Origin of the sequence: Qipengyuania sp., from assembly GCF_965277845.1 — a bacterium.
Taxonomy (GTDB): domain Bacteria; phylum Pseudomonadota; class Alphaproteobacteria; order Sphingomonadales; family Sphingomonadaceae; genus Qipengyuania.
In genome coordinates this window covers 110,415-225,757 of record NZ_OZ255844.1, presented here as the reverse complement: position 1 = coordinate 225,757, position 115,343 = coordinate 110,415, and the positions used below count along the sequence as shown (strand labels likewise).

Here is a 115,343-nt window from a genome sequence, read left to right as displayed (position 1 = left end):
ATTGGCCTCCAGAAAAAGTGGCCCTTCTGCCGAGATAGCCACGTCCCAACCAATCATTACGTGGTCGGCAAAGTGGTTGGCGTGGGTGGTGAGGGCTAGCTCTTTGAGCTTCGCCCAGTGAGGAACCAATCGGCCCTCGATCTGTGCACCACTTTCAGGATGGCGCTCATATTCGCCAGGTTCCATTCCTGCACAACAGCGGCCCAATCTGCCAGTTTCCAGCTCCACAGGAGCGTTAAGTCCGCCTTTGCCAATATTATCGATGACCATCTCTGCGGTCTTGGGAAAGCGCAGAACGGTCGTTACGATTTCTGGTTCGCCGGACTCGTTAAGGATCGTTGTAACTCGGACGCTGGGAAGCGCATTGATTGCCAAATCACTGAGGTCGGGATGCGCAACCAAATGGCGCTGTGCGATCCATTGGCCCGAACGGATCGTATTGAGCTGTCCGAGCCAGTCCACAAAAGAGTTAGATGACGCGAAATCGGGCGACTTCCGCGCTGGAATCTGAACCCCACGACCGCCGCTACCGCAGGCTGGCTTGATCAACACGGCATCACCGGAATTGGGTAGTGAAATGACGTCGATTTCCCCATCGTCTATCGTAGCAAAGACAGCAGGATGCGGGATCTGTCGCTCGGCGCAATGGTCGTAGAACGCACGCTTGTCGGTGGTAAAAATTGAATGATCGGTCGACTGGTTTGCGATCGCGCGACCTATGCCAATATGCTCAAATCGCCGGATATAATGGTCCAGCTCGCTAGCCTCCTCAATGCGAAACATTGCGATATCGTTGGGATCGACAAATCGCTCGCGGCAGATGGCAAGCGTTCGGCGTCGCCAGCAATCACCCTTGCTCCACCTTTTGGCAACTTCGAGAGTGCGCCAAGGCAGCCAAAGTTGAAAACCTATGAAAACGATAAGGTTGCGGAGACAGATCAGCCAATTCTGACGTGCACGGATGGCCTCATAGTACGGCCCGATAAAGCCTGCGGCACGATAGTGCGCAACGCCCGGGAAGAGAGCGAAATTGAGCCTGAGTAGATCATACGCGCGTTTGCGCCACGGGGTCTCCATATAAATGAGACGGACTCGCCGCGGAAAACCCGCAGTGGAAATGAACTTCGCAGGTTATGGGTTGTTATTAGGCTCGCAGCCGAATGTCAGCTTCGGCGTCGATTGGAACTGCGAGTGGACTGTCAGCTATCGGCCCCTCTTCGGACGGCAAGATTGATAATGCGATCTATGTGAAGTTCTGGCGATCGTCCTCAAACGAACCACGCGCTCAATGGCTGACAGATCCGACCTGAATTCTTCCGTTCAGAGATAGAGCCGCGACAAGGCGTGCTTGACAAGGAGAGCGCAATCCGTCAGAGATACCGACCGATTCGCGCAGGCTTCTTATGATGTCGAGTTCTTCGCGAGCGAACAGCATGGTTTATAGCTCTATTTGGGGACTGTCAGGTTAACGGACGCCGGTCGAGTTGATCTGCGCTACACAAATTTCCTCCGTTTCAAGCGGACACAGCTTGCCACTCGGCAAAAGCGCGGTCTCGGTAGGTTCGCATTATCTTTCGTGAGACGAGGTGACGCTCGGTATTGAAGATATTGTAGATCGCTGAGTGGGTGGAAACAAATCGCTGAGCTTGTCCCTGCGACTTGAATAGCTGCATTTTTCGCTCCCGTCTTCGGACAGGCAAATGTGAATTTTCGGCACGATTGTTGTCGCGCAGTCTTCCAGGCTGATGTCGCTTCAAGGCGACGAGATCGCGGAGGGCGGCCTTATAGGAAGCCAAGCCATCCGTCACGATGGCTTCAGGGACGAAGCCCTGCTGCTTCAATAGTTTCCTAGGTAATTTCATAGCTGCCGCCTTATTGCGCCGCTTCTGAACCAGAACATCCAGCACTTCGCCTTCCTTGTCTACGGCCCGCCACATAAACATCCGCCTGCCTCCGATCCGGACAATCATCTCATCCAGATGCCAGACGCAATCAGCGCGATGGCGTCTCTTCCTGATGGTGGCAGCAATCGCTTGGCCGAACTTGTCGGACCAACATCGAATGGTCTCATAAGTGACATCGACACCGCGCTACGCCAGCAAATCTTCGACGTCTCGTAGGCTTAGAGTGAAGCGAAAATAGAGCCACACTGCGTGACGGATCATGTCTGGGTGAAAGCGATGACGCTTGAACGAAAGGGGCTGCATCTCCCTCTGTTTAGCAACGAAATTCTCCGTGGGGGAGACGAGTTAGCGTTAGACTGACAGCACCGCCACCTATCCGGACAACTTGTCTCTCAATTTAGGCGCACCGCTCAAGCCCGCGGAACCGGCGGCTTTGCGTGGCTGAAGCCGTAACAGGCGCATCGTCTCTTCAGCGCTTTGTGGTGCCGATTTCACGCCCCGTCTCTTGGGGCATGCAGATCGGTTCGGTTTGCGCGTTTTGACCATTAACAGGGAAAAATGATGCATTTCCGGCCAAAAACAGGGCTTCCATACTGATGAAAGCCATCGATGTTCGCGGCGTCTATGTCGGCTCCGTGGCCGATCTCAGGTCCGCGATCGGTTCAGGCGTTCGGCCGATCATCGACGAGGTGTTTCCCTTCGATCGCGCCGACGCGGCGTTCGAGCGCCTCCAAAGTGGAGCGCACCATGGAAAGGTCATCATCGAGATCGACCAGTAGTTGAGAAAAGGCTAGGCGACGTGTGCGGGTCGCCTAGCCTGTCGAATTGAAGAAGTTTGAGCTCAAAAAGTCATCGTTGGTTGTCGGCACGTTCCAAACCTCAGCTTTCGCACCAGGAGAGCCGAAAAGCTGACCGACCGCTTCTGGTCCCCCGAACGAACAAGTCAAAGAGAGAGAGAGAGAGAGAGAGAGAGAGAGAGAGAGAGAGAGAGAGAGAGAGAGAGAGAGAGAGAGAGAGAGAGAGAGAGAGAGAGAGAGAGAGAGAGAGAGAGAGAGAGAGAGAGAGAGACGCTTTTTTCTTTTTTGCTCCCGCGAAAGCCATGCTCAATTCAAGTTCTCGGTAGCCCGCGCCTTATCGGCCTTTTTCAATTTCGAGCAGCCTTACCGCCATCCGCTCTGCGATTTTCGGGTATGTGGCTATCACATTCTCAAGCTGTCCGGGATCGGCGACGAGATCATAGAGGGCGTCGCTTGACGCTCCATCAACACGCACCCCGCGAGCGATGCGAACCCAATCGGGTTCGGCCCAGAGCGGCAAGGGACTGCGGCCAAATCCACCGTCGCGCAGGAGCACCCACCGGCCAGACCGCAGACCTAGGTTGCCCCGCGATCCGTGATAGACGAGCTCCGTTCGTCCGTCCGGGTCATCTCCTGCAATCGCTCTGAAGACGTTGACGCTGTCCGGCGCGACGCCAGCTTGCAGAGGATGTTGCAGCACCGCTGCCAGACTTGCGAACAGATCGATCTGTGCAACCAGCGCATCGTTCGGTCTTCCACTCGAGATTCCGCCGGCCGGCCATGACAGCACGAAAGGAACACGGTGGCCTCCCTCCCAGGTGTCGGATTTGATCCCGCGCAGCCCAGCAACGGAATCGTGACCGTATCGCCGCCACTGCCGGTAGGCCGGAAATTCCGGCCCATTGTCGCTGGTAACGACGACGATAGTATTCTCGCGAAGGCCGGCGCTCTCGAGCGCAGTCATGATCGAACCGACTGCATCATCGGTCTGGACGACGAAATCACCGTATGTGCCCGCGTCGCTCTTCCCGTCATATTCGGATAGAGGCACTACGGGCGTATGCGGGGCGGTAAGGGACACCATCAGAAAAAAGGGTCGCTCGCTCTGCGCACGATTCCGGATGTATTTGTCCGACCGATCTACCAGCTTGGGCATTACCTGATCGAGTTGCCAGCCTGCCTCTCCCGGCCCACTGCCATGGATTCCGCCTTCGAAACCAATACTGATCAATGACGATCGCGGAACGTCGACCAAATCCTCGGCCACGATCCGATCATTCTCTATCCACGCATAGGGCGGCATATTGGGGATATCATCGCCGAAGTAATACCCGAAGCCATGATCGGTCGGGCCACCGCGCAGGGGCCGGCTCCAGTCGAATTGATCGTTTCGCGCGGTGCTGATCCAACCCTGCTGGAGGATGTCGCTCTCCGGCGGTCGGCGTCCGTCCTTCCACGGCCAGTCGAAGCCCAGATGCCATTTCCCGATCAAGGCCGTTTCGTATCCCATATCCTGGAGAAACTCAGGCAGGGTGGTGAGGTCGGTGTCGATTACGGGTCTCCCCCACGGCATCAAGACGCCGGAGCGCAGCTCGGTGCGCCAGGCATATTGCCCCGTCAGCAGAGCATAGCGCGAAGGCGTGCATACAGTGCTCGTCGAATGTCCATCGCGAAGCCACGTCCCCTCACGCGCCAGGGCATCGATATGTGGCGTCGGGATGCGCGATTGCGGGTTGTAGATCGACACATCGCCATAGCCGAGATCATCTGCATAGATCAGTACGATGTTGGGTCGCGCATTCGCATGATCCGTAGGAAGCGCGACAAGCGAAGCCAGCAGCATCGCGAACGCGACGCAAACCCTGACAAAGGTTCCCTCCAATCGCATTTGGCCAATCTCCCTCGCTAGGCTGCCGCAGCGCGACTTGCACAGGCTGCCGCTTCGTTATACGTCTGGACAATTAATGAATGGGTGGTGGAGAAATCGCAAGTGAAGATTAACCAGCTCGTGTTTGCGATCGCTGCCATTCTGGGATTGCAAGGCTGCACGTCGCGGGGGCTGGATACACCTGATCTTTCCGCCGCGCTGGAACATCCCAACATCGTCCTGATCGTGTTCGAGGATATGAGCCCCCGGATCGGCGCCTTTGGAGACGATGTCGCAAGCACGCCCTATCTCGATGCACTGGCCGAACAATCGGTTCGCTATCCCAATACTTTCACGACGGCGGGCGTTTGCGCGCCAAGCCGCTCGTCGCTGATTACGGGCGTGCACCAGCAAAGGCTGGGGACTCACCAAATGCGAACGAATTCGCCCGTTCCGGGCATGAGCGGCGGCGGTCCGATCGAATACGAGGCGGTGCCGCCAGCGGAAGTGAAGGCCTTTCCCGAGCTGCTGCGCCGCGCGGGATACTACACGACCAACAATGGCAAGACCGATTACCAGTTCGGCGAGCCGTTCACGATCTGGGATGCGAACGGGCCGGACGCGGACTGGCGCGGGCGAGCGGATGGCCAGCCTTTCTTCGCGATGTTCAACATCCTCGAAACGCATGAAAGCTATATCTGGCCGGAGGATCGCGAGAGCGTAAATCCGCTCGTCGAAATCGTTACGCAGCGCAACCGGCGCGACCTTGCCGGGAAGGAAAGGCTGACCGATCCTGCCGATGTCGAAGTGCCGCCCTATCTGCCCGACACGCCCCTCGTGCGTCGCGACATTGCCACGCATTACGACAATATCGCCTTCGCCGAAAAACGCGTGGCGGATATCATCGCCAGGCTCGACGCCGATGGCCTGCTCGACAACACGATCGTAATCGTGACGAGCGACCATGGCGACGGTCTGCCGCGAATGAAGCGCACAGTCTACGATGCCGGGATCAAAGTGCCCTTGATGGTCCGCTATCCCGATGGTCGCCGCGCTGGCGAAGTCGATACGCGTCTCGTCAGCTTTGTCGATCTCGCGCCGACGATAATCGCGTGGGCGGGTGTCGAGGTGCCCCGCTTCGTCCAGGGGCGGAACTTCGTGACCGGCGAACAACGGGGATACATTTTTGCCGCCGCCGACAGGCACGATTCCGCGCCGGGCAGGACCAAGGCGGCGCGTGATGCTCGATTCAAATATATCCGCAGTTATCAGCCGGACCTTGCGGTATTGAGGCCGCTCGCCTTCCGCGACGCATTGCCGACGATGCAGGAAGTCTGGCGATTGGCCGAGGAGAAGGCGTTGCGGCCCCCTGCGCTGCGGCTGGTATCCTCCCCGCGCGGTGCGGAGGAACTCTACGACACCGAGGCCGACCCGCATGAGATCGCAAACCTTGTTGGCGACCCAGCCCATCGCGCAACCCTTGTTCGCCTGCGCGCAGCAATGGATGGCTGGATTGCGCGCACGGGAGACCTGAGCGCCATCCCTGAAGCAGACATGATCGAGGCAATGTGGCCTGGTATGGTCCAGCCCGTGACTGCCGCTCCCGTGATCGCTTTGGAGAGCGGGCGAGTGCGCCTGTCGAGCGACACACCAGGCGCAAGCATCACATTCACGCTGGACGGGGGCGATCCGGCTAGCGGAAACTTGTATGTCGGGCCATTCATGGTCGATCCGGGCACGCAGGTAAGCGCGAAGGCCATCCGCTATGGCTATGCCCCGAGCGAGACCGCAGTTGCATCGGTCCCATGAAGTCCGGCACGCCGCAGGCCGCATTCCTCGCCATCGCCGCGGCCGGTGCCATAGTGACCGGCGCGTGTAGCGATAGCGCGCCGCAACCATCGGCAGAGCGAATGGCGCGGAGCTGCGCACCTGTGTCGTCCACCCCGGTGCGGCTGGAAGGCGGCACTTTCGTCATGGGGTCGCTGCTTGTCTATCCCGAAGAAGGGCCGGAACGCGAAACAACGGTGGACGGGTTTTGGATCGATCCGCACGAGATAACGAACGCGCAGTTCGAGCGCTTCGTCGAGGCGACCGGCTATGTCACGACCGCTGAAAAGCCGGTCAACCCCGCCCAATTCGGTGTGCCGCGCGAGGCCATCCCTGCCGAGTTGCTGGCACCGGGTTCGGCGGTGTTTGTGGCTCCAGACCGCCCGTCCAATCGCTACCAGGACTGGTGGCGCTATGTCCCCGGAGCGAACTGGCGTTATCCGGAGGGTTCGGACGGTCTGCCCTCCGAGCCGAACCTTCCCGTGGTTCATCTTTCCTATGCCGACATGCTCGCCTATGCCGAATGGCGCGGCGGCAGGCTGCCTACCGAAGCCGAATGGGAATACGCGGCCAGCGCTGGTGAGGCGGCGACCAAGGTGCAGCCCGGACCGGAAGAGGCAAATAGCTGGCAAGGCGTGTTCCCCGTAGCCGACGAAGAGAAAGACGGCTTTTCCGGCGCGGCTCCCGTCGGATGTTTCGCACCCAATGCCAATGGCCTTTACGATATGGTCGGCAATGTCTGGGAAGTGACCGCCGATCATTACCGTCCCGGCCATGATCCCGAAGATCGACACAAACTATCAGGTCCCAGCGAAACAGATGCCTACGATCCGCTAAACCCCGGTCTCGTCACTCGGGTCATGAAGGGTGGGTCATACCTGTGCGCGCCGAATTACTGCCAGCGCTATCGGCCGCAGGCCCGGCAGGGACGGGATCCCGGGCTCGGTGCCAGCAATGTCGGTTTTCGGCTGGTCTACGACATCCCGCCCTCAGAGCTCGACTGAGGCGCTGCGGTCCCCCACGCTGAAGGTGTACTGACCCTTGGGCATATACCATTCGCGCCTCTTCGCATCGTAACGACGTAGCGTATCCTTGGCGATTGGGATGGTGACCGGGCGAGCTTGTCCGGGCTCGATCGCAACGCGAGTGAAGCCCTTGAGCAGACGCAGAGGCGTGTCCTCCTTCGGTCCGGGAAGGTGCGCGAAGGCGAGCACGACCTCCTCGCTCGCCCGGTCGCCCGTGTTTGCCACGCTTACCTCGATCTCTATTGTGTCATTCACCTCACGTGCGCGTAAGGCCCGATAGGCGAAGGAGGTGTAGCTCAGCCCGTGGCCAAACGCATAACGAGGCTGGATCTCTTCATGCTCGAACTTGGTGTAGCCATGCCATCGATCATAGGTGATCGCGGTCGCGGTGCGGTCGAAAAAGGGATAGTCCTCGGCGTTTCTGGCCACGGTAAAGGGGAGTTTCGCAGAAGGGCTGACCTCGCCAAATAGCAGGCGGGCAAGCGCCGTCCCGCCTTCCATTCCGGAATAGAATGTCTGCAGGATCGCATTCGTGCCATCCCGCCATTCCTCCACCATAACCGCCGAACCTGCCACGACCACCACGATCACCGGCTTGCCGCTCTCTTTGGCTGCCTCGATGAGTTCGACCTGATCTTGAGGCAGGACGAGGGATGAGCGGTCGCCGCCGCGAGGGTCGCGCTCGCCATTCTCTTGCGGAATCGCCTCTTTGACGGTTTCGGGCATCTGCGGCACGAGGTCGCCCGGGATGTATTCGCCCTCGTCATCGGCGGTGTATCCAACAACGGCAACGATGGTGTCGGCAGCTTCGACAGCGTCGGCCAAGTGGCTCTGAGACGAGCCATCGGCATGAACGATCCTGTCTTCACCGAGCAATCGCATAAGTCCTTCGAGCGGCGTGACGACATAGGGAGCATTCACCCGACTCGACCCGAAATCGCCGGTGTTCTCCTTGTCGGCCAGTGCGCCGATCACGGCGAGCTTGCCGATATCAATCGAGAGAGGAAGCACGCCGTCATTTTCGAGCAGCACCGCGCCCTTTTCCGCAGCTTCCAGCGCCAGGGCACGATGGTTCTCGCACGCGACCAGTTCTATCGTATATTCCGCCAGCGGATCTTCGGCGGCGGCGAAACGGTACAACGTCCTCAGTATACGGCGACACGCGGTGTCGATAACATACGGCTCGATCAAGCCGCCCTCGACCGCCTTCACCAGGTTCTCGCCATAAACAAGCGGTTCGGGGTTTTCGATATCGAGGCCCGCGCTGGCGCCATAGGGTTTGTAGACACCTAGCAACCAGTCCGAATGGACGAAACCGTCGAAGGACCAATCGTGCCTGAGAATATTGGTGAGGAGCTTGCGGTTCTGACCGCAATATTCGCCATTTATCTTGTTATACGCGCTCATCACGCTGGCGCAGCCTTCGTCGAGGACACGCCTGAAGTGCGGCAGGTAAACCTCGTGAAGCACGGCATCGTCGATCGCGACGTCGATGGTGAACCGGGTGTTCTCGACGGAATTCAGAGCGAAATGTTTCACCGTCGCGATGACATTGTGGGTCTGGATTCCGCCCGCAAGCGCCGCGCCCATTTCGCCGAGGTGATGCGGGTCTTCGCCGTATGTCTCCTGCGCGCGCCCCCAAGCGGGGTGACGCAACAGGTTGATGCAGACGGCTCCTGACAGGTTGCAATCCTGGGCGCGCGCCTCGATCCCCATCACTTCTCCGATACGCCGCTCGAGATCGATATCGAAGCTCGCGCCGCGGCTCATAGAGCAGGGGAAACAGGTTGACTGTCCGCGAGCAACCCCGCGCGGTCCGTCGGTAAACCAGAGATAGGGAACGTTCAGCCGGTCGAGGCCCGCGCCGGCGCGATAGGGGCGCTTGCCCCACTGGCCGTCATCCTCCCGTATCTGCGCAAGGAAGCCCTTGCCGCTCATCATCGCTACTTTTTCGGTGAGCGTTGCTTGCTCGATGATGCGATCGACCACATCATCAATCTCGGCGGCGCTCATCCCGCTGCGAGGCGATAGATCCGACATATTCTTCCTCCGCAAGTCCCGCGCGGCGAGGCGCAGGAGCAGCCTCCAAGCGAGATCGTTCACTATACGCACGGATAGCTAAAGGATGGCCCCATTGTGTCAAGCGGAATGGCGATACAAGTGGATAATCACTTGACGGCCCGATTTTTCGGTTCAATAACCACATGGATAACGAAAAGAGATGAGGGAGAGACGAGATGATGCGGGGAATCCTGCTTACTGGCACGTGTCTTGCTGCCGTCGGGCTGTCGGCACCCGCAATGGCACAGGATACTGACGACGATGTCGGAACGCAGACATCGGCTGATCAGGAAAACGTAATCATCGTGACCGCGACACGGCGCGAGGAAAGCCTGCAGGAGGTTCCGATCGCGGTGACGGCTGTCACGGGCGAGGTCCTGGATAATGCCGGTATCGGGTCGGTGGAGGCTCTGACCGCAATTGCGCCCAGCGTCACCTTCACCCAATCCTCGAACGACCAGAACAATTCGGTGAACATTCGCGGGGTCGGGACTTCGGTATTCTCCCAAGGGGTGGAATCGAGCGTCTCGGTCGTGGTCGACGACGTCGTTATGGCGCGCCAGGCGATGGGTTTCCAGGACTTGGCCGATGTCCAGCGCGTGGAGGTCCTTCGCGGCCCGCAATCGACGCTCTTTGGCAAGAATGCATCGGCGGGGGTCATCTCCGTTACGACGCAGGCTCCGACCGACTATTTCTCGGGCATGGTAGATGCGCAGATCGCCGAAGATGGCGAATATGCTTTGCGCGCTTCGCTATCCGGTCCACTCGGAGGCGGCTTCAGCGGGAGGTTGACCGGATACTACAAGGAGTTCGACGGTCATATCGACAATTTGTCCGATGGCCGTGATCTCAACGGCTATGAGAATTGGGGCCTGCGCGGCAAGATACTGTTCCAACCCGAGGGGAGCGATTCCAGCTTCACCTTGATAGGCGATTATCGCAAGTCGGATCAGGACTGTTGCATCTATGTGGCGCGCGACACCAGCAATGCGGCGGGCGCCATTGGCGGCGGGCGGATCGACGATCTGCTGGCGCCGGTGGTAGCGGGTCCGGAGAATGCCGACAGCAACGTCAATGCGCCGGTGTTCAACAATTCGGAGCAGTGGGGAGTCTCCGGCAAGGCTGAACTCGACATGGGAGGCGGCTACACGCTGACTTCGATCTCGGCCTATCGTTGGTACGATTTCGTGAACAATCTCGATGTCGATCTGCTCGATCTCGAAGATCCCCAACTGGGTGTCATCACGTTCGATCTCAACAGCGGCACGACCAAGATTACGCAGTTCAGCCAGGAAGTCCGGCTAGCTTCGCCGCAGGGCCCGCCATTCGATTTCGTTTTGGGCGGTTACGCTTTCCTGCTCGATATCGATCGCACCTTTCAGCGTCGTTTCGAGATACTGTTGCCGCTGTTCGGTGGCTTCCAGATCAACCAGAGTGGCCGCTTCGATGCGACAGTCAACACGACCAACCTTGCTCTTTTCGGCAGCGCAAATGTCTACCTGACCGACAAGACTGTGCTCTTCGGCGGCGCCCGCTTGATCGACGAGACGCTCGAGTACCGGGTCGATCGCGATCCGGCGGATGTGCTCGTTCCGGGCGATCGCCCATTCGGTGGAAATCCCGGCACGTTTCTCGCACTCAGCGATCAAACCGATGATACCGCCATTACTGGCGAGATCGGCCTGCGTCACGCATTCACGCCGGAAATCAATGCCTACGGTCGGTATGCCCGTGGTTATAAGGGCCGTGGTATCGATTCCGGGTTTGGCGCACCGCAAGGCGTCGAGCCTATCGACGCCGAGACCTCGGACGCGTTCGAACTTGGGATCAAGTCGAACCTTCTGAATGGAGACCTCATCCTCAATCTTGCGCTGTTCCATACCGATTTCGAGAATTTTCAGGAACAGGCTGCGGTGCTCGTTACCGATCCCAACAATCTGCTGTCGGCCGAAACCCGTCTGACGAATGTCGGGTCGGTCCGCACGAGGGGCATTGAACTCGACGCGGTTTTCACGCCGACAGACAGCACCTTCGTGCAGGCCGGCATCGCTTATACCGATGCGACAATTACCGAATTCGACAACGCCGAATGCTTCTTCCAGCAGACGGAAGCTCAAGGATGCGTCCCGGTGACGCTGGATGACAATGGCACGCCGGGCGACCCTTCCGACGATATCGTCCAGAACCTTCAGGATCTCTCGGGATCCGCCCTGCCCAACGCTCCCGAATGGCGTCTGACCGGCCTGGTCAGGCAAGAATTCCCGATTGCAGCGGCGTTCGATCCTTTCGTCCAAGTCTCGGGGCGCTGGCAGAGCGAGGTGAACTACGCACTCAACGGAGATCCTCGCGCGACCCAAGGTGCCTATGCCATCGTCAATCTCGCCGTTGGCATCGAGGCAGATGACGGTTCCTACTCAGCCGCCCTCTTCGTCAACAATGTTTTTGACCAATTCTACGCGACCAACATTTTCGGCGATCCACTGTTCGGCAATTCGGGGGTAGTGAGCCATTATGTCCCGCGCGACTTCGCACGCTATTTTGGAGCGCGCGCCAGGTTCGAATTTTGATTGGACAGTCCTCTTCTGAGCGCCGCAGACCCTCCGGAGCAGTCTGCGGCGCTTTTTTCGGCAGCCGATACCAAGGTGGTCCGATATGAGGCGGATCGGCATCCTCGGCGCCCTTTTCTGTGCTGCTGCTCTGGGTGGATGCGCTGCGACGGGGCGAAACGATGCACCAGAGGCGCCGCAGGTGACTGCTCCGACGGTGTCGCAAGAGGCGCTCGACACCTATATCGAGCTTCGCCAAAAGCGCATCGCCGATATCTGGCGCGCGTTCGCACCACCGAAAGGCGCGGTGGTTTTCGCCGGGTCAAGCATCGTCGAAGAGGGACCCTTCAACGAGATGTTCCCCGATTATACCGTCATCAATCGCGGCATCGGGGCGGACACGACAACCGGCCTGCTGAATAGGCTTGACGAGATTATCGCGCTGAAACCTGCGAAGCTTTTTGTCTACATCGGCGGCAATGATCGCAGCCGATTGAACGACAACCCCGAGGCGGCGATCGGGCGGCTTTCGACGATTGTCGACCGGCTGCGTACCGAGACCCCGGAAACCGAGGTCTACGTCCACACACTGTTTCCACGGGAGGTCGAACACGCGGCCTGGATCGAGGAGTTCAATCGCAGTTTGCGTTGGCTGGGCCGACAAGGCTCGATTTCCGTGATCGATACCCACCCGCTCGTGCTCGGCGAGAACGGTGCGATCGATCCTGCGCTGACCAATGACGGTATCCATCTGCTGTCGGAGGGCTACCGTCGCTGGCAGACCTTGCTGCAGCAGGGCCGGCTGCCGCCTGTTGGCGAGCGCGACGCTGAAGCGACAAAACAATGACTGGCCTGGAACGCGGGAGTATCGAAATGCTGCGTGAGAAAGTGGAAAGAATGAGGGTGATTTTCGCGGCCTTGCTATTCGCGCTGTGCAGCCCGCTCCAGGCGGAAACGCCCGATCGCAAGCCCAACATCGTGGTCGTGCTCGTCGACGATCTGCGCTTTGACGAACTGGGTTTCATGGGTGCGGACGTGCCGACACCCGCCATGGATAGGCTCGCTGCGGAAGGCGTCATCATGCGCAATGCCTTCGTCACAACATCCTTGTGCTCCCCCAGCCGCGCCTCTCTTCTGACAGGTCTCTCGATGCGTAATCATGGCGTGGTCGACAACAATGTCCCGCTTTCCGATGCGCTGACGATCTTTCCCGAGAAGCTGCAGCACGCCGGATACCGGACCGCGCTAATCGGCAAATGGCACATGGGCAGCGGGGCCGATCCGCGGCGGGGCTTCGATCACTGGGTGAGCTTTCCCGGGCAGGGCAGCTACAATCCGCGCGATCTGCTTGGACTCCCCTCGGTGCTCAATGTGAATGGCGAGGAAGTCCGGCAGGAGGGCTACATCAGCGATGAACTGACTCGATATGCCTCGGACTGGCTGCGCCAACTCGATAGCAAGCGACCCTTCCTACTCTACATCGCGCATAAGGGCGTGCACGCACCCTTCACCCCGGCCGCCCGGCATCGCGGGACACTTGAGGCAGGCGCGCCGGACCTGTCTCAATCACGCAAAGGCGACGAGAACGGCACACCGATGTGGGTCACCAATCAGCGCAACAGTTGGCACGGCGTCGAATTCGCCTATCACGACGTTCTGGCGATGGGCGAGTTCCGGCGCGATTATCGCGAGACCCTGCGCAGCGTGGATGACAGCATAGCGCGGCTTCGGGAGGTTCTGGCGGAGCTGGGGCGGCTCGAAAACACCATCGTCTTCGTGACCAGCGATAACGGATTTCTGCTGGGTGAGCATGGGCTCATCGACAAACGCAACGCCTACGAGGCCTCGATGCGCGTGCCGATGATTGCTTGGGGGCCGCAATTTTTTGGAACGCGCCGAGACAGCGCCTCTCTGATCGCAAATATTGATCTGGCACCCACAATCCTCGAACTCGCCGGTGCCGAGCCGCTTGCCAATATCGACGGTATAAGCTTTGCACCGATACTGCTTGGCCGAGAAGGCGATGCTCGCGAGGAACTGGTCTACGAATATTACTGGGAGTTCAACTATCCGCAGACGCCGACGACGTTTGCCCTGCGCGATCACCGTTTCAAATACATCCAGTATCACGGTGTCTGGGATACCGAGGAGCTGTTCGACCTCGCAGCCGATCCGTTCGAAACCAACAATCTGGTGGCCGACCCCGACTACACTGACACGCTTATTCAGATGCGCTTGCGGCTTTTCGCCGGGCTGGCATCCAGAGACGGCTCGCATCAAATCGCCTTCAGCCGCAAGTTCAATCAGGGTGCTGTCTTCCGGCTGCAGCAAGGCAGCCGGGCCGCCGAGTTCCCCGAAAGGTGGTTGCGCGAACCCGGCGCATTCGACCGGCTGGAACATGTCCTTCCCGACGGTCCTCAAAAGGAAGCACTGATCCAGCAGTTGAACGCGGCGCTTGGCAGCGATGACTGAGAGCGCACTGCCACGCTGGCGCCGAGCCGCTTACGGATTCGGTGATTTTGGGTTCAATCTCTACTGGTCCACCGCCAGCATGTTCCTTTTGTATTACTACACGGACGTGCTCGCCCTGCCGGCGACGACCGCCGGCCTCATTTTCCTGGTGGCGATGGTTTGGGACGGGATCAGCGATCCGATTATGGGCTATCTGGCGGAACGGACCCGCACGCGCTGGGGCAGCTATCGCCCCTACCTTCTGTTCGGTGGCCCAGTCCTGGCGGTCTCGCTGGTGCTCATGTTCTTCCGGCCTACTGCTGAGGGCACGGCGCTCGTCGTCTATGCCGCGGCGACGCATGTCCTATTCCGCACGGTCTATACCGTGATGTCGATCCCCTATTCCTCGCTATCGGCGCGGATCACGCGCAGTTCGGCGGTCCGCAATGAGCTGTCTGCATGGCGCATGATATCGGCCACAACGGGAGGCTTCCTGGTCGCGTTCTCTACCCTGCGGCTGGTCCAATATTTCGGTCAGGGCGACCTCGCGACGGGCTTCTTCTGGACGGCCGTCTGCTTTGCCGCGTTGTCGATCCCCGTGTTCCTGATCCTGTTCGCGACTACGAGGGAACCGACGTTGGCGCACAAGGATACCACTGCAGAGCCGCAGGCAAACCTCAAGGACGCGCTGGCGCTCCTCCTTGGGAACCGAGCATTTCTCCTTGTCTTCCTTGCCACTGCCTTCCTCTTCATGGGCGGTGTCCTCAGCAGCAAGACGCTGATCTATTATTACAAATACACTCTCGGTAACGAGGCCGCCTCGGGCGATGCGCTCGCGTTGATGACGGGAGGCGCAGCCCTTCTCATCCCTCTATGGGCATGGCTTGCAACCCGGATCGAGAAACGCAGTGTTTGGCTTTCGGGACTGACGATTTCGTTGCTCGTAAATCTTGCGATCTATCTCAATCCGCTCGAGACCGTTCCTGTGGTCACTGCGCTTTTCGCTGTGGGCGCAGTTGGCACGGCTGCGAGCTATCTCTCTTTCTGGTCCATGCTGCCCGACACAGTCGAATACGGCGAATATACCAGCGGACGCCGGGTGGAATCACTCGCCTTCGGCCTAATGTCCTTCGTACAGAAATGCAGTTTCGGGATCGCTGCGGCGTTACTTGGCTTCATGCTCGATCTGATTGGTTATGTTCCTAACGTCGAACAAAGCCCGGATACCCTATCGGCGATCAAGGCGATCATGGCGTTGATGCCGGTCGGCTTCCTTGGCATCGCGATCGGGCTCTTGTGGTTCTATCCGATCACACGGGCAACGCACCAATGGATGGTGGCCGAGATCGCCGCCCGGAAGGCGGTCGCCTAGTTGCCTCGCCATCAGCCCGCAGCTACCTTTCGCCGATGAATGCCGAGCAGCCATTGAACCAGCGCGAAAAGCAGCGCCTGAAGACCCGTGGCCAGATCCTCGAGGCGGCGCTTCAGATATTCGCGGAGAAGGGCTTCGACGCTACCAGTGTGCGCGAAATCTCAGGCAGCGTAGGCGTCAATCACGGGCTTATCCGGCACCACTTCAAGAACAAGGAAGAGCTCTGGAAAGAGGCGGTGCGGTTCTTGTTCGAACGAATGGAGGCTGAGCTCGCTATCGAACCTGGTAGCGAAGATCATCTGACGGAATTCGAGAGGCTGCAGAACACGATCCGCCGCTACGTCCGCTATTGCGCGCGGCACCCCGAACATGCGCGCATCATGGTCCAGCAGTCGATCCACGGCACCGATCGCTTCAAGTGGATGGTCCGAAAGTTTATTGCACCGCAGCACCGCAGCTTCCGACCTTCGCGCGGCAAGCATATCGCCGAAGGCCTGTGGCCGCAGATCGACGAAGTCTCACTTGCCTATATCTTCGTGGCCGTCGCGCAGATGCCCTTCGTCCTGTCGAATGAAATCGACGAGATTTACGGCATCGACCCTACCGGACCCGACTGGGTCGAGCAGCATGCCGACGCGATCATAGAACTGTTTTTCCGACACCGCGTCGACGAGGCGGATCAGCCAGAGCGGGGGAGAGAATAGATCCAAGGTGGCCGGAGCGACAAGCCACGGGTGGCGTTCTTCCTTCAGACAGGACGCCCTGACTTGCGGTGGCGCGAACGGTGTCTGAAATCCTATTCTCCGCTTGTCCACTCATCTAAGCCAAAATCGGACCGACCGCTGTCGGCCCCATAAGGGCCGATCGATGTGACGATGCCGGCCTCGGTGGAGCCATAGGCTTCGTAATAGATGCCCTCACCGAACATCGCGATCAGCGCCTCTTTGAGCCATTGCGGCATGCCCGCGGCGTTGGAGATAAGGCCCTCCAGCCAATGGACAGTGACGGCCTCCCGGGCCTGGTCGCCAAGCGCTTCGAACCGCCTTGTATGGGTCGGCGCTATGAATAGCCCCATAATGTCGCCCTGACCCACCCGACCAAGGATTTCTAGTGCTCGCAGGTGGTCGCCTAGGCTCACGGTTCCCCCGATATCGCTCTCGGCGTCGTCGCTTCGGATCAGCGGATCGCTCGAACAACATCCTGATCATACGATATCAGTTCGAATTTTAAACCAGCGGGTTTTCGCCGCTCATATAGACATAGACTTCCTGGAACTTTGCGCCGTCCGGACCCGGGCGCACGCGCCAGAAATTGGTGTTGAACAGCCGGGTGACCGAGCCATCCTCGGCGGTCAGCACGGCTTCGAAGCTGGCGGCGATGCGGCCGTTCTTCTCGTCCACCGTGCAGGTGAAATCCTTGTGTACGATGGTTTCGTAAGCGGCGAAGAAATCCTCGAACATGCGGCGGATTTCGGCCTTGCCCGAATGACGGGTCCAAGCCGTCTGAACGCAGAACAATGCTTCGTCGTGGAAGCAGTCGAGTGTCGCCGCCATGTTCTTGGCATCGACATTGCCGAAATAGGTCTTCGTTGCCAGTTCGATCAGTTCGGTGCGCGAGAGGACGGGTTCGTACTGCATCAGGCGTCCCCTTCCTTGAGCAGGTTGTCGCCGCTCATATAGACATAGACGCGGTGGAACCTGTCGCCCTTGAGGTAGAAGCGGTTGCAGTTCTCGTAGCGCAGTTCCTCGCCGCCTTCCGGCGTGATCAGGACGGTGAATTGCGAGCAGATCGTGTTGGTCGCGGGATCCGCCGTGTGGACGAAATTGCCGTGCCAGATCGAGGAGAAGTCGGCGAACAGCTTCTCGAACATCGCGCGGATTGCGCCGATCCCGTCATGCACCGTGTTCGAGGTCGCCTCGGTCAGCACCGCATCCTCGGTGAAGCAGTCGAGCACCTTGTCGAGCTGCTTGTTGTCGACCCCGTCGAAATAGCGCTTGGTGACGATATCGACGTAATAGGGATAGGGCAGCGCCTGCTGCCCTTCTGCGCCCTCGCTCCAGCTCATTCCCATCCTCTCCTAATATCTGCGTCTTTCCCGACTTCTGGCGCGGGAAACGCCTGTTTTGAATGCGTGAGGCCGAGCCCGATCAGCATTTCCAGATGCTTGTAGGCGACCTGACCCGGGTTCAGCACCGGGATCGGCAGCTCGCTCGCCAGGAAGGCGGCAGACTGGTGCATGGTGGTGGAGCCGAGCACGATCACGTCGGCCCCGTCTTCCTCGATCGCTTGTGTCGCCTCGCGCTTCAGCTTGTCGAAGATCACCTCTTCCTTGCCCGCGAGCAGCTCGGTGACGTCGGGCCGGGTGTCGATCGACCGCAGCGAAGCGACCCGGTCCCACAAGCCGTATTCGGTCAGCGTCTTCTCGTAAAGCGGGAACCATTCGGGCCACATGGTGAGCACGGTGAATTTCTTGCCCAGCATCATCGCGGTGCAGAAGCTCGCTTCGCCCGGGCCGACCACGGGGATCGACAGCCGCGAACGAAGCGCGCGCAGCCCGCTGTCGGACACGGTATCGATCAGCACGCCGGCATAGCCATCGTCCTCGGCATCGATTCCGGCCTGGAACACGGTCCAATCCATCAGCAGCATGTCGTGATAGCTGTCGCCGAGCGCCGCGCCCCACGGCACGGCAGCGAATTCAGGCGCAAAACCCGGCGCCACGAAAGCCTCGGGCAATTGCTCGGCGCGCGCGGCGACGCCCGCTGCGTCCATCGGGATCGGTACGATCACCTTGATGCGCTTGGTCTCAGCCACGCCGCACTCTCCTCACGCGATGGTATCGGTCAGAACTTGACGCCGGCTTCGACCCCGAAGCGCCGCAGTGCGCCGGGCGAGATGAACGATCCGCCGAACTCGATCGCGGGGATCACCTCGTTGAGATACTTCTCGTTGGTGAGGTTGTCGGCGAACACCGTTAGCGACCAGCGCTCGGTCTCGACCCCGACGCGCACATCGAGCACTTCGAAGGTGTCGCGCTGGGTGATCGAATAGTCGGCGTCGCCAACGACGCCGGGCAGCACCAGCTTGTTCGGCGATGTGACCGGATCGGCAGGCAATGGCAGCAACCCGCTGAACAAGGTTGGCGACATGTCGTCCTGCACCGTGTGGAACCAGGTCGGCCCGGTGATCCGGTAATCGGCGCGCGCGACGAAATCGAGCGTGTCGGTCAGCGGAAGGTCGAGTTGGGTCCCGAGATTGATCGTGTAATCGGCGGTATAGGGCGATTCATTGCCGACGGTGATCGGGCGCGAGGCGTTGGCCTTGATTTCGCTCTCGGTCAGGTTGACCGAGCCGAACACGTCCCAGCCGGGCAGCAGCTCGGCATTTAGATTGAACTCTGCCCCGTAGACTTCGACCTCGTCGATGTTCGAGACTACGCGCAGTAGCCCGAACGCCCCGACGAAGAATTCGAAGAACTGCATGTCGTCGATTTCGGTGTAGTAGCCGGCGAGATCGAAGTTCACCCTTCCGTCGAGCAGCGTGCCCTTGACGCCGGCTTCGAACGCGCTCGACTTCTCCTTGCGGAAGACATCCTCGATCAGGATGTTGGTGCCGATGAACTGGTTGAACGCCTGGTCGACGATCGCCGCCGACCCCTGATTGTTGAAGCCGCCCGATTTGAAGCCGATGCCCCAATTGGCGTAGAAATTGATGTCGTCGGTAATCGCATAGCGCAGCGAGATCTTGGGCTGAAGCTGCTTGAAGGTTTGCGACTGGTCGGGGATCGGGCCGAACGCCTGTCCCGGATTGATCGGCCCGCCGGTGAAGGGATCGGTCGCGACCGGCACCAGGTTGGTGACCGAACGGTCCTCGATATCGTAACGCAGCGCGAGGCCGATATCGAGCCGGTCGGTGGCCTCGAAATCGGCCGAACCGAATACCGCGTAGACGTTGGTCGAGAAATCGTCGTGATAGAGCTGCGTGGTCGGATTGGCCGATCCAGCCGGGTTGAACAGCTGGCGCGTAATACCGTTGCCGAGATCGGCGCCGAGGCTGACCCCGACCTGCCGGTCGATATGGAGGTAATAGGCGCCGACCTGCCAGTCGACCGGCCCGCCATTGTTCGACGCCAGCCGGATTTCGGCGCTGAAATCGCTCTGGTCGCGGATCTGGTATTGCGTCCCGTCGCAGCTCGTCGGGCTGTAGGGCCCGAAGGTCGAGCCGCCGATCGGATCGAAGATGAACGGCACCGGGTTATTGCCGATGAAGCCCGGCTGGTTGACTGGAAAACCCGTCAGGCCGGCAGTGGTCGAAAAGCACAGATTGGAGGCAGCGACCGAATCCTGCGTCGCCCCGGGGAAGGTGAAGCGCGCGAAGTCCGCCGACGTCCCGTCCGCGCCGAGTTCCTGCTCGACATCGCTGTAGAGCAGCCAGGCGGTCAGCGTGACGGCGTCGAATTCGTGCTCGACCTTGGCCGAGACCTCGAAGGTCTGCTGCTCGTTGAAGGGCCGGATATTGGAATAGAAATTGAACGGGTGCTCGTTCACATCCTCGAAGAAAGCCGGGTTGACACCGGCGAAATTGGGCAGGTGGAAGGCCGCGTTGAAGTTGATCGAAGCCCCTGACAGGTCGGCATAGCGGGCCTTGATGTCGAGCTCGGTCGCGTCGCTCAGCTGCGCGACGAAGCGCCCATCGATCGACCAGATTTCCTGGTCGTCGACCGTGTTCGAGCCGAGGAAGTCATTGCGGTAGAAGCCGTCGGTGGTGAAATAGTTACCCGACAGCACGATGCCGGCACCCTCGCCGACCGGAGTCGCGATATAGGCGCTGGCCGAATAGGTGTCGTCTTCCGCCGCGCTGACACGGACTCCCCCTTCGAGAAAATCGTCGGGCTTGAGCGTTTGGATCACGATCGCGCCCGCAGCCGCGTTGCGGCCGTAAAGCGCGCCCTGCGGACCTTTGAGGATCTCGATCTGGCGCAGCGTCCCCTGATTCTGGTTGAGCTGCGCGGTGTTGGTCTTGAGGATGCCGTCGACCACCAGCGCGACCGAGCTTTCGGCATCGCGCGCGCCGTTGATGCCGCGAATATTGATCTGCGTGTCGCCCGCCTCTGCGGTGCCGGTGACGATGGTGACGCCGGGGGTAAGCTGAACGAATTCGTCGGCGCGCTCGATTCCGGTTTTCTCGAGCGTCTCGGCGGAGAGGACCGTGACCGATGCGGGCACATCGATCAGCGCTTCGTCCTGACGCCGCGCGGTGACGATGATCGGGGGATTAGCCTGCGAAGTTTCCGCCGCGGCCTGGTCGTCGCCGTCCTGGGCATGGGCGATGCCCGTGAAGGCCGGTGCCGTCAGGGCGGAAGCAAGCAGGAGCCCTTTGAACGATCGCATAACCGAATTCTCCCCGTTATCGTCCACCAGCCCGCGCCGGCGGCAATTGAACCTTGCGACCTGCGCTTCTTATTGTATACAAAATTGCGCAGTCAAGGTCCGAGGAGAACAAATGTCGCGTGCGTCCGACAGAGCCTACAGCACGATTCGCGAGATGATCGTCTCGGGCGAGCTCGCGCCGGGCGATTCGCTGCGCGAGGAGGCGCTCGCGGAAATCTGCGACGTTTCGCGTACTCCCGTGCGCGAGGCGCTGCGGCGACTCGAAGCCGACATGCTGATCCACAAGACCGAATCGCAGCGCAGCTATGTCGCCGACTGGTCGCTCGACGATATCGGCGACGCATTCGAACTGCGCGCGATGCTCGAAGGGCACGCCGCCCGGCGCGCGGCCAAGCGAATCGACGACGCGACGCTGCAGGCGCTGCGCGAGTGCAATGCCCGCATTGGCAAGGCGGTGATCGCCTCGCCGCCCGATGTCGACGGTTTTCTCGAACTCAACCGCGAGTTTCATGCGCTGATTCTCGAAGCCGCCGAGTCGCGGCGCCTGACCGGCCTGCTGACCACGCTGATCGAGCAGCCGGTCGTGTGGCGCACCGCGCATCATTACGGGAAGGACGAATTGCGCCGTTCGCACCAGGAGCACGACGAGCTGCTGGCGGCTTTCGCGCGCGGCGACGGGGCGTGGGCCGAATCGATCATGGCGGGTCATATCCGGCGCGCCTTCCACGCCTATGCCGATGCCCATCGCGGCCTGACCGCGATCGACACGGCATCGGGGAAGAAGCAGGCATGAGCGCAAAAATGTATACAGATGCAGTGGAAATGGTCGAAGTCAGCCCGCGCGACGGCCTCCAGAACGAGCGCCGCGAAGTGTCGACCGAAGACAAGCTGGCGTTGATCGGGCGTGCGATCGCGGCCGGATCGCGGCGCATCGAAGTGACCAGCTTCGTGAACCCGCGCGCGGTCCCGCAGATGGCCGATGCCGAGGCGGTTTGCGACGGCCTGCCCGATCGTGAGGACGTAACCTATATCGGCCTCGTGATGAATATGCGCGGTGCGGAGCGAGCGATCGCCACGGGGCGGATCGACCAGCTGGGCGCTGTCGCGGTCAGCACCGACCAGTTCGCGATGGCGAACCAGGGCCAAACCAGCGACGGCTCCGTCGAAGCATGCCGCGAAATCATTGCCCGCGCCCGCGACGAGGGACTGACCGCACAGGCAACCATCGCGGCCAGCTTCGGCTGCCCGTTCGAGGGCGAGGTGGCCGAGGACCGCGTGCTCGCCATGGCCACCGCGATCGCCGAGGCCGGGCCGGTCGAAATCGCGCTCGCCGACACGATCGGGGTCGGCAATCCGGCGCATGTCGAGCGACTCGTTGCCCGCGTGCGCGCAGCAATCCATCCACTTCCGGTGCGGGTCCATTTTCATAACACGCGCGGCACGGGCCTGGCCAATGTCTGGGCCGCGATCGGGGCAGGGGCGCGCGTCGTCGACGCCTCGATCGGCGGTCTCGGGGGTTGCCCCTTTGCCCCCGGGGCCGCCGGCAATGTCGCGACAGAGGACGTCGCCTACATGCTCGAACGCGCCGGCATTGCGACCGGACTCGACCTCGACCAGCTGATCGACACCAATCGCTGGCTCGCCGGCGTGATGGGCAAGGACCTGCCCGCGATGGTTGGCAAGGCCGGCGGCTTTCCCAAGCCCGAAAACTCAACAACCGAAAGGACCGCTGCCTGATGCGCTATAGGCTGGGCGTCGATGTGGGGGGCACGTTCACCGACCTCCTGCTGTTCGACAACGAAACGGGCGAATTCTGGCGCGAGAAGACGCCGTCGACCCCCGCAGACAGCTCGGAAGGAATCCTCACCGGGGTTGCTTCGATCACACAGGAAGCGGGCGTGGATCCGGCCGAGATCGAGTTCTTCCTCCACGGAACGACGGTCGCGACCAATGCCGTGCTCGAAGGGAAGGGCGCGCGCGTGGGGCTGATCGTGACCGAGGGATATCGCGACATCATGCAGATCGCGCGCAGCTTCGTGCCCGGCGGTCTCGCCGCGTGGATCGTGTGGCCCAAGCCCGAGCCGCTCGCCGCGCTCGAGGACACGATAACCATTGCCGGCCGGATGGACGCCGACGGAAACGAGGTCCGTCCGCTGGACGAGGACCAGGTCCGCGCGCAGTTGCGGGCGCTGAAGGACGCCGGCGTCGAGGCGATCACCGTCAGCCTGATCAATTCCTACGTCAACGGCGCGCACGAGAAGCGCGTCGGTGCCATCGCGCACGAGACGATGCAGGACATCCCGGTCTCGCTCAGCCACGAAGTCCTGCCCGAAATGCAGGAATACGAGCGCTCGCTGTCGACCGTCGCCAACGCCTCGGTGCGGCCGGTGGTGGGCAAATATGTTTCCAATCTGCGCGACAAGCTGCATGCCTCGGGCGTGACCGGCAAGCTCTCGCTGCTGCGCTCCGACGGCGGGTTGATGAGTTCGCAGGCCGCCGAGGAGCATCCGGTCAATATCCTGATGTCGGGCCCGGCCGGCGGGGTCACCGGTGCGCTGTGGGTGGCGAAGAATGCCGGCTTCAAGAACATCCTCACGCTCGATGTCGGCGGAACCTCGACCGACGTCGCGCTGATCGAGAATCTCGAGCCGCGCCGCGTGCGCACCACCGAAGTCGGGCACCTGTCGGTGCGCGCCTCCTCGCTCGATGTGAAGACGGTCGGCGCGGGCGGGGGTTCGATCGCCTATGTGCCCGAGCTTACCGGGGCCCTTCGGGTCGGCCCGGAAAGCGCGGGCGCCGTTCCGGGACCGGTCGCGTATGGAAAGGGCGGCGAACAGCCCACCGTGACCGATGCCAATGTCGTGCTGGGCTATCTGCCGGAAGACCTCCTCGGCGGATCGTTCAAGCTCGACCGGGACGGCGCCCGTAGAGCGGTGCAGACGATCGCCGATGCGCTCGATATCGGGCTGATGGACGCGGCACGCGGCATCATCGACATCGTCAACGAGAACATGTTCGGCGCGCTGCGCATGATCAGCGTGCAGCAGGGCTACGACCCGCGCCATTTCGCGCTGATGGGCTTTGGCGGAGCGGGGCCGCTGCACGTCAATGCGGTCGCCAAGCTGATGGGCAGCTGGCCGGCGATTTCGCCGGTCTCGCCCGGCGTGCTGTGCGCTCTCGGCGATGCGACGACGCGGATGCGGACCGAAACCGCGCGCAGCTTCAGCCGGCTGGCGACCGAAACGCGGGTCGAGGAACTGGTCGCGGTGCTCGACGAGATGGCCGCGCAAACCCATGCCGAACTGACCGAGGACGGTATCCCCGAAAGCCACATCACCAGCGCGTTCGAAGTCGATGTCCGCTATGCCGGCCAGGCCTTCGAAGTGCCGCTGACGATCGATCCTGAAACGCTCCGCTCGGAGGGTATCGACGGCATCCTTGCGCGTTTCGACGCCGAGCATCGCCGGCTGTTCACTTTCAACATGGATACCCCGCACGAGATCGTGAACCTGCGCGCGGTCGCGCTCGGCGAGGCACCGCAACTGCCCGCCGCCGAGCTCGCCAGGGGCGACGGCAATGCGGACGCCGCCAGGATCGGCGATCACACAGTGTGGATGGACGGCAAGCAACAGGACGCCGGCATCTACCACCGCGCCGAACTGAAGCAGGGCGACACCATCCCCGGCCCCGCCATCATAACCGAGATGGACTCCACCACGCTCATCGAAACCGGCTGCGTCGCGACGATCGACGCGGTCGGCAACATCCTGATCACCCCTGCCTGAGGTCACCCGCCATGCCTGCCGAGATCATCCAGGAAAACACCGCCGCTTTCGACCAAGTGGCAATCGACCCGGTCACGCTCGACATCATCGAGAACGCGCTTAGGAACGCCCGCATCGAGATGGATGCGACGCTGGTGCGCACCGCGATGAGTCCCGGTATTCGCGAGCAGGGCGATGCTTTCCCACTGATCGCCGATCCCGCCGGCAAGATGATCGTCGGCCAGTTCGGCAGCTTCATCGACGGCTTCCTCCGCCAGTTCGACGGGACGATCGAAGATGGCGACATGATCTTCCTGTCCGATCCCTATTCCTGCGAGGGCGCGATCAGCCATTCGAACGACTGGCTGGTGCTGCTGCCGGTCTACAAGGACGGGCGCCTGCTCGCCTGGACCGCGATGTTCGGCCACCAGTCGGATATCGGCGGCAAGGTGGTCGGCTCGATGCCGATCGACGCCAAGTCGATCTTCGAAGAGGGCGTGCGCATTCCGCCGGTCAAGATCTGGAAGAAGGGCGAGTACAACGAAGACCTGATGAAACTCGTCATGCACCAGACGCGCAAGCCCGACTGGTGCCAGGCGGACCTCAACGCGCTGATCGCCTCATGCCGGGTTGCCGCGCGCCGGGTGATCGAAATGGCCGAGCGCTTCGGCGATGACGTCTACATCTCCGCAACGCAGGAACTGCTCGCGCGCAACCACCGCGCGATGAAGGCGCTGATCGCGCAGGCGGTGGCGGAGGAACCTGTCAGCTTCGAGGACTATGTCTGCGACGACGGGCTCGGCTACGGCCCCTACAAGATCAAGTGCACCATGTGGCGCGAGGGCGACAAGGTGATCCTCGATTTCGACGGCACCGATCCGCAATCCGCCGCCTCGATCAATTTCTATCTCAACGAGAACATGTTCAAGATGTTCTTTGGCATCTACATGATCATGGTCTTCGATCCGCAGATCTTGTTCAACGACGGGTTCTACGACTTGATCGACGTGCGGATTCCGGAAGGCTCGCTGCTCAAGCCGCAATTCCCCGCCGCATTGTCGGGCCGCACCCACGCGTTGGGGCGGATTTTCGACATCCTCGGCGGGCTGCTCGGCCAGAAGACGCCCGAATTCCTCAACGCGGCCGGTTTCAGCTCCTCGCCGCACCTGTTCTATTCGGGCTGGGATAGCCGCCAGAGCCGCGAAGGCGAGTGGTTCCAGCTGTTCCAGATCGGCTTCGGCGGGATACCCGGCCGCCCGCTCGGCGACGGGCCCGACGGGCACTCGCTGTGGCCGGGCTTCACCAACGTCCCCAACGAATTCCTCGAACGCTACTTTCCCTTGCGGATCGAGCGCTACGAGACCGAGCCCGACAGCGGCGGCGCGGGGCTGCATCGCGGCGGCAACGGCATCCATATGACCTATCGCTTCCTTGCCGACGGGCAGATCGCGATCCACGACGACCGCTGGTTCGTGCCGCCGTGGGGCGTCAATGGCGGCCAGCCGGGCAAGCGCGCGCGCAAGCTGATCGAGCGCGCCGACGGCACGACCGAGATCGTCGGCAACAAGGTCGACGACGTCGAAGTGCGCGCGGGCGACCAGCTCCACTTCATCACCTGGGGCGGGGGCGGCTGGGGCGACCCGCTCGAACGCGATCCGCAAGCGGTGGCGCGCGAAATCCGCGAGGGGCTGGTGACAGCCGAAGGCGCGCGCGATTACGGCGTCGTCGCCGATGACGATGGCGCGGTCGACGAGACGGCGACCGAGAGCTTGCGCGCGGACATGCGCAGGAGCCGCAAGGCGGGCGAGGTGTTCAATTTCGGCCCCGGCATCGACGAATTGCGCGCCTCGTGCGAGGACGAAACCGGGCTTGCCGCGCCGATCCAGCCCGAATGGCACGACCATCAGACCGCCGAGGCGGCGGAATGACCGAATCTCCCAATACCGGCGCCTTGCAAGGCCTGCGCGTGGTCGAAATGGGCCAGCTGCTCGCCGGCCCGTTCTGCGGCCAGCTGCTGGGCGATATGGGGGCCGAGATCATCAAGCTCGAACCGCCCGGGCGCGGCGACCCGATGCGCGACTGGGGGCTGGGCGAGGAAAAGGTCCAGTGGGAAGTGATCGCGCGCAACAAGAAATCGGCCACCTGCAATCTCCGCGTGCCCGAGGGACAGGAGCTCGCGCGCCGGCTGATCGCGACCGCCGATATCGTGATCGAGAACTTCAAGCCCGGCACGCTCGAACGCTGGGGGCTGGCGCCCGAAGAGCTGCTGAAAGCGCATCCGGGCCTGATTATCGCGCGCATGTCGGGCTACGGCCAGGACGGCCCCTATTCGGACCGCGCCGGTTTTGGCGGGATCGGCGAGGCGATGGGCGGCTGGCGCTATATTGTCGGCGAACCCGACCGGCCCCCGGCGCGGATGGGCATCTCGATCGGCGACACCTTGTGCGCGACCTATGGCTGCATGGGCGTGCTCGCCGCGCTCCATCACCGCGAGAAGACCGGCGAGGGGCAGGTGATCGACACCGCGCTCTACGAAGCGGTGCTGCAGGTGATGGAGGGGCTCGTTCCCGAATACGATTACGGCGGGGTGATCCGCGAACGCTCCGGCTCGATCCTGCCGGGAATCGCGCCCTCCAACGTCTACCAGTGCAAGGACGGCCCTTTCATGATCGGGGCCAACAACGATGCGATCTTCAAGCGGCTGACGCAGGCGATGGGCCGGCCCGATCTCGCCGAGGACCCGGATTATGCGACCCATGTCGGGCGCGGCAGGAAACAGGCCGAGCTCGATGAAATCATCAACGCATGGACCGCGCAGCATACGATCGACGAGGTCGATGCGCTGATGATCGAGCACTCGATCCCGGCGGGCCGGGTCTATACCGCCAAGGACATGCTGGCCGATCCGCATTTCCAGGCGCGCGAGGCGATCGTCGAGGTCGAGACCGAGGGGCGCGGCAAGCTCAAGATGCAGAACGCCTTCCCGCGCTTCTCCAAGACTCCGTCGGGCATCCGGCGGCCCGCCCCGGTCACGCCGGGCCAGCATAATGCAGAGATCTACGGCGCGCTGCTGGGGATTGGTGACGAGGAGCTGGAGCGGCTGGCGGCGCAGGACGTGATCTGATGTCCGCCTCCGACCTGACGGAGAACTACGCCAAGGCCTTTGCCGGCCATCTAGAGCCGGGGAACACGCCCGCGCTGCTGCTGGTCGATATGGTCGAAGCCTATCTGCGCGCGGATTCGCCGCTTTTTTGCGAAACCGCTGCCGCTGCGGTGGAGCACGCCGCCAGCCTGCTCGAAACTGCCCGCGCGGCCGGCCGGCAGGTCGTCTTTACCAATGTCGCCTATGAGCCGGGCGGGGCCGATGGCGGCCTGTTCTACCGGAAGACGCCGGTGCTGCGCGTGTTCGAGCGCGGATCGCCGCTCGGAGAATTCCCGGACGCCTTGCAGCCGCGCGACGGCGAATGGGTGGTGACCAAGCAATACCCCTCCGCCTTCTTCGCCACCGGCCTGGCCGACCGGCTCCGCGATGCCGGGGTCGATACGTTGGTCGTGGCCGGTTTTTCGACCTCGGGCTGCGTCCGCGCCTCGGCGCTCGACGCGCTGCAACACGGTTTCCCCCCCTTCGTCGTGCGCGACGCCTGCGCCGACCGCCACGAAGCGCCGCACGAGGCCAATCTGTTCGACCTGCAGGCAAAATATGCCGAAGTGGTGGGTGAAAGAGCCGCTGCCAAGATACTCACCCTGAGGCAACGCCACCTCTCACCATAATCAACTCTCGTTAATGTCATTCAAGCAAATTTGGCGCGGGCGATTTCCATTACGGCTCAAGCTTGGCCAACTCGTCGAGCACCAAGACCAGTCAGCGGGACTTGATCTGGATGGCCCAGATCAGCGCGATAGCCCGCTAGTAAAATGGAACGGGTCGACGCTTTAGAGCGTCTTATACTGCTCGCAAAGCCGACTTTCGACCTGAGAAAAGTTGCAGTTAGACTGACAGCACCGCGATCTATCTTGAGCACCGGTCTCTAGCTACAGGCGCTTCTGCGCAACCCCGCGTAACAGGCGGATTTCTTCACTCCAAGCCGTAACAGGCGCATCTAAACTCGCGTCTCTTTTGGCCGAAAGCGGTCTGGCTCTTGGGCTCGTCAACGCTAGACAGCAGACTTCCAGCTTGCCCCTGTTAAAGACATTTGCCTTTCCCAAAGGATGAAGCGTTGCTCTAGGCTGGTGGTGTTGCAAGGCGCGCTGCTAGAGCTGTCGCGATAAATGCGGATCGGATGGGTCGGCCATGGGCGAAGAAATTTCCAAGGACGAATTCGAAAACAAAGACTTCGACACCTTTCGAGAACATCTGGAGCGCGAGACGGCATTGCTTCGCCAGATCCAGACCGAGGGCGGGCTGTCCGATCAAGGTCCCTTCATCGGTCTCGAACTCGAAGCTTGGTTGATTGACCACAACTTCTTTCCCGCACCGCATAATCAGAGCTTTCTTGAGCGACTTGGCGGCGACACCGTCGTAGCTGAGCTGTCACGCTTCAATATCGAGATCAACACGCCTGTAGAAGAGATCGCGGGCGAGGGACTGGCCCGCATGCACGCGCACTTGAGCGATACACTGCGTCAATGTGCCGCCAACGCGAACGAGGATGTCGATACCGTCATCGCAATTGGTACTTTGCCTACATTGCGCGAAGAAGACCTTTCGATCGACATGATGACTCCGTCCAATCGCTATGTGGCATTGAATCGGGAGGCAATGCGTGCTCGTGGTGACGCGCCCATCTCATTCGACATCGACAGCTGTCGGGACGACTCGGGCTTTGCGGCGACATACGAAGACGTAATGGCTGAAGCCGCCACAACCTCGCTACAACTGCACCTCCAACTTGCCGATGAGAAGATGGTCGCTGCCTACAATGCGTCACTCATGCTAAGTGCACCGCTTGTCGCGATTTCAGCCAATGCGCCATTTTTGTTCGGCAGACCTTTGTGGCACGAGACGCGGATCCCGGTTTTCGAACAGGCGCTGGCGCAACCAACGAGTTTGCAGCGCGTCACGTTTGGCTCGGGTTACGTAAAGGATGACCTGGTCGAATTGTTCGAAGAGAACCTTTCGGAATACCCCCCGCTGCTCCCGGTGTATAATGAGAATAGATCCGATACCGACTTTGCCTGTTTGAAGCTGCACAATGGAACCTTGTGGCGCTGGGTACGACCGCTCGTCGGGCGTAGTAATGATGGAAAGCCGCATATTCGTATTGAGCAGCGTGTCATGTCCGCAGGCCCCAGCGTGCTAGACATGATGGCTAATGCCGCGCTCTATTTCGGCGCGGTCGAAGAGATCAGTATGTACATTGATGAGGCGACGTCAGAGCTGAGTTTCGAAAAGGCTCGGGCAAATCTCTATGCGGCGGCGCGTGATGGCCTTGGTGCCGAAATCGACTGGTTTGGCAACAAAGCCCGCCGACCGGTCGCAAGTGTAGTCGAAGATATGATCCCGCTCGCCGAGAGCGGCCTTCGCAAACTCGGCATGGCGGAACACTTGATCGACAAATATCTCACAACCGTGTCAATGCGCCTTGAAACTCGACAGAACGGTGCGAATTGGCAGCTTTCGCAATTCGACCGCCACGGTGATTTCCATCGCCTGACTGCAGACTATTTGGCCCACCAGAAATCCGGCCTGCCGGTTCATGAGTGGCCGAACTGACGGGCGCACAGGCGATGACCACTCTGACCGTTACCTCCTCGATCCCTGACGGGCTGCTCGATACCAGCGCACGCGAGCTTCACCATGTCCTGAATGGTCCGACGCTCATCGAGCTCGAAGGCGAGCGGGGCGCGCCACTGTTTGTCTCTGGCCTTATGCACGGCAATGAGGATTCCGGCCTCGTCGCGATCCAGAAAGTGTTGCGCAAGTTCGCATCGCGCGCTCTGCCGAGGCCGCTCATGATCCTGATCGGCAATGTCGCCGCGGCCCAACAAGGCATGCGACGCCTTGATGAGCAAGCCGATTTCAACCGCGTCTGGCCAGGATCGGTTGACCATCAACGCTCCGATGAGGCTCGCATCATGGCGCGCGTCCACCGACGTGTAATCGAGCGAGAAGCCTTCGCCGCCGTTGATATCCACAACAATTCTGGGCGCAATCCTCACTATGGCGTGATTTGCGTCGAGGATGAAGAGGTCATGATGCTCGCCTCGCTTTTCGCTCCGCGAGCTGTACTCTTTCGTGGGCTTCCCGGTACTCAAACGGCATCGTTCAGTGGACTTATTCCTGCGCTCACGATCGAATGCGGTCAGTCGGGCGAAGAGGCTAATGCTCAAGCTGCCGCGCGTTTGGTAGAGTCCGTCCTTTCCCTGCGGAGCCTGAAAGCACGCTCGGCTGGCGAAACCCTAACGCTCTTCCACACTCTAGCTCAGGTCAGAGTGCGCAGCGATGTGGCCTTGTGCCATGATTCCACACCGTCATGGTTGTCACTTGAAGACGATTTGGACCTACACAATTTCGAACGTCTGAAGAGTCGCTTCAGCTTCGGGGAAAGCAACCATCCCATGCCGTTTGAGGTAATCAATGAGTCGGGGCAGGACGTCGCCGACGAGTTCTTTGAGTTCGATGCAGGAAGCTTGAAACTCACCAGGCCAATCGTTCCGGCAATGTTGACGACGCAGGAGCGGATCATTCGCCAGGATTGCCTGTGCTACTTCATGGAAGAACTGCGTCCGGAGCCCACAGGACAAGAACCCAGAGACCGAGGCGCAGGTCAGGATTGAACCGCTTGTTGAGGTCCGCTCCCACCCAATCTCTGACAAACGGCCAGTCTGGGGGCCGTAAGCTGTCAGTCCACTAATGAGCGGACGCGCCGCGAAAGCCGACGTTCGGCCACCGCCCTTAGCTTCGGCCGGCTAGACCCGGTCACCCCCGTCTGCCGATGGGCGGATCGCGCCGACTACATTGGCGAGATTGATCGCCACATCGAGATGGCGTTTTCTGCCCAAGGGGCCAGCTTTCCAGGTTGGCTAAACTCGCTTTTAGTGGACTTACTGAAGCACGCAGACCGATTTCCAAGTGAATGATGTGACCTTCGCCAGTCGCTTTCGACTGCGGTTAGGGATACATCCGTAATCCGACTTGTTTTGGCATGAGTTGCGTGACTTCTTCAATCGGCATGGAAGGGATGATCATAGCCCCTGCGAACGATACCGAGAGCGACAAGAAGCTCGCGAAAAGCCTTAAGCTGTTCGACGTCTATGCCGTCGCAACCGGGGCCATGTTCTCGTCCGGCCTGTTTCTGTTGCCCGGTATCGCAGCGGCCCAGACCGGTAATTCCGTCTACCTCGCATATATGGTCGCCGGATTTCTGATCTTGCCGGCTATGGTCTGCATGGCAGAACTTTCGACCGCCATGCCCCGCTCGGGTGGAGCCTACTTTTTCCTCGATCGCAGCATGGGCCCGATGATGGGGATGATCGGCGGTGTGGGCTCCTGGATCGCAACCGTTTTCAAGAGTGCCTTCGCCCTTGTAGGTATGGGGGCCTATCTCGCACTCTACATTGATCTGCCGATCACGATCACCGCCGTGGTGCTGACGATTGCGTTCGGCGTGCTAAACGTTCTCGGCGCTAAGGAAACCACGCTCCTTCAGCGTATCCTCGTCGGGACGCTGGTAATCATCCTGACTGCTTTCATCGTCGTGGGACTGTCGCGCACGGGCGTTTCCGACGTTTTTTCGCCTGACCCCGCCTACGGGGCTTTCTTCCGGGAGGGGTTTGGTGGGTTCATCACCACGATCGGGCTTGTATTCGTGTCCTACGCTGGTCTTACCAAGGTCGCCAGCGTATCCGAGGAAATCGAGAACCCTGATCGGAACATACCGCTCGGAATGGTCCTGTCGCTGATTACGGCCACTTCGATCTATACGCTCGGCGCTCTACTGATCGTCACAGCTTTGCCTCCTGATGAGCTGTTCGACAGCCTGACACCAGTCGCGGATGCAGGCGAGGTGTTCCTCGGCTGGATACCCTACGATCTTGGGATTGCACTCCTCGTTGTTGCAGCGGTCGCTGCATTCGCTTCCACCGGCAATGCCGGCATCCTGTCCGCCTCACGCTATCCGTTCGCCATGGCTAAGGACAAACTGGTTCATGCCAAACTTGGAGAATTGGGGCGCGGCGGCACTCCCGTCATCGCAATCGGCGTGACAGTCCTTACCATGGTGCTGGTCTTGCTCGTGTTCGACGTGGAATCGGTTGCGAAGCTGGCCAGCGCGTTTCAATTGCTCTTGTTCGGCCTTCTCTGCCTTGCCGTCATCGTGATGCGGGAGAGTCAGATCGACAGTTACCGACCTGGATACAGGGTTCCGCTCTACCCGTGGACACCCATTGCGGGCTTTCTCCTTTCATTCTGGCTCATTCTGGAAATGGGCGCGGTGTCAATCCTGTTCACGGCTGCCCTCGCAATTGCCTGCGGGGTCTACTTCCAGGCCTATGCCTCGAAGCGGGTGAAACGCCGCGGGGCGATCTATCACATGCATCGCCACTTGGGGCATCACACCTATGAGGGCATAGAACACGAACTGACATCCATCGTGCACGAGAAAACGCAGCCCGAGAATCTCAGGTACGAAAGCCTCATAGGGCGCGCTGCATTCGTCGATTATGGCGAAGGTCGGTTCGACAGCGCGCGTCTGAGTAGAGAACTGTCAGAGATTGCACAGAACGAGTTCGGGCTGGATGAGAAGGTCGCGCAATCTATATTCGAAGGCGATCGGATGGACGTGCGTGCCATTCGCCCTAACATGTATCTGGCCTACAAGATCATCCCCGACATCGACGAATCCCAGCTCGCCATTTTCAGGTTTAGCGGGAGCGCTACAGTGGCCGTGACTGGGGCGCGCAAGGTCCACACACTGATGTACCTCCTATTGCCCGAAGAACCGGTCGGGCTCGATCTACGTATCGTAGGACACCTTGCGGAGGTGGCGCAAAGCGACAACTTCGAGGAACGCTGGCTGGCGGCCACCCAAAGGGAAGAAATCAATCGCATACTAGCGCGCGACGACCACGTCTTTCGAAGCGAGGTTTCAAGAATACCGGTTCTGGCTGCGCAGAAAGGGGCAAGGCTCGAAGAGATCAAGTGGCCAGGAACTTGCCTTATCATGACTGTCGAGAGGGATGGCGAACTGATAATCGCAAGGCCAGATCTGCAATTGCGGGAAACCGATATTGTTTCGGTTCTGGGCGAGCCTGAGGATCTTGGGCTGCTATTTGATGTAAGCTCAATCGAGTGACTTGCGGATGGCAGGCAAGAAGGGGAATGACATCTTTCTAAGGGTTTTCGCTAATCTTCAAATCAGAGAGTACTGGAATTTATAAAAGAAGGGGTAGGAGTTATGGAGCCGGGACTGCCGAAGAGGCGCAAACCCAGGAAGTTTTATTGGTTCCTGGGTGCAATTGTCGCTTTTTCGGCATTAGCCTTTTCTGGCTTAGGTTAACTCAACCGCATCGGGCTCACAAAGCCGGCGGCCCCGGGGGCCGGAAAGCGAAACGGCGGCTTCTAGGCTCGCACACAGCCTCGATAGATGACCTGAATGGGGGCGCAAAGCCGACTTTCGATCTGAGAGAAGTTGCAGTTAGACTGACAGCACCGCCACGGGCTTCACCGATAGGGATCAGATCGCCGTGAAGCGCCGCCAGTTGCCGCGGTCGAAGATCACTTCCTGCGCGCAATTGTGTCCCGGCGCACCGGTAACTCCGCCGCCGGGATGCGTACCCGCTCCGCACATGTAGAGCCCCTTTATAGGCCCGCGATAGCTCCCATGCCCGAGCACGGGCCGTGCGGACCACAGCTGGTCGAGGCTCATCTGACCGTGCATGATATCGCCGCCGACGAGACCAAACTTGCGGTAGAGGCCCTTGGGACTGAGTACCTGCCGCCCGAGGATCGATGCCCGAAAGCCGGGGGCATGCGCCTCGACCGTATCGATGATCGCGTCTGCGGCGGCATCCTCCTCCTCGTCCCAATCGCGATCGTCGGGAAGGGTTGGCGCGAATTGCTGGCAGAACAGGCTGGCGACATGCTGGCCCGGCGGAGCGAGGCTGTCGTCGACCGTGCTCGGGATCAGCATCTCGACGATCGGCTTCTTCGACCAGCCATGTGCCTTGGCGTCGAGGAAGGCCCGGTCCATGTAGCCGAGGGTGGGCGCTATGATGATACCCGATTGGTGGTGCTCGCCGGGTTCGGGAAGAGCGGTGAAACGCGGCAGCTCGGACAGCGCGACATTCATGCGGAAGGTACCGCCGCCCGCCTTGTAGCCGCGCATCCGCCGGCGGAAATCCTCGGGCTGGTACGCCGCGTCCAGCATCTTGCCGTAGAGCAGCATGGGACCGACGTTGGCGATCACGCGCTTGGCGGCAATTTCCTCGCCGCTTTCGAGCCTTACGCCGGCGACCGCATCGCCATCGACCAGCACTTGTGCGGCCGGCGCTTCGAGGCTGATCTCAACTCCGCTTTGGCGGCAGACATCGGCCATGATCTGCGTAATCGTGCCCATGCCACCAACGCAATGTCCCCAGGCGCCCTTCTTGCCGTCCACCTCGCCGAAAACGTGGTGAAGCAGGACATAGGCACTGCCCGGCGTGTCGGGCGATGCGTAATTGCCGACCACTGCGTCGAAACCGAAGGCGGCCTTGACCGCTTCGCTCTCGAACCACTGTCCGAGGAAGCTGGTCGCCGACTTGGTGAACAGGTCGAGAATGTCGCGCTTGGCTGCAAGATCGAGGCGGGAAATGCCCCAGCCCTGCGATGCTCCCGCGATCAGCGTGCGCAATCCCTCTCCGACATTGGGCGGCGATTTCAGCGCCAGGTCGCGCAGTACTTCGGCAACGCCTTCGAGCGCGTCGTAATAGGCGGGCAAAGCCCCGGCATCGGCCTGCGAGAAGCGGGCGAATTCGGCCTGTGTCCGCTCCAGCCCGCCGCCGAGCTTGAGGTATCCGCCATCTTCCTGCGGCAGGAAGTTCGAGATCGGCCGCTCGATCACGCGGTAGCCGTGCTCGACCAGCCGCATGTCGCGAATGATCTTGGGCTGGAGCAGGCTGACGGTGTAGCTCGCGACCGAATTGCGGAAACCCGGGTGGAATTCTTCGGTCACCGCCGCGCCACCGACGACATCGCGGCGCTCGACGATGCGGACCTTGAGGCCCGCTTGCGCAAGGTAGAAGGCGCAGACCAGCCCGTTGTGGCCGGCGCCGATTATGACGGCGTCGTAGTGCACGGTCATTCGAGCCGCCGCCCCGCTACGTCAGCCCCGACCGCGATAGGACGAAACGCCTTGGTCGGGCAGCCAAAGGTCGGCAGGCGGTGCACCGCTCTGCCAGAAGACGTCGATCGGTATCCCGCCGCGCGGGTACCAGTAACCGCCTATGCGCAGCCATTGCGGCTGCATTTCGTCGAACAGCCGCTGGCCGATGCCGACCGTCACATCCTCATGGAAGCCGTTGTGGTTGCGGAACGAGCCGAGGAACAGCTTGAGGCTCTTCGATTCGACGATCGTCTCGCCCGGCGCATAATCGATCACGAGATGCGCGAAATCGGGCTGGCCGGTGACCGGGCAGAGCGAGGTGAACTCGGGCGCAGCGAAGCGCACCATGTAGAGCTGGCCCTTGCGCGGATTGGGCACATAATCGAGCTCTGCCTCTTCGGGCGAAGCGGGTAGCGCTGTGTCGGCGCCGAGGAACTTGGGGGAAGGTGTGTCGCTCATGCCGCGCTCCTGCCGCGAAGCGCGGCTTCGCGCAAGCCGGGGCTTGGAAGCGAGCGCTTCAGAACCTATTCAGCGCGGCTCCGCACAGTGGCGGTTTTTGTTCCAACAGACCTGCAATGCTTCTTCGAATTAGCCTTTCCCTGATCGCGCTGTCGACTGTGTTCCCGGCCATGGCGCAGGCCCAGTCGGTCAATGACTTCACATTGCAGCCTGCGCCCACGCCGACGGCGACACCCCCTGCGCAAGGACCTGCCGACACCCGTAGTGGGGTCGAGATCAGGCCGCGGGCGGTCAACACGCCCGCCGCGACACCGGCTCCCGAGCCCACGCCTACGAACGCTCCGGTGGCTCAGCAGCCCGCGGTGCAACCGACCTCTTCCGCGCCCACGCCCCGGTCCACCCCGTTGCCGACTATTACGCCGCGGCCGGTAGAAACCAGCCCGGCCCGGACACAGGCACCAACGGCAGCAGCGGTGCGCGAATCTCCGGCTATCGAGACCGGCACTCCGGCCCCTGATCCTATTGCTTCGCCATCTCCCATTTCGCAACCGCAGGGCGATGCTTTCGAAGCTGACGCAGAGGGAGACGAATTGCCCTGGTTGCCGATCGGCGGGGCGCTGGCCTTGCTGGCGCTGCTCATCGCCGGATTGTTCGCCTGGAGGCGTCGCCGGGACGCCTATGTGCCCGAAATCGAGCGACCGGTGATAGTCCCTCCAACGCGTCCGGAGCCGGTTGCGCTTGCAGAGGCGCTGCAATTGCGCGTCGAACACGACAAGCTGATCCGAAGCGCCGCATTCGCAACGCTCAAGTATCGAATGACCCTGATCAACCGGACCGATACCGCTTTGAGCGATATTTCGGTCGGCCTCGACCTCGCTTCGGCGCATGCAGGTGCGCCGATGGAAGAGCAGATCGCGACCGATGCCGGTGCTTTGGAAAAACGGCATGCGATTGCCCGGATCGCTCCGCGTCAAAGCGTCACGCTCGAGGGGCAGGTCCAGCTACCCTTGGCGCAGGCGCACGTCATCCGGCAGGGGCGCTATCCCCTGCTGGTACCGCTGATGCGCGTGGGGATAGAGGGGCCGGCTGAAGGCGCGCTGCTCAAGACATTTGTGGTCGGGCAAGGGGCACCAGGTGGTGGTCGCGTCCAGCCTTTCCGCCTCGACGAAGGACCGCGCAGCTACGCGCCGATCGCGCAGCGCGAACTTGCCTAGCTCGACTTCGTTCGATCCGGCGTCTAACCGGATGGCGATGGAGAGTCTTGTTTCGACCCAGTGGCTTGCCGACGAGCTTGGTGCCGACGACCTGGTGGTGCTCGATGCGACCATGCATTTGCCCGACAGCCCGCGCAAGAGTTCGGCCGAGTTTGCCCAAGGTCACATCCCGGGTGCACGTTTCCTCGACCTCGTCAGCTTCGTGGATGCGAGTTCGGACGTGCCGAAGGCGGTGCCGAGCGCAGAGCAATTTGCCGACAGACTCGGCCAGCTCGGGATCGCCCCCGGCGACAGGGTCGTGTATTACGACGATAGCCAGATCAAGAGCGCCGCACGCGCCTGGTTCATTTTCAAGCTTTACGGTTTTGGCGAGGTAGCCATCCTGGATGGCGGGTTCGCCAAGTGGAAGCGGGAAGGGCATCCGCTGGAAACCGGCGCCTCTTCAGCCACACAGGTCGAATATCCCGTGCCCAAGCGGGCCGGAAGGCTGCGCAGCAAAGAAGAGATGCTCACCAACTGCAGCTCCTGTAGCGAACAGGTCGTGGATGCGCGCGATGCGGCGCGGTTTGCGGGCGAGGATGGCAATGGTTCGAAGGGACACCTTCCAGGTGCGGTCAACGTCCACTTCGCGAGGTTGTTTTCCGAAGACGGGACCTATCGCTCGCCCGGACAGATCGCGGCCATCTTTGCGGCTGCGGGCATTGAGCTGGACGGGCCGGTCGTCACTTCGTGCAACAGTGGAATGACGGCCTGCGTGCTTGCATTCGGCCTGCATATTGCGGGCAAGGAGGATGTAGCCGTGTATGACGGAAGCTGGCTCGAATGGGGTAGCGATCCGGATACGCCGAAGGAAAAAGGGGCGGCACGCTGACCATGGCAGGGGGAGACGACCATGAGCGGCGACCCGCCACCCGCCTTGTAACGAGCGGTCGTTCGGGCGGTTTTGCCGGAAAAGTCGTCAATCCGCCGGTGTGGCGCGCGAGCACGCATCTTTATGAGGATTGCGCGGACCTGAATGCGCGCAAGACGCGCAACGAGGATGGCACATTCTTCTACGGCCGCCGCGGCGCGCCCACGCAATGGGCGCTGTGCGAGGCGTTGACCGCGCTCGAACCGGGTGCGGCCGGTACGGTGCTTTACCCAAGCGGGCTGGCCGCGCTGGTCGCCGCGCTTCTGGCGGTACTGCGCAGTGGCGACGTGCTGCTGGTTGCGGACAATGCCTACGAGCCCACACGTAATGCAGCGATGGGACTGCTCAAGAAATTCGGCATCGAGCATCGCTTCTTCGATCCGCTCGATCACGAGGCCTACCAGGCCGCGTTTTGCGACCGGACCCGCGCGGTCATGTTGGAGGTGCCCGGGAGCTTGACGATGGAGGTCTGCGACATCCCCGCTCTCGCCCGGATCGCGCGCGACCAGGGGGCAGTCAGCCTGCTCGACAATACCTGGGCGACTTCGCTTGGCTTTCCGGCGCTCGAGCGCGGCTGCGATATTGCGATCACGGCGCTGACCAAACACGTCGGCGGGCATTCCGACGTCATGATGGGTTCCGCGAGCGCGGGCGAGCGCTGGTATCGGCGCCTGCGCCTTGGCGCGCAGCAACTGGGCCATGTCGTCTCGCCCGACGATGCTGCGCTGGTTCTGCGCGGATTGCGGACCATGGGCGTGCGGCTGAACCAACAAACCGATACCGCATTGGCCGTGGCCCAATGCCTCGATAGCCGGAGCGAGGTCGCGCATGTTCTCTCGCCTCTGCTTCCAGGCACGCCGGACCATGCACTGTGGCAGCGCGATTTCAACGGTGGCTGCGGATTGTTCAGCTTTGTCCTCAAGGGGGGCGACGATGCGGCTCGCTGCCGGCTGGTCGACGCGCTCGAGCTGTTCGGCATAGGCTATAGCTGGGGCGGGTTCGAAAGCCTTGTTCTGCCGTTCGACGTCGAGCCGGTGCGCAGTGCGATGCCCTGGCCGAAGGAAGGATGGGGGGTTGAGGACCGTTATGCCATCCGTCTATCGATCGGGCTCGAAGACAAGGACGATCTGATCGCCGACCTCGCCAACGGGTTTGCGGCACTAAACGAAGGATAAACGTGCAGGGCGAGACTCCACCAAGCAACGGCGACAGTTCCGAGGCCACGCCCGTCGAACAGGCCTGGAGCCTCGCCGAGCCTGCGCAGGAGGAAAGCGGCGTCGCCGCGGCCGAGGGAGCGAAGGAAGCGCTGAGTTCGCAAAGCGAGACCGTGGGCTCGGTCGTCGATACGCTCGATGCCGTCGCGTTGTCGTTCGGCGATTTCCGGATTTCCCTGTTCGATGTGCTGATCGTCAGCGCGGTCATTGCCGGGGTTCTCATCTTCGCCTGGTTCGCCAGCCGGATGAGCCGCCGCCTCGTCCGCCGCATGACGCGGCTCGACGATGCGCAGCAATTGCTGGTCGAAAAGATTGCGACGATAATCGTCTGGGCGACGGCATTCTTCGTCGGGATCGACCTGCTCGGGATCGACCTTACGGCGCTGGCGGTGTTTTCCGGCGCCTTCGGCCTCGCGATCGGTTTCGGGCTCCAGAAGACCTTCGGCAATCTGATCGCCGGAATAATCCTGTTGATGGACCGCTCGATCAAGCCTGGTGACGTGATTGCAGTGGCCGATACGGTGGGCAGGGAGAGCTTCGGCCAGATCCGCAAGATCGGCATCCGCGCGGTCTCGGTAACGACCAGGGATCAGCGAGAGTATCTGATTCCGAACGAGAACCTGATGATCAACCAGGTCGAGAACTGGTCCTATTCGTCCAAGAACGTGCGTATGCAGGTCGAGGTCGGCGTCAGCTACGATTCCGACATGAAGCTTGCAGAAGAGCTGATGCTTCGAGCCGCAAACGAATGCGGCCGCGTGCTGAGCGCGCCGCCACCGACGGCATGGATGAGCGAATATGGAGACAACTCTGTCAATTTCGTCATCCATTGCTGGATAAAGGATCCCGAGGATGGCGTCGGCAATGTACGCAGTGCCGTGCTGAAGAAGCTGTGGTGGCTATTCAAGGAGCATGGGATCGAAATTCCGTTCCCCCAGCGCGACCTGCATGTTCGCTCCAGCGACCAGCTCGACCGTCTGATCGAGCTCATGAGCCAGGGTCAGAGCGTCTCCAAGGGTGCAAAAGAATAGGTTGCCGCGCGGACAGCGCCGGTTTCAAATCTTGCCTTCCTTGCCGCACACGCATTCTGATTGGCGGATACGGGCCGCGTCCCGCATCTTGCGAGCATGGCAATTACCGGAACCATCTTTCTCGTCGGTGCGGGGCCGGGCGATCCCGACCTTCTGACCATCCGCGCTGCACGGCTGATCGAGCGCGCCCGCGTGATCGTCCATGACGGGCTCGTCGATCCCGCCATCCTTGCGATCGCGCGCGACGACGCCGAACTGGTCTCGGTCGCCAAGCGCCGATCGCACCACACGCTGCCCCAGGAAAAGATCAGCGAATTGCTGGTCCGTATCGCACGCTCGGGCGAAGACGTAGTCCGGCTGAAGGGCGGCGATCCGTTCATTTTCGGACGTGGCGGTGAGGAGGCGGAGGTTGCCCGCGCCGCCGGCGTCCCGGTCGAAATCGTCCCGGGTATCAGTGCTGCCAATGGTGCGGCCGCAGCGGCGCAGATCGCCCTGACCCATCGCGATGCTTCTAGCATCGTCAGCTTCGTTGCGGGCCAGTGCAAGGGTCTCAAGGACCAGGATTGGGCCGGCCTTGCGGGCAAGGGCCGTACGCTGGTGATCTATATGGGCGTTAAGACCGCACCTCAGATCGCCGAGAAGCTGATGGAAGACGGCCTTGCCCCTGAAATGCCGGTGGCCGTGATCGAGAACGGCACGCGCCCCGAGATGCGCGTGCTGCGTGGAATGCTCGCCGGCCTGCCCGATCTCGTCGAGCGGGAGGGCGTCGTCAGCCCTGCGCTGATCGTTATCGGCGAGGTTACCGCGCGCGACGCTGCAACCCTCGCCGCAGCCGCGCAGGAGGCCACACGATGAGGCTTTTGACAGGCAACGACCTCAAGTCCGGCGCGGTGACATGGTGGACCGGCAGCGACTGGTCGATCCATATCGAGGACGCGGTCGATGTGACAGGAAACGAGGACGAGATCGCCCGGCGCGAAGAAGCCGCCCGCCGGGTCAACGTGCCCTATGCCATCGACGCAGAACTCCACGAAGGCAGCCCCCGACCTTCGCACATCAAGGAGCGCGTGCGCGCGCTGGGCCCCACCGTTCGCCCCGACCTGACCCTCAAGCCTGCCGATCCCGAAATCGGTAATTGGGTGATCTGACATGTACGCTTACGACCAATACGACCAGGCGATGGTCGATGCCCGCGTGGAGGAATTCCGCGACCAGGCGCGCCGCCGCCTAGAAGGCAAGTTGACCGAGGATCAGTTCAAGCCGTTGCGGCTGATGAACGGTCTCTACCTGCAACTGCATGCCTACATGCTGCGCGTCGCCATTCCCTATGGCACTCTGAACAGCCTGCAGATGCGTGCGCTGGCCGATATCGCGGAGAAATACGATCGCGGATATGGCCATTTCACGACGCGTCAGAACATCCAGTACAATTGGATCAAGCTGGAGGATGCCGCCGATATTCTCGCCGATCTGGCCAAGGTCGAGATGCATGCGATCCAGACCAGCGGAAATTGCATCCGCAACATCAGCTCCGACCATTTCGCGGGCGCTACAGCGGACGAAGTCGTCGATCCGCGCCCCTATGCCGAGCTCTTGCGTCAGTGGTCCAGCTTCCATCCCGAATTCAGCTACCTGCCGCGCAAGTTCAAGATCGCGGTGATTGCCAGCGAGAAAGATCGGGCAGCCATGCGGTTGCACGATATCGGCATCAATATCCTGCAGAACGGTGCGGGCGAGCTGGGTGCGGCTTTCTATGTCGGTGGCGGGATGGGCCGTACGCCGATGATCGCGCCCTGCATCAATCCCTTCGTGCCGCTAGACCACTTCGTGACCTACGCCGAAGCGTGTTTGCGCGTCTACAACCGCTACGGCCGCCGCGACAACAAGTACAAGGCGCGGATCAAGATTCTGGTCCACGAACTCGGCGCCGAAGAATACACCCGTCAGGTCGAGGAGGAATTCGCGCAGTTGCTCGATCAGGGCATCGAACCACCGCTAGCCGAGCTCGAGCGGATCCGGACCTTTTTCGAAGATCCGCCATTCGATGGCGATGCCGATGCGGAAATCGATCGCAGCGATCCCGATTTCGCCGTGTGGGTCGATCGCAATACGGTTCCGCATAAAGAGCCGGGGTATGTATCGGCAGTGATCAGCCTGAAGCCTGTCGGCGGTATTCCCGGCGATGCGACTGCCGAGCAGATGCGGCTGATGGCCGATCTGGCGAAGGATTACAGCTTCGACGAATGCCGGGTGATGCACACGCAGAACATCGTCCTGCCGCATGTCAGGAAGGCCGATCTCCACGCGCTGTGGACCGCGCTCGAAGACGCCGGGCTGGGCAGTCCCAACCTCGACACGGTCGAAGATATCATCGCCTGTCCGGGGCTCGACTATTGCAGCCTCGCAAATGCGCGGTCGATCCCGGTCGCGCAGAAGATTTCGGAGCGCTTCGCGGCAAACGGCAAGACCGGTACGCTGGGCGAACTCAAGCTCAAGATTTCGGGCTGCATCAACGCCTGCGGGCATCACCACGCGGGCCACATCGGCATCCTCGGCGTCGACCGCAAGGGGGTCGAGAATTACCAGCTCCTGCTCGGCGGAAGCGAGGCCGAGGACGTGAGCCTCGCCAAGATCACGGGCCCCGGTTTCGACGAGAACGGCATCGTCGATGCGGTCGAGACCGTCACGAGCGTCTACGAGCGTGAACGCCAGGACGGCGAACGCTTCGTCGACACCTACCGCCGCATCGGCATGAACCCTTTTAAGGAGGCGCTCTATGGCTGATACGCTGCGCTATCGCGACGACGAACCGGTCGACCATCCGGCGGTTACCGTCGATGCCTTTCTCGACCAGTCCAACGCCTCGGCCGTGCGGATCGAACCGGGCGACGACGCGCGCGCACTCGTGCCGCATCTCGAGCGGCTTGCGCTGGTAGAAGTCAACTTTCCCGCATTCGGCGACGGGCGAGGGTACTCCTCGGCTCGGATATTGCGGGAGGCAGGCTTCGAGGGTGAATTGCGCGCGGTAGGCGATGTGCTGGTCGACCAGCTCGCCTATATGCGCCGCTGCGGTTTCGACGCCTTCGAGCCCGATGAGCAGTTCGACATGGACGATGTGAAGGCCGCCTTCGAGCGCTGGCCCGAGGTCTACCAGAGCGCGGCGGACAGCCGGACGCCGATCTGGACCAAGAGGCACGCGTGAACGAATTGCGCGCTATCGACCGGATCGACACGGGGCCCCGCTTCACCGAGCAGGACGCCATCCGTCTCAATCGCATGTTTCGCGGCACCGAGACCGAGGAATGGCTGCGCGCAGTGATCGAGGGCAGCCTGGCCGGCGATACCGCGGTAGTGTCCAGCTTCGGCGCCGAGAGCGCGGTGCTGCTGCATCTGATCGCACAGGTCGATCCGACCATCCCCGTGCTGTTCCTCGAAACCGGCAAGCACTTCCCCGAAACGCTCGCCTATCGCGATGAACTGACCGATCGCCTCGGCCTCAATCGCGTCGATCTCTATCCCGAAATCTCCGATCTCGAATCGCGCGACGAAAGCGGTCTCAGGTGGTCCTACGATCCCGACGGCTGCTGCGAACTGCGCAAGGTCAAGCCCCTGGCCAAGGCGTTGGACGCTTTCGATGCCAGCTTTACCGGTCGCAAGGCATTCCAGTCGTCAACGCGCGCCAATCTGCCGCGTTTCGAAGTGGACACGTCGGATGCTCAAGGCCGGCTCAAAATCAACCCGCTGATCGACTGGTCGCCGGACGATATTGCCGCCTATTTCGACAGGCACGATCTACCGCGTCATCCGCTGGTCGAGCGCGGGTTTCCCAGCATCGGTTGTTCGCCCTGCACTCGCCAGGTGGGCGAAGGCGAGGACGCACGCGCGGGTCGCTGGGCCGGCTGGGACAAGGTCGAATGCGGCATCCACAAGCCCGGCGAGGAACCGTTCCTCTAAGGCGCGATGCGGGAAAGGTGGTGCCGGCTAGAGGAGTCGAACCCCTGACCTGATGATTACAAATCAACTGCTCTACCAACTGAGCTAAGCCGGCGACCGGGAAGCAGCGCCTTTCGAGCAATCCGGCGCGATTGTCCAGCCCCTCAAAGCCATCCTTGTGCGCGATACCAATCGGCGGTCGTGCACAGACCTTCCTCGCCTGCGATGCGCGGCGACCAGACCGCTTCGGGCACTTTCTTGGAAGACCGCGCAACCCAGTTGGGATGGGTCATGTATCCCACCCGATCGGCTGTGAGCCGCGCCTTGTCGCCCCGCACCAGGCGGTCGAGCCTGGCGGCGCCTTCCAGCACCGATCGGGGCAGGTGCGGCGCGAAGACCGGGCGCCCCACCGCCCGGCCGATCGCCTTGGCCATGTCCTTGTGCGACCAGCCACCCTCGCGCCCGTCGTCGGGTTCGAACATGCGGCGGCGGACGAGGGCGGGCGAGGCATCGACGAGGTCGAGCAGCAGCCGGGCCAAGTCCTCTACATGGATCATCGAGCTGGCCCCGCCGGGGGGCAGGGGAACGAAACCGAATTTGGCGCTGCGGAACATCTCGAAATAGTCGACGTCGTGCGGGCCGTAGACGCCGGGCGGCCGCACGATTGTCCAGTCGAGCCCGCTCGCCTCGACCAGCTTCTCGGCCTTCGCCTTGGACGCGCCATAGGCCGACAGTTCCGGCTCGCGCGCGGAGAGCGAGGAGACGAAGATGAAGCGTTTGACCCTTTTCTCTTTCGCAGCGCCAATCAGACGTTCGGTCCCGCCGACATTGGCGTCCTCGAATGCGTCCGGGTCGGGGGTATTGGTAAGGCCGGCCACATGGATCACCGCATCCGCCTCGTGGCATAGCGTCGCAAGCGCTGCGGGGTTCGACAGGTCGCCCTCGATCCATTCGAGATGCTCGCGCGCGGCCTGCGTGCGGCGGGTGAGCGCACGCACCGGCTCCTCGCGCCGCACCGCCTCGTCCAGCACAGCCTTGCCCACGAAGCCGGTGGCCCCGGTCAGTGCGATGGTCATGCGTGCACCATATGGTCGCGGTGTATCACGGCGGCGCGCGGTGCGTAGCCGAGCTTTTCGGCCTGTTGTTCTTCGCGCAGGCCCAGGATCGCGCTGCATTCGGCCGAGGTGTATTCGACCAGCCCCTGCCCGAGCCGCTCGCCCTTGGGGCCGTGGATCGCGACGAGATCGCCGCGCGCGAATTCGCCTTCGACACCGGTAACGCCGGCTGCAAGAACGCTCGCGCCGTTCTCGAGCGCGGTCATGCACCCTTCGTCGACCGTCACGACGCCGGAAGGCGCAAGCCGACCGCCCAGCCAGGCCTTGCGCGCGCTCGCATTGGACTGCGGCACGAACAGCGTGCCGGTTTTGCTGTCGAACGCGCGGGAGATGGGCGAGGGATGTGTGCCGTTGACGATGACAAGCGCGATGCCCGCCCGCTCGGCAATGCGCGCGGCCTGCAACTTGGCGAGCATGCCGCCCGACCCGAGGCCGGAAGTGGATGCACTGGTTGCCATGGCGATTATCTCTGGCGTTACGCCCTCGACCCGCTCGACCAGCGTCGCACCGGACTCGCGTGGGTCGCGGTCGTAGAGTCCATCGACATCGGACAACAGCACCACCGCATCGGCGCCCGCCGCCTGCGCGACGCGCGCGGCAAGGCGGTCGTTGTCTCCGAAACGGATCTCTTCAGTCGCGACACTGTCATTCTCGTTGACCACCGGAACTGCGCCCGCGTCGAGCAACCGGGCCAGCGTAGCCGAGGCGTTGAGGTAGCGGCGGCGGTCTTCGAGATCGCCCAGCGTGACGAGCATTTGCGCTGCGGTGATGGCGTGTGTGCCGAGCGCGTCGGACCACAGGCGCGCGAGTTCGACCTGTCCGACAGAGGCGGCAGCCTGCGCATCGGCAAGGCTACCCCGGCCACCCTTGGAAAGGCCCAGTTTTGCAGCACCGAGCGCAATCGCGCCGGACGATACGACGATGACCTCGCTATTTCGGCGCAACTCGGCGATTTCGGCTGCGAGTGTCGCCAACCACTCTGCACGCGCGTTTCCCTGTTCCACGAGCAGCGCCGAGCCGACCTTGATCACAAGGCGACGCGCGCTGCGCAGGTCTGGGAGGTTATCGATCGCCATTTACTCTTTCGTCACCCCGGACTTGATCCGGGGTCCAGCTTCTTTTGCTAGGGCATCGAAAAGTAAAGCGGGACCCCCGCCTTCGCGGAGGTGACGAATTGTTGGGGAACGAAAAGATCAGATCGGCGACCATTCGGGCGTGTCGCCTTCGTCCTCGATCTCTTCGGCATGGGTCTCGGTCGCCGTGCGATCGGGCAGGTAGCCGAGCACGGCATCGAGCAGTCCGGGAATCCCTGCGCCGGTCGCCCCCGAGATCGTGAAGACCTTGTCCGCCCCCGCGGCGAGCAGTTCCTCTGCAAAGGCGTCGCCCAATTCCTCATCGGCGAGGTCGAGCTTGTTGAGCGCCACGACTTGCGGCTTGTCGGCGAGGCCACCGCCATAGGCCTCAAGCTCGGCATTGACGGTTTTGTAGGCTTCCGCCGGATCGTCGCCCGAAATGTCGATCAGGTGAATGAGCACGCGACACCGCTCGATATGGCCGAGAAACCGGTCGCCGATGCCGGCGCCCTCGGCGGCGCCTTCGATCAGGCCCGGAATGTCGGCGATTACGAATTCGCGGCCCTTGTGCGTCACCACGCCCAGCTTGGGGATCAACGTGGTAAAGGCGTAGTGTCCGACCTTGGCCTTGGCGTTCGAGACCTGGTTGATGAAGGTCGACTTGCCCGCATTGGGCAGGCCGAGCAGGCCCACGTCGGCAAGCAGCTTCAAGCGCAGCCAGACCCACATTTCCTCGCCCGGTTCGCCCGGCTGGTGCTGGCGCGGGGCGCGGTTGGTGCTGGACTTGTAGCTGGCGTTGCCGCGTCCGCCCATGCCGCCTTCGAGGAACACCACGCGCTGGCCGACCTCGGTGAAGTCGGCGAGAACCTCTTCCTTGTCTTCCGAAAGAACCTGCGTGCCCACCGGCACTTCGATCACGAGATCGGGCGCACCGGCGCCGGTCTGGTCCTTGCCCTGGCCGTGATTGCCGCGCTTTGCCTTGAAATGCTGCGCGTAACGGAAGTCGATCAGCGTGTTGAGACCCTGCACGGCTTCGAACACGATGTCGCCGCCCTTGCCGCCATTGCCGCCATCGGGGCCGCCGTATTCGATATACTTCTCGCGCCGGAAGCTGACGGCACCGGGGCCGCCCGCGCCGGATTTCAGGTAGATTTTTGCTTGATCGAGGAAATGCATGGCGCGCCCTCTAGCCGCTTTCGCACGGCGAGGCGAGGGCGCGCATGCTCAGGCGGTGTCAGTCGACGAAATCGGTCACGCGTTCGATGATGATCGCGGGGGCCATGCCGCCCGCTGCGCACATGGTCACAAGGCCGTAGCGCTTGTCCTGGCGTTCCAGCTCGTCGACCATCGTGCCGATCAGGATCGAGCCGGTGGCGCCGATCGGGTGGCCCAGCGCGATCGAGCCACCGTTCACATTGACCTTCTCCCAGTCGAGATCGAGATCGCGCACGAATTTGGCGGCGACGACCGCGAAGGCCTCGTTGATTTCGTAGAGATCGATGTCGTCCTTGGTCAGGCCCGCCTTTTCGAGGACCTTCTTTGCCGCCGGGACGGGCGCGTTGAGCATCAGCGTGGGGTCATCGCCCATGTTCGCGGTCGCGACAATGCGAGCGCGCGGTTTGAGACCGTGCTTTTGCGCATAATCCTTGCTGGCGACCAGCACGGCGGCTGCACCGTCGACCACGCCCGAACTGTTGCCCGCGTGGTGGAAATGCTTGATCTCGACGTCGGGATATTTGGCGTTGACGAGGCCGGCGAAGGTGGTGCCGTTCTTGTCGAGCGGTACATTGGCGATCTTGGCAAAGGCCGGTTCGAGCTGACCCAGCGTTTCCATCGTGGTGCCCGGGCGCGGATATTCTTCCTTGTCGAGCACGACGTTGCCGTCATCGTCCGTCACCGGGACAACCGACTTGTCGAAGCGGCCTTCCTCGATCGCCTGGGCGGCGCGCTGCTGGCTGCGGAAACCGACTTCGTCCAGCTCCTCGCGTGTGAAGCCCTCGATCGTCGCGATGGCATCGCCGCACACGCCCTGGTGGCTTTGCGGGTGGCTGCGCATAAGGCGCTCGTTGTAGCTACCCATCATCGGCGGCTTGAGGCCGGCGGCGATCTTGTCCTTCGACATCTGCGCGGTGAGGCTCATCATCTCGGTGCCGCCGGCGACGACGCAGTCTTCCATGCCGCTCATCACCTGCGCTGCGGCCAGCGCCACCGAGGTAATACCGCCGCCGCAGAAACGGTCGAGCGTCGTGCCCGACGAGGTAATGTCGTAGCCCGCGTCGAGCGCAGCCATCCGACCCAGGTCGCCCGCCTGCATGCCATCCTGCGTGCTGACCGACCAGATCACGTCGTCGACCGTCGCCGTATCGAGATCGTTGCGGTCCTTGATCGCCTTGAGGCAGGTCGCGGCCAGATGCTGCGGATGCATATGCGCAAGCGCGCCCTTGCCCTGCTTGCCGATCCCGCGCGGGGTGCGGACGGCATCGATGATATAGGCTTCGGCCATGGCGTGAACTCCTCTCGACTTGTCGTTTTGTGCGGCAAATGCCGGTTGACGTTTGCGTAAACGTCGAGCAGCAAGGGCGCAAGACAAGTTTCGAATTGAAATGGGAGAGAGCAGCTATGTCCGAGGAAGTCCTCACCAGCGAAGAGGATGGCATTCTCGTCGTCACAATCAACCGGCCCGAAGCCAAGAACGCGATGACCAAGGCCGCGGCCGAGGGGATCGCGGCGGCGATGGACCGGCTCGACAGCGACGACAGCCTGCGCGTCGGCATTCTGACGGGCGCGGGCGGCACCTTCTGCTCGGGCATGGACCTCAAGGGCTTCCTGCGCGGCGAATCGCCCAGCATAGAGGGCCGCGGCTTCGGCGGCGTGGTGCAGAAGCCGCCAGAGAAGCCGTTGATCGCAGCAGTCGAAGGCTATGCACTGGCCGGTGGTCTCGAACTGATGATCGCCTGCGATCTGGTGGTTGCCAATGCGGGCGCGAAATTCGGCATTCCGGAAGTTAAGCGCGGTCTCGTCGCAGCGGCGGGCGGTGTGATGATGCTGCCCGACCAGATCCCCGAGAGGATCGCGATGGAGCTGGCGCTAACCGGCGATTTCATCGACGCGCCGCGGGCCTATGAGCTCGGCCTCATCAATCGCGTGACCGACAGCGACGCGCTATCGGGTGCGAAAGAACTCGCGGCCAGCATCGTCGCCAACGGTCCGCTGGCGGTTCGCGTCTCGAAACAGGTCATCAAGCAATCGCGCGGATGGCCGATGGACGAACGCTATACTCGCCAGACCCAGCTGATCGCGCCGGTCTTCGTATCCGAAGACGCCCGCGAAGGCGCTGCTGCCTTCGCCGAGAAGCGCAAGCCGAATTGGAAGGGCAAGTAAGACCCTACGGCACGCAATAAAGATTTTCGAGAGGAACCCGAGACATGCCCGTAATCGACGTACCCCAGCCCGAGTTCATGGAAGACGAGGAAATTGCCATCTTCGCCGACGCCGTGGGCAAGTTCTACCAGCAACACGCGCCGGAAAAGCGGGTCGCAAAATGGCGCGAGGACGGCCAGGTAGAACGCGAATTCTGGAACGAAGCGGGTGCGGCAGGCCTGCTCGGCGTCTCGGTGCCCGAGGAATATGGCGGCCATGGCGGCGACTTCCGTCACGACATGGTGGTCATCGATCAGCAGGCGAAGCACGGTGTCGATGGATTCGCCGCCAGCCTGCACAATACGATCATCCTCCCGTATCTCGTGCGCCACGGTACCGAAGAGCAGAAGAAGAAGTACCTCCCCAAGCTCGTGACCGGTGAGCTGGTCAGCGCCATCGCTATGACCGAGCCGGGTGTGGGGTCCGACCTCCAGTCGATCACCACCACCGCACTCAAGGACGGCAATGGCTACCGGATCAACGGGGCCAAGACCTATATCTCCAATGGGCAGACCGCCGATTTCATCGTGGTCGTTGCCAAGACCGATCCGAACGAGCGCGCCAAGGGCATCTCGCTGATGCTGCTCGAGACCGAGGGCGCCGAAGGGTTCCAGCGCGGCAAGAAACTCGACAAGATCGGGCTCGATGCGGCGGACACGTCGGAGCTGTTCTTCGACAACGTCTTCGTACCGGCCGAGAACGTGCTCGGCGGCGTCGAAGGCAAGGGCTTCTATCAGCTGATGGGCGAGCTGGCGCAGGAACGCCTCGTCATCGCGATGGGCGCGGCGACGGGGATCGAGAAGGCGCTCGATGTCACGATCGAATACGTCAAGAGCCGCAAGGCCTTTGGCCAGACGATCTGGGATTTCCAGAACACCCAGTTCGTGCTCGCGGACCTCAAGGCTCGCGGCACGGCGGCGCGCGTCTTCGTCAACGATTGCATCGCCAAGCTGCTCAAGGGCGAACTCGATGTCGCGACGGCCGCGATGGCCAAATACTGGGTCACCGAGCTCCAGAGCGAGGTGGTCGACAAGTGCCTCCAGCTGCACGGCGGTGCGGGTTACATCAACGAGTATCCGATCGCCAAAATGTATCGCGATGCACGCATCACCCGCATCTTCGGCGGTTCGAACGAAGTCATGAAGATGCTCATCGCCCGCTCGATGTAGCCACAACTTCCGGCGGGGCGCGGGGAGGCGAGATCAGCCGATCCCGCCTCGCCGGAGCATTTCATCGATTGCGTCGACCTTCGCTTCGAAGCGCGGGTCGTCGGTCGCGCCATAGCGCGCGGCGAATTCCGCTTCGGTGAGCCCGTCGTCGAGGCCCAGCGCGGCCGCAGGCAGCAGATCGCCGTCCCGTGCGGAGAGCAGCTTCGCCCGCGTCGCGACCAGCTCGTCGGGATCGAGCAGGCTCCGGGCGGTCATCATGCCCGCTCGGTCGCTGGCGAGGTCAACGAAGGAGAAGCCACTCGGGTCGCCGGGGGCCAGCAGCGGGCTTCTCGCCAGCGTGTCGGCCAATTCCTTCCACTCGCCGATTGCAGCGCTGATCCGGCTGCCGGTCGTGGCTTCGAGCGCGGCGGATAGCGCCCAGTGCTTGGCCCAGTCTTCGCGCCCCTGCAGCGTCAGTTGCATCGGCGATGCCGTACAGGAACCGAGAGCTCCATTATTGCCGGCCAGCTCCTTCGCATCGGGACCCAGCGAGAATAGTGCCAGCGCGACCAGCGCTGCGCCGTGCCCCTCGGGCGTCGGCTCCGTCGCGGCGAGCGCGCGCCGCAGCTGATGCACCAGCATGGGAGCGCGGGTGCTGCTTTGCTGATTTGCCAGTCCGCAATAGATCGCGGCCACCGCACCCTCGTCGATTGCCGGCGTGCCGGTTGCCCGCGCATGGGCAAGCAGGCTGCCCTGCGGCACCAGAACCTTTGCGGTAAGAGTGTCGGACCCGATCCTCGTCGAGCGCAGGATGGTCTCGATCGCCGGCAGCGTCCCACCATTTGCCGCCATGCGCCGTTGTATGAGGCCGAGCCCCCATTGCGAGAGCCAGCGTGGCAGCGGGATGCTGCCGATGCTGACCGCAAAGTCCGGCACGCCTTCGCTGGAGCCGCTGGCCTGAGCGCGGATGTTGATCCAGCGGAACAGGAGGGGACGGCTGCCGGTGAGCGTCAAGACACCGTCCTGCAACTTTGCATCGAACCGATTGGGGGCAAAACCCTGCGTTACCATGGCGGAAATGGCCTCGAGCTCGGCATTGTCGAGCTCCAGTTCCACCGGTTTGCCGGTCTCGCGGCTCAGCCTGGCCTCATTGGCGAGTGCGCGCGCTGCGGTTACCTGCTCGGCCGTTGCATGGGCCTTTTCAGGCACCCATGGCTGCGCGCTCGTGGCAAGCAGGACCAACGCCAGAAGTCCGCCGAGGACAACGGCTATCGCTAAGCGCCAGCGGCTCTTCGGGGAAGGTGCATCGGGCACGGCGGGACTTGCGACGGAAACGGAGGCGTTAGGCCTTGACCACCTTCTGTTCGATCGCGCCGAAGACCGAATGCCCCTCGGCATCCTTCATCTCGACGCGCACCGTGTCGCCCGGCGCCATGAAGCGGGTCTTGGCTTCGCCGTCGGCAATGATCTCGATCATGCGGATTTCGGCGATGCAGCTGTAGCCGAGGCCGCCTTCGGCCACCGGCTTGCCCGGATCGCCCTCGGGACCCTGGTTGGAGACCGTGCCCGAGCCGATGATCGTGCCTGCGCCCAGATCGCGCGTCTTCGCCGCATGGGCGACGAGATCGGCGAGGCTGAAGGTCGCATCGACCCCGGCATTTGCGCGGCCGAAGGGCTCGCCATTGTAATCGACCATCAGCGGCAGGTGGATGACGCTGCCTTTCCACGCATCGCCCAGCTCGTCGGGCGTGACCGCGACGGGGCTGAAGGCGCTGGCCGGCTTCGACTGGAAGAAACCGAAGCCCTTGGCCAGCTCGTCCGGGATCAGACCGCGCAGGGACACGTCGTTGACCAGCATGATCAGCTTGATGTGGTCGGCGGCCTGTTCACTGGTGACGCCCATCGGCACATCGTCGGTGACGACCGCGATTTCGCCTTCCATGTCGCAGCCCCACTTGGTGTCCTTCAGCGGAATGTCGTCGCGTGGGGCGAGGAAGTTGTCGGAGCCGCCCTGATACATCAGCGGGTCGTGATAGAAGCTTTCGGGCACTTCGGCGCCGCGCGCTTTGCGCACCAGTTCGACGTGGTTGATGTAGGCCGATCCATCGGCCCACTGGTAGGCGCGCGGCAGCGGCGAATGCGCCTCGCGCTCATGGAAGCGCTCGGTGGGAACCGCCTGGTGTTCGACATCGGTATAGAGCGCCTCGAGCTTGGGCGCGGTCTCGTCCCAATTGTCGAGTGCGGCCTGCAGCGTCGGCGCGATGTTGTCGGCGGCGCAATAACGGGTGAGGTCCTTGGAGACGACGACGAGCTTGCCGTCGCGCGTGCCGTCTTTGAGTGTTGCGAGCTTCATGGGTGTCAGGTCCTCTCGGGATTGTCGGGTTGATTGTCCGGATGGGCGCGCTGGAACTCGGGCAATGCGAGGCAGGCGCTTTCGATCCGGGAGATGTGCGGTTTGTCGCCGAAGTCGAAACCGAACCGCCGCGCATTGTAGACCTGCGGCAGCAGGCAAACCTCGAAGAAGCCGGGCTTGGCGAACAGGAAGTCGCCCGTGCCGAGCTGCGCCAGCCGCGCTTCGAGCGGGTCGAGCGTGCGTGCGAGCCAGTGGCGATACCACACGCCGATTTCGTCCTGCGACTTGCCGTATTCGTTGGCCAGGTACTTGAGGACGGGCAGGTTCAAGGGCGCGTGCAGCTCGGTCGCGATGGCATAGGCCAGTTCGCGCGCGACGTAGCGATCCGATACGTCCTCAGGCAGCAGCGGCTTGTCGGGATAGGCTTCGTCTAGCCATTCGAGCTGGGCCATCGACTGGACGTAATCCTTGCCGTCGACCTCGAGCAGCGGAACCGAACCGAATGGATTGCGGCTGGTGAAGGCTGCGCCCTTCTGTTCGGACTTGAGCAGGTTCACCGGCACGTATTCGTAATCCAGCCCCTTCAACTCCAGCGCGATGCGCAGGCGATAGCTGGTCGAGCTGCGATAATAGCCGTGAAGGCGGATCATGCCGGTTCTCCGGTCCTGTTGGAATTGCCGAGGGGCAGTTCACGACATGGACCGCCTGTTACACCGTCCAATCGCAAAAAAGATCCCTGCCCCGCGCGGGGTGCGTTTCCGGCGACAAAATGCGCAAAAAGGGTGAAATCGAACGGCATGACACGGCTGTGGCATACGGCCGCCATGTAGGACAGTATCGGCGACGCGATCGCCATCAGAACGCGGCGATCCCGGTCACCGCGCGGCCGAGGATAAGCGCGTGGACGTCGTGCGTGCCCTCGTAGGTGTTGACCGTCTCGAGGTTCACCATGTGGCGGATCACCTGGTATTCTTCCGAGATCCCGTTGCCGCCGTGCATGTCGCGGGCCTTGCGCGCGATATCCAGCGCCTTGCCGACATTGTTGCGCTTGACGATCGAAATCATTTCGGGGGCAAACTTGCCTTCGTCCATCAGGCGGCCGACGCGCAGGCTCGATTGCAGGCCGAGCGCAATGTCGGTCATCATGTCGGCGAGTTTGAGCTGGTAGAGCTGCTTCGAGGCCAGCGGAACGCCGAACTGGTGCCGGTCGAGGCCGTATTGCCGCGCGGCGTGCATGCAGAATTCGGCCGCGCCCATCGCGCCCCAGCTGATGCCGTAACGCGCCCGGTTGAGACAGCCGAACGGACCCTTGAGGCCCTGCACATCCGGCAACAGCGCATCCTCGCCAAGCTCGACCTCGTCCATCACGATCATACCGGTGGTCGAGGCGCGCAGGCTCAGCTTGCCTTCGATCTTGGGGGCGGAAAGCCCCTTCATGCCCTTTTCGAGCACGAAACCGCGAATGCCGCCGCCATGCGCTTCGCTCTTGGCCCACACGACGAAGACGTCGGCGAAGGGTGAGTTCGAGATCCAGGTCTTCGAGCCTGAGATTACATATCCGCCATCGACCTTCTTCGCGACCGTCTTCATGCCCGCGGGATCGCTGCCGGCATCGGGTTCGGTCAGGCCGAAGCAGCCGATCAGCTGGCCGCTGGCAAGGCCGGGCAGGTACTTCTTGCGCTGCTCTTCGGATCCATAGGCATGGATCGGATACATCACGAGGCTCGACTGAACGCTGGCCATCGAGCGATAGCCTGAATCGACCCGCTCGATCTCGCGTGCGATCAGGCCATAGGCGACATAGCTTGCGCCTGCGCCGCCATATTCCTCAGGCACGGTCGCACCCAGCAGACCGGCTTCGCCCATCATGGGGAAGAGTTCGGGATCGTCGACTTCTTTCGAGAAGTTCTCGATCACGCGCGGCTGCAGCTCGCCTTGCGCAAAGGCATGCGCGGCGTCGCGGATCATCCGCTCGTCCTCGGTCAGCTGGTCGTCGAGGTTGAAGGGATCGTCCCAGGCGAACGGAACCATTCCGGCCATGTTGTCTCCTTTGTTACGATCCAGCCGATGGCAGGCTTGCGGGCGCGGGGCAAGGGGCTGGACGGCGCGCGGAGCTCACTTAACCAGCGGCAATGCCTTGCGGCAGTCTTCCGCGCATTCGCGGCACATTTTCGCGCAGAGCGTGCAATGCGGATCGTCGTGCTTCTCGCATTCAGCGGCACAGGTTTCGCAGGCGGTGATGCAGGTCTCGAGCTGCGCGCGCAGGACCTCGATATTCTGCGCGGTGCGGCGCGTCGCCAGACGTGCGGTGGCGGCGCAGACATCTGCGCAATCGAGGCAATTGCGGATGCACTGCGCCATATCCATGTCTTCGGCCACGCAGGCATCGGCGCAGCTCGTGCAGAACAGCGAACACAGCATGGCGTGCCTGGCGGCGAGCACCAACTCTTCGGTTTCGTTATCGACCTGCGGGTGTGCGGCGACCATTTTCTGAAGCGACATTGGCAATCCTTTCCTTGGTACTCGCCCAAGGAATGGATCGGAATGTGGCGATGTTCCGGATGCGCCCCGGGCTATGCGATCAAGCGTGCGCTGCGGCGCGCTGGATCGAGTCGATCACCGCTGCCGGGGGGCAGGGCTTGGACAGGGCCTGCGCCTGCGGGAAGCGTACGGCCACTTCCTCTGGAGTCAGCTGACCCGAATGGAAAATGACGGAGACGTTCTCTGCCATCATCTGCTCGGCGAGCGGGTAGACGATGCCGTCGCCCAGCTTGACGTCGAGAATGGCGATATCGGGCTTGGCTTTTTGATAGGCAAGCATGGCGGACGACAGATCGTCATAGGGCCCTTCGACCGTATAACCCGCTTCCGCGACCGTGTCGCAAAGATCGTATCCGATAATCATCTCATCTTCGGCGACGAGCACCCGCAATCGCTGACCCATGCAGCTTCTCCTCTCATGCCGACCCAAGTAGTTGAATACCGCATGAGGGGGATGGTTCCTGATTCTACGACAATTTGCCGTAGCGCTGAGCGAAACCGGCGTCCTCGCCCTGCGCCAGCAGCTTCGCCTGGCCGACCCAGTCGTCGCGCCGGATGCGGCCCTGGAAGCGACCGAGCCGAGCGTCGATCCGGTCGATCTCGGCATCGTCCCAGGCGGCGATCTGGGCGAAACCGGTCACGCCCATGTCGCGTAGTGTGGCGGCCAGCTTGGGGCCGAGGCCCTTGATCCGGGTGAGGTCGTCGCCAGTGGCATCGGGCGTCGCGGCCGCTCCGCCGGCGGGCTGCATCGGCGTGGCGGCGGGCGCGCTGTCGATCAGCGCCTTGTTGCGCTCGGCCGGGGCGGCGCCTTCGTCGAGCACGTCGCGGCTGGTGCCGGTCACGCGCGTCTTGCGCGAGGTGCTGAAGACGAACCATGCTACGGCCACGCCGAGCACCAGCGCCGCGACGATCATGGGCCAGTAGGTCTGGATCAATTCGCTCATCGATTATTCCTTGTGCTTGTCGTGACGGCCCCAAAGCGCCCAGCCGATGCCGATCCCCGCCCCATAGGCGACGATCATCAGCGCGGCGAGTTCGAACCACAGAGACATGTCAGCGCGCTCCCGGCGTATCGACGGGGGTGGGGCGGAGCGGTTCGGTGCGGATGACCGAGAATTCGATACGCCGGTTGGCGGGATCGGTCGGCGCGAGGCCTTCGACCGGCTGGCTCGAGCCGACTCCGCTGGCGCGCAGGCCGTCGCGCGGAATGCCGCGCCGGACCAGTGCCTCGCGCACCGCACGCGCGCGCTCCATGCTGAGCGCCAGATTGCCCGGCTCTGTGCCGGACTGGTCCGTGTGGCCGGTGATCGCGATGATCGAGCCGAGGCAGGGCCGCAGCGCATCCGCCACTTCGTCCAGCAATACGCGGCTGGCAGGCAGGATCGCACTGCTCGCTTCCTCGAAACGGATCGAGCGGGTGCGCAGCAGGCCCTCGACGTCTTCCTGGCAATGCAGCGGCTGGAAGGTCGGCTCGTCGCTTTCGGCGCGCACCGTTCCGTCGCTCCAAACCACGCCGCCGACGCCCGGAACGTTGTAGACCGCGCGGGCGACCTTGGCGCGCGTCGCCTCGTCGAGCCCCTCCCCGCCGCTCAACAGCGGATGACGCGAGGGTTTGCCGCTGGCGCTGGCGAATCGGGCCGTGACGCCGGTTCCGCCAGCCTCGGCAATCGCCTTGGCCGATTGTTCCTCCAGCCCGGCGATGAAGTCCGGTGCCATTGGCTCGGCCAACAAATAGGCGCTGGCACCGGTGACGAGGATGCCGGCGATTATGGCGAGGGAAGGGCGGATCGGCATGGCATGGCTCTTAGCCGCGTGCCGACCCGCCTGCCAAGCGGGCTATTCGAGGGTTTGCGCGGTCTTCACCAGCTGAAGGAATTCCTGCCGCCAGAAATCGCGCTGCGTACCCGCGAGAGCGGCGATTTGCGGATAGGAATAGTCCGATAGCATCGCATCGCCGCGCAGCTTTTGCCCGAAAGCGGCCACTGCACTGGCAAAGGCGAAATCGCCGCCGGGCGCGCGGGTCGTATTCAGCGCCCAAGTCGGCAGCGTGTAGGTCGTCAGCCGCGAGGTCTCGCCGTCGGGCAGCTTGTAGCGCAGCTTGACATAGGCTGCCTCGGCCGCCAGCTCGCGCGCCCGCGTGTCGGGCGTATCCTCATAGCGACGCGCCGGGATCCAGCCTCGCTCGCCGACCGGCACGACTTCATAGATCGCGGTTACCTGGTGGCCCGCGCCGATATCCCCGGCATCGATGGCGTCATTGTCGAAGTCTTCCTCGCGCAATATCCGGTTTTCGTACCCCACGAGGCGGTACTGGCTGATCACGGCGGGATTGAATTCGACCTGGATCTTCACATCCTTGGCGATGGTGAAGAGCGTCGCGCCCATTTCGTCGCCGAGGACCTTGCGCGCCTCCAGCGCGCTGTCGATGTAGGAATAATTGCCGTTCCCGTTATTGGCGACCTGTTCCATCATCGCATCGTTGAGATTGCCGCGCCCAAAGCCGAGCACCGACAGGGTGACGCCGGTCTCGCGCTTCTTTTCGATCAGCTCCACCAGCGACTCGCGGTCCGAGGTGCCGACGTTGAAATCGCCGTCGGTCGCCAGGATCACGCGGTTGACGCCGCCCTCGATCCGGCTCGCTTCGGCCACGCGATAGGCGAGCTCGATGCCCGCGCCGCCCGCGGTGGAACCACCCGCGTTCAGCTGGTCGAGCGAGTCCTTGATCTTGCGCTCGTCATTGGTCGGCTCGAGCACGAGACCCGCCGCACCGGCATAGACGACGATCGAGACGCGATCCCTTTCGGTCAGCTGACCGGCAAGCTGGCGCATTGCGGTTTTGACCAGCGGTAGCTTGTCGCGGCTTGCCATCGAGCCGGAAACGTCGAGCAGGAAGACAAGATTGGCCGGCGGGCGCTCCTGTTCGGGCATTTCATAGCCCGCAAGGCCGATGCGCACGAGCCGCGAATTGGCGTTCCACGGGGTAACCGCTACATCGGTGTTGACCGTGAAGGGCTGTGCCGGCGTATCGGGACGCTCGTAATCGTAGCGAAAGTAATTGACGAATTCCTCGGTCCGCACCGCCGCCTGGGGCGGCAACCGGCCTTCCGAAATGAAGCGGCGCGCATTGGTATAGGCGCCGGTGTCGACATCGACGGAGAAAGTCGAAACCGGCTCGTTGGCGACCAGCTTGACCGGAGACACTTCCTCGCCGTCATATTGATCGCGGCTGGGCGGTGCGGGAACGAAGACCGGCGGGAAATACCGATAGCTGCTGTCCGCTGCGGCAGTCCCTGCTGGCGATGCAGCCGTTTCCGCCGCGACGCGCGAACCGGTCAATACCAGCGGGGCGGGCGCGGCCATGCCCGGCGGAGGGGGTGGCGGTGGAGGTGGAGGCGGTGGCGCACGCCTGCTGTCCGAAGTCTCGGCCTTGGAACCGGTCAGGACGATCTCGCCGCCTCCCTGTTGAGAGGCGCATCCGGCGATCAGTGCAGCGGCGGCGCAGGCGGCGGCGAATTTGGCGAAACGCATCGGCAGTCCTCCCCGATATTTCAGCGATATGGAGTTAGATCACTGCGGGGTGAATGCTCACTGAACCTGTGCGGCGTGAAACGATCGGATCAGATCCGCTTGGGTTCGTCCTTGTCGAGATTGCGCCTGAACAGCACGCGGTCTTCCGGCCCGAAACCGCGAGTCCAGATGATGAACCCATAGACCGCCAGGATCGCGGGGACGCCGATGATCAGCTCGGCCCATTCGGGCAATTGCGTCGCCAGCCAGCCGACCAGCACGGCGGGTGCCACCGCCCACAGCAGCGGCCAGCGGAAGGTGTTGATCGTGTGGCCGAGGATTTTCGACAACATCACGGCTTTCACGAGGCTCGCGGTACCCAGCGCCAGCATCAGCGCGATAGCGGCGGCGGCGGCCTTGAACGGTTCGCCATAGCCGCCGCGGACCATCGCTTCGATCAGCACTACGGTCAGCGCGGCCTGCAGAGCGATCGTGCCGATCGAGATCCACAGATTGCGGACCCGCGCGACATAGACCAGCACCGCTTCGGACACGACCGCCGTCGCGGCGACGACTTCGGCGATCAGCAGGAAGGCGAGCGCGCCCGTCCCGCCGACGAATTCCGGGCCGACGAGGCCCATCACCGCCTCGCCCGGCACGCCCAGCGCGAGTGCAATGCCGGCCTGCATCGCGACGATCCAGAATCCGACCTGGCAGATCTGCTTGGCGATCGCCTCGTAGTTCTTCGTCTTGAGGTTCTTGGTGATGACGGGGCCGAGGATCGGCTCGAAGCTGGTCTTTAGCTTCTGGGGCAGGCTCGCGACCTGCTGGGCGATGTAATAGACGCCGACGGCCGCGGGCGCGGCGAACAGGCCGAGGATGAAGATATCGACGCGCCGCGTGCCCCATTCGATCGCATCGGCGGTTGCCAGCGGCAACGCGCGCACTGTCATCTTGCCCATATAGACCGGATGCGGGCGCCATCCCCTCGGTGGGCCATAGCTCCGAAAGAAGGACCATAACCCGGTGGCGAGACCGGCATAGATCGAGGCCAGATAGGCCATTGCCAGGCCCGATTCGCTGAGCGCGGGCACGAAATAGAACACGCCGGCCATGATCGAGATCGTCCACGGTTCGACCACGGCTCGGGCGCGGACGGTGGTGGCGATATCGTATTTGTAGGCCTGCGCGGCGAGGACGATTTCGGTCAGCGCATAGGCGGGAATGGCCAGCACGATGAACCGATCGAGCTCGGTATATTCGCCGCTTGGAAAAAGCGGCGCGGGGACGAACCAGAAAAAAGTGGCGGCGAGGCCGGAGAACAGCAGCGCGAGAAGCATCCCGTCATAGACGAGGTTTGCCGGATGGCTGTCCTCGCCTTCGGCAAGTCGCTGCGCCAGGCCGCGCTTTTCGCCCATCGCGCAGACCAGCGCGACCAGCTCGACGACGACCAGCGCCGAGGCGAAGCGGCCCAGCGCATCGGGGCCGTAGAGACGACCCGCGATGAACAGAAACGGAAGCCGCGCGAGGAGGCGCAGCAGGAACCCGAAGAAGTTCTGCCGCCCGCCCTTTGCCAGGGCGGAGAGATCCGCATCGGGTTTTTCCGCTGTCACTCGGCGTTGCCCTGTTCGGCACGCAACGGGCGCGAGAGCAGGTCAGAGACCACCTTTCGCGGTTCATCGCCCTTGAGCAGGCCGTAAACCGCCGTCACGATCGGCATCGCGACCGCGTGCCGCGCAGCCAGTTCGACCAGGACCGGCGCCGTGTGGGCGCCTTCCGCCACCGTCTTGCGCTCGGCCATCAGCTCCGCGGCCTTCTGCCCTTCGCCCAGCGCCTTGCCGAGCGAGAAATTGCGGCTCGAGGTGGAGGAGCAGGTGAGCACCAGATCGCCCAGCCCGCACAGGCCCGCCAGCGTTTCGGCACGCGCGCCCAGTGCCTCGCCGAAGCGCAGCATCTCGGCATAGCCGCGCGCGATCAGCGCGGCACGCGCGTTCTGGCCCAGGCCGATCCCGTCGACCACGCCGCAGGCGATCGCGAGGACGTTCTTGACCGACCCGCCGATTTCGGCCCCGACCACATCGTCCGAATAATAGGGCCGGAAGGCCTGCCGCGCGATGACCGGTGAAAGGCGATCCCACTGCGCCTCGCCGTCGTCGCAGGCGAGCGTAACTGCGGTGGGCAGGCCGGCCGCGACCTCATGTGCGAAGGTCGGGCCGGACAGGACCGCGATGGCGCTGCCGGGCGCGGCGCGCTTGGCCACGTGATTCATCAACTGCCCGGTGCCGGCCTCGATACCCTTCGAGCAGAGCACGAGGTCTCGCGGATGCGACGGCATCGAATCGAGCACGCTGCCCATGTGCTGGGCGGGCGTGACCACCAGCAAGGTGTCGAGCCTCGCCATTTCGTCAAGCTCGCCGGTCGCGCGGATCGTTTCGGCGAGCTTGGCAGAGGGCAGGAAAAGCGAATTGGTGTGCGCGGAATTGATCTCCTCGACCAATTCCTCCTCACGCGCCCAGATGAGCACATCGCGCCCGTCGCTGGCGAGCATCTGGGCCAGCGCCGTGCCCCAGGCACCCGCTCCGAGAACGCCTACGCTGTTCATGCCTTCACTCCAGCGCCGCGAACCGGTTCGGCCTCGGGGTCGAGCGGCCAGCGTGGCCGCGCCGAGATATCGAGCGGGTCGTCCTGTCCCAGTCTTTCGATCCCCGCCCATGCGATCATCGCGGCATTGTCCGTGCACAGCTTGGGCGGCGGTGCAGCGAAGCGCATGTCGTGGTCGGCGGCAAGCCGCTCGAGCGCGCGGCGCACCGTTGCGTTGGCGGCGACCCCGCCCGCGACCACCAGCGTGTCGACATCGTCCATGCCTTCGATCGCGATACGCAACCGGTCGGTTACACAATCGACTGCGGCCTGCTGGAAGCTTGCAGCAATATCGGCGACCGCATACTGCCCGCTTTCGTGGGCGCGCAGGACCGCGCTCTTCAGACCGGCGAACGAAAAATGCGGCTCGCCGCTGCCGACCATCGGGCGGGGGAGGGGGACCGCATCCGCATCGCCTTCCAGCGCCGCGCGCTCGACCGCAGGCCCGCCCGGAAAGCCGAGACCGAGGATCTTGGCGGTCTTGTCGAAAGCCTCGCCCAGCGCATCGTCGATCGTGGTGGCGAGGCGGCGATACTCGCCCACGCCATCGACCTTCAGGATCTGGCAATGGCCGCCCGAAACCAGCAGCAGGGCATAGGGAAAGCCGATCGTTGCGTCGGCGAGGCGCGGACTCAGCGCATGACCTTCGAGGTGGTTGATCGCTATCAGCGGCGTATCGCTCGCCATCGCCAGCGCCTTGGCACTGACCAGACCGACCATGACACCGCCGATCAGGCCCGGTCCGGCAGTCGCGGCGATGGCATCGCAATCTGCCAGCGCGATACCCGCATCTTCCAGAACGCCCTCGATCATCGGGGCGAGCCGTTCGGCATGCGCGCGTGCGGCGATTTCGGGCACCACGCCGCCATAGGGTGCGTGTTCCGCATCCTGCGAGGCGATGCGCTGCGCCAAGATCCTCCGCTCGCTATCCACCAGCGCAACCGCGGTTTCGTCGCAGGAACTTTCGATGCCGAGAACCTGTGCCATCCCGCTTCCCCTTAGCGGCATGGCTCGCTAGGGCAAGCCGACCTATGCCCGATCAGCCCATTCTCCGCCTCGGAACCCGCCGGTCCCCGCTTGCCATGGCGCAGGCCTATGAAACGCGCAGGCGGCTGTGCGCGGCGCATGGCTGGGACGAATCGGCGGTCGAACTGGTCCCGGTGGTGGCGAGCGGCGACAAGGTGCAGGATCGCCCGCTGGCCGAGATCGGCGGCAAGGCGTTGTGGACGCGCGAACTCGATCACTGGCTCATCGAGGGGCGGATCGATGCGGCGGTCCATTCGATGAAGGATGTCGAGACGATCCGGCCCGATGCGCTCGCCATTGCCGCCATCCTGCCACGTGCGGACAAGGCCGATCGCCTGCTCGGGGCTGGCTCCATTACGGATATTCCCCAAGGCGCGCGGGTCGGCACCAGCGCGCCGCGGCGCGCGGCGCAGCTGCTCCACCTGCGGCCAGACCTGACCGTGGTCGGCATTCGCGGCAATGTCGCCACCCGGATGGCCAAGCTTGAGGCGGGCGAGGCCGATGCGACCTTCCTCGCCGCCGCCGGGCTCGACCGACTGGGCGAGGATGCGGTGGGCGCCCGGCTCGACCCGCAGGAATGGCTGCCCGCGCCCGCGCAGGCTGCAATCGGCATCGAATCCCGCAGCGACGATACGCGGGTGCGCGATCTTCTGCGCGTCATCGACCACGCGCAAAGCCATGCCGAGATTGCCGCCGAACGCCGCCTGCTCGAGGGATTGGGCGGATCGTGCAGCAGCCCCATTGCCGCGCTGTCGCACATTCGCAGCGGAAAAATTACGCTATCCGCGGCGATCTTCAGCCCGGATGGCAATGTGCGAATAGCGGACGAAATCGAATTCGCGGCCGATGACGACAAGGCTCCGCTCGAGCTCGCTCGCCGGTTGCTTGGGCAGGCACCGAAAGAGGTCACGCGGCATTTCGGCGAGCGGCCGTGAAGCCGCTGTTCCTGTTCCGACCCGAGCCGGGCTGGTCGGTCAGCGCGCAAACCGCCCGCGACATGGGGCTCGAAGTGCATGGAGCACCGCTCTTCGCAATCGAAGCGGTCGAATGGGATGCGCCTTCGCCCGAGGATTTCGACGGCCTGCTGGTCGGCAGCGCGAACGTCTTTCGCCATGGCGGCAAGCAACTGGAAAAGCTGACCAAGCTTCCCGTACATGCTGTGGGGGAGGCGACTGGCGACGCGGCGCGCAGGGCGGGCTTTCTCGTCGGCCGGACCGGGCGCGGGGGACTGCAGAACCTGCTCGACGAACTCGGCGAACGTGAGCTGCGGCTACTCCGCCTTGCCGGGGCCGATCGCGTGACGCTGCGCCTGCCCGACACGATCAAGGTCGAAACCCGGACGGTTTACCGTGCCGTGCCCGAGCAGCTGGGCGAGGAAGATCGCGAGCTGCTCGTTACGGGCGGGGTCGTAGCGTTGCATTCGGGTGCCGCGGCCGAGCGGCTGAAGGTCGAATTCGACCGTCACGGCCTCGATCGCGCGCTTGTCGATCTCGCCGCCATCGGGCCGCGCGTTGCCGAATTGGCCGGGGAGGACTGGCGCTCCGTCCACATTGCCCCGGCGCCCGGCGACAGCGAGCTACTGGCCTTGGCGCAGGCTTTGTGCCAGACCGACGCTCAATGATATGGAAGGGCCCTTGAGAACCGGCCCCAGGGTCGCGGAACGGTATTCGATGGACGATTTTATGAGCACCAGGCGCAAGGGGCCTTCGACAAGGCCGGTCCTTATCGCCGTGCTTGCCAGCTTCCTGCTCGGTGGTGCGATTGCCGGGTACGTGGTCTATTCGATGGCCGACCGAGATCAGCCCGTTTCCGCTTCACCCGCGCAAGGTCCGCAGGCTCTCTCCAGCCCGACCGCGGAACCTACGCCCACACCCAGCGCCACCGCCAGCCAGGAGGCACAAGAGGCGGTCGAACGCGTCGAACAGCAACAAGGGGGTATCGACCAGCGATTGGCCGCTGCCGAACAGCGTCTCGCGCGGCTCGACCTGCAAGCGCAGGCCGCTGCCGGCAACGCCGCGCGCGCCGAGGGCCTGCTGATCGCCTTCGCCACGCGCCGCGCGCTCGAGAAGGGGGCCGAACTCGGTTATCTTGCCGACCAGTTGCGCCTGCGTTTCGGCGATACGCTGCCCAATGCGGTCGATACGATCATTCGTACCAGCCGCGATCCGATCACGCTCGACCAGCTGATCGCGCGGCTGGAAGGTCTCTCGCCCCGGCTGGCCGCGCCGAGCGACCGGACCGGATTCGACCGGTTCAGCGAGGAATTGGCGCAGCTGTTCGTCGTTCGCCGAGAGAGCGCGCCTTCGCCGCAACCCGAGCGCAGGCTCGACCGCGCGCGGCTGTTTCTCGAAAGCGGGCGGACGAATTCGGCGATCGCCGAGGTGCGCAACCTGCCGGGCGCCGATCAGGCCGAAGGCTGGCTGCGCGATGCGGAACGCTATGCCGCCGCGCAGCGCGCGCTCGATCTGATCGAGACCGCAGCCGTGCTCGAGCCGCGGCGCCTGCGCGACGGCGCGGGCAACCGGATCGAGCAGCCGAGCCCCGCCGAAGAGACCTAAGCCTTGAGCAGTTCGGGCAGTTCGCCCGAGATGCCGCGTGCCTCGTCCATGAAGAAGCGCTTGAGCCAGCCACTGCGCTGAATGCCGGCCATGCCCAGCCGGCGCACGGCGCTTGCCGCCTTGCCCGGAATGCCGAATATCCGCGTCAGGCTGTCGGTTGCGCCCATCACCATGAGCGAGTCCAGCGCGCGCCACTCTTCGTACTTTTTCAGAACCTGCGCATCGCCGAGGTCGAGGCCGAGCCGGACCGCCTCGTCGAGCACCTCGACCAGCGCGCCGACATCGCGCAGGCCGAGATTGAGGCCCTGGCCCGCGATCGGGTGCATGCCATGCGCACTGTCGCCGACCAGCGCCAGGCGGTGCTCGACGATCTTCGCCGTGTGCTGGAAACTCAGCGGATAGGACGAGCGCGCGCTGTTGATGGTGAGTTCGCCGAGAAGGTCACCCATGCGCTTGTATACCTCGGCGAGGAAGGCGCGATCGGACAGTTTGAGAACGCCTGCGGCATCCTTCTCGTCCACCGTCCAGACCAGTGCGCTGCGATGCTGGCCGTCGGGGCCGTCGAGCATGGGCAGCAGCGCGAAGGGCCCGTCAGGATAGAAGATTTCCCACGCCACGTTCTCGTGCGGCTTCGTGTGGTCGAGCCCCACGATCATCGCGCGATGGCTGTAATCCCAGTTCGCCATTTTCAGGCCCGCTTCCTCGCGACTGGGCGATCCGCGCCCTTCCGCGCCGACCATCAATGCGGCTTCGAGGACGCGGCCATCGGCGAGCGTTGCCGATACACCGAATTCGCCGCGCTCACGCGACACGACATCGACCGGAGCATGCCATGCGATCAGCGGCTCCTTCGCTGCCGCCTCGTGCAGCGCGAGGCGCAGCTGACGGTTGGCGAACATGCGTCCCAGCGTGCCTTCGTGCGGTTCGGGCCGGAAATCGAGCCGGCCGGCCTTCATCTGATCGAGCACCGCGATCGCGGCGATGTCGCAGCCATATGGCTCCAGCGAGTCCTCGAGCCCAATATGCCGGAACAGACGCCAGCTGGCGGTCGAGATTGCCGAGGCGCGGCCGTCGAAGCCCTCTGCCGTCAGGCTGGCCGGATCGGCACGGTCGACGAGGTGGCTGGTGAGCCCCTTTTTCGCTGCGGCCAGTGCCAGTGTCATGCCCACCAGGCCGCCGCCCAGGATCAGCAGGTCTCGCTTGTCTGTCATAGGGTGTGTCCCTAGAGCGGCGAGCGTGATCGACGCAAGGATATTGGAGCGGGTCGCCGCGCTGGTGATGCTGGTCGCCTTGGCGTTGGCGTTGCCGCTGAAGGCGCAGGGGCCGGGCAGCGACAGGATGCCGGTCGACCTGGTAGCCGAAGGGGCGCCGCAGCGCGGCGAGACCTGGATGGTGGCGCTGCATTTCATGCCCTCCACACCCGAATGGCACGGCTACTGGTCCAATCCCGGCGATGCGGGGCTGGGCATGGAGCTCGAGTGGGACCTGCCCGACGGATGGGAGGTGGGCGAACCGCTCTATCCGCTGCCGAAGCGGTTAGTGATCGGTGGCTTGATGAATCATGTTTACGAGGGCGACTACGCAGTTCTCGTGCCGATTGCCGTTCCGGAAAACGCGGCGGTCGCCAATGTGGCGCCGATCAGCGTCACGGCGAACTATCTGGCCTGCACGGACAAGATCTGCGTGCCGCAGCAGGCGCGGCTGGCGCTCGATCCCGCACAGTCCGGTGTCGACCCTCGGTTCGGTGAGTGGCGCGCGGCAATCGTGCCGCAGCTCGACAGCAGCGCGCAATTCGAATTCACACCTACGCATCTGCGCGTCGGCATTCCGATCCCTGCCGAAACCGCGCTCGGTGATCTCCATCTCTTCCTTGGTACGCCCGAACTGGGGGAAGGCGACAGGCCCGATTACACGGGCGTGCAGACCTTCATCAGCGAAGGCAATCTGCTGGTGGCCGAAGTTCCGATCGAGCGAATCGCGGTGCCGGACAATGTCGAAATCGCGGTAGAGCCGCGTCCCGAAGAGATTACCGGCATTCTCGATCTCGGCAACGGACGCGGAGTGCGCTTTGCTGCCGTGCCGGGGGACGTGCCGCTCGAAGGCGTGAAGCCGATCCGTGGCGGCGGAGCGGAACCGGTCCTGTGGCAATTGCTGGCTGCCGCGCTGGTCGGTGGGCTGTTGCTCAACATCATGCCCTGTGTCTTCCCCATCCTCAGCCTCAAGGCGTTGTCGCTGGCCAAGGCGGGCGGGGATGAACGCGCGGCGCGATGGGACGCACTGGCCTATACGGCGGGTGTGGTGCTGGCCTGTGCCGCGCTTGGTGCGACCATTCTGCTCTTGCGTTCGGCGGGCGAACAGGTCGGCTGGGCCTTCCAGTTGCAGGAACCGGTGGTCGTGGTCGGCCTGTTGCTTCTGGCACTGGCGATCACGGCCAATTTCCTCGGGCTGTTCGAAGTGCCCGGCATGGCGATTTCGGGCGGTGCGCCCTCGCGCGGGGGCTCCTTCTCGACCGGCCTGCTCGCGGCTTTCGTGGCGACGCCGTGCACCGGGCCATTTATGGCGGTCGCGCTTGGCGCGGCGCTGGTTATCCGGCCGATCCATGGGCTGTTGGTCTTCGTCGCACTCGGGATAGGGCTCGCGCTCCCGTTCCTGCTGGTCGGGTTCGTGCCTGCTGTTCGCCGGCGGCTGCCGAAGCCGGGCGCGTGGATGGAAACGTTCCGGCGCTGGATGGCGTTGCCGATGGGGCTGACCGCGCTCGCGCTTGCATGGCTTGTCTGGCGAATCGGCGGGTGGGACTATCTCGCGCTGGTACTTGTGCTCGCCGTGGTCGCACTCGCGGGCCTTGCGCTCGGCGGCCTGTTTCAGCGCAGGGCACGAAGCGGTTCGGTGGCGGTCTTCGCTGGCCTCGTCGTACTACTTGGCATCGGAGCCGCGCTGCTCCCCAGACCCGAGGCGCAGGCCGCATCGGCAGAAAGCCTTCTGGATCCCATCGGCTACAGCGAGGCCGCGCTGGCCGAAGCCCGTGCCTCGGGCCGCCCGGTTTTCATCTGGTTCACTGCCGACTGGTGCGTCACCTGCAAGGTCAACGAGGGCGTAGCGATCGAACGCGAGGCGACGCGAGCGGCCTTCGAGGAAACGGGCGTCATCGCGATGCGCGGCGACTGGACGCAGCCGGACGAACAGATCAGCCGGATGCTGACGCAGCAGGGTGCGGCGGGCGTCCCGCTTTATCTGTGGTACGAGCCGGGCGGCGAGGCCGAGCAATTGCCGCAGATGCTTACGCCGGATCTTCTGGTGGAGAAGGCTCGGAACTCTCAGCCTCGTCGCTAGGCGGGTCGGCCAATGCGCGGCAGTTCTCGACCAATTCTCCAGGCAGAGCGCTGGGATTGAGGATCACGCTGCCCGCACCGGGAACCGTCGCCTCGACTTCGCGCCTGCCGGTCAGCACATCCCAGCGAGGGTCGGCTACCGGCGCTGCTCCCTCCCAACGCCATACTTCGCCAACCCGTTTCGCATCGATCGGCAGCCTGGCGACGTGGCTGTTTCCGATCAGAGCGAGCACGGCCTTGGCATGCGCATCCGCCTTGGCGAACCGGGTGTAGGCGAGCATTGGTTCGGCCCCTTGCACGACGCATTCGAGGGCGAAAAGCGGGCGCTCTCCAGGCTTGCCGTAAAGCAGGCGGTCGTCCTTGTCCGCCGGAGCCCAGATCGCCCCTTCGCTATCGGGAGAATCGATCGGCTCCGAAGGCCCTTCGGCGCCGCCGTCGATCCGCGTACGTTCGACATACTCGTCCGAGGCGGGAGGCTTGCACGCCGCCAGCAGCACGATCGGCAGGACATGGACGAGTGAACGCATTCGCGGGCTATGGCACAGGCGTAACCACGTGCAAGCGGTGCGACGAAGCTATCCTCAGCGCGCGCGAATGAAAGCGCGCAGGTCGCGCGACAGCTTCACCCGGTCTTCGTCGCGGACATACATCATGTGGCCCGATCCGTAGTAATGCAGTTCGACCCGATCCTGTGGGATGCCGAAGCGGTTGAGCGAATATTCCGCTCCGAAAAACGGCGTGGCAAAGTCGTAATAGCCCTGCGCATTGAACAGGCGCAGGCCGGAATTCTCGCGCATCGCCTTGCCGATCAGCGGCGCGACGTTGAGATAGGCGTTGCGGCCCGGACCGCTCGATAGGCTCCAGTTCCAGTGCCGCCCCGGCTCGCGCCCGATCGACTGGTACTCGCGGTCGGTCTCGAAACCCAATCCCTCGCGCAGCCAGGCGTTGACCGCCGCGGTATAGCCTGCGTCGATGCCGTAGAAACTGGGATCGTTGTCGGGATATTCGCCGGCATTGTCGTAATCCGTGCCCGTATAGCGCGCATCGAGACGGCCGATGGTGAGCCCCTGATCGCGCAGCAGTTCCTTGTAGAAACGCCGACTGGTGACGCGCAGGTTCGCCTGCTCGAGATAGGTTTCGGACAGGCCTGTCAGTCGCGACAGCTCGGCGCGCACGGCAGCGCGTTCGGTGTCGGGAAGGTCTTGTCCCTTGAGCAGGGCGCTGGCGAAGGGACCTATGGCGAAGCGGCGTGCTTCCTCGGCAATCGCTTCGACCGACGGTGCCTCGGCCTTGCCATGGAACCACGCGGCGGCGGCCATGTTCGGCAGCGTCACCACATAGGCCATTTCGTTGCCAGGGGTCGGCTCGCGTGCGGCGAAATCGAGGATGGTGGACACGAGTACCAGGCCGTTCAAGGCGACATCGTTGAAGGTGCCGCCCTCCAACTCATCGACCACCATGGCGGTGCGCGTCGTGCCGTAGCTTTCGCCGCCGAGGTATTTCGGGCTGTTCCAGCGGCCATTGTCGTTGATCCAGCGACGGATCACTTCGGCCACGGCGCGCGCATCCTCGCGCAGGCCATAATACTTCTCCGGATCGGTGCCGGGCGTGAGGTAGCTGAAGCCCGTCCCTGGCGGATCGATGAAGACGAGGTCGGCGACATCGAGCAGGCTGTCCGGATTGTCGAGCAGCGGGTAGGGCGGCGCGCCGTCATCGCGCGCATCGGAAGGTATGCCCACGCGCTTCGGCCCCCAGGCGCCCATCTGCAACCAGACCGATCCCGAGCCTGGGCCGCCATTGTAGATGAAGAATACCGGCCGCGAGGTCTCGCGTGGGCTTTTTACATAGCTCGTGGTGACGATCACCGCTTCCTGCTTGCCGTCATCGCCCTCGAGAATCGTCTCGCGTACGGTCGCGTGATAGGAAACGCGCTGACCGCCGAAGGTGCCGGATAGGTTGCGCGTGCGGACCTCCGGTTCGATGGTCGAGGCGGATGCGGCAGGGGCATCCTTCTCCTGCGCAACAGTGGGTCCGCCTAAGGCGAATGCGGCGAGAACCGCCAGAGCGCTACGAAGAATCATGCTGGTGCCTATGCCAAGCTTGCCTGTGACAGTAAATCTCAGCCGGGCCTGCCGCCATGCTCATGCCAGAGCCGCATGAAGTCACGTCGGTTCTTCGGACCATAGGTCGCAAAGCTCGGGTTTGCCTCCGCCCGGTGGGCTGCGCGGCGCTCGGTCAAAGTGGACGCGCGTTTGGCCTGCGGCACATCGATGCCATAAACCTCAGCTCCGTTGAGACCGAAAATGCGGCGTTTGGCATAGGCATCGAGCGCCGGATAGCCGAAGCGTTCCTGATATTCCTCGCCAATCTCGAAGGCACGGAAGGCCTGGATTTGGTCTTGCGGACTGCCGAACCAGATACTGTCCGTGCCCCAGATGATCCGCTCTTCGCCGAAGGTCGCGAGCAGCTTGCCGAGAACATGGGCTGCTTCGTCCGGGCGACTCATCAAGTGCCGCCATACCGAACCGAGCTCGGCATAGAGATTGCCCTCGTTGCGCTTGAGACCGGCGTCCTTGTGCGCCTTGATCAGCCGGTCGACGCCTTGCGGATCGTCGGGATTGTAGGCGCCTTCGGTTTTCGCGTGCTCCATGCCCGAATGGTAGACGAGGAAGGTGAGGTCGGGGTTTTGCACCGCCGCGCGGCCCATGTCTTGTGGCGAGGAATATTCGTATTCGAGCCCGTAGAGCGGGATACCCTTGTGAACCGCGATGGTGGTGACACCGAGCCTGCGCGCTTCGTCGAAGGCGCGGTTCGCGAGATCGCTTTCGTCGAGGAAAAAGCCGCGCCCGTCCGGCCCCCATTGCGGGTACATCTTCCACGCATCGACCTTGTGAACGCGCGCCTTCTCTTCCATCGCTTCGAGGTCGCCAGGATCGTTGGGCAACAGGCCGCCGTGGATCAGGCAGCGCGCATCCTCTCCCCCGATGCTCTGGACAATCTCGCGCGCTTCGGCGGCATAATGCGTGGGTGTGGGATTGCTTTGCTGGCTGCCCCACAGGGCGGAGACTACCGCCACATCGGTGTCGCTGTCGAGATAGACTTCCTTGGCCAGCGTCTGCGCGGAATAGCATTCATATCCCTCGCCGCCGCATTTCGCATATTGTCCGAAGGCCCGCCGCAGGACAGCGTCCCAGATCTCGCCCTCGCGCCCGACTTTCCATGCGCCGGAGGGGTCGACGCAGTGCGTCTGAACATCGAAGATAAATTCATCGCCTGTCAGGGCAGAAGCTGCCGCTTCACTGTCGAGGGCGGCATCATTCGGGAGAGCATAGCGCCCGCCCGCCTGCGGATTGGCGGCGTTGCAGGCAGACAGCGTTGCTGCGGCTCCTGCCGCGCTGACGAGGAACTCGCGCCTCCCCATACCGAGCCTGCGCGCATTTGCAGTTGCGGTTTCGTGCGCGATTGCATTGGCTCGCTTCTGCTCTTCAGTGAGATCCAGGGGCAGGAATTCGCCATTGCTGGTTCCGTCAAAACGAACCGGCAGGCGCGTGCCTTCGGGATCGAGATCGAATTTGGCCATGATAATCTCCCCAGCCGAAGAGATTACCACACTGTCGTCCAAGGCGAAGCGCGATCCGATGAGTGGCGGATAGGCCTCTGCCGAAGGGGCGTGTGGCTAGGGCTTCCCGCCCATCCTCTTGTAACGCGTTTTGCCATAGCGCGTCTTGCGCGTGCCGGGGCGCCCGGCATCGCTGCGCCCGACGCGCGGGGCCTTCTTTTCTTCGTCTCCAAGGCCCAGCTCGTCGTTCTCGAGACGGCGGATCTCGTCGCGCAAGCGGCCGGCTTCCTCGAATTCGAGATCGGCGGCGGCGGCGCGCATGCGTTTTTCGAGGTCCTCGATATAGGCGCGCAGATTGTGGCCGACGAGGTTGTTGCGCTCCTCGTCGCCCGTATCGACCGTGACGCCATCCTGGCTCGCCGTGTCGGCGACGATATCGGCGATCTGGCGCTTGATCGTCTGCGGCGTGATGCCGTGTTCTTCGTTATAGGCGCGCTGTTTCTCGCGGCGGCGCTCGGTCTCCGCCATCGCGCGTTCCATGCTGCCGGTGATGCGGTCGGCATAAAGGATCACGCGGCCATCGACATTGCGCGCGGCGCGGCCGATGGTCTGGATGAGGCTGGTTTCGGAGCGCAGGAAGCCTTCCTTGTCGGCATCGAGGATGCAGACAAGCCCGCATTCGGGAATGTCGAGCCCCTCGCGCAACAGATTGATGCCGACCAGCACGTCGAAGACGCCGAGCCGCAGGTCGCGGATCAGCTCGATGCGTTCGAGCGTCTCGACGTCGGAGTGCATGTAGCGGACCTTGACGCCCGCCTCGTGCATGAATTCGGTCAGGTCTTCCGCCATCCGTTTGGTCAGCGTAGTGACGAGCGTGCGATAGCCTTTGGCGGCGGTCTTCTTGCATTCCTCTATGCAGTCCTGCACCTGATCCTCGACCGGCTTGATATCGACCGGCGGATCGATCAGCCCGGTGGGGCGAATGACCTGTTCGGCGAAGACGCCGCCGGTCTGCTCCATCTCCCATGTGCCCGGCGTTGCCGAAACGCAGAAGGTCTGCGGGCGCATCGCATCCCATTCGTTGAAGCGCAGGGGGCGGTTGTCGATACAGCTCGGCAGCCGGAAACCGTATTCGGCCAGCGTGATCTTGCGGCGGTGGTCGCCGCGCGCCATCGCGCCGATCTGCGGCACCGTCTGGTGGCTTTCGTCGACGAACAGCAGCGCGTTTTCGGGAAGGTATTCGAACAGCGTGGGCGGCGGTTCGCCCGGCAGGCGGCCGGTGAGGAACCGGCTGTAGTTCTCGATCCCGGCGCAGGAGCCGGTGGCGGCGATCATCTCGAGGTCGAAATTGGTCCGCTGTTCCAGACGCTGGGCTTCGAGCAGACGGCCTTCTTCGTGCAGTTCCTTGAGGCGTTCCTGCAGCTCGAACTTGATGGCCTCGCTCGCCTGCTTCATCGTCGGGCCGGGCGTTACGTAGTGCGAGTTCGCATAGACGCGGACCTTGTCGAGGCTGGCGCCCTTCTTGCCGGTCAGCGGATCGAATTCGCTGATTTCCTCGATCTCGTCGCCGAAGAAGCTGATCCGCCAGGCCATGTCCTCGTAGTGCGAGGGGAAAATCTCGAGATTGTCGCCGCGCACGCGGAAGTTGCCGCGCGCGAAAGCGGCATCGTTGCGCTTATATTGCAGCGCGACGAGCTTGCGGATCAGCTCGCGCTGGTCGACGCTCGTGTCCTTCTTGATGTCGAATATCATCGCCGAATAGGTTTCGACCGATCCGATACCGTAGAGGCAGGACACACTGGCGACGATGATGACGTCGTCGCGTTCAAGCAGCGCGCGCGTGGCCGAGTGGCGCATCCGGTCGATCGCCTCGTTCACCGAGCTTTCCTTCTCGATGTAGGTGTCCGACCGGGGGACGTAGGCTTCGGGCTGGTAGTAGTCGTAATAGCTGACGAAATACTCGACCGCGTTTTCCGGGAAGAAGCTTTTGAATTCGCCATATAGCTGCGCGGCGAGGATCTTGTTCGGGGCGAGGACCAGGGCAGGGCGCTGCAGTTCCTCGATCACCTTGGCCATGGTGAAGGTCTTGCCCGAGCCGGTGACGCCGAGCAGTACCTGCGTCTGGTCGCCTTCCTTCGCCGCACCGGTCAATTCGGCGATCGCGGTGGGCTGGTCGCCGCTGGGTGTATAGTCGCTGACGAGTTTGAACTTCTTTCCCGGCATCGACTTTTCGGGGCGCGCGGGCTTGTGGGGTACGAACTCGCCGGTGGTGTCCGGCTCTTCCAACCCTCTTCGAATGACGAGTTCGCTCATGCGCGCACATATGGGGAACAGCGGGCTTGCACGCAACGGTGCTTGCCTCGCGTCGTTCGACTGCTAGCCTCGCGAGGAGAATTGGGAGACTCGATATGCGCCGTATCGCCATTGCCGCCGTCGCCAGCCTCACCCTTGCTGCCTGCGGCGGCTCCACCAGTGCCGACGCCGACGGCGATGGCGAGATCACGATGGAGGAAGCCGCGGCCAAGACGGCGGACATGGTCAAGCCGCAGCCGGGCAAGTATCGCGCCACGGTGGAATTCGTCGATATCGAGATGCCCGGGGCGCCCCAGCAGGTGCAGGATATGATGCGCGGCATGTTCGATCAGGGGCCGCAGACGCACGAATACTGCCTCACCGAAGAAGAGGCCGAGCGCGGTTTCGAGGAAATGGCGCGGCAGGCCCGCGAGGACGATTCGAACTGCAGTTTCGAGAAATTCGATGCCGATGGCGGCCGGATCGACGCGGTGATGAACTGCAATACGGGCGGGCAGGGCGCTGCCCGCATGACCATGCAAGGCACCGGGGATGAAACCTCTTCGCAGATGACCATGACCATGGATGCCGAGGGTCCCGGCGGCGAAACCATGAAGATGACCATGCAGAGCTCGCAGGAACGCATCGGCGATTGTGACGCCTAGCTGACCTCGCACGATTAGGGAGCCATTCATCGGCTTCGTGCATTATTACGCGGTGATGGCATCGTTACCGTTCAAAGACACAAGATTCATCGACCGCGAGGAATTGGCGCGTCGCTGGGCGCTGGCCGCCGAGCCGAGTCCCGACGATGCGCGCGGGCCGCGCTGGCAGTTGCTATTGCGCGAATTCCTCTGGCCGCTCGAGCCGGTTCGCCGGTTGGTCGACACGCCGCTGTCGATTCCGGCGGCCCGCAATCCCAAGACCGTGATGCTCCTGCCCGGCTTCGGCGCGCATCCGATCCGCATGCGCTGGATGGCGCGTAACCTCGAGCGCGCGGGGCACTCGGCGAAGAAATGGGGCCTTGGCTACAATCTCGGTGCGACGGAAGCGCGTTTCCGGAAGGCGGAAGAACGGCTTGCGGACCTTCACCAACGTTCGGGAGAGCCGATCTATCTCGTGGGCTGGAGTCTCGGCGGGGTGATGGCGCGCGAACTGGCGAAGAAACACCCGGACAAGGTCGCCAAGGTGATCACCATGGGCTCGCCGTTCTCCGGCAGCCCGCGCGCCAACAATGGCTGGCGTGCCTATCAGGCGATCGCCGGCCACAGGGTCGATGAACCCGAAATCGATACCGTGATCCACGAAAAGCCGCCGGTGGAAACCGTGGCTTTCTGGAGCCCGCGCGACGGCGTCGTTCATCCCCGCGCGGCGTGTGGCAAGCCCGGCGAACGCGATCGCGCCGTGCCCTTGCGGTGTTCGCACATGGGTTTCGTGCTGACCCATGAGGCGGTTGTGGCAGTATTGGGGGAACTGGACCGCTCCTGAACCTTTAATTCCCTGAACGAGGGCGTCCTGTCCTCTCGCTGCCGGTCGAGAATGGTGGCGATCTCAACCACTCCGGGGGGCCATGAGCGGCAACGCCGATCATTTCGACGAGATGCACGAGCCCGATGGCGGCGTTCGTGAGGCCTATTCCGGCTATTGCGAGTGGTTCGACGACCAGGAAAACGCGCTGTTGCGGCGCAAGCATGCCGAGGCCGAGACCAATTTTCGCAAAACCGGCATCACTTTCAACGTTTATGGCGAGGACGAAGCCGAGGAACGGCTGATCCCCTTCGACATGGTGCCGCGCGTGATTTCGGCCGGCGAATGGCGCAAGCTAACCCGCGGGATCGAGCAGCGCGTGTCGGCGCTCAACGCATTCATGCACGACCTCTACCACCGGCAGGAGATCATCCGCGCGGGCCGGATCCCGGAGCGCCTGTTCAGCCAGAACGAGGCCTGGCTCCCGCACATGGTCGGGTTCACGCCGCCGGGCGGGGTCTACACGCATATCGTCGGGATCGACCTGGTACGCACCGGACCGGACGAATTCTACGTCTTGGAAGACAATGCCCGCACGCCGTCGGGTGTCAGCTACATGCTGGAAAACCGCGAAACCATGATGTCGATGTTTCCCGAGCTGTTCATGCGCGTGCCGGTGGAGCAGGTCTCGGACTATCCAAGGCGGCTGGCCAAGAGTCTTGCCGCCTGCGCTCCGCGTTGCACCAAGGGCAAGCCGATCGTCGCGGTGCTTACGCCCGGCATCTACAATTCCGCGTACTTCGAACATGCCTTCCTCGCCGACCAGATGGGAGCCGAACTTGTCGAGGGCTCCGATTTGCGGGTGATCGACGGGCGTGTCGCCATGCGCACGACCCGCGGATACCAGCCCGTCGACGTGATATACCGCCGGGTGGACGACGAATTCCTCGACCCGCTGACCTTCAACGAGGACAGCGTGCTCGGCGTGCCGGGGATCATGGATGTCTATCGCGCGGGCGGTGTCACCATCGCCAATGCGCCGGGCACCGGGGTCTGCGACGACAAGGCGATCTATTCCTTCATGCCCGAAATCGTCGAGTTCTATACCGGCGAAAAGCCGCTACTGCCGAATGTCGAGACACACCGCTGTGCGGACGAGGAAGCGTGCAAATACGTGCTCGAAAATCTCGCGGAGCTGGTGGTGAAGGAGGTCCATGGTTCAGGAGGCTACGGCATGCTGATCGGGCCGACCGCGAGCAAAAAGGAAATCGAGAGCTTCCGTCGGAAAATAGCCGACAATCCCGAGAACTACATTGCCCAGCCGACACTGGCCCTGTCGACTTGCCCGGTCTTCACCAAGAAGGGGCTCGCGCCGCGTCATGTCGATCTGCGTCCCTTCGTGCTGGTTTCGCCCGACAAGATCGACATTACTCCCGGCGGCCTCACACGCGTGGCGCTCAAGAAGGGCTCGCTGGTCGTCAATTCGAGCCAGGGCGGGGGCACCAAAGATACCTGGGTGCTGAAGGACTGATGGCCGGGGAATGCCCATGCTAGGCCGGACCGCCAACGGGCTATTCTGGATGTTCCGCTATCTCGAGCGGGCGGAAAACACCGCGCGATTGCTCGATGCGGGCTTGCGCATGGCCTTGACCCGCGATCTCGTTACCGCCGAAGAGGAATGGCGTTCGGTCATTTCGACGTCCGGACAGCGTAGCGGGTACGAGGCCAAGCACGCGACCTATTCGGGCCAGCAAGCGTGGAACTTCATCCTGCGCGACAAGGACAACCCGTCCTCCATCCTCGCCATGTTCGGTCAGGTTCGCCAGAATGCCCGGCTTGCCCGCAATGCGATCAGCGGCGAATTGTGGGAAGCGATCAACGAGAACTGGCTCACGATCAAGGACCAGCTGTCCAAGCCGGTCGGCGAGAACCGCGTACTCGAAACCGTCGCCACTATCCGGCGGGCCGGCACGATGGCGCGCGGCGCGATGGAAGGTTCGATGCTGCGCAACGAGGGCTATCACTTCGCGCAGGCCGGCGCCTTCATCGAACGCGGTGACAGCATCGCCCGGATTCTGGATATCAAATACTACCTTCTGCTGCCCTCGCTGTCCTATGTCGGGTCGAGCCTCGATACGGGCCAGTGGGATCAGGTGCTGCGCTCCGTCTCGGGCGACCGCGCCTATCGCTGGCTCAATGCCGGGCAGATCGATGCGCGCGGGATTTGCGACTTTCTGATCCTCGACGATTGTTTCCCGCGCTCTCTCGCCTTCTGCCATTCGGAGCTGCGCGCCAATCTGGCCGCGCTGGCGCGCCTGCATGGCCAGGAAGGCGAAAGCAATGCGTTGATGCGCGCGGCCGATACGCGGCTGGCCGACCTCACCATCGACGACGTGTTCGACCAGGGATTGCACGAATTCCTGGTCGATTTCACAGCGTCCAACGTCGCGATCGGCAATGCCATCGCCAAAGATTATCGGTTCCTGTCCTGATGCGCCTTTCGATACGCCATACTACCCGTTATCGCTTCGATTCCCCGGTGGTCCATGCGCTCCAGCGCCTGCGCCTTACGCCCAAGGAAACGCAGGGGCAGGAAATTCTCGAATGGGAGATGGAATACGACCGCGCCAATCCGGAACTCACCTACGAGGACCAGCACTGCAACACGGTGACATTGGTGGCGGTCGAAGAGGGTACGCAGGCGGTTACCGTAACCTGCCGCGGCAAGGTCGATACGCACGACCATGCCGGCGTCATCGGACGCCATGCGGGGCTTCTTCCGCTGTGGTGTTTCCTGGGCCAGACCAAGCAAACGCGGCCCGGGTCCGGCATGCACAAGCTGGCGCAGGAAATGAAAGCGCGCGACGAGGAGCGCATCGATATGCTGCACGGCCTGTCCGCGGCAATCCTCGATCGCGTTGCCTACAAGACCGGTACGACACATTCGCGTACCATTGCCGAGGAGGCCTTCGCCTCGGGTAGCGGTGTTTGCCAGGACCATGCGCACATTTTCATCGGCATCGCCCGTTCACTCGGAATACCCGCGCGCTACGTCAGCGGATATCTGATGATGAACGACCGGGTCGAACAGGAAGCGGGTCATGCCTGGGCCGAAGCCTTCGTCGAGGAGCTCGGCTGGGTGGGATTCGATATTTCCAACGGGATCAGCCCCGATGCGCGCTATGTTCGGGTGGCCACGGGGCGCGATTACCGCGACGCCGCTCCGGTGACCGGGATCAGCTTCGGCAGCACTTCGACGGTGCTCGAGGTCGATGTCGCAGTAGAACAACAACAAGTGCAGCAGTGAACCTGCCAAGAGGATGAATTCATGACCTATTGCGTGGGGATGATGCTCGACAAGGGCCTGGTTCTGATGAGCGATACCCGTACCAATTCGGGCGTCGACAATATCTCCGTTTTTCGCAAGATGTTCACCTGGAGCGTGGCGGGCGAGCGGATCATCACGCTGATGACCGCTGGCAATCTCGCCAGCACGCAGGCGGTGATCAGTCAACTGGAAGAGCGGATGAAAGAGCCCGACGAGCGCGGGAACATTATCCTCAAGTCGCCAACCATGTTCCAGGTCGCGACCGAAATCGGCAAGCTGCTGCGGGCGATCATCGCCGATCGCCAGCAAGCCAATGGCGAAAAGGGCAGGGGACGTTTTACCGCCTCGATCATCGTAGCCGGGCAGATCGCGGGAATGGAGCCGCGCCTGTTCATGGTCTATCCCGAAGGAAACTTCATCGAGGCGAGTCATGACACGCCCTTCTTCCAGATAGGCGAAACCAAATACGGCCGCCCGATCATCATTCGCGGCTACGACCGAGCCATGAGCATGGAAGATGCCGTCAAGCTTGTGATGGTCAGCTTCGATTCCACGCTCAAGGCCAATCTGTCGGTCGGCCTTCCGCTCGATTTGCAAGTCATCGAACGCGATACCTTTGCGCCGACGCACGAGCATCGCGTTACGCATGAGGATCCCTATTTTCAGGCAATCTCGTCAAGCTGGGGCGATGCGCTCAAGAGTGCTTTTCACTCACTGCCTGATTATGATTTTTATAAAGATGGGTAATATACTAACTTCTTTGGTAATATATATTCCATTCGGGTGAACTAAACAGATATTCCTATCTGGTTAATTCCGAATTTATTTCAGGGAAACAAATATATAGCGCGATAGTCCTTATTGATTTATGACTTGCTTCATGAAGGAGCGCCAGATTCTCCATATCGTGGGTGGTTCGAGCCGGTGCAGGGCGGAGCAGTCGCATCTCGTTTACGAGCTTGGGCACCACTGCGAGACCTATTCGGACGCGCACGAATTTCTGGAGCGCCCGCCCGAAGAGGGGGTCATCCTCGCGCGCGACGACCCTGACCGGGGTGGTGCCGCCGGAATCCTGAGCGCGCTGGCGGGAAATGGGGTGTGGTTTCCCGTAATCGCGACTGCGCCGGAACCGCGGCCCGGCAATGTGGTCAACGCGGTCAAGGCGGGAGCGCTCGACTATCTGTCCCTTCCGCTGCGCCCGACCCGGCTTGCGCAAGCCCTCCAGCGCATCAGCGAAGACCTCGACGTATACACCCAGGCGCGGCGCAGGATGGTGGAAGCCCGCAGCAGGATTGCCAGCCTTTCCCCGCGCGAGCGTGAGGTGCTCGACTGGCTGGCCGAAGGGTGCAGCAACAAGTCGATTGCCAGCAAGCTCAACATCAGCCCGCGCACGGTCGAGAACCATCGGGCGAACCTCATGTCCAAGCTCCGCGCAGAGCATCCGGCACAGGCTGTCCGGTTGCAATTGGAAGCCCATTTGGAAGACAGTGTGCGCGAGACCACGGGCTAAAGCTCCATGGGCGCTAGCGGCAGTAGTTGTTGCCACCATATTCGAGATGGAAATGGTCCTCGTGCGCCTTGTCGTAATCGGGACCGAGCACCGTGCCGAACCGCTTGCATGCACTGGAATGGATCACGCGCAGGAATTCGCGTTCCCTTGGCGAGGCGTTCCATCCCGACTGGACCGAGATACGTCGCCCATCGGCCAGTACGAAGGCTGCCACGTCGATCGCTTCGGCGCGTGAATGGGCGCTGCGCCGCGCGGTGCCCGCAACATTGCGGCACGAATAGCTTCCCATGGTCTCGATCCGGCGGAGCGGGCTGCCCAGGATCTGCCGGGCGGCGCGATCGACGCCGAAGCGTGCCCATCCGGCGAAACTGTTGGCCAGCGGGCAGGCGACTGCGCCAAGGTTCGTGACGCTGAACTCATGCGCATCGCCGGCGACCCCATCGAGCCGCACACTGTTGGTCGTGGAACAGCCGGCGCCGTAGAACTTGTCCGGTAGCGGGGCAAAGCGCGAGCCCGTCTGGCCCAATTCGGCATAGCATTGGCGAGCCTCGGACCGCGCGACAGCGACGGGACCGGACCCTGCCTGCCGCGCCGTCCGCTCGGCCGAGTTGGAGCTGGGTATGGCGCTGCATCCCGCCAGGGTGAGGAGAACGAGCAGAGAGAGGGCGGGATGCAAGCGCATGACCGGGAATATTCCAGAGGCATGGTTAACTTTCAGCTAACGACGCTACGGAAAGCCTGCTCGTGCGCGTTCCGCCCTGCTCAATCGGGTGCCTGCACCTGCTCCCAAAGCTCGATCTTCACGCCATCGGGATCGAGAATCCAGGCGAATTTGCCATAGCCCTCGTCGACATGGCCGAGTACCTCGACGCCCTTGTCCCTGAGCTGCGCGACCATGCCGTCACAATCGTCGACGCGCAGGTTGATCATGAAACCGCCCTTGCCCGGTTTGATGTATTCGTCGTCGGTAAAGTTGCTGATGAGCGAATAGGGCTTGTCGCCCGTCTCCTCCGACCAGTTCAACTGTGGCCCGTATTCGCCGTCGATGCCCAGGGTATCGCGATACCACGCACGCGTCGCTGCCGGGTCCTCGACCACATAGAACACCCCACCCAGGCCGGTTACCTTCGCCATGACGCTCTCCTCACTTGCACGACCATCAATAGCCGCTTGCCTGCCCGTCCTTGCGCATCTCCGTCGCGCCGGTCAGCACGCCCGTTTCGGGATCGCGCGCAATAGCCTGGTAGCCACCGAACATGATGCCGTTGTCGATCACGTCCACCTTGTGGCCCATGGCGCGCAAGCGCTCGATCGTTTCGGCGGGGATGCCGGGCTCGACATAGAGCGTGCCGAGCGGGTCGGCTGCCGGTCCCTCCAGCGGCTCGGTGGGCTGACGGCCGCCGTCGTGGTTGAAGCGCGCCGCATCGCCGGCTTCCTGCAGGTTCATACCGTAATCGACGATATTGACGAGGATCTGGACATGGCCCTGTGGCTGCATGCCGCCACCCATCAGGCCCAGCGTCATCCACGGCTTGCCGTCCTTCTTAACGAAGGCGGGGATGATCGTGTGGAAGGGGCGCTTGCCGGGCGCGTAGGCATTGGGATGCGCAGGATCGAGGCTGAACAGCTCGCCACGATCCTGGAACATGAAGCCGGTGCCGGGCGCGACCAGCCCGCCGCCCATTCCGCGATAGTTCGACTGGATCAGGCTGACCATCAGGCCCTCGCCATCGACCACGGTGAGGTAGGTAGTGTCGCCTTCGCCCTCGAGCTTGGGTTCGCCGGGCCCGAATTCGGGCGTAGCCTTGTCCGGGTCGATCAGCGCGAAGCGTTCAAGGCCGTATTCCTCGGTGAGCAGTTCCTCGGGGAAGGGGGCGAAGTCGGTATCGGCATAGAAGCGTGCGACATCGGCATAGGCGAGGCGCTTCGCCTCGACCATGTAATGCAGCGCCTCGGGGCTGCCGCGTTCCCATTGCGAAAGGTCGATGTTCTTGAGGATATTGACCATCTGCAATGCGGCGAAGCCCTGGCCGTTGGGCGGCAGTTCGCACAGCTCGTAGCCATTCTTGTATTCGGCACAGGCCGGCTCGACCCAGTCGCTGGTGTGGTTGGCGAAATCGTCGCGCGTGAAGGCGCTGCCCTGCGCCTGGAGATAGTCCACCATCACTTGCGTGAGCGCGCCGTCATAGAAAGCATCGCGTCCCTCGCGGCCGATCGTCTCAAGCGTATCTGCGAGGTCGGGATTCCTGAAGATTTCGCCCGCGTTCGGCGCATCGCCGTCGGCGAACCAGACCTTGATCGCGTTGTCGAATTCGAACGGATAGGCCTCGCGTCGCGCGGTATAGGCGCGGAGCGCACGGTCGAGATACATGCCGATGACCGGTGCGATCGGGTGCCCGTCGCGGGCATAGCGCACCGTGGGGGCGAGATTCTCTGCCATCGACAGCTTGCCGAATTTTGCGTGCATCGCGAACCACGCATCGACCGTGCCGGGGATCGTGACGGGCAAGGGGCCGACCGGGGGCAGCGCGTCCGCGCCGTCGAGTTTTTCGAGCAGTTGCTCCAGCGTCTGCCCCTTGGGGCTGCGACCGGATCCGTTGATCCCATGCAGCTTGCCGGTCTCGGGATCGTAGACGATCGCATAGAGATCGCCGCCGATGCCATTGCCGGTCGGCTCCATCAGGCCGAGCGCGGCATTGGCGGCAATTGCCGCGTCGACCGCATTGCCGCCCGCCTTGAGGATATCGAGCGCGACCTGCGTCGCCAGCGGGTGCGCGGTGGCGGCCATGCCGTTTTCCGCAATCACCGGGCTGCGCGCCCAGTTCGCGCCCACCGGCCGCCCGCCGCCGCCGATCTGTTCTTCGACCGTGGGCGCGGCCGAAGGCTCCTGCCCGGTCGCCGGGATGGCCGTGAGGGCGAGGGCCGCTATGCCCGCCATTAGTGCTCGCATCTGTGTCTCCTCTATCGGGAGACGGTGTGGCGAAGCTGCGTCAGGCTGGCAAGGGGCGCTCTGCGGAGCCTGCGGTCGCCTTGCTGACCAGCCAGATGGCGAGCCAGGCGGCGATGAAGCCCGGGACGATTTCGTAGAGCCCCTGATCCATGCCGGGCAGGGCGGAATTCCAGCCCAGCGCGATCCAAGCCATCACTACGGCCGCGCCGGTGACGAGCCCTGCCACGGCGCCTGCGCCGGTCATACGGTCCCAGGTCAGCGAAAGGATGATCAGCGGACCGAAGGCTGCGCCGAAACCGGCCCATGCGTTCGAGACGAGGCCGAGCACCTGGCTGTCGGGATCGCTGGCGATGACGATCGCCGCGAAGGCGACCAGCGCCACGCAGATGCGCCCAACGTTCACGCTCTCGCGCTCCGAGGCATTGCGGCGGAAGAACAGCTTGTAGAAATCCTCGGTCAGCGAGCTGGAAGCAACCAGCAGCTGCGAACTGATCGTCGACATGATTGCCGCCAGCAGCGCCGCCAGCAGGAAGCCGGTGATCAACGGATGGAACAGCAGGTTGGCGAGCACGATGAAGATCGTTTCCGGATCGTCCACCACCAGACCGTTGCGTTCCACGAAGGCTCGCCCCGCGATGCCGATACCGATCGAGCCGAGCAGCGCCACGCCCATCCAGGTCATGCCGATATTGCGCGCCGGGCGCACCTTCTCGACCGTGTCGATGGCCATGAAGCGCACGATGATATGCGGCTGGCCGAAATAGCCGAGGCCCCACGTCACTGCACTGATGAAACCGAGCAGGGTGAGGCCGGCGGTGAGACTCAGAAAGCCGTCGACCGGCACTTGCGTGAGTGATCCGCCCCCGCTGCCGCCCTCGCCGAACATGACGACCAGCGGCATGACGATCAGCGCGACGACCATGATCAGGCCCTGCACGAAATCGGTCAGGCTGACGGCAAGAAAACCGCCGACCATCGTATAGGCCAGCACGACCAGCGCGGTGATCCAGATGCCGAGCATGTAATCGCTCATGCCGACATCGCCGAATGCGCTGGCGAAACTGGTTTCGAACAGCTTGCCGCCGCCGACCAGGCCTGCCGCGGTATAGACCGCGAAGAATACCACCACGATCAGCGCCGAGATAACGCGCAGCGCAACCGCCTTGTCGGGGAAGCGGTTGGCGAGAAACTCGGGAATGGTCAGCGAATTGCCGTAGCTTTCGGTCTGCGCGCGCAGACGCGGCGCAACCACGAACCAGTTGGCCAGTGCGCCCACGAACAGTCCGATGCCGATCCATGCCTCGACCAGCCCGCTGGCGTAAAGCGCGCCGGGCAGGCCGAGCAGAAGCCAGCCGCTCATATCCGAAGCGCCGGCGCTCAGGGCTGCGACTGCCGGTGGCAGGTTGCGTCCGGCGAGGAGGTAGCCCTCACTGGTATCGGTCGACCGCTTCCAGGCCCACAGGCCGATCGCGATCATGAGAATAAAATATAAGGCGAGTGAAATATATGTGCCGGTCTGCATGGGCGCGCCACCTAACAGACTGATGCTGCGCTGACCACCGGCCTCGGGGAATTGCTCCGATAACGGGTCTTCGAGCGTGAGACATGGCCAATCGCGCGCGCGTCTTATAGGGCTCGATTATGCCGATGACGCTTATTACCGGCCTGATGGCGCTCGCCTTTTGCACCGTGCATCTGTTCGTCGGAAAATTGCGCTTTCTCGAGCGAACGCCGCGCAGCAAATGGCTGAGTTTCGCGGGCGGCGTAGCAGTCGGATATGTGTTCCTGCACATCCTACCCGAACTGGGCGCGCATGCGACGACATTCGGCCGGGAGACACAGCTCGCTGCGGTGATTGCGGAAAGCTGGGTCTACACCTTGTCGCTGGCCGGACTCGTCCTCTTCTACGGATTGGAGCGTGCGCTCGCAGTTTCGCGCGACGAGCGAATGACAAACGAGGGCAGGGACAGGCCGCATCGTGGCATCTTCTGGGTTCATATCGGGGCCAGCGGTTTGCTCATGCTGATGATCGCCTATTTGCTCAACCACCGCGAGGATTCCGGGACGGCCGGGCTTGTCCTTTATTTTGCGGCGATGATGCTCCATTTCGTCACGGCAGACTTCGGTACGCGCTCCGACCATCCCGAACTTTACGATCGGCGAGGCCGCTGGATACTCGCGGTGGCCACGCTGGGCGGATGGGCGCTGGGCTTGCTGGTGGATTTGCCCGAAATCGTCATCGCCTGCCTGTTCGCTTTCGTCGCGGGAGGGATCGTGTTGTTGGTGCTGAAGGAAGAACTGCCCGAGGAGCGCAAGAGTTACTTTCTGCCGTTTCTCGGGGGTGTGGCCCTGTATGCGGTCCTGGTCTTGGGAGAGATTCACCTCGTCGTGACCTGAAACGCCGCAGGCTGAGCGCGAGCGCGCTTCTGCGCAAGGCCCGACAATGAATACTTCTCATAGGTTCACACCGAAATGCGAACCGCTAGATTGAAGAGGCTGACTTGGGCCGGCAAAAGCCCTGTCACTCCCCGCGGTTCGTGTCGTCGGCGACTTTGGTCCAAGGCTCGCGGGGGGTGACAGGCACCAGCCCAGGCGAGGCGCGCTTTGAAGCCACCGAAGGAGGTCCTGTGACAATCGACCTGACGCAAATGGTTTGCTTACCTCATTCGCCCCTATTCATGGCCGCGGCTTGTGCGGGTCGCGGCGATCATCCTGTTTCCGATTGCGATACCCGTATTGCTTGCGCTGATCTGCGCGACGATCCTGTCGCATTTCATGCTCTCGGTACTGGACGGTTTGCGCAGATTCCTCACAACGCCCCGCAAACAGCTATCGCGTCATACGATGTATTCCCATCATCGCTGATGCCAGATGCTTCGCATCGCCTGTCGTTGCTACAGGAATCCGTAACGGTAGCCCATCGCTACAGCCGCAGCGAGGGTGGGGGCATCGAGCTTGCGCCGGATATTGGCGCAGTGATGATCGACTGTCGGTAAAGCGATAGACAACCGTTCGGCAATCCGATCCCGCCGCAATCCTTGGGAAAGCGCGCCCAATACGTCCTTTTCTCTCGGCGAGAGGCTCGAAAAACACCTGTCGGCATGCATGGCGAGGCGCGGATGGAGGTGCTCGATCAGCGCGAATGTAGCCACGAGCAAGTCGCAGGACATGTCCTGCGCATGGGCGCGGCTGCCGTGGTCACCGCCCAGTCCCAGCCCGAAATATTGCACGGTGCCCTCGCGTCCGCGCACGGCGGTCCGACCGACCAGTCCGACTGCGTCCTTCAGCCCCGCATCGGCGCACCCTCGAAGAACGGGTGCGGAGACGAGATCTTGCCCCTCCAGCTGCGGTACGAGCCAGTCGCCGAAACCGAAGCTCGAATAGGATCGCGTCTCGCTCAGCGCTTCCACTTGCCGTGCGACATAATCGTCGGCGGCCAGGCCGGCTGCGTTGTATTCCTCGAGCCAATATTCCGGCATGTTGGATGCAAAAAGGTCGGGCGCGCTCTCCTCGGCGCCGCCAAGCTCGACTAAACCGAAGTTATAGTACTCGATACCGGATGCATTGATGAAGGCGGCATATGCATCCAACACCTCGTCGAAGGTGAGTTTGGCCTCGCCAGCGCGCGATTCGAACAACGTCGACAGAAAACTCGCCAGGTGCGGCGGCACGAAATCTCCTCCCGGCAAGAGCCCTCGATGGGAGGAGATGTAGCGAAACGGAAGCGGCGCGTCGAATCAGCGGGTTAGGACGCTTCCATCTTGCGTTTCGCGCGCTTGCGCTCGTGCGGGTCGAGGATCGCCTTGCGCAGGCGGATGCTTTCGGGTGTTACCTCGACCATTTCGTCATCGTCGATATAGGCGATCGCCTGCTCCAGCGTCATCACGCGCGGCGGGGTCAGGCGGATGGCGTCGTCCTTGCCGGTCGAACGGAAGTTCGTCAGCTGCTTCGACTTCATCGGGTTGACTTCGAGATCGTCAGGCTTGGCGTTTTCGCCGATGATCATGCCCTCGTAGATCTTCGCCTGCGGGCGGATGAACAGCTCGCCACGGTCTTCCAGCGCGTTGAGCGCGTAGCCCACGGCTTCGCCCGGGACCATCGAGATGAGAACGCCGTTCTGGCGGCCTTCGATCGGCCCGCGATAGGTATCGTACTTTTCGAACAGGCGGTTCATGATGCCCGTGCCGCGCGTGTCGGACAGGAATTCGCCGTGGTAGCCGATCAGGCCGCGCGAGGGGGCGGAGAAGGTGATGCGGGTCTTACCCTGGCCCGAGGGGCGCATCTCGGTCAGCTCGGCCTTGCGGCGCTGCATCTTCTCCACGACCGTGCCCGAATGCTCGTCGTCGACGTCGATGACGACTGTTTCGAACGGCTCCATGCGCTGGCCGTTTTCCTCGCGGAACAGCACGCGTGGGCGGCTGATGCCGAGTTCGAAGCCCTCGCGACGCATCGTCTCGATCAGCACGCCGAGCTGGAGTTCGCCGCGGCCGGCGACCTCGAAGCTGTCCTTGTCGGCGCTTTCGGTGATGCGGATGGCGACATTGGTTTCCGCTTCGCGATAGAGACGATCGCGGATCATGCGGCTGGTGACCTTGCTGCCCTCGCGCCCGGCAAGCGGGCTGTCGTTGACCGAGAACTGCATGGCAAGCGTCGGCGGATCGATCGGCTGCGCTTCGATCGGTTCCTTCACCGCCGGATCGGCGATGGTGTTCGAGACGGTCGCCTTTTCGAGACCGGCGAGCGCGATGATGTCGCCCGCCTGCGCGCTGTCGACCGGTACGCGGTCGAGGCCGTCGAAGGACAGCAGCTTGGTCGCGCGGCCGACTTCGATGACGTTGCCGTCCGCGTCGAGCGCGTGGATCGGGTCGTTGACGTCGATCTTGCCCGACTGGACGCGGCCGGTGAGCACGCGGCCCATGAAATTGTCGCGGTCGAGCAGCGTGGCGAGGAAGCTGAACGGCGCTTCGGTGTCGAGGCCGGGTTCGGGCACGTGATCGACGATCAGCTTGAACAGCGGTTCGAGATTGCCCTCGCGGGCGTGCTCGTCTTCACTCGCATAGCCATCGCGGCCCGAGGCCCAGAGCGAGGGAAAGTCGAGCTGGTCGTCGTTGGCATCGAGCGAGGCGAACAGGTCGAACACTTCGTCCAGGACCGCCTGCGGGCGGGCATCGGACCGGTCGATCTTGTTGACCACCACGATCGGGCGCAGGCCGAGACCCAGCGCCTTGCCGGTGACGAACTTGGTCTGCGGCATCGGGCCTTCGGCGCTGTCGACCAGCAGGATGACGCCATCGACCATGCTCAGGATGCGCTCGACTTCGGCGCCGAAGTCGGCGTGGCCCGGCGTGTCGACGATATTGATACGCGTTCCGTTCCACTCGACGCTGGTGCACTTGGCGAGGATCGTGATCCCGCGTTCCTTTTCCAGATCGTTCGAATCCATCGCGCGCTCTTCGACGCGCTGGTTTTCGCGGAAGGTGCCCGATTGGCGGAAGAGCTGGTCGACGAGGGTGGTCTTGCCGTGGTCGACGTGGGCGATGATCGCCACGTTGCGCAGGTCGCGGGACATGGGTGTTTGCTTTCTATCAGGGTGTCGTAGCGTCAACGCGCAGGCGCGCTTCGCGTTTCGGGCGCGCCCCTAGCCCAGATGCTGCACTGCGGCAAGGCGCTGCGGTGTAACGCGAAAGGCACAGTCGTCGGATGAGCTTCTACGCTGGTCGGCTAAATACTTGAGAGGCCATGCGAGTCTGGTAACTCGCCGTGGCTTGCGTGATTTTGGGGACTGCGCAGCAGACCAAAAGACGTCTTGAGAGAAGAGGACCTTTCATGAAATTCATTACTTTCGGCCGCACTGCGACCGTTCGTACCGCCCTGCTTGCCGGCACCGCCGCGCTCGCGCTGCCCGCCGCTGCCCAGGCACAGGATGCCGCAACCGAGGCGGACGACACCGACGTCGAAGCGCCCGCCACCAGCAATGTCATCGTCGTGACCGCGACGAAGCGGGAGCAGACGCTGCAGGAAACCCCGGTCGCGGTCAGCGTGACCAGCGCCGAAACCATCGAACGCGCGCAGATCCGCGACGTCGCCGACCTCGCCACCGTGGTACCCTCTTTGCGCGTGAGCCAGAACCAGAGCTCGTTCGCGACCAGCTACTCGATCCGCGGCTTCGGCACCGACGGCAACAACATCGGCCTCGAACCCTCGGTCGCCATGTTCGTCGACGGCGTCTATCGCAGCCGTGCCGTTTCGCAGATTTCCGACCTCCCCGACATCCAGCGCGTCGAAGTGCTGCGCGGGCCCCAGTCGACCCTGTTCGGCAAGAACGCCAGCGCGGGCGTGATCTCGATCGTTACCAAGGAACCCGAGTTCGACTTCGGCGGCATGGTCGAGGCGAGTTACGGCAATTTCGATGCCATCGTGGCCAAGGGCTACGTGACCGGTCCGGTCAGCGATTCACTGGCCTTCAGCTTCGGCGCCGGCATCAACAAGCGCGACGGCTTCCTTACCAATGGCGTCAATGGTCAGGACATCAACGACCGTGACCGCTGGTTCACCCGCGGCCAGATGCTGTTCGACAACGGCGGCCCGCTGCGCGTCCGTGTGATTGCCGATTACGACCGTATCGAAGAGCGTTGCTGCGGTGTCGTAAACGTCGCACCCTCGGCGGAACTGGGCGCAATCCAGCTCCTCGGCGGACAGGTCAACGACTTCCGCAACAATCCCGATGGCGATGTCGTCTTCACCGATGTCGATCCGCTCAACGAGGTCGAGAACTACGGTATCTCGGGCCAGATCGATTACGAATTTGGCGCGCTGACGCTGACGTCCATCACCGCCTATCGCAACACCAGCCTGATGGCCGACCAGGACGTCGACTTCACCAGCCTTCCGGCGGTCACCGGTGCGAATATCGGCGACGCCGATATCGACACCTTCACCCAGGAACTGCGCATCGCGTCCGATTTCGACGGCCCGCTGAACTTCCTGATCGGCGGCTACTATTTCGACGAGCGCGTCGATACCTCGGACGACATCGTCTACGGACCCGGTTTCCGTCCCTTTGCCGACCTGCTGCTGCAGGGCGCCACCGGCGGAACGCAGAATGTCAACACGCTCGAAGCGACGCTTTCGGCGCTCAACGGCCAGAACTACACCGGCCAGTTCTTCGCTGCCGGCCAGGGCTTCTTCAACAACATCGTGCAGGATAACGAGGCCTATTCGTTCTTCGGCAATGTCGATTTCGAGATTACCGACCGGCTCGTTCTCACGCTTGGTGCGAACTACACCAAGGACAAGAAGCAGATCGTGACCAATTCGGTCAGCACCGATGTGTTCTCGAACATCGATCTGGTGGCTTCGGGCAATACGGCGATTACCCAGCAGGGTATCGCGGTCGGGGCCGGCCAGGCGCTCAACCTCGGTCGCCCGGCAACGGCTGCCGAAATCCAGGCGCTGATCGGCAATATCGGCCTTCCCGCCTTCAATCAGCTGATCGCCGGTCCGGCACAGGCCTTCGCCGATGCGAACGACACAAATCCCGCGGTCAACCCGCTGCTGGCGCTGACCCCGTTCCAGTTCCTGCCGCCGCTGCAGAACTGCCCGAACGCGGTGGAAGACTGCTCCACCAATGACGATGACTGGAGCTGGAACGTCCGCCTCGCCTATGAAATCTCGCCGACGCTCAACGTCTATGCGAGCTGGGCCACGGGCTACAAGGCGCCGAGCTTCAACCTGTCGCGCGACAGCCGTCCTCTCCCGGCCGACTTTGCCGCGCTTCAGGCAGCCGGGCTGGCGGTCACCAACCTGCGCCCCGGTACCCGCTTCGCCAATGCCGAAAATTCGGAAGTTTACGAAGTCGGCATCAAGGGCAATTGGGATCGCGCCGCCGCGAACCTGACCTTCTTCCAGCAGTCGATCGAGGATTTCCAGGCGAACACCTTCACCGGGACCTCCTTCATCCTGTCGAACGCGGGCAAGCAGGAAACCTTCGGCGTCGAGTTCGACGGCCAGTTCTACGCCAGCGACGAGCTGACGCTGAGCGTCGCGATGACCTATCTCGATGCGAAGTACGACAGCTTCGTCGCTTCGCCGGTCGGCGACCTTTCGGGTGAGCCGGTGGCCGGTGTGCCCGAACTGTCGGCCGTCTTCGGTGCGCAGTATGACAAGGAAGTCAATTCCAATGGCGACCGCATCATCCTGCGGGGCGATTTCTCCTATGCCTCGCCGGTGCAGGTGGTGGACGGGCTGACCAACTTCATCGTGGTCGACCCGGCAACGGGAGCGCGCGATTTCGGTCCGGCCCGCGCCGCTGCGGCTGCATTCAAGCGCGAGGTCAACAGCCTCAACGCTTCGCTGACCTACGCGTTCGACATGGGGCTGGAACTGACCGTTTGGGGCCGCAACCTGCTTGACGATCGCTTCCTCACCACGGTCTTCCCGGCGGTGGCGCAGGGGCAGGCGATTTCCGGCTACCCGAACCAGCCGCGCACCTACGGCGTGGCGGCGCGCTTCCGCTTCTGATCGGATAAGACAATTCGAAATGGGGAAGGGGGCTTTCGGGCCCCCTTTTCTTTTTGCCCACAGCGACCGAAGGCGCGAAGAACGCGGCATAGCCGGCGGAATTCGACCTTTGACCGAGCAGGAGCTGGAAAAAGCCAGCGCCCTGTGCCTGCGCTCCAAGGCGCATTGGGGCTACGATGCGGCATTCATGACCGCCTGCCGGGACGAACTGACCCTTCGGGCAGCGGATCTGGAGGGCGGATTGGCTGTCGGCCTGCGAGGGAACGGTGCGCTTGTGGGCGTCGCGCAAGTCACCGGAGTGGACGAAATCTGGGAACTTGAAAAACTCTTCGTCGATCCGCTGGCCATCGGTAGCGGCATCGGCAGGCGGCTATTCGCCTGGGCGGTGGAAGCCGTCGGTACTCGCGGCGGACAAATCCTGACAATTGCCGCGGATCCGCAAGCCGCCGAATTCTATCGCAGGATGGGCGCCGTCGATAGCGGGCACGTGGCTTCGGCGTCGATCCCCGGAAGGAGGCTCCCCCGCTTGCGTTACCGGATCGTGGTCGGAGGCTAGAGCGCCCGCAGCGCTTGTGCGGGCTTGGCCCGCAGCAGCGGCAGCGAGGCGCCTAGCGCGAACGCCAGGACGATCGCAATCCCAAGTCCCAGAACCGCAAGGATGACGCCCCAGTCGGGCAGCCAGTCGAATTCGAAAAGCTGGGTGACGACCAGCCAGGCGGCGACGCTTCCGATGCCGAGCGCGACCAGGGCGAGCGCCCCGGCAAGGACGACATATTCGATCAGCTGCATGACCAGAACCTGTCGCCGGTCCGCCCCGAGCACGCGCAGGACGACGGTATCGTAAGTCCGCGCCGCGCGCGCCGCTGCGATCGCCCCGAGCAGCACCGCGAGACCCGCCAGCACCGCGACGCTTGCCGCCGCGAGCGTAGCGAGGCCGACCTGTTCGAGGATCGTTCGCGCCTGTTCGAGCACGCCGCCGACCTCGATCACCGAGGTCGAAGGCAGTGCCGCGACCAGCGACTGGAGCAACGGCCCGGTGGGCGTTCCCCGGGTGAGCTCAACAGTGGCCGCGAGGTTGTGCGGTGCATCCTGAATCGCATTGGGGCTGAGTACGAAGACATAATTGAAGCCCAGGCTCTCCCAGTCGATCCGTCGCAGATTTGCGATCCTTGCGGTGCGTTCGACCCCGAGAACGCCGAAGGTGAGCATGTCGCCCACTTCGAGCCCGGCAGCATCGGCAAATTCCTCGTCCACCGACACCAGCGGTTCGCCCTCGTAGAACGGCCCCCACCATTCGCCTTCGGTCAATTCGTTGCCTTCGGGAAGCGTGTCGGAATAGGTCAGCCCGCGCTCGCCGCGCAGCGCCCAGGCGCCGTCGGGGATTTCCTCGAGATCGAGCGTGCGGGTCATGTCGCCCTCGGGTCCGAAGGCGAGGACGGAACCGCGCAATGCAGGCACCGTGCGCCAGTCGGCATCGGGATCGGCCTGGCGCACCAGTGTTTCGAATTCGGTCACCTGGTCGCGCGGTATGTCGAGTACGAAATAGTCTGGTGCGCGGTCGGGTACGCGCTTGGCGATATTGCCGTCGATTGCGCTCTGCACGGCTGCCAGTAGCACGAAGGCAGCGAGGCCGAAGCCGAGCGCGGTTACCAGCGCACCTGTCGATGAGCCTGGCCGGTGAAGATTGGCAAGCGCGTTGCGGGCCACCGGGCTTTGCGGACGGGGCAGCGCGCCCGCCAGCTTGCGGATGCCGAGGCCGAGCAGCGCGAGGAGGGCGAGAACCCCAGCGGCTCCCGCCAGGAATCCTCCGGACAGCAAGGGATTCTCGGCAGTGAGCAGCGCCAGTGCGACGATTGCCGCCAGGCCGCCGCCCACGAGAATAAGCGCCTGCGGGTCGCGGGCCAGCGGGGCGACGCGGGCGCGCATCAAGGCCATCGCGGGGAAATGCCGCGCACGCAGCAGGGGCGGGGCCGCAAAGACCAGCGCGACCAGCATGCCGTAAGCCAGCGCCAGCAGGATCGCGCCGGGATCGAGCACCAGGCCACTCGATACGGGAAGCAGACCTTGCAACGCAGTCGCAAGCAAGGGCACGAGGGCAACGCCGACCGCGATCCCCGCAAGGCTGCCGACGAGCGAGGCGGCGACGATCTGCAGCGCATATATGCGCGCGATATCGCCGCTCGATGCGCCGAGGATCTTCAGCGTGGCGATGCCCTGACGCCGGGCGTCGAGATAGGACGTCACGCCCCCGCCGATGCCGATTCCGGCAATCACCAGCGCGGCAAGCCCGACGAGCGTGAGGAATTCACCCATGCGATCGACGAAGCGATCGGTGCCCGGCGCCGCGCGTTCGGCGGTATCGATATCGAAGCCTTGCGCGGGAAACTGTTCCTCGAGCGCGTTGCGGGTTTCGCGGATGTCGCGATTGTCCGAAAAGCGGACCCGGGTCTTGGTCTGGTACATCGATCCCGGCGCGATTAGCCCGGCGCGCACGGGAAGATCCTGCGCGACGATGATAGTGGGGCCGAGCTGAAAGCCTTCGCTTAGCCGATCGGGCTCGTTCGCGACGATCCCGCCTACGCCAAGCGTTGCGCTCCCGATGGTGATCCTGTCGCCAGGCGTCACACCCAGCCGGTCTGCCGCGCCGGGCGACAGCCAGGCCTCGTCCTGCCGTGGCGAGCCGACCGAGCGCCCGTCTTCGAGCGTCAATTCCCCATAGAGCGGGTAGGCCGCGTCGACCGCCTTCAGTTCGATCGGCGCGGCCTGGTCGCCGTAGCGCGCCATGGCCTGCATGCGGATACCGGCGGACACGTCGCCCAATTCGTCGAGCGCCGCGCGTTCCTCTTCGTTGAGGCCGCGCTGCCACAATTCGACCTGGAGGTCTCCGCCGAGATATTCGCGCCCATTCGCCTCGATCTCGCGTTCGATGGCGGCGGTCAGCGACCCGATCGCGGCTAGCGCGCCGGTACCGAGAAACAGGCATACGAGCAGGAGCCGAAGTCCCCGGAAGCGCGCGTTCAGGTCGCGCCGTGCGATGCGCCAGGCGGTCGCCCAGCTCATGCGGCGTCCTTGGCCGACAGGGTATCGCTGACGATACGGCCATCGGCGAGCTGGAGCACGCGCTCGCAATGCTCGGCCAGTTCGGGGTCATGTGTGATGACCAGCAGCGTGGCGCCGGTTTCCGCGCGGCGGTCGAAGAGCAGTTCGACGATCTCGTGACCGGTGCCGGCATCGAGGTTGCCCGTCGGCTCGTCGGCGAAAATCAGGTCCGGGCGCGGGGCGATCGCTCGCGCGATGGCCACGCGCTGCTGCTCGCCGCCCGAAAGCTGCTGCGGGTAGTGGTCGAGCCGGTGGCCGAGGCCAACGGCCTCGAGCTCCGCCCTGGCGCGCGCCTGCGCATCGGTTTCGCCTGCCAGCTCCATCGGCGTGGCGACGTTTTCGAGTGCGGTCATGGTCGGCAGCAGGTGAAACGCCTGCAGCACAATCCCGATGCGTCCGCGCCGCGCATGGGCCAGCGCGTCTTCATCCATCGCGGCAAAATCCTCGTTTGCAACCAGCAGGCTGCCTCCGCTCGCGCGTTCGAGACCGGAAAGCACCGCCATCAGCGAACTCTTGCCGGATCCGGACGGACCGAGCAGCGCCACGGTCGAGCCGAGCGCGATATCGAGATCGATCCCGCGCAGGATATCGACCGGCGCTTCTGCGGTGCCGAGGGTGAGGGTGAGGTTGCGGGCGGAAATCGCGGCTTGAGAGTTTGTCACGAGCCTGCGATGGCATGAGGCCCGAATTTGCACAAGGAAACTCGCCGATGCTGCTACGGCATTTGTCGATAATGGTAATCGCTTTCTCTCTGGCTGCATGCGGCAATTCAGGGGATGTCGCCGAGGCACCGGCCACCGAGATTGCCGGGGCCGAAGCAGACACCATTACCGAGATCGCAGTCGAGGGGCCGGAGCGTCGCATCCTCGCATTCGGCGACAGTCTGTTTGCCGGATACGGTCTGGAGGAGCAGCAGGGGTACCCCGAGCAGCTCGAGGACGCCATGCGGGCGCGGGGCATCAATGCGAGGGTGATCGATGCCGGCGTTTCGGGCGACACGAGCGCTGCGGGACGCCAGCGCCTCGCATTCACGCTCGATGCACAGGCGACGAAGCCCGACCTCGTCATTCTCGAGCTGGGCGGCAACGACATGTTGCGCGGGATCCAGCCCGATCAGACCCGCGCCAATTTCGAAGCGATGCTCGAGGAATTGCGCGATCGCGAGATCCCGGTGTTGCTTATGGGCATGCGCTCTCCGCCGAATTACGGCGAGCAGTATCAGCGGCAGTTCGACGCCCTTTATGGCGAACTGGCGCAGGAATACGGCGCGGCGCTGGTGCCGTTCTGGCTCGAGAGTATCTACGAGGACCAGAACCTGTTCCTCGACGATCGCATCCACCCGACCGCCGAAGGTATCACCGAGCTGGTCGAGGATACGGTGGACGATGTCGAAGCGGCGCTGCCGCCGACCGGTTAGGCGCGCTCCACGGCTCCGGCTCTTACACGCCAGACGGCGGCTTCACCCGCTATCGTGCTGAAGGGAGCGGGCTCGGTACCCGTCATCCACACCTGAGAGCCGTTCCGGCGCAATTGGTCGAACAAGGCGGCGCGGCGCACGGGATCGAGATGCGCGGCCACTTCGTCGAGCAGGAGCAATCCTGCCCGCCCCTGCGCGGCGAGGCCTGCATGCGCGAGCGTCATCGCCACCAGCATCGCCTTCTGCTCGCCGGTCGAGCTTTGCGCCGCGGGCACGCGCTTGGCGGCATGAACCACCTCGAGCTCGTCGCGATGCGGACCCGACAGCGTCCGCTGTGCGGCCCGGTCGCGCTTGCGATTGTCGTATAGCGCCTGACTGAGGCCGTCGGCATGGTCGGGCGCGCCCGGGTTGTAGGTGAGGGCGGGACGGGCGAAAGGATCGGCTGGCATTTCCGCAAGCCGCACCGCCAGCGTCTCGACCAAACGTGCACGGCCCTGCATCAACGCCGAGCCGTGCTGGACCATCTGCGCCTCGATCGCATCGAGCCAGGCGCTTTCGGGTTCGCGCATGTCGGAAAGCAGGCGGTTGCGTTCGCGCAAGGCCGCTTCGTAGCGTGCGGCGTGGCTCGCATGTCCCGGATCGAGCGCGAGGGCAAGGCGATCCATATAACGCCGCCGGTCGCTTGCGGGTCCGGTAAACAGCCCGTCCATCGCCGGGGTGAGCCAGGTCACTGCCAGCCATTCGCCGAGACTGGTAGCGCTGCTCTCCGCCCCATTAATCCGCACACGGCGGCGACCGGGATTGGCGCCTTCGGAGTAAGTTGCCAGGCGCACGGATTCGTCGTCTTGCTGCGCCAGGCTCGCCCCGATCCCGAAACCCGTCTCGCTCCCGCTACGGACCATGTCGGCGAGCGCCGCGCGGCGCAGTCCGCGACCGGGCGCGAGCAGCGAAAGCGCCTCGAGCACATTGGTCTTGCCCGCGCCGTTTTCGCCCACCAGCAGGTTGAACTGCGCGGTCTCGCCCATCTCGGTCGCGGCGTGGTTGCGGAAGTCGGTCAGGGAGATGCGGTCGAGCGCCATGTGAGTGACGGGCGATAGCGGGCGCACGCAGCCATCGCTACTCGAAAGGCCATTTTCCAATATTTGGGAAATTTTCCCAACCTTTCGGATTGCTGAACGAGTTCCTGCGTGGGTGTTCATAGGAGAATGGCTGATTTCTGCGGTTTTTAGAGTTTGGCACGCCCATTGCATCGTATGGGGCAACCCGGATGGTCCGGGGAAAACAAGCCAAGGTTCAAGGAGTTACCAAATGTCCGTCTTCAAAAATGCCAGCAACCGTGCACTCGCCGCCGTCTTCGCTCTCAGCGTCTCGGCAATGTTCATGGCCGCAGCCATCGTCCCCGCAAGCCCCGCCGGCCTCATCGCCTGATCGGCCGTCTAACCCATCCCATCAAATCAAAAGGAAAGGAATTATGTTCAACTCGGAAAACGGCAGCAAGCTCTTCGCAGCTGCCTTCTCGCTGGCCATATCGGCGGCCTTCTTCGCCACGGCCATCATCCCCGCCTCGCCGAATGGACTGGTAGCATGAACGATCTCAAATTCCGCGAAAACGACCACGCCGTCCGTCCCACCAAGCGCTTCGCGCTCGACCGCAGCGACGGCAAGTTGCTGGGTGTCTGCTCCGGCATCGCCCGCTACTTCGGGATCGACGCCACCTGGGTCCGCCTGGGCTTCGTCGCAGGAACGCTGCTCGGTTTCGGCAGCTTCATCCTGATCTATCTGGCAATCGCGCTGATTGCCGACTGAGCACGGCCACTCGCCAGACCGACCCGGTTTTCATGGGGCGGTCGTGCCCACAAATCGATGAGAGAACCGGGAGGGGCCTGATCGGCCCCTCTCTTGATTCTACATGGCCGAGATGCCGCCATCGAGCTTAAGCTCGGCACCGGTCATGAAGCGGCTTTCGTCGCTCGCCAGATAGACCACGGCATTGGCGATATCGTTCGGCTCGCCGACGAATTTGAGCGGGATCTGCCGCGCCAGCTTGTCCATCAGCACGCCCTTGTCGAGATTGTGATGCTTGGCGGTCCCGTCGAGAATCGGCGTATCGACAAAGGTCGGATGCACCGAATTGCAGCGGATCTGCATGTTGTTCTTGGCGCAGTGCAGCGCGATCGACTTCGACAGCATCCATACCGACGCCTTGCTGGCATTATAGGCGGGCATGGTGTCGCTGGCGATCAGCCCGGCGATGCTCGAGATGTTGACGATTGATCCCGGTGCATGCTCGCGCATCAGCGGCAGCGCCTTCTGGCAGCCGTGGAAAATCGAATCCACATTGATCGCGAAACAGCGCTTCCAGTCGTCGAAATCGCAAGTCTCGATATTGCCGGCGACGCCGATCCCGGCATTGTTGACCAGCACGTTGAGACCGCCGAGCTGTTCGCGCGCGGCATCGACCGCGACTTCCCAGGCGTGCGGGTCGGTGACGTCATGCGCGATAGAAAAGGCGGTGCCATCGCCCAGCGCCTCGTTGATCAGGCTGGCGGTTTCCGCTGCGCCTTCGCCGTTGATGTCGGTACACAGCACCCGCGCGCCCTCTTCGGCCAACCGCGTCGCATGGGCGCGCCCAAGCCCCTGCGCCGCACCCGTAACCAGTGCCAGCTTGCCTTCGCAACGTCCCGTCATTTTCTCTCTCCCTCCAGCAGATCGACCGATGCGAGCAGCATGGCGATCCGTACATCCACCCCGTGACCCATGGCGCGCCAGCGGGCAACAAATTCCGCAAGCCCGGAACGGGGAATACGATGCACAACGATGTCTTCACTTTCGGTTCCGCCGCCTTCGCCGACCTTGGTCAGGCCATGCGCGCGAAGCAGCGTGAAGCTTTCGCTGACCATGCCGGGCGAGGAGAAGAAACTGCCGAGGTTTTCGAACCGTGCAGCACGGTAGCCGGTTTCTTCTTCCAGCTCGCGACCGGCGGCGACTTCTGCGCTTTCGTCGCTTTGTCCATCATCGTCGCCGATCAGGCCGGCAGGAATTTCGAGGCAGATACGGCCCAAAGGGACGCGGTATTGGCTGACAAGGATGACGTGGTCCTGATCGTCGATGGCGATGATCGCGGCGGCGCGGATACCCCGGGACCGGGATGCATATTCCCACCGTCCCCGCTTTTTCGCGGTAACGAACTTGCCCTGCCACATGACGTCTTCGGGCAGGTCGGCATCCGGATCGCGCCCCGGCTGGGCGATGGGTTCACTCATGGACGCGGCGTCTAGACCTCGATCAGCCTGTCGGGCAACTCGTTCTGGTCGTCCTCTGCGCGCGGGAAATGTTCGGACAGGACCTTGCCGACGTCGCGCACGCCCGCAGCGAGCCCCTCGGCGATGCGGCCTTCTTTGATCTCCGCCAGCATGTCCGCCATCGCCTCGCCCCACACCTCTGCAGGGACCTTTTCGGCGATCGGCTGGTCGGCGACGATCTCGGCGCGGTGTTCGCGCATCGAAAGATAGAGCAGCACTCCGGTGCGGCCGTGCGTGCGGCGTTCCGCGCCGACCTTGAAGTGCTTGATAGCGCGAGCATGCACGCGCGCGGTTTTCACCGGCCCAGGAGTCAAGGCAAAGCGCAGCGGGGCCCAGCTCAGCAGCAGCCAGCCCAGCGCGAAGGCGACGAGCCCCAGGGCGATGGTCATGCTGGCGACTTCGCCGGTGGTCCATTCATGCATCCATCCGCCGATCAGCGAATCCCACAGATCCATGAAGGGCTGGGGCAGCATCGCGAACAGACTCATGGCGGAAAAGGCAAGCGCAGCCGCCCACACCAGTACGACATCGGAATAGCCGTCGCTGTGGTCGGCGAGCACGGTGACGATCTCGCCGCTGGTGGTGAGCTCAGCCTCGGCTACCGCGTCCGAAACTATCTTGTGATCGGCTTGTGAAAGATAGGCCATTACCACCCCCCGGAGGCGCCACCGCCCCCGAAACTGCCGCCGCCGCCGGAGAAACCGCCGAAGCCGCCTCCGCCACCGAAGCCGCCGCCTCCGCCGCCCCAATCGTCATCGGTGAGGCCGCGGGCGATCGCCTTGCCGGCTTCCCACAGAATGATGTCGCCCACGACACCGCCCACGCCTCCGCGACGATAGCGCCGCCGCCGGCCGCGGCCGAGCATCGGCAGGACGAAAAAGAAGAAAATGAAGGCGAGCCAGATCAGCGCGCCGATAGGAAAGCCGCCCTCGTTCTCCCGCGCTTCGCTGCGCTCCTGCGCAATGCGTGCAGCTTCTTCGGGTGGCAGTTCCAGCTGGGTTATGATCTGATCCGCACCCCAAGCGATTCCGGCGGAATAGTCGTCATCGCGGAAGTACGGCTTCATTCCCTCGACATATTCGAAGGCGAGTCCGTCGGGGATGATCCCCTCCAGCCCATAGCCGACCTCGATGCGCATCATGCGCTCATTGGGTGCGACGATGAGCAGGATGCCGTCATCGTTCTCGGCATCGCCCAGCGCCCATTCGCGGCCGAGGCGATAGCCGTAGTCGGAGATCTCGTACCCCTGAAGGTCGGGAATCGTCGCGATGACGAATTGCCGCTGACTGCGCTCCTCGAAGGCATCGAGTTTCTCGGTCAGTGCCGCCTCGGTCGCCTCGTCGATGATATTGGCCGCATCGACGACCGGTGCGGTGCCGCGCTCGGGGAAGTCCTGCGCGGCGGCGGGCTGGGCAAGACCCAGCACCGCGGCCAGCGGCAAGATCAGACGGGATAGTATGCGCATCGGTGCGCCGCTCAGTTCGCGGCGTCGCTATCCGAACGCATGTCGAGCGTGGGTGCCACTTCCGCACCCTCGGTCACGGCTTCGTAGGGGACCATGGGTTCCGCGCCGTGTATGATGTTTGCGCCGATCGTGTCGGGAAAGGTGCGGATCGTGGTGTTATACTGGCGCACCGCTTCGTTGTAGTCGCGGATGGCAACGCGGATGCGGTTCTCCTGCCCTTCGATCTGGGTCATGAAGCGGCCGAAGTTTTCCTGGCTGCGCAATTCGGGATAGGCTTCGACATTGGCCATCAGCCGCGACAGGGCGCCACCGAAGGTGTTTTGCGCTTCCTGGTACTGCGCCATCTTCTCGGGGTCGCCGAGATCGTCGCCATCGAGTTGGATTTCGGGCCGCGTGGCCGAAGCGCGCGCCTGGATCACCGATTCGAGCGTTTCGCGCTCCTGCTCGGCCGAACTCATCACGATCTGTTCGAGATTGGGCACGAGATTTGCGCGCTGCTGGAAGGCGGCTTCGACATCGGCCCACTTGGCCTTCGCCGTTTCCTCTGCTGCGGGGACCGAGTTGATCCCGCAAGCCGAAAGCGCAAGCGCGGCAGCGGCAACGATAGTGGTGCGAAAAGCAGCCAAGCGGTTCATGGAAAATCCTTCATGTGGTAAACGTGTCTTGCCTAGATAGCACACCTTCGCGTCCATTCAAGATTAACGCGATTCCATGCCACAGGCGCGTCCATGCCATGGGATCGGGGCATCTGAGGGGTAAATGCGTAGGAGCCCGGAAAAACATATTGCCCGGCGGAATCTCCCGGCGTGGATGCCGTCATCGCCAGGGCGATGCTCGCCTTGCTCACTTCACATTAAGCCTTGGATCGCTATATGGGGCTTTGCCGGTTTCGACCGGATATGGCGATAAATTGCGCTGTGTAATAGGTACAATGGACCCGGGGGCAGTACCCGGCGGCTCCACCATAACCCGCGGGATATGCGCGGTTTTTGACGGGGCCGAACTAGGATCGACGTGTGCTGAAAGACAGTGTTTTCGCCCGGGCTGAGTACCCCGCAAAACTGTTCACAACACACAAGTGCCAATGACAATGAAGCACTCGCTCTCGCTGCGTAACCTGATGGCCTAACGGCCTGATCTTACAAAGCTAAAGCGCGGTTGGACCCACCGGGCAACAGAAGCGGATTCCGGGGGCCCGGGGCGGGCCTAGCAACAGAACCGCCCCACCTTCGCTAGATTGAGAGAGCCGAGTTCGCCATGGCGCGAGGGTTCTCGCCCCTGCATCTGAGTCCGGGGCAGCTAGCAACAGAACCCCCCCCTTACTCCATTTGAGCGCAATCATCGTTGTGAAGGCGCTACGGTCCTCCTCTCGAGAATGACGGCGGATCTAAGGGCCAGCCCATCGTGCGGTTTTGCGATCTGCCAATTCGCTCGTCTGCCGCTATCGCCCCCTAAACAGGCTTCGGCGAGCGAGATTTGCCATTGGTCGACCCCAGTTTGCGCCGCGGCCATTTCTTGCGAGGTCCCATGTGAGAGTAAAAAAGGGGGGCGCATGGACGCAGAAACCAATCAATCGAGACAATCTGCGCTGGGCGATCTGGCCCTGGTTGTCGGCACGCTCGTGGCAGTCAAGCAGAGCGTGCTGCCCTTTACCATCGTTTACGCCGGGCCGGTCTCGACCTTCTCGGCGATGATCGTGGCGACTTTCCTGCTTTACAGGCGCGGGTTGAACTGGGCCGCTCTCGGCTTGCGCAAACCCGATAGCTGGTGGCGGACGCTGGGCCTGTGTGTCGTGGTCTTTCTCGCATTTGTCGGCGCAGCCGCCGGTTTCGGCGCCATTGCGGACATCTTCTTCGAGGATGTCGGTGCGAGCGGGCGGTTCGACTTCGTAAAGGGAAACCTGCCCGGCTATCTCCTGATCATGGCACTGGTCTGGACGCATGGCTCGTTCTTCGAGGAACTGCTGTTTCGTGCTTTCGTGATAACGAAAGCGAGCACGGTCCTGGGCGGCGGAAGGGGCGCGACACTGGCGGCGGTGCTGCTGGCTGCCGTATTTTTCGGCTACCGCCACTATTACTATCAGGGAATGCATGGCGCCCTGGTCACCGGCGGCATCGGGCTGGTCTTCGGCTTGATCTACATCTGGTTCGGCAAGCGCAACATCTGGCCGCTGGTGTTGGTGCACGGGCTGGTCAATTCCATCAGCCAGACGCAACGTTTTCTGGGTGCATAGGAACTAGGGGGTGGGATCGCCAGGCACTTCGCCCGCATCCCGCTGCCGCGCCTCGCGTTCGTAGCGCAGCGCGTCGAGGATCTTGGCGCCGCCGAGAAACACCGCACCACCCGTCGCGCCGAACAGCAGATATCCGCCCACGCCGGGATACTCGACCGTATAATGCGCGCCGCGCGTCATCGCGCCCAGGGCGAGGGCGAAGATTATCAGATACGCTTCGACCCGCGTCTTGATCACGAACAGCCGTTTCATCCTGGTCAGCACGTTGGGGTCGGTCTCCCTTGTTAACCTGCGGGCTGCAATACCCGTGCCAGCGACGGATTTACCGGCGCTCCGATGGTTAATTTCCGATGCACTGTAAGAGCGCCCGACACACCAGTCCAGCGCGTTAACTTCGGGTAGTCCGGATCAGGCGAGTTCGTCCAGCGACAAGACGGAAAGCAGCGCTTCGCGCGCTTCGATCACGGTCTTCGCAAGATTTGCCGAGCCGACATCCTGCGGCTCGATTCGCTCGGGCCACATCTGGGCGATCACAGTCTCGATTCGGTCCGCCTTGGCTTCGTCTAGGAGGAATCGCGGATCCACGGTGGCTGGATCGGCGACCACCCGCAGTCGCAGACAGGCGGGGCCGCCGCCATTGGCCATCGACTGACGCACATCGACCGGGATCACTTGCCGGATCGGCCCATCCGAAGCGAACATGTGTTCGCACCATTGCCAAACGCTGGCACTTTCCCGGCATTCGCTCGGCACGATCAGCGCCATTTCACCGTTCGGCAACGTCAGCAGTTGCGCGTTGAAGAGATAGGTCCTGATCGCCTCCTCGAGGCTGACCGCGCTGTCCGGGACTTCGACGACTTGCAGCTTAGGGAAGACGGCGAGGATCGCTTCATAGGCATCTTCGCGGTCGGCAAAGGCGCGCTCATGGGTGAACAGCACGGTCTCGTTCGCCACCGCCACGACGTCGTTGTGAAACGCGCCCGCCTCGATCGCCGCCGGATTCTGTTCGATGAACACGCACCGGGCGGGGTCGAGGCCATGCAACCGGGCGACCGCGCGACTGGCCTGTTCGTGCTGGCGCGCTGGAAAGCGCCCTCCCGGCCGGCCGTAGACGAACACTTCGACACCCGGAGAGCCATGGCCCTCGCAAAACCGCATGTGATTGGCCGCGCCCTCGTCGCCGAAGCTGGGCGGCACCGCATCGTGCACTTCGAAGTGCTGCTCGTCGCCGAAGGCGATCTTCAATTGCGCCTGCGTGTCGCGCCATTCCTGCCCCCGGTGAAGCATGGTGACGAGGTTGGCGGGTGTCAGATGGCAGCGCCCGTCGGCGGTGTCGGGCGCCGGACTGACCGTGGCGGCATTGGCGGTCCACATCGAACTGGCAGACCAGGCCGCCGCCAGCAGGGCGCGGTCGGTAAACTCGTCGACCGCAAGAGCGCGCAGCAAATCGTTGTTCGGGCGCCGTAGCGGCAGCAGGAAGCCCTGCGCGAGCCCGCGCTGCATGTTGCCGCGCATCTTCGCGACCCCCTGCAGCGCTGCCGCGCGAGGATAAGAGGTATCGCCCTTGTGACTCGCGCTGGCGACATTGCCGAGGCTTAGGCCGGCATAATTGTGGCTCGGCCCGACGATTCCGTCGAAATTGATCTCGGCCAGCCCGCTCATCTCGCCACGCTCCATACCTCGTCGCCCTCGTCTACCTCGAGCACTTTGGCGCAAGCCGCGTCGATGGCGATCGTCCCGTCCTCGAAGATTTCGCGCATGCCGAAGGCGCTTCGAAACGTGCCGAGCGTGCCGGTGGCGATAAGCGCGCGTTCGCCGATATCGAGATCGGTTGCCGAGACGCGGCCGGGTACCGAATTGGCGATGCTCTTCACATTGTCCGTCCGCGCCGTCATGGTCGGGCCACCGTCGAAGATGTCGACATACCCTTCATGCGCGAAGCCCTCGTTTTCGAGCATGCGCATGGCTGCACGGCCGCTGGGATGCGGTACGCCGATGACTTTCTTGGCTTCGTCGTCGAGCATGGCGACATAGACGGGGTGCTTGGGCATCAGGTCGGCGATAAACTGGTTGCCGTTGATGGCATTGAAGTAGTCGGCTTCCTGAAAGGTCATTCCGAAAAACCGGCCGGCAACGCCGTCCCAGAAAGGCGAACCGCCGCGATCGTCGATCACTCCGCGCAATTCGGCGATGATGCGGTCCGCAAAGCGGTGGCGATGCATGGCTACGAAGAGATAGCGGCTGCGGGCGAGCAGCAGCCCGAGCCCGCCCGCGCGCTCTCCCGGGTGGAGGAACAGCCCGCCGACTTCCGAAGAGCCTTCGAGGTCGGTAACGAGGCTGAGCAGTTCGGCGCGTACCGTGCGGTCGAGTTCCTGGCTGTGCTGTGTCAGCGTGTTCAGGCGGTAGCTGTAGAAGGGCCATTGCTGGCCGACCTGGCTGAACAGCTGGCAGGTGCCGCGCACCTGACCGCTCTCGGTATTCTCGAGGACGAGGGTGAACTGGTCATCGCCCAATTCGTCGTCGGTACGCGAGAAGGCTTCCTCGGCGCGCTCGAGCTTCTTGGTCAGCGCGGCGCGGTCGGCAGGCAGGTTGGTAAATCCGCCGCCGGTAAGCTTGGCCATTTCATAAAGATGTTCGAGATCGCTGATATGCGCTGCGCGCAGGCGAAAGGTCACAAATGGTCTCCGGTGGATAGCTTCGCGAGGACCAGCGCGGACAGCGCGGCGCGTTCCCTGAGCGAAGGTACGATCATAAATTCGTCGGGCGAGTGGATGGCACCGCCGCGCACGCCCATCGTGTCGACCACGGGCACGCCGGTGGCAGCGATATTGTTGCCGTCGCACACGCCTCCGGTGGATTTCCAGCCGATCTGCTGGCCCAGCTCGGCGCCGCATGCCTTGACGAGGTCGAACAGGCGCTGCGCCTTCGCATCGACCGGCTTGGGCGGGCGCGTGACGCCCCCGTGGCGGTGGATATCAACCTCGTGTTCCGCCTTGATCGCGGCGAGGATCGTATCGAGTTCGCCGTCGAAGCGGTCCATCGCATCGGTCGACTTGGGGCGAATATTGAAGCGCAGGATAGCAAGGTCGGGCACGACATTGTTCGCGCTGCCGCCTTCGATCTTCGCAGGATTGACGGTGATGTCGTCGGCCTCGAGCGCCTTGATCCGCAACACGAGGTCGCTGGCAGCGACGATTGCGTTGCGCCCGTCATGCGGATTGCGCCCGGCATGGGCGGACTTGCCGGTAAAGGTGATCGAGTAATTGCCCGTGCCGCCGCGCGCATGGGCGAGCGTGCCGTCGGGCAGGGCGCTGGGCTCGTAGGTCAGCGCGGCATATTTCCCGCGCGCCAGCTCTTCGATCAGGCTCCGGCTGGCGAGGCTGCCGGTTTCCTCGTCCGAATTGATCATCACGTCGTAGCCGACGCGATCCGAACCCTCGATCGTCTCGAAGGTCTCGAGCGCGTGGAGGATCACGTTCAGCCCGCCCTTCATGTCGGCTGTGCCGGGCCCGTTGATGGTCTCGTCGTCGAGCCAGACAGTCTCCTGGAACGGGTGATCGACGGGGAAGACCGTATCCATGTGGCCGGTCAGCACGAATCGGCGCTCGGCATCGGGACGCACGCGCAGCACCAAGTGCTGGCCGTGCGGTTTTTCGTACTCGCGACCTTCGGAGGAAATCGCGGTGACCGTGGCCGGGTCGACCAGTTCGACCTCTCCCGGAAGCGCGCTGAAGGCATCCGCCAGCACGCTCGCCATACGCGCCAACCCCTCGATATTGGCGGTGCCGGTGTTGATCGCCGCCCATTCCTGGACCTCTCGCAGCATTCGTTCGGCATCGATCGCTTCGAGAAGCGCTTGCGGGGCGGTATCCGGTTTCATGTGCAACGTCCTTAGTCCTGCTCGGGCCCGAGTCCACCCCGCGCCTTGCATTGATCAACCGCTGACGGCATAGACCGTGCCGCTCCTCCCCGGGTTCGACATTGCCACGATTGCACAATCCGAGGAGTTCCATGACCCAATATGTGACGCGCGCCGGGATCGAAGCAGACCCCAAGCTTGCCGCCTTCATCGAAAGCGAAGTGCTTGGTCCGTTGGGCCGTGATGTCGATGAATTCTGGCAGGGTCTCGCGACGCTGCTGGGCGAGTTCGCGCCGCGCAACGCTGCGCTGCTCGCAAAGCGCGAGGAGCTGCAGGCGAAGATCGACGCGTGGCATAGCGAGCGCGCGGGACGGGCGATCGACCAGGGCGAATATCAGGCCTTCCTGTGCGAGATCGGTTACCTCGTACCCGAACCCGGCGACTTCACCATCGGCACCGAGAACGTCGATCCCGAGATTGCCACCATGGCCGGGCCGCAGCTGGTGGTTCCGATCCTTAATGCGCGTTTCCTGCTCAACGCCGCCAATGCGCGCTGGGGCAGCCTTTACGACGCGCTCTATGGAACCGACGCGCTCGATGCGCCGCCGGCACGGCCCGGAGGCTATGACGAGGAACGCGGCGCAGCCGTGGTCGCGGAGGCAAAGCGGTTCATGGACGAGGCCGTTCCTCTGTCGGATGGAAAGAATTGGGCCGACCTCACGGATGTAAAGGAAAACGGCATCCCGCTCGCCGATCCGGCGCAATGCGTAGGCTGGAACGAGGGCTCGTGCTTCTTCAAGCACAACGGCCTGCACATCGAAGTGGTCTTCGATCCAGAGCATCCGGTGGGCAAAACCGATCCCGCGAACATCGCCGACATCATCCTCGAATCCGCGCTGACCACCATTGCCGATTGCGAGGATTCGGTCGCGGCGGTGGATGCCGAGGACAAATTGCTCGCCTACGCCAACTGGCTCGGCGTGATCCGCGGCGACCTCGAAGAGAGTTTCGAGAAGGGCGGCAAGACGCTCACCCGAAAACTTGCGGGCGACAAGACCTTCGCCGATGCCGACGGTACCGAGCACACGCTGCCCGGCCGCAGCCTGATGTTCGTGCGCAATGTCGGGCATCTGATGACCAATCCGGCGATGCGCTGGGACGGCGAGGAAATTCCCGAGGGAATTCTCGACGCCGTGGTGACGTCGGCCATCGGCGCGCAGGACGTGGCGGGGCTGGGCCGGTATGGCAACAGCCGGAAGGCCAGCATCTACATCGTGAAGCCCAAGATGCACGGGCCCGAAGAATGCACTTTCACCAACGACCTGTTCGACGCAGTCGAGGATTTGCTGGGGTTGCCGCGCCACACGATCAAGGTCGGCGTGATGGACGAGGAGCGCCGCACTTCGGCCAACCTTGCTGCATGTATCCACGCGGTGAAGGACCGGATCGTCTTCATCAACACCGGCTTCCTCGACCGCACGGGCGACGAGATCCACACCTCGATGCGAGCGGGTCCGATGATGCGCAAGGGCGAGATGAAGAACTCCGCCTGGCTCAAGGCCTACGAGGCCCGCAATGTCGGTATCGGCCTTGCACATGGCCTTTCGGGCCGCGCGCAGATCGGCAAGGGCATGTGGGCCGCACCCGATCTCATGGGCCAGATGATGATCGAGAAGATCGGTCATCTGCGCGCGGGCGCCAACACGGCCTGGGTGCCGAGCCCGACCGCCGCGACGCTGCACGCGATCCATTACCACCGCGAAGACGTGTTCGAGATCCAGAAGGGCCTGCCCGATGCGGCGGGCCTGGACAAACTGCTCACGATCCCTCTCGCCGACGGTGTGAACTGGTCGGAAGACGAGATCCGCGAAGAATTGGACAACAACTGCCAGGGCCTGCTCGGCTATGTCGTGCGCTGGATCGACCAGGGTGTGGGCTGTTCCAAGGTACCCGACATCAACGACGTCGGCCTGATGGAAGACCGCGCGACTCTGCGCATTTCCAGCCAGCACATCGCCAATTGGCTGCTGCACGGTGTGATCTCGGAAGAGCAGGTGATGGACAGTCTGCGCCGCATGGCCGCCAAGGTGGACGAGCAGAATGCGGGCGACCCATCCTACGAGCCGCTGCTGCAGAATGAAGACGGCGCCGCCTTCAGCGCAGCGAAGGACCTCATCTTCAAGGGAGTGGAGCAGCCCAGCGGCTACACCGAACCGCTGCTGCATGCCTGGCGGCTCAGGAGGAAGGCCGGGTAAGCACTCGCGCGAGATTCGCGAATTCGGTCACCGTCACGGTTTCCGCCCGCCGCTGGGGATCTATATCGAGCGCGGCGAGAGCATCGACCGCGCCGGGCACGCCCTTCAGGCTCTGGCGGAGCATCTTGCGGCGCTGGCCGAAAGCCGCCTCGGTGAGGCGTTCGAGCATGCGGGCGCTGACGCCTGCCGGCATCGCGCCCGGCTCGACATGGACGATGGCGCTCATCACCTTGGGCGGCGGGGTGAAGGCGCTGCGGTGGACTTTCATCGCCAGCTTCGCCTGCGCGCGCCATTTGGCGAGAACCGCGAGCCTGCCATAGGCCGAGGTGCCCGGTTGCGCGACGATGCGCTGCGCGACTTCCTGCTGGAACATCAGCGTCAGGCTGGTCCAGAGCGGCGGCCAGCTCTCACCGCCGAGCCAGCGCACGAACAGGGCCGTCCCGACATTATAGGGCAGGTTGGACAGGACCGCGAAGGGCTCGCCCCCCATCAGCCGGGCATGGTCGAGCTTGAGCGCATCGCCTTCGACGACCCGAAGCTGCCCGGGGAAAGCTTCGCCGAGCTCTGCCAGTGCCGGCAGGCAGCGCTTGTCCATCTCGATCGCCGTCACCCGCGCGCCGGCGCGCAGCAGCGCGCGGGTCAGGCCGCCGGGGCCCGGACCGACCTCGAGCACCTGCCTGCCCGCAAGGTCTCCGGGGATCGCGGCGATCCGCTCGAGAAGCTGTTCGTCGAAAAGGAAATTCTGGCCCAGGGCTTTCGATGCACTTAGTCCGTGGCGCGCGATGACCTCGCGCAGCGGAGGCAAATCAGCCATGCGCGGCCCGCCGCTTCGCCATCTCGCCAGCCATCTTGAGGGCCGCGATCATTGCGCCCGGATCGGCCAAGGCCTTGCCCGCGATATCGAAAGCGGTGCCGTGGTCGGGACTGGTGCGCACGATGGGCAGGCCAAGCGTGACGTTCACACCCTCGTCGAAGTCGAGCGCTTTGAGCGGCACCAGCGCCTGATCGTGATACATCGCCAGCGCTGCATCATAGGTGGTCCGCGCCCGCGGTGTGAACAGCGCATCGGCGGGATGGGGGCCGGTGATGCTCAGGCCCTCGCCGCGCAAGGTCTCGATTGCGGGTTCGATGATCCGCGCTTCTTCATCGCCGAAACGGCCGCCTTCGCCGGCATGCGGATTGAGCCCGCACACCGCCAGACGAGGCGCGGCGATGCCGAAATCGCGGGCGAGCGCCCGCGCGACGATGCGCGCGCGACGCTCGATCAGATCTTGCGAGAGCCGCGTCGGGACGTCGGCCAGCGCGCAATGCACGGTAAGCGGCACGGCGCGCAGGCTGGGCCCGGCAAGCATCATGACCGCGTCTTCGCGCTCCAGCCCGCAGACATCGGCGAGAAATTCCGTTTGGCCGGGATGTTCGAAGCCCACCCGCGCGAGCTGCGCTTTGGCGATGGGTGCGGTCACGACTGCGGCGGCCGATCCCAGCAGCGCATGGCGGGTCGCTTCGGCCAGGGAATGCAAAGCCAGCGCAGCGCCGTGATCGTCCGGCGTGCCCAAAATCGCTTCACAGTCCTCGTGGCCAAGTACCGGCAGTGCACGCTCGAAGACTGGTGCGGCCTTAGAAGAATCCGTTATCCGTTCGATCGCGATATCGAGCCCGCGCGATCGTGCCGCACGGGCGAGGGCATCCGCGCCGCCGACTACGAAGAAGGACGCAATCCCGTTTTCGCGGCGGCGCGCCCAGCCTTCGGCGATGATTTCGGGCCCGATTCCCGCCGGATCGCCAAGCGAGACGGCGAGGGGGGCGATCATCCGGCTCAGTTGTATTCGATGAAGGCGTCGTTGCGCAGGTCGCGCAGATAGCGCTGCGCGCGCTTCTGGACGCGTTCATCTTCGAGCTGACCCATCAGCTGGTCGAAATCGGGACCTGCGGCGACTTGCGGATCGTCGCGTCCGCACAGCATCAGCACCCGCACGCCCTCTTCGAACGAGCCGAAGGGGGGCGTCGACTGGCCGACCTGCAACTGCAGGATGATGTTCTGCAGCTGGTCGGGTAGCGAACGCACGCGAATCTGGTCGTTGGTGACCACGGTCGCCCCCAGCGCTGCCGCTGCATTGTCGGCATCGCCGCAGCCGCGAATGGCGCGCACGCCCTCGGTGAAGGCAGCCACGCGCTGCTGCGCCGCTTCCGGCGTGGTGCCGGGATCGAATGTGATCTGGATCTGCTTCAGGCTCAGCAGCGCATCGCGCGGATCGGCCATCAGCACCTGACGCTTGTCGATCAGATAGAGGATCGAAAAACCGCCCGGGATGCGGATCGGGCCGACCAGCTGGCCGGGGCTCATCTCGCTTGCGACCGCTTCGAGTTGCGCGTTCTTGAGCTGCGCGAGCTGGATCCAGCCCAGATCGCCGCCCACCGCGGCCGTCGATGCTTCCGAAAACTGGCGCGCATAGGCGACGAAGCTGCCGCCCTGACGAAGCTGCTCGACGATCTGGTTGGCATTGGCCTCGACCGCGGCTTCGGTTTCGGGCGTGGCCGACAAGTAGATTTCGCCGAGGCGGTATTCTTCGGTCCCGCGCGAAGCCTCGAGTCGTTCGATGAGCTCGTTCACTTCCTCGGCAGAGACGTTGACGAAGGGTGCGATATTGCGGCGTAGCAGCCTGTTCCAGGCAAGCTCGCCTTTGATCTGGCGCTTGAGCGTTGCGGGCGAAGACCCGATCGAGCGCAGATATTCGTCCATCGCTTCGGGGCGCTGTTCGAAATTCTGAGCGGCCACGCCGGCATAGGTCTGGTCGATCTCGGCCTGCGCGACTTCGAGCTCCTGCGCCTCGGCGGCCTGAATCTGCAGCGTTTCATCGATGAGGTTGCGCAGCACCTGCATCCGGACGCGGATCATCTCTTCCTCGCTGACGGGACGCTGGTTGGCCGCGAGCAGGAGGGCGACGCGATGATCCACGTCGGTTTCGGTAATCACGAAGCCATTGACCACGGCCGTCGCTACGCGGCGGTTGGGATCGGTATCGCGCAACATGCTCAGGTCGCTCGGCAGGCCGAGCAGATTGCCCTGCGCAGTGGCCTGCTGCGCCTGCCCGGCAATGGGTGCAGCGGCGAGTCCGGTCGCAGCGGCAAGGGAAAGCAGTCGGGAAAACATCTTTGCAGTCACGTGTCGAACCTGTCTTGCGGCATCGCCGGGATGCCCGAATATGCCGCCCGCTTTGCGGTGTCGCGGCTTAACCGAAGCTGATAATCGCGGGCCGGATAGCGTGTTTGGCCCAAGGTGCCAATAAGCGCGGCCTAGCGGAAACCCAGATTTCTCAGGCTGAAATAGACCTGGAAGGTGTCGCCGCGTTCGGCGTCGCCGGAGGTGATGTAATCGCGCCGCCAAGTAACGCCCAGTTCGAGACAATCGTCCTGATAGGCCACACCGAGCCGGGTGCGGATCGGATCGAACCCATCGGAGGAGAACGTCGGATCCTCCTCACGGTCGGTAAGGTTGAACACCCCCGATCCGAACAGCGACCAGTAATTGGCGAAAGCGACACGAATGGCGCCGCGCAATTCCTCGCGGTCCTGCAAATCCTCGACCTGGGTGATATCTCGGTTGAGGCGGACATAACCCAGCTCGGCATAGGTCCTGCGCGAGCCCACTGTCGCATCGATTTCGTTCCGACGGATCGCCAGATTGTCCTTGTCGAGCCGGAAGCGGTGCGTGAAGCGCAGGAAGTCTTTGTAGCGGACTTCGGTTCGCCCGACGAAATCCGAGAAGCGTTCGGACAGGCCGGTCCCGACGGGCAGGATGTCGCGGTCGCTGTCGAGCCGGTAGGACTGGCCGATATTGGTCTTGAGCTCCCAATTCGGGATGCGCAGCGCCCAGTCGAAGCCATAGGTTACCCGCGCGCCGTCTTCGACACGGTCGTAGCCGGGAAAGCGGTTGAGCGCGAAGAGGTTGGAATCCTCCAGGTCGATCGCGCGCGCATCCTCGTTGGGAATGGCAAGGTTCCTGATCGGTGGTGTGGCCACGAACTGCACGCGGGGGGTGAAGACCTGCGTGCCGCCGAATGCCGTCCCGACGAAGGGCCATAGAACGTCCACCGCACCCAGTGCCACGCCGCGGAATTCCCAGCCGGGATTGCCGCGATAGCTGGCAGTGGCGGTGAGGAAGTTCTCGTCTGAATGATAGACGTCGCCGCGCAGCATCCCCGTGAACGTGACAACCTGTCCGAGACCGGTCACGCGGCGCAGGTCCCACTGCGCGCGGGCGAAGGCGCGCTGCGTATCCTGTCCGACGTCGCGATGGATGGCCAGCGTA

General features: G+C 63.1%; 101 protein-coding genes, 1 tRNA gene, 1 other RNA gene and 1 pseudogene (2 of these 104 cut by a window edge). 49 read left to right on the top strand and 55 right to left on the bottom strand.

The window, feature by feature from the left end; translation table 11 throughout:
• Both ACQY4G_RS01115 and ACQY4G_RS01110 read right to left on the bottom strand, forming a co-directional pair.
• Positions 1-1,077: the 5' portion of a sugar-transfer associated ATP-grasp domain-containing protein gene (locus tag ACQY4G_RS01115; RefSeq protein WP_421992454.1), read on the bottom strand. The gene continues 156 nt to the left of window position 1, outside the view; 1,077 of the gene's 1,233 nt are visible here — the first part of the coding sequence; its start codon is at positions 1,075-1,077; its stop codon lies beyond the left edge, outside the window.
• Between the two features lie 437 nt (positions 1,078-1,514).
• Positions 1,515-2,207, bottom strand: a pseudogene (locus tag ACQY4G_RS01110) (IS6 family transposase).
• Positions 2,208-2,500: 293 nt separating this feature from the next.
• Between ACQY4G_RS01110 and ACQY4G_RS01105 the strand changes: the two are divergent.
• Positions 2,501-2,683, top strand: coding sequence for a zinc-binding dehydrogenase (locus tag ACQY4G_RS01105; RefSeq protein WP_421992452.1), 183 nt, complete (start codon positions 2,501-2,503; stop codon positions 2,681-2,683).
• Positions 2,684-3,035: 352 nt separating this feature from the next.
• Here ACQY4G_RS01105 and ACQY4G_RS01100 read toward each other — a convergent pair whose 3' ends face one another.
• Entirely contained in the window at positions 3,036-4,544 is a 1,509-nt protein-coding gene (locus ACQY4G_RS01100) for a sulfatase family protein (protein WP_421992450.1), read from the bottom strand.
• 147 nt (positions 4,545-4,691) lie between these two features.
• Between ACQY4G_RS01100 and ACQY4G_RS01095 the strand changes: the two genes are divergently transcribed.
• Complete coding sequence (locus tag ACQY4G_RS01095) at positions 4,692-6,377, top strand: sulfatase-like hydrolase/transferase (protein ID WP_421992448.1); 1,686 nt, start codon at positions 4,692-4,694, stop codon at positions 6,375-6,377.
• Positions 6,374-7,399 carry a formylglycine-generating enzyme family protein gene (locus tag ACQY4G_RS01090; RefSeq protein ID WP_421992446.1) on the top strand — a complete coding sequence of 342 codons (1,026 nt, stop codon included), beginning with the start codon at positions 6,374-6,376 and terminating at the stop codon, positions 7,397-7,399. The genes ACQY4G_RS01095 and ACQY4G_RS01090 overlap by 4 nt, the downstream gene beginning before the upstream one ends.
• Here the strand turns inward: ACQY4G_RS01090 and ACQY4G_RS01085 are convergent.
• Positions 7,385-9,460, bottom strand: a complete 2,076-nt coding sequence (locus ACQY4G_RS01085; RefSeq protein WP_421992444.1) for a beta-glucosidase family protein — start codon at positions 9,458-9,460, stop codon at positions 7,385-7,387. The two genes, ACQY4G_RS01090 and ACQY4G_RS01085, sit on opposite strands and share 15 nt — an antisense overlap.
• Positions 9,461-9,657: 197 nt before the next feature.
• Between ACQY4G_RS01085 and ACQY4G_RS01080 the strand changes: the two genes are divergently transcribed.
• From ACQY4G_RS01080 to ACQY4G_RS01060, 5 genes are all read left to right on the top strand, one after another.
• Positions 9,658-12,048, top strand: a complete 2,391-nt coding sequence (locus ACQY4G_RS01080) for a TonB-dependent receptor (RefSeq protein ID WP_421992442.1) — start codon at positions 9,658-9,660, stop codon at positions 12,046-12,048.
• Between the two features lie 181 nt (positions 12,049-12,229).
• Positions 12,230-12,874, top strand: a complete 645-nt coding sequence (locus tag ACQY4G_RS01075) for a GDSL-type esterase/lipase family protein (RefSeq protein WP_421992440.1) — start codon at positions 12,230-12,232, stop codon at positions 12,872-12,874.
• Positions 12,875-12,900: 26 nt separating this feature from the next.
• Positions 12,901-14,499 carry a sulfatase gene (locus ACQY4G_RS01070; RefSeq protein ID WP_421992438.1) on the top strand — a complete coding sequence of 533 codons (1,599 nt, stop codon included), beginning with the start codon at positions 12,901-12,903 and terminating at the stop codon, positions 14,497-14,499.
• Entirely contained in the window at positions 14,492-15,850 is a 1,359-nt protein-coding gene (locus ACQY4G_RS01065; RefSeq protein ID WP_421992436.1) for an MFS transporter, read from the top strand. The genes ACQY4G_RS01070 and ACQY4G_RS01065 overlap by 8 nt, the downstream gene beginning before the upstream one ends.
• Positions 15,851-15,885: 35 nt before the next feature.
• Positions 15,886-16,554: a TetR/AcrR family transcriptional regulator gene (locus tag ACQY4G_RS01060; RefSeq protein ID WP_421992434.1), complete on the top strand. Its 669-nt coding sequence runs from the start codon at positions 15,886-15,888 to the stop codon at positions 16,552-16,554.
• Positions 16,555-16,646: 92 nt separating this feature from the next.
• Here the strand turns inward: ACQY4G_RS01060 and ACQY4G_RS01055 are convergent, their stop codons facing one another.
• From ACQY4G_RS01055 to ACQY4G_RS01035, 5 genes are all read right to left on the bottom strand, one after another.
• Positions 16,647-16,925, bottom strand: a complete 279-nt coding sequence (locus ACQY4G_RS01055) for a hypothetical protein (protein WP_421992432.1) — start codon at positions 16,923-16,925, stop codon at positions 16,647-16,649.
• A gap of 151 nt (positions 16,926-17,076) precedes the next feature.
• Positions 17,077-17,487 carry a nuclear transport factor 2 family protein gene (locus ACQY4G_RS01050; RefSeq protein ID WP_421992430.1) on the bottom strand — a complete coding sequence of 137 codons (411 nt, stop codon included), beginning with the start codon at positions 17,485-17,487 and terminating at the stop codon, positions 17,077-17,079.
• The gene (locus ACQY4G_RS01045) at positions 17,487-17,915 is read right to left on the bottom strand and encodes a nuclear transport factor 2 family protein (RefSeq protein WP_421992428.1); all 429 of its coding nucleotides are present in this window, start codon (positions 17,913-17,915) and stop codon (positions 17,487-17,489) included. The genes ACQY4G_RS01050 and ACQY4G_RS01045 overlap by 1 nt, the downstream gene beginning before the upstream one ends.
• A complete protein-coding gene (locus ACQY4G_RS01040; protein ID WP_421992426.1) occupies positions 17,912-18,664 on the bottom strand; it encodes an aspartate/glutamate racemase family protein in 753 nt (250 codons plus the stop codon). The genes ACQY4G_RS01045 and ACQY4G_RS01040 overlap by 4 nt, the downstream gene beginning before the upstream one ends.
• Before the next feature lie 29 nt (positions 18,665-18,693).
• Positions 18,694-21,240, bottom strand: coding sequence for a TonB-dependent receptor (locus tag ACQY4G_RS01035; protein WP_421992424.1), 2,547 nt, complete (start codon positions 21,238-21,240; stop codon positions 18,694-18,696).
• Positions 21,241-21,352: 112 nt separating this feature from the next.
• Between ACQY4G_RS01035 and ACQY4G_RS01030 the strand changes: the two genes are divergently transcribed.
• From ACQY4G_RS01030 to ACQY4G_RS00990, 9 genes are all read left to right on the top strand, one after another.
• Complete coding sequence (locus ACQY4G_RS01030; RefSeq protein ID WP_421992422.1) at positions 21,353-22,033, top strand: GntR family transcriptional regulator; 681 nt, start codon at positions 21,353-21,355, stop codon at positions 22,031-22,033.
• Positions 22,034-22,041: 8 nt separating this feature from the next.
• On the top strand, positions 22,042-22,977 hold the full coding sequence (locus ACQY4G_RS01025; protein ID WP_421992420.1) for a hydroxymethylglutaryl-CoA lyase: 936 nt from the start codon (positions 22,042-22,044) through the stop codon (positions 22,975-22,977).
• Entirely contained in the window at positions 22,977-25,025 is a 2,049-nt protein-coding gene (locus ACQY4G_RS01020; protein ID WP_421992418.1) for a hydantoinase/oxoprolinase family protein, read from the top strand. Before ACQY4G_RS01025 ends, ACQY4G_RS01020 begins: the two co-directional genes overlap by 1 nt.
• 11 nt (positions 25,026-25,036) lie before the next feature.
• Positions 25,037-26,932, top strand: coding sequence for a hydantoinase B/oxoprolinase family protein (locus ACQY4G_RS01015; RefSeq protein WP_421992416.1), 1,896 nt, complete (start codon positions 25,037-25,039; stop codon positions 26,930-26,932).
• Entirely contained in the window at positions 26,929-28,128 is a 1,200-nt protein-coding gene (locus tag ACQY4G_RS01010) for a CaiB/BaiF CoA transferase family protein (protein WP_421992414.1), read from the top strand. Before ACQY4G_RS01015 ends, ACQY4G_RS01010 begins: the two co-directional genes overlap by 4 nt.
• A complete protein-coding gene (locus tag ACQY4G_RS01005) occupies positions 28,128-28,775 on the top strand; it encodes an isochorismatase family protein (protein WP_421992412.1) in 648 nt (215 codons plus the stop codon). Before ACQY4G_RS01010 ends, ACQY4G_RS01005 begins: the two co-directional genes overlap by 1 nt.
• Before the next feature lie 520 nt (positions 28,776-29,295).
• Positions 29,296-30,717, top strand: coding sequence for a glutamate-cysteine ligase family protein (locus ACQY4G_RS01000; RefSeq protein ID WP_421992410.1), 1,422 nt, complete (start codon positions 29,296-29,298; stop codon positions 30,715-30,717).
• Positions 30,705-31,781, top strand: coding sequence for a M14 family metallopeptidase (locus tag ACQY4G_RS00995; RefSeq protein WP_421992408.1), 1,077 nt, complete (start codon positions 30,705-30,707; stop codon positions 31,779-31,781). Before ACQY4G_RS01000 ends, ACQY4G_RS00995 begins: the two co-directional genes overlap by 13 nt.
• Before the next feature lie 395 nt (positions 31,782-32,176).
• Positions 32,177-34,297, top strand: coding sequence for an amino acid permease (locus tag ACQY4G_RS00990; protein WP_421992406.1), 2,121 nt, complete (start codon positions 32,177-32,179; stop codon positions 34,295-34,297).
• A gap of 381 nt (positions 34,298-34,678) precedes the next feature.
• Here the strand turns inward: ACQY4G_RS00990 and ACQY4G_RS00985 are convergent, their stop codons facing one another.
• Together ACQY4G_RS00985 and queF are read right to left on the bottom strand one after the other, a co-directional pair.
• A complete protein-coding gene (locus ACQY4G_RS00985; protein WP_421992404.1) occupies positions 34,679-36,286 on the bottom strand; it encodes a phytoene desaturase family protein in 1,608 nt (535 codons plus the stop codon).
• 21 nt (positions 36,287-36,307) lie between these two features.
• Positions 36,308-36,766 carry a preQ(1) synthase gene (queF, locus tag ACQY4G_RS00980; RefSeq protein WP_421992402.1) on the bottom strand — a complete coding sequence of 153 codons (459 nt, stop codon included), beginning with the start codon at positions 36,764-36,766 and terminating at the stop codon, positions 36,308-36,310.
• A 590-nt stretch (positions 36,767-37,356) separates the two neighbouring features.
• Here queF and ACQY4G_RS00975 point away from each other — a divergent pair.
• From ACQY4G_RS00975 to ACQY4G_RS00935, 9 genes are all read left to right on the top strand, one after another.
• Positions 37,357-37,980, top strand: a complete 624-nt coding sequence (locus ACQY4G_RS00975; RefSeq protein WP_421992400.1) for an LPXTG cell wall anchor domain-containing protein — start codon at positions 37,357-37,359, stop codon at positions 37,978-37,980.
• A gap of 31 nt (positions 37,981-38,011) precedes the next feature.
• A complete protein-coding gene (locus tag ACQY4G_RS00970) occupies positions 38,012-38,851 on the top strand; it encodes a sulfurtransferase (RefSeq protein ID WP_421992398.1) in 840 nt (279 codons plus the stop codon).
• A gap of 2 nt (positions 38,852-38,853) precedes the next feature.
• Positions 38,854-40,065, top strand: a complete 1,212-nt coding sequence (gene metC, locus ACQY4G_RS00965; protein WP_421992396.1) for a cystathionine beta-lyase — start codon at positions 38,854-38,856, stop codon at positions 40,063-40,065.
• A gap of 2 nt (positions 40,066-40,067) precedes the next feature.
• Positions 40,068-41,135, top strand: a complete 1,068-nt coding sequence (locus ACQY4G_RS00960) for a mechanosensitive ion channel family protein (protein ID WP_421992394.1) — start codon at positions 40,068-40,070, stop codon at positions 41,133-41,135.
• Between the two features lie 96 nt (positions 41,136-41,231).
• On the top strand, positions 41,232-41,990 hold the full coding sequence (cobA, locus tag ACQY4G_RS00955; RefSeq protein WP_291169371.1) for a uroporphyrinogen-III C-methyltransferase: 759 nt from the start codon (positions 41,232-41,234) through the stop codon (positions 41,988-41,990).
• A complete protein-coding gene (locus ACQY4G_RS00950) occupies positions 41,987-42,283 on the top strand; it encodes a DUF2849 domain-containing protein (protein ID WP_421992392.1) in 297 nt (98 codons plus the stop codon). The genes cobA and ACQY4G_RS00950 overlap by 4 nt, the downstream gene beginning before the upstream one ends.
• A 1-nt stretch (position 42,284) precedes the next feature.
• Complete coding sequence (locus tag ACQY4G_RS00945) at positions 42,285-43,919, top strand: nitrite/sulfite reductase (protein WP_421992390.1); 1,635 nt, start codon at positions 42,285-42,287, stop codon at positions 43,917-43,919.
• Positions 43,912-44,337, top strand: coding sequence for a DUF934 domain-containing protein (locus tag ACQY4G_RS00940; RefSeq protein WP_067694380.1), 426 nt, complete (start codon positions 43,912-43,914; stop codon positions 44,335-44,337). Before ACQY4G_RS00945 ends, ACQY4G_RS00940 begins: the two co-directional genes overlap by 8 nt.
• Positions 44,334-45,089: a phosphoadenylyl-sulfate reductase gene (locus ACQY4G_RS00935; RefSeq protein ID WP_291169377.1), complete on the top strand. Its 756-nt coding sequence runs from the start codon at positions 44,334-44,336 to the stop codon at positions 45,087-45,089. The genes ACQY4G_RS00940 and ACQY4G_RS00935 overlap by 4 nt, the downstream gene beginning before the upstream one ends.
• Before the next feature lie 18 nt (positions 45,090-45,107).
• Here ACQY4G_RS00935 and ACQY4G_RS00930 read toward each other — a convergent pair.
• From ACQY4G_RS00930 to ACQY4G_RS00910, 5 genes are all read right to left on the bottom strand, one after another.
• Positions 45,108-45,183: transfer RNA gene (locus ACQY4G_RS00930), tRNA-Thr, on the bottom strand.
• A 49-nt stretch (positions 45,184-45,232) separates the two neighbouring features.
• Positions 45,233-46,144, bottom strand: coding sequence for an NAD-dependent epimerase/dehydratase family protein (locus tag ACQY4G_RS00925; RefSeq protein WP_421992388.1), 912 nt, complete (start codon positions 46,142-46,144; stop codon positions 45,233-45,235).
• The gene (gene proB, locus ACQY4G_RS00920; RefSeq protein ID WP_421992386.1) at positions 46,141-47,259 is read right to left on the bottom strand and encodes a glutamate 5-kinase; all 1,119 of its coding nucleotides are present in this window, start codon (positions 47,257-47,259) and stop codon (positions 46,141-46,143) included. Before proB ends, ACQY4G_RS00925 begins: the two co-directional genes overlap by 4 nt.
• A gap of 117 nt (positions 47,260-47,376) precedes the next feature.
• The gene (obgE, locus tag ACQY4G_RS00915; RefSeq protein WP_291169386.1) at positions 47,377-48,432 is read right to left on the bottom strand and encodes a GTPase ObgE; all 1,056 of its coding nucleotides are present in this window, start codon (positions 48,430-48,432) and stop codon (positions 47,377-47,379) included.
• Between the two features lie 58 nt (positions 48,433-48,490).
• Complete coding sequence (locus tag ACQY4G_RS00910; protein ID WP_421992384.1) at positions 48,491-49,759, bottom strand: acetyl-CoA C-acetyltransferase; 1,269 nt, start codon at positions 49,757-49,759, stop codon at positions 48,491-48,493.
• Between the two features lie 116 nt (positions 49,760-49,875).
• Between ACQY4G_RS00910 and ACQY4G_RS00905 the strand changes: the two genes are divergently transcribed.
• Positions 49,876-50,637, top strand: coding sequence for a crotonase/enoyl-CoA hydratase family protein (locus ACQY4G_RS00905; protein WP_421992382.1), 762 nt, complete (start codon positions 49,876-49,878; stop codon positions 50,635-50,637).
• A 44-nt stretch (positions 50,638-50,681) separates the two neighbouring features.
• On the top strand, positions 50,682-51,845 hold the full coding sequence (locus ACQY4G_RS00900) for an acyl-CoA dehydrogenase family protein (RefSeq protein ID WP_067694401.1): 1,164 nt from the start codon (positions 50,682-50,684) through the stop codon (positions 51,843-51,845).
• Positions 51,846-51,878: 33 nt separating this feature from the next.
• On the opposite strand, the gene ACQY4G_RS00895 is transcribed toward ACQY4G_RS00900, so the two are convergent.
• The 12 genes from ACQY4G_RS00895 to tsaD all read right to left on the bottom strand — a co-directional run bounded on the left by ACQY4G_RS00895 (position 51,879) and on the right by tsaD (position 63,852).
• Positions 51,879-53,033: a hypothetical protein gene (locus tag ACQY4G_RS00895; protein ID WP_421992380.1), complete on the bottom strand. Its 1,155-nt coding sequence runs from the start codon at positions 53,031-53,033 to the stop codon at positions 51,879-51,881.
• Between the two features lie 133 nt (positions 53,034-53,166).
• Positions 53,167-54,177 (bottom strand): fumarylacetoacetate hydrolase family protein, encoded by a 1,011-nt coding sequence (locus ACQY4G_RS00890; protein WP_421992378.1) that lies wholly within the window; start codon positions 54,175-54,177, stop codon positions 53,167-53,169.
• 5 nt (positions 54,178-54,182) lie between these two features.
• Entirely contained in the window at positions 54,183-54,824 is a 642-nt protein-coding gene (maiA, locus tag ACQY4G_RS00885) for a maleylacetoacetate isomerase (protein WP_421993534.1), read from the bottom strand.
• Between the two features lie 208 nt (positions 54,825-55,032).
• Positions 55,033-56,217, bottom strand: a complete 1,185-nt coding sequence (locus tag ACQY4G_RS00880; RefSeq protein WP_291180707.1) for an acyl-CoA dehydrogenase — start codon at positions 56,215-56,217, stop codon at positions 55,033-55,035.
• A gap of 75 nt (positions 56,218-56,292) precedes the next feature.
• Positions 56,293-56,679 carry a four-helix bundle copper-binding protein gene (locus ACQY4G_RS00875; protein WP_067694410.1) on the bottom strand — a complete coding sequence of 129 codons (387 nt, stop codon included), beginning with the start codon at positions 56,677-56,679 and terminating at the stop codon, positions 56,293-56,295.
• Between the two features lie 79 nt (positions 56,680-56,758).
• Positions 56,759-57,121, bottom strand: a complete 363-nt coding sequence (locus ACQY4G_RS00870; RefSeq protein WP_067694414.1) for a response regulator — start codon at positions 57,119-57,121, stop codon at positions 56,759-56,761.
• A gap of 64 nt (positions 57,122-57,185) precedes the next feature.
• On the bottom strand, positions 57,186-57,662 hold the full coding sequence (locus ACQY4G_RS00865; RefSeq protein ID WP_421992376.1) for a hypothetical protein: 477 nt from the start codon (positions 57,660-57,662) through the stop codon (positions 57,186-57,188).
• A gap of 109 nt (positions 57,663-57,771) precedes the next feature.
• The gene (locus tag ACQY4G_RS00860; protein ID WP_421992374.1) at positions 57,772-58,512 is read right to left on the bottom strand and encodes an OmpA family protein; all 741 of its coding nucleotides are present in this window, start codon (positions 58,510-58,512) and stop codon (positions 57,772-57,774) included.
• Between the two features lie 42 nt (positions 58,513-58,554).
• Positions 58,555-60,246, bottom strand: a complete 1,692-nt coding sequence (locus tag ACQY4G_RS00855) for a vWA domain-containing protein (RefSeq protein WP_421992372.1) — start codon at positions 60,244-60,246, stop codon at positions 58,555-58,557.
• A gap of 89 nt (positions 60,247-60,335) precedes the next feature.
• Positions 60,336-61,838 (bottom strand): lipopolysaccharide biosynthesis protein, encoded by a 1,503-nt coding sequence (locus ACQY4G_RS00850; protein WP_421992370.1) that lies wholly within the window; start codon positions 61,836-61,838, stop codon positions 60,336-60,338.
• A complete protein-coding gene (locus tag ACQY4G_RS00845; protein ID WP_421992368.1) occupies positions 61,835-62,827 on the bottom strand; it encodes an NAD(P)H-dependent glycerol-3-phosphate dehydrogenase in 993 nt (330 codons plus the stop codon). The genes ACQY4G_RS00850 and ACQY4G_RS00845 overlap by 4 nt, the downstream gene beginning before the upstream one ends.
• Positions 62,824-63,852 (bottom strand): tRNA (adenosine(37)-N6)-threonylcarbamoyltransferase complex transferase subunit TsaD, encoded by a 1,029-nt coding sequence (gene tsaD, locus ACQY4G_RS00840; protein WP_421992366.1) that lies wholly within the window; start codon positions 63,850-63,852, stop codon positions 62,824-62,826. The genes ACQY4G_RS00845 and tsaD overlap by 4 nt, the downstream gene beginning before the upstream one ends.
• 44 nt (positions 63,853-63,896) lie before the next feature.
• Between tsaD and hemC the strand changes: the two genes are divergently transcribed.
• From hemC to ACQY4G_RS00825, 3 genes are read left to right on the top strand one after another with little or no spacing between them, the layout of a single operon-like run.
• Positions 63,897-64,826 (top strand): hydroxymethylbilane synthase, encoded by a 930-nt coding sequence (gene hemC / locus ACQY4G_RS00835; RefSeq protein ID WP_421992364.1) that lies wholly within the window; start codon positions 63,897-63,899, stop codon positions 64,824-64,826.
• Positions 64,823-65,512: a uroporphyrinogen-III synthase gene (locus ACQY4G_RS00830; protein WP_421992362.1), complete on the top strand. Its 690-nt coding sequence runs from the start codon at positions 64,823-64,825 to the stop codon at positions 65,510-65,512. Before hemC ends, ACQY4G_RS00830 begins: the two co-directional genes overlap by 4 nt.
• Positions 65,513-65,561: 49 nt before the next feature.
• Entirely contained in the window at positions 65,562-66,449 is an 888-nt protein-coding gene (locus ACQY4G_RS00825) for a hypothetical protein (protein WP_421992360.1), read from the top strand.
• Here ACQY4G_RS00825 and ACQY4G_RS00820 read toward each other — a convergent pair.
• Complete coding sequence (locus ACQY4G_RS00820; RefSeq protein WP_421992358.1) at positions 66,446-67,660, bottom strand: FAD-dependent monooxygenase; 1,215 nt, start codon at positions 67,658-67,660, stop codon at positions 66,446-66,448. The genes ACQY4G_RS00825 and ACQY4G_RS00820 overlap by 4 nt on opposite strands.
• 25 nt (positions 67,661-67,685) lie before the next feature.
• Here ACQY4G_RS00820 and ACQY4G_RS00815 point away from each other — a divergent pair, with 25 nt between their 5' ends.
• The gene (locus ACQY4G_RS00815) at positions 67,686-69,779 is read left to right on the top strand and encodes a protein-disulfide reductase DsbD family protein (protein ID WP_421992356.1); all 2,094 of its coding nucleotides are present in this window, start codon (positions 67,686-67,688) and stop codon (positions 69,777-69,779) included.
• On the opposite strand, the gene ACQY4G_RS00810 is transcribed toward ACQY4G_RS00815, so the two are convergent.
• The 4 genes from ACQY4G_RS00810 to uvrB form a co-directional block, all read right to left on the bottom strand.
• Entirely contained in the window at positions 69,727-70,305 is a 579-nt protein-coding gene (locus ACQY4G_RS00810) for a hypothetical protein (protein ID WP_421992354.1), read from the bottom strand. The two genes, ACQY4G_RS00815 and ACQY4G_RS00810, sit on opposite strands and share 53 nt — an antisense overlap.
• A 54-nt stretch (positions 70,306-70,359) precedes the next feature.
• Positions 70,360-71,859 carry a S10 family peptidase gene (locus ACQY4G_RS00805; RefSeq protein WP_421992352.1) on the bottom strand — a complete coding sequence of 500 codons (1,500 nt, stop codon included), beginning with the start codon at positions 71,857-71,859 and terminating at the stop codon, positions 70,360-70,362.
• Positions 71,860-71,897: 38 nt separating this feature from the next.
• On the bottom strand, positions 71,898-73,358 hold the full coding sequence (locus tag ACQY4G_RS00800; protein WP_421992350.1) for an amidohydrolase family protein: 1,461 nt from the start codon (positions 73,356-73,358) through the stop codon (positions 71,898-71,900).
• Between the two features lie 96 nt (positions 73,359-73,454).
• Positions 73,455-75,650 carry an excinuclease ABC subunit UvrB gene (gene uvrB / locus ACQY4G_RS00795; RefSeq protein WP_421992348.1) on the bottom strand — a complete coding sequence of 732 codons (2,196 nt, stop codon included), beginning with the start codon at positions 75,648-75,650 and terminating at the stop codon, positions 73,455-73,457.
• A gap of 95 nt (positions 75,651-75,745) precedes the next feature.
• Between uvrB and ACQY4G_RS00790 the strand changes: the two genes are divergently transcribed.
• From ACQY4G_RS00790 to ACQY4G_RS00760, 7 genes are all read left to right on the top strand, one after another.
• Entirely contained in the window at positions 75,746-76,294 is a 549-nt protein-coding gene (locus tag ACQY4G_RS00790) for a DUF3617 family protein (RefSeq protein ID WP_421992346.1), read from the top strand.
• A gap of 55 nt (positions 76,295-76,349) precedes the next feature.
• Complete coding sequence (locus ACQY4G_RS00785) at positions 76,350-77,117, top strand: esterase/lipase family protein (protein ID WP_425061695.1); 768 nt, start codon at positions 76,350-76,352, stop codon at positions 77,115-77,117.
• Positions 77,118-77,199: 82 nt separating this feature from the next.
• Positions 77,200-78,627, top strand: a complete 1,428-nt coding sequence (locus ACQY4G_RS00780; protein ID WP_421992342.1) for a circularly permuted type 2 ATP-grasp protein — start codon at positions 77,200-77,202, stop codon at positions 78,625-78,627.
• A 16-nt stretch (positions 78,628-78,643) separates the two neighbouring features.
• Positions 78,644-79,588, top strand: coding sequence for an alpha-E domain-containing protein (locus tag ACQY4G_RS00775; RefSeq protein WP_291169450.1), 945 nt, complete (start codon positions 78,644-78,646; stop codon positions 79,586-79,588).
• A complete protein-coding gene (locus ACQY4G_RS00770; RefSeq protein ID WP_067694470.1) occupies positions 79,588-80,403 on the top strand; it encodes a transglutaminase family protein in 816 nt (271 codons plus the stop codon). The genes ACQY4G_RS00775 and ACQY4G_RS00770 overlap by 1 nt, the downstream gene beginning before the upstream one ends.
• 21 nt (positions 80,404-80,424) lie before the next feature.
• Complete coding sequence (locus ACQY4G_RS00765; RefSeq protein WP_421992340.1) at positions 80,425-81,171, top strand: peptidase; 747 nt, start codon at positions 80,425-80,427, stop codon at positions 81,169-81,171.
• A 133-nt stretch (positions 81,172-81,304) separates the two neighbouring features.
• On the top strand, positions 81,305-81,934 hold the full coding sequence (locus ACQY4G_RS00760) for a response regulator transcription factor (protein WP_421992338.1): 630 nt from the start codon (positions 81,305-81,307) through the stop codon (positions 81,932-81,934).
• 13 nt (positions 81,935-81,947) lie between these two features.
• Here the strand turns inward: ACQY4G_RS00760 and ACQY4G_RS00755 are convergent, their stop codons facing one another.
• The 4 genes from ACQY4G_RS00755 to putP all read right to left on the bottom strand — a co-directional run bounded on the left by ACQY4G_RS00755 (position 81,948) and on the right by putP (position 86,406).
• The gene (locus ACQY4G_RS00755) at positions 81,948-82,616 is read right to left on the bottom strand and encodes an extensin family protein (protein WP_421992336.1); all 669 of its coding nucleotides are present in this window, start codon (positions 82,614-82,616) and stop codon (positions 81,948-81,950) included.
• Positions 82,617-82,696: 80 nt separating this feature from the next.
• Positions 82,697-83,068, bottom strand: a complete 372-nt coding sequence (locus ACQY4G_RS00750; RefSeq protein ID WP_421992334.1) for a VOC family protein — start codon at positions 83,066-83,068, stop codon at positions 82,697-82,699.
• A 25-nt stretch (positions 83,069-83,093) separates the two neighbouring features.
• Positions 83,094-84,884 (bottom strand): gamma-glutamyltransferase, encoded by a 1,791-nt coding sequence (gene ggt, locus ACQY4G_RS00745; RefSeq protein WP_421992332.1) that lies wholly within the window; start codon positions 84,882-84,884, stop codon positions 83,094-83,096.
• A 40-nt stretch (positions 84,885-84,924) separates the two neighbouring features.
• Positions 84,925-86,406 carry a sodium/proline symporter PutP gene (gene putP, locus ACQY4G_RS00740; protein ID WP_291169469.1) on the bottom strand — a complete coding sequence of 494 codons (1,482 nt, stop codon included), beginning with the start codon at positions 86,404-86,406 and terminating at the stop codon, positions 84,925-84,927.
• Positions 86,407-86,525: 119 nt separating this feature from the next.
• Here putP and ACQY4G_RS00735 point away from each other — a divergent pair, with 119 nt between their 5' ends.
• Entirely contained in the window at positions 86,526-87,281 is a 756-nt protein-coding gene (locus tag ACQY4G_RS00735) for a hypothetical protein (RefSeq protein WP_421992330.1), read from the top strand.
• Positions 87,282-87,778: 497 nt separating this feature from the next.
• On the opposite strand, the gene ACQY4G_RS00730 is transcribed toward ACQY4G_RS00735, so the two are convergent.
• A complete protein-coding gene (locus ACQY4G_RS00730) occupies positions 87,779-88,522 on the bottom strand; it encodes a LuxR C-terminal-related transcriptional regulator (RefSeq protein ID WP_421992328.1) in 744 nt (247 codons plus the stop codon).
• 107 nt (positions 88,523-88,629) lie between these two features.
• The gene (gene typA, locus ACQY4G_RS00725; protein WP_421992326.1) at positions 88,630-90,453 is read right to left on the bottom strand and encodes a translational GTPase TypA; all 1,824 of its coding nucleotides are present in this window, start codon (positions 90,451-90,453) and stop codon (positions 88,630-88,632) included.
• 257 nt (positions 90,454-90,710) lie between these two features.
• Between typA and ACQY4G_RS00720 the strand changes: the two genes are divergently transcribed.
• Positions 90,711-93,404 (top strand): TonB-dependent receptor, encoded by a 2,694-nt coding sequence (locus ACQY4G_RS00720; RefSeq protein WP_421992324.1) that lies wholly within the window; start codon positions 90,711-90,713, stop codon positions 93,402-93,404.
• Between the two features lie 109 nt (positions 93,405-93,513).
• The gene (locus ACQY4G_RS00715) at positions 93,514-93,960 is read left to right on the top strand and encodes a GNAT family N-acetyltransferase (RefSeq protein ID WP_421992322.1); all 447 of its coding nucleotides are present in this window, start codon (positions 93,514-93,516) and stop codon (positions 93,958-93,960) included.
• On the opposite strand, the gene ACQY4G_RS00710 is transcribed toward ACQY4G_RS00715, so the two are convergent.
• The gene (locus ACQY4G_RS00710; RefSeq protein WP_421992320.1) at positions 93,957-96,464 is read right to left on the bottom strand and encodes an ABC transporter permease; all 2,508 of its coding nucleotides are present in this window, start codon (positions 96,462-96,464) and stop codon (positions 93,957-93,959) included. The genes ACQY4G_RS00715 and ACQY4G_RS00710 overlap by 4 nt on opposite strands.
• Positions 96,461-97,165 carry an ABC transporter ATP-binding protein gene (locus tag ACQY4G_RS00705; protein ID WP_421992318.1) on the bottom strand — a complete coding sequence of 235 codons (705 nt, stop codon included), beginning with the start codon at positions 97,163-97,165 and terminating at the stop codon, positions 96,461-96,463. The genes ACQY4G_RS00710 and ACQY4G_RS00705 overlap by 4 nt, the downstream gene beginning before the upstream one ends.
• A 47-nt stretch (positions 97,166-97,212) precedes the next feature.
• Between ACQY4G_RS00705 and ACQY4G_RS00700 the strand changes: the two genes are divergently transcribed.
• Positions 97,213-97,920 (top strand): arylesterase, encoded by a 708-nt coding sequence (locus ACQY4G_RS00700; RefSeq protein ID WP_421992316.1) that lies wholly within the window; start codon positions 97,213-97,215, stop codon positions 97,918-97,920.
• Here ACQY4G_RS00700 and recF read toward each other — a convergent pair.
• Positions 97,917-98,999: a DNA replication/repair protein RecF gene (gene recF, locus ACQY4G_RS00695; protein ID WP_421993532.1), complete on the bottom strand. Its 1,083-nt coding sequence runs from the start codon at positions 98,997-98,999 to the stop codon at positions 97,917-97,919. The genes ACQY4G_RS00700 and recF overlap by 4 nt on opposite strands.
• Before the next feature lie 229 nt (positions 99,000-99,228).
• Between recF and ACQY4G_RS00690 the strand changes: the two genes are divergently transcribed.
• The 3 genes from ACQY4G_RS00690 to ACQY4G_RS00680 are packed head-to-tail and all read left to right on the top strand — an operon-like array spanning position 99,229 to position 99,726.
• Positions 99,229-99,348: a recombination protein F gene (locus ACQY4G_RS00690; protein ID WP_421992314.1), complete on the top strand. Its 120-nt coding sequence runs from the start codon at positions 99,229-99,231 to the stop codon at positions 99,346-99,348.
• A gap of 43 nt (positions 99,349-99,391) precedes the next feature.
• Positions 99,392-99,508, top strand: coding sequence for a recombination protein F (locus ACQY4G_RS00685; protein WP_198147703.1), 117 nt, complete (start codon positions 99,392-99,394; stop codon positions 99,506-99,508).
• Complete coding sequence (locus ACQY4G_RS00680; RefSeq protein WP_421992312.1) at positions 99,505-99,726, top strand: PspC domain-containing protein; 222 nt, start codon at positions 99,505-99,507, stop codon at positions 99,724-99,726. The genes ACQY4G_RS00685 and ACQY4G_RS00680 overlap by 4 nt, the downstream gene beginning before the upstream one ends.
• 99 nt (positions 99,727-99,825) lie before the next feature.
• Here ACQY4G_RS00680 and ACQY4G_RS00675 read toward each other — a convergent pair whose 3' ends face one another.
• The 5 genes from ACQY4G_RS00675 to ACQY4G_RS00655 are packed head-to-tail and all read right to left on the bottom strand — an operon-like array spanning position 99,826 to position 103,322.
• Positions 99,826-100,608: an SDR family oxidoreductase gene (locus tag ACQY4G_RS00675; protein WP_421992310.1), complete on the bottom strand. Its 783-nt coding sequence runs from the start codon at positions 100,606-100,608 to the stop codon at positions 99,826-99,828.
• Positions 100,605-101,183, bottom strand: a complete 579-nt coding sequence (locus tag ACQY4G_RS00670) for an NUDIX hydrolase (protein ID WP_421992308.1) — start codon at positions 101,181-101,183, stop codon at positions 100,605-100,607. Before ACQY4G_RS00670 ends, ACQY4G_RS00675 begins: the two co-directional genes overlap by 4 nt.
• Positions 101,184-101,194: 11 nt before the next feature.
• On the bottom strand, positions 101,195-101,869 hold the full coding sequence (locus ACQY4G_RS00665; protein WP_421992306.1) for a TPM domain-containing protein: 675 nt from the start codon (positions 101,867-101,869) through the stop codon (positions 101,195-101,197).
• A complete protein-coding gene (locus ACQY4G_RS00660) occupies positions 101,869-102,687 on the bottom strand; it encodes a TPM domain-containing protein (protein WP_421992304.1) in 819 nt (272 codons plus the stop codon). Before ACQY4G_RS00660 ends, ACQY4G_RS00665 begins: the two co-directional genes overlap by 1 nt.
• Before the next feature lie 11 nt (positions 102,688-102,698).
• A complete protein-coding gene (locus ACQY4G_RS00655) occupies positions 102,699-103,322 on the bottom strand; it encodes a LemA family protein (protein ID WP_067694534.1) in 624 nt (207 codons plus the stop codon).
• Positions 103,323-103,530: 208 nt separating this feature from the next.
• Here ACQY4G_RS00655 and ssrA point away from each other — a divergent pair.
• Positions 103,531-103,876: a transfer-messenger RNA gene (ssrA, locus tag ACQY4G_RS00650) on the top strand.
• 363 nt (positions 103,877-104,239) lie between these two features.
• A complete protein-coding gene (locus ACQY4G_RS00645) occupies positions 104,240-104,920 on the top strand; it encodes a CPBP family intramembrane glutamic endopeptidase (protein WP_421992302.1) in 681 nt (226 codons plus the stop codon).
• A gap of 3 nt (positions 104,921-104,923) precedes the next feature.
• Here ACQY4G_RS00645 and ACQY4G_RS00640 read toward each other — a convergent pair whose 3' ends face one another.
• The 4 genes from ACQY4G_RS00640 to ACQY4G_RS00625 all read right to left on the bottom strand — a co-directional run bounded on the left by ACQY4G_RS00640 (position 104,924) and on the right by ACQY4G_RS00625 (position 108,800).
• On the bottom strand, positions 104,924-105,184 hold the full coding sequence (locus tag ACQY4G_RS00640) for a hypothetical protein (RefSeq protein ID WP_421992300.1): 261 nt from the start codon (positions 105,182-105,184) through the stop codon (positions 104,924-104,926).
• Between the two features lie 144 nt (positions 105,185-105,328).
• Positions 105,329-106,597 carry an N-succinylarginine dihydrolase gene (locus ACQY4G_RS00635; protein ID WP_421992298.1) on the bottom strand — a complete coding sequence of 423 codons (1,269 nt, stop codon included), beginning with the start codon at positions 106,595-106,597 and terminating at the stop codon, positions 105,329-105,331.
• Positions 106,579-107,595 carry an arginine N-succinyltransferase gene (locus tag ACQY4G_RS00630; RefSeq protein WP_291169508.1) on the bottom strand — a complete coding sequence of 339 codons (1,017 nt, stop codon included), beginning with the start codon at positions 107,593-107,595 and terminating at the stop codon, positions 106,579-106,581. The genes ACQY4G_RS00635 and ACQY4G_RS00630 overlap by 19 nt, the downstream gene beginning before the upstream one ends.
• The gene (locus ACQY4G_RS00625) at positions 107,592-108,800 is read right to left on the bottom strand and encodes a hydrolase (RefSeq protein ID WP_421992296.1); all 1,209 of its coding nucleotides are present in this window, start codon (positions 108,798-108,800) and stop codon (positions 107,592-107,594) included. The genes ACQY4G_RS00630 and ACQY4G_RS00625 overlap by 4 nt, the downstream gene beginning before the upstream one ends.
• Positions 108,801-108,931: 131 nt before the next feature.
• Here ACQY4G_RS00625 and ACQY4G_RS00620 point away from each other — a divergent pair, with 131 nt between their 5' ends.
• The gene (locus ACQY4G_RS00620; RefSeq protein ID WP_421992294.1) at positions 108,932-111,034 is read left to right on the top strand and encodes a malate synthase G; all 2,103 of its coding nucleotides are present in this window, start codon (positions 108,932-108,934) and stop codon (positions 111,032-111,034) included.
• Here the strand turns inward: ACQY4G_RS00620 and rsmA are convergent.
• From rsmA to ACQY4G_RS00600, 4 genes are all read right to left on the bottom strand, one after another.
• Positions 111,015-111,848 (bottom strand): 16S rRNA (adenine(1518)-N(6)/adenine(1519)-N(6))-dimethyltransferase RsmA, encoded by an 834-nt coding sequence (gene rsmA, locus ACQY4G_RS00615; protein ID WP_421992292.1) that lies wholly within the window; start codon positions 111,846-111,848, stop codon positions 111,015-111,017. The genes ACQY4G_RS00620 and rsmA overlap by 20 nt on opposite strands.
• Positions 111,841-112,845, bottom strand: a complete 1,005-nt coding sequence (pdxA, locus tag ACQY4G_RS00610) for a 4-hydroxythreonine-4-phosphate dehydrogenase PdxA (protein ID WP_421992290.1) — start codon at positions 112,843-112,845, stop codon at positions 111,841-111,843. The genes rsmA and pdxA overlap by 8 nt, the downstream gene beginning before the upstream one ends.
• A gap of 5 nt (positions 112,846-112,850) precedes the next feature.
• Positions 112,851-114,197, bottom strand: coding sequence for a peptidylprolyl isomerase (locus tag ACQY4G_RS00605; RefSeq protein WP_425061693.1), 1,347 nt, complete (start codon positions 114,195-114,197; stop codon positions 112,851-112,853).
• 131 nt (positions 114,198-114,328) lie between these two features.
• Positions 114,329-115,343, bottom strand: the final stretch of a protein-coding gene (locus tag ACQY4G_RS00600; RefSeq protein ID WP_421992286.1) for an LPS-assembly protein LptD. It continues 1,382 nt past the right edge of the window; 1,015 of the gene's 2,397 nt are visible here — the last part of the coding sequence; its start codon lies off the right edge, out of view — the gene reads right to left on this strand; its stop codon occupies positions 114,329-114,331.

Bases quoted from the DNA above. Each gene is read 5' to 3' on its own strand.
- pdxA (WP_421992290.1), bottom strand. From the start codon at position 112,845: ATGATCGCCCCCCTCGCCGTCTCGCTTGGCGATCCGGCGGGAATCGGG.
- ACQY4G_RS00900 (WP_067694401.1), top strand. From the start codon at position 50,682: ATGCCCGTAATCGACGTACCCCAGCCCGAGTTCATGGAAGACGAGGAA.
- ACQY4G_RS00925 (WP_421992388.1), bottom strand. From the start codon at position 46,144: ATGACCATCGCACTGACCGGGGCCACCGGCTTCGTGGGCAAGGCTGTG.
- ACQY4G_RS00970 (WP_421992398.1), top strand. From the start codon at position 38,012: ATGGCGATGGAGAGTCTTGTTTCGACCCAGTGGCTTGCCGACGAGCTT.
- uvrB (WP_421992348.1), bottom strand. From the start codon at position 75,650: ATGAGCGAACTCGTCATTCGAAGAGGGTTGGAAGAGCCGGACACCACC.
- ACQY4G_RS01105 (WP_421992452.1), top strand. From the start codon at position 2,501: ATGAAAGCCATCGATGTTCGCGGCGTCTATGTCGGCTCCGTGGCCGAT.
- ACQY4G_RS00655 (WP_067694534.1), bottom strand. From the start codon at position 103,322: ATGAACCGCTTGGCTGCTTTTCGCACCACTATCGTTGCCGCTGCCGCG.
- ACQY4G_RS00860 (WP_421992374.1), bottom strand. From the start codon at position 58,512: ATGCCGATCCGCCCTTCCCTCGCCATAATCGCCGGCATCCTCGTCACC.
- ACQY4G_RS00620 (WP_421992294.1), top strand. From the start codon at position 108,932: ATGACCCAATATGTGACGCGCGCCGGGATCGAAGCAGACCCCAAGCTT.
- ACQY4G_RS01020 (WP_421992418.1), top strand. From the start codon at position 22,977: ATGCGCTATAGGCTGGGCGTCGATGTGGGGGGCACGTTCACCGACCTC.
- ACQY4G_RS01050 (WP_421992430.1), bottom strand. From the start codon at position 17,487: ATGCAGTACGAACCCGTCCTCTCGCGCACCGAACTGATCGAACTGGCA.
- ACQY4G_RS01080 (WP_421992442.1), top strand. From the start codon at position 9,658: ATGATGCGGGGAATCCTGCTTACTGGCACGTGTCTTGCTGCCGTCGGG.
- ACQY4G_RS00760 (WP_421992338.1), top strand. From the start codon at position 81,305: ATGAAGGAGCGCCAGATTCTCCATATCGTGGGTGGTTCGAGCCGGTGC.
- ACQY4G_RS00685 (WP_198147703.1), top strand. From the start codon at position 99,392: ATGTTCAACTCGGAAAACGGCAGCAAGCTCTTCGCAGCTGCCTTCTCG.
- obgE (WP_291169386.1), bottom strand. From the start codon at position 48,432: ATGCATTTCCTCGATCAAGCAAAAATCTACCTGAAATCCGGCGCGGGC.
- ACQY4G_RS00910 (WP_421992384.1), bottom strand. From the start codon at position 49,759: ATGGCCGAAGCCTATATCATCGATGCCGTCCGCACCCCGCGCGGGATC.
- ACQY4G_RS01100 (WP_421992450.1), bottom strand. From the start codon at position 4,544: ATGCTGCTGGCTTCGCTTGTCGCGCTTCCTACGGATCATGCGAATGCG.
- ACQY4G_RS00675 (WP_421992310.1), bottom strand. From the start codon at position 100,608: ATGACGGGACGTTGCGAAGGCAAGCTGGCACTGGTTACGGGTGCGGCG.
- ACQY4G_RS01045 (WP_421992428.1), bottom strand. From the start codon at position 17,915: ATGAGCTGGAGCGAGGGCGCAGAAGGGCAGCAGGCGCTGCCCTATCCC.
- ACQY4G_RS00880 (WP_291180707.1), bottom strand. From the start codon at position 56,217: ATGGCCGGAATGGTTCCGTTCGCCTGGGACGATCCCTTCAACCTCGAC.
- ACQY4G_RS00660 (WP_421992304.1), bottom strand. From the start codon at position 102,687: ATGCGCATACTATCCCGTCTGATCTTGCCGCTGGCCGCGGTGCTGGGT.
- ACQY4G_RS01000 (WP_421992410.1), top strand. From the start codon at position 29,296: ATGGGCGAAGAAATTTCCAAGGACGAATTCGAAAACAAAGACTTCGAC.
- ACQY4G_RS00940 (WP_067694380.1), top strand. From the start codon at position 43,912: ATGGCTGATACGCTGCGCTATCGCGACGACGAACCGGTCGACCATCCG.
- ACQY4G_RS01085 (WP_421992444.1), bottom strand. From the start codon at position 9,460: ATGTCGGATCTATCGCCTCGCAGCGGGATGAGCGCCGCCGAGATTGAT.
- ACQY4G_RS01015 (WP_421992416.1), top strand. From the start codon at position 25,037: ATGCCTGCCGAGATCATCCAGGAAAACACCGCCGCTTTCGACCAAGTG.
- metC (WP_421992396.1), top strand. From the start codon at position 38,854: ATGGCAGGGGGAGACGACCATGAGCGGCGACCCGCCACCCGCCTTGTA.
- ACQY4G_RS00750 (WP_421992334.1), bottom strand. From the start codon at position 83,068: ATGGCGAAGGTAACCGGCCTGGGTGGGGTGTTCTATGTGGTCGAGGAC.
- ACQY4G_RS00800 (WP_421992350.1), bottom strand. From the start codon at position 73,358: ATGGCCAAATTCGATCTCGATCCCGAAGGCACGCGCCTGCCGGTTCGT.
- ACQY4G_RS00625 (WP_421992296.1), bottom strand. From the start codon at position 108,800: ATGAAACCGGATACCGCCCCGCAAGCGCTTCTCGAAGCGATCGATGCC.
- ACQY4G_RS00820 (WP_421992358.1), bottom strand. From the start codon at position 67,660: ATGACAGACAAGCGAGACCTGCTGATCCTGGGCGGCGGCCTGGTGGGC.
- proB (WP_421992386.1), bottom strand. From the start codon at position 47,259: ATGGCGATCGATAACCTCCCAGACCTGCGCAGCGCGCGTCGCCTTGTG.
- cobA (WP_291169371.1), top strand. From the start codon at position 41,232: ATGGCAATTACCGGAACCATCTTTCTCGTCGGTGCGGGGCCGGGCGAT.
- ACQY4G_RS00950 (WP_421992392.1), top strand. From the start codon at position 41,987: ATGAGGCTTTTGACAGGCAACGACCTCAAGTCCGGCGCGGTGACATGG.
- ACQY4G_RS00845 (WP_421992368.1), bottom strand. From the start codon at position 62,827: ATGAACAGCGTAGGCGTTCTCGGAGCGGGTGCCTGGGGCACGGCGCTG.
- ACQY4G_RS00635 (WP_421992298.1), bottom strand. From the start codon at position 106,597: ATGGAGCGTGGCGAGATGAGCGGGCTGGCCGAGATCAATTTCGACGGA.
- ACQY4G_RS01030 (WP_421992422.1), top strand. From the start codon at position 21,353: ATGTCGCGTGCGTCCGACAGAGCCTACAGCACGATTCGCGAGATGATC.
- ACQY4G_RS00875 (WP_067694410.1), bottom strand. From the start codon at position 56,679: ATGTCGCTTCAGAAAATGGTCGCCGCACACCCGCAGGTCGATAACGAA.
- ACQY4G_RS01090 (WP_421992446.1), top strand. From the start codon at position 6,374: ATGAAGTCCGGCACGCCGCAGGCCGCATTCCTCGCCATCGCCGCGGCC.
- ACQY4G_RS00710 (WP_421992320.1), bottom strand. From the start codon at position 96,464: ATGAGCTGGGCGACCGCCTGGCGCATCGCACGGCGCGACCTGAACGCG.
- ACQY4G_RS00645 (WP_421992302.1), top strand. From the start codon at position 104,240: ATGGACGCAGAAACCAATCAATCGAGACAATCTGCGCTGGGCGATCTG.
- queF (WP_421992402.1), bottom strand. From the start codon at position 36,766: ATGAGCGACACACCTTCCCCCAAGTTCCTCGGCGCCGACACAGCGCTA.
- ACQY4G_RS00770 (WP_067694470.1), top strand. From the start codon at position 79,588: ATGCGCCTTTCGATACGCCATACTACCCGTTATCGCTTCGATTCCCCG.
- ACQY4G_RS01005 (WP_421992412.1), top strand. From the start codon at position 28,128: ATGTCCGCCTCCGACCTGACGGAGAACTACGCCAAGGCCTTTGCCGGC.
- ggt (WP_421992332.1), bottom strand. From the start codon at position 84,884: ATGCGAGCACTAATGGCGGGCATAGCGGCCCTCGCCCTCACGGCCATC.
- ACQY4G_RS00755 (WP_421992336.1), bottom strand. From the start codon at position 82,616: ATGCGCTTGCATCCCGCCCTCTCTCTGCTCGTTCTCCTCACCCTGGCG.
- ACQY4G_RS00945 (WP_421992390.1), top strand. From the start codon at position 42,285: ATGTACGCTTACGACCAATACGACCAGGCGATGGTCGATGCCCGCGTG.
- ACQY4G_RS00990 (WP_421992406.1), top strand. From the start codon at position 32,177: ATGGAAGGGATGATCATAGCCCCTGCGAACGATACCGAGAGCGACAAG.
- ACQY4G_RS01065 (WP_421992436.1), top strand. From the start codon at position 14,492: ATGACTGAGAGCGCACTGCCACGCTGGCGCCGAGCCGCTTACGGATTC.
- recF (WP_421993532.1), bottom strand. From the start codon at position 98,999: ATGGCGCTCGACCGCATCTCCCTGACCGACTTCCGCAACCACGCCGCG.
- ACQY4G_RS00720 (WP_421992324.1), top strand. From the start codon at position 90,711: ATGAAATTCATTACTTTCGGCCGCACTGCGACCGTTCGTACCGCCCTG.
- ACQY4G_RS01055 (WP_421992432.1), bottom strand. From the start codon at position 16,925: ATGGGGCTATTCATAGCGCCGACCCATACAAGGCGGTTCGAAGCGCTT.
- ACQY4G_RS00700 (WP_421992316.1), top strand. From the start codon at position 97,213: ATGCTGCTACGGCATTTGTCGATAATGGTAATCGCTTTCTCTCTGGCT.
- ACQY4G_RS00905 (WP_421992382.1), top strand. From the start codon at position 49,876: ATGTCCGAGGAAGTCCTCACCAGCGAAGAGGATGGCATTCTCGTCGTC.
- ACQY4G_RS00785 (WP_425061695.1), top strand. From the start codon at position 76,350: ATGGCATCGTTACCGTTCAAAGACACAAGATTCATCGACCGCGAGGAA.
- ACQY4G_RS01035 (WP_421992424.1), bottom strand. From the start codon at position 21,240: ATGCGATCGTTCAAAGGGCTCCTGCTTGCTTCCGCCCTGACGGCACCG.
- typA (WP_421992326.1), bottom strand. From the start codon at position 90,453: ATGTCCCGCGACCTGCGCAACGTGGCGATCATCGCCCACGTCGACCAC.
- putP (WP_291169469.1), bottom strand. From the start codon at position 86,406: ATGCAGACCGGCACATATATTTCACTCGCCTTATATTTTATTCTCATG.
- ACQY4G_RS00735 (WP_421992330.1), top strand. From the start codon at position 86,526: ATGCCGATGACGCTTATTACCGGCCTGATGGCGCTCGCCTTTTGCACC.
- ACQY4G_RS00855 (WP_421992372.1), bottom strand. From the start codon at position 60,246: ATGCGTTTCGCCAAATTCGCCGCCGCCTGCGCCGCCGCTGCACTGATC.
- ACQY4G_RS00865 (WP_421992376.1), bottom strand. From the start codon at position 57,662: ATGAGCGAATTGATCCAGACCTACTGGCCCATGATCGTCGCGGCGCTG.
- ACQY4G_RS00890 (WP_421992378.1), bottom strand. From the start codon at position 54,177: ATGAAGCTCGCAACACTCAAAGACGGCACGCGCGACGGCAAGCTCGTC.
- ACQY4G_RS00775 (WP_291169450.1), top strand. From the start codon at position 78,644: ATGCTAGGCCGGACCGCCAACGGGCTATTCTGGATGTTCCGCTATCTC.
- ACQY4G_RS00810 (WP_421992354.1), bottom strand. From the start codon at position 70,305: ATGCGTTCACTCGTCCATGTCCTGCCGATCGTGCTGCTGGCGGCGTGC.
- ACQY4G_RS00670 (WP_421992308.1), bottom strand. From the start codon at position 101,183: ATGAGTGAACCCATCGCCCAGCCGGGGCGCGATCCGGATGCCGACCTG.
- ACQY4G_RS00805 (WP_421992352.1), bottom strand. From the start codon at position 71,859: ATGATTCTTCGTAGCGCTCTGGCGGTTCTCGCCGCATTCGCCTTAGGC.
- ACQY4G_RS00780 (WP_421992342.1), top strand. From the start codon at position 77,200: ATGAGCGGCAACGCCGATCATTTCGACGAGATGCACGAGCCCGATGGC.
- hemC (WP_421992364.1), top strand. From the start codon at position 63,897: ATGCCCGATCAGCCCATTCTCCGCCTCGGAACCCGCCGGTCCCCGCTT.
- ACQY4G_RS01025 (WP_421992420.1), top strand. From the start codon at position 22,042: ATGTATACAGATGCAGTGGAAATGGTCGAAGTCAGCCCGCGCGACGGC.
- ACQY4G_RS00690 (WP_421992314.1), top strand. From the start codon at position 99,229: ATGTCCGTCTTCAAAAATGCCAGCAACCGTGCACTCGCCGCCGTCTTC.
- ACQY4G_RS00825 (WP_421992360.1), top strand. From the start codon at position 65,562: ATGGACGATTTTATGAGCACCAGGCGCAAGGGGCCTTCGACAAGGCCG.
- ACQY4G_RS00985 (WP_421992404.1), bottom strand. From the start codon at position 36,286: ATGACCGTGCACTACGACGCCGTCATAATCGGCGCCGGCCACAACGGG.
- ACQY4G_RS00790 (WP_421992346.1), top strand. From the start codon at position 75,746: ATGCGCCGTATCGCCATTGCCGCCGTCGCCAGCCTCACCCTTGCTGCC.
- ACQY4G_RS00680 (WP_421992312.1), top strand. From the start codon at position 99,505: ATGAACGATCTCAAATTCCGCGAAAACGACCACGCCGTCCGTCCCACC.
- ACQY4G_RS00870 (WP_067694414.1), bottom strand. From the start codon at position 57,121: ATGGGTCAGCGATTGCGGGTGCTCGTCGCCGAAGATGAGATGATTATC.
- ACQY4G_RS01060 (WP_421992434.1), top strand. From the start codon at position 15,886: ATGAATGCCGAGCAGCCATTGAACCAGCGCGAAAAGCAGCGCCTGAAG.
- ACQY4G_RS01070 (WP_421992438.1), top strand. From the start codon at position 12,901: ATGCTGCGTGAGAAAGTGGAAAGAATGAGGGTGATTTTCGCGGCCTTG.
- ACQY4G_RS01010 (WP_421992414.1), top strand. From the start codon at position 26,929: ATGACCGAATCTCCCAATACCGGCGCCTTGCAAGGCCTGCGCGTGGTC.
- rsmA (WP_421992292.1), bottom strand. From the start codon at position 111,848: ATGGCTGATTTGCCTCCGCTGCGCGAGGTCATCGCGCGCCACGGACTA.
- tsaD (WP_421992366.1), bottom strand. From the start codon at position 63,852: ATGGCACAGGTTCTCGGCATCGAAAGTTCCTGCGACGAAACCGCGGTT.
- ACQY4G_RS00665 (WP_421992306.1), bottom strand. From the start codon at position 101,869: ATGGCCTATCTTTCACAAGCCGATCACAAGATAGTTTCGGACGCGGTA.
- ACQY4G_RS00765 (WP_421992340.1), top strand. From the start codon at position 80,425: ATGACCTATTGCGTGGGGATGATGCTCGACAAGGGCCTGGTTCTGATG.